Raw genomic sequence first — 113,839 nt, 5'->3', positions numbered from 1 at the left:
TCTCCAACGACCGCGTTGGCGATCCGCGTGCCGGCACCTTGAGCTCCTCGCAAGAAGTTTACGGTCGTGGCCACATGGTGCGTCTGACCCAGTTGTGGATTCAGCACCAGTTCTTCGACAACAAACTCGACGTCAAGGCCGGTTACTTCGGTGAAGGCGAAGACTTCAACACCTTCCCGTGCGACTTCCAGAACCTCGCGTTCTGCGGTTCGCAAGTGGGTAACTGGGCAACCAACATCTGGTACAACTGGCCGGTCAGCCAGGCCGCGATCCGTGTGAAGTACAACATCAACGACGAGCTCTACGCGCAAATCGGTGCGTACAACCAGAACCCGTCGCAGCTGGAACACGGCAACGGCTTCAAACTCAGCGGCAGCGGCACCAAAGGTACTGTGTTGCCGGTTGAGTTGGTCTGGTCGCCGAAGGTCAACAGCCTGCCGGGCGAATACCGCGTCGGTTACTACAAGAGCACGGCCGATGCCGACGACGTTCGTGAAGACGTCAACGGTTTCGACGCCGCCACCACTGGCGACGCGTACAAAACCCACAGCAGCAAAAGCGGCTACTGGTTCGTGGCGCAACAGCAACTCACCAGCCACAACGGTGATGCTTCTCGCGGTCTGAATATCGCGGCCAACGCCACGTTCCACGACAAAGACACCAACTTCATCGACAACTACCAGTCGGTGATGTTCGTCTACAAAGGCCCGTTCGACGCGCGTCCGAAGGATGACGTCGGTATCGGCGCGGCGCGTATCCACGTCAACGATGACGTGAAGAAAAACGCCGAGCTGCTGAACGCTTCCAACGGTGTGTCGGACTACGACAATCCGGTGTTCTCGCCAATTCGCGAAACCGAATACAACTACGAGATCAACTACGGCTTCCACGTCACCAACTGGCTGACCGTACGTCCTAACCTGCAGTACATCACTCACCCGGGTGGTGTGGATGAAGTTGATAACGCTTTGGTCGCTGGCCTGAAAATTCAGTCTACGTTCTAACGCGTCTGCGATAAGCTCCTCTCTATGTGCGCATATTTGCGGACAGCCCAGGCTGTCCGCTTTTTTTTGAGGGGCAGTAATCCCCGTGACAGTTGAATTCGGAACCGTGGCCAATGCATGAGCATCCGCTACAACGCTTCTTCAAATCCCTGCGTGAACAACCGGTGTTCGCCTGGGAGCGCTATCAGATGCGCGACGTCTTGGTGATCGATCACCCGCTGTGTCAGGCGGTGTTCAGTCGTCAGGGCGCGCAGTTGCTGCACTTTCAGCCGCGTGGGCAAAAGCCGTGGTTGTGGTGTGCGGCGAAGTGGCCGCACGTGGGTGCCATTCGCGGTGGTGTGCCGGTGTGCTGGCCGTGGTATGGCCGTCATCCGAGCGAAAACGCCTGGCCGTCCCATGGTTGGGCGCGCTTGCTCGACTGGAAGTTGCTCGACAGCAGCAGCGCCGAAGACGGCGTGCGCCTGCATTGGCAATTGCAGCTGTGCGACTGGCAGGTTGATTTGCATGCACACCTGGGCGAACGCATGGAATTACGCCTGAGCACCGAGCATCAGGACGACATGCCGTGCCAGTTGAGCCAGGCTTTGCACGCTTACTGGCGTATTGGCGATGTCGGTGAGATAGCGCTGTCTGGGCTCGAAGGGGCGCAGGGTTATGACCAGTTGAATCGCCAGGTTTGCCAGCAGGAAGGTGAGTTGCGAGTGGATGGCGGCTGTCAGCGGGTGTTCCAGCACGACGGCGAATTGCAGTTGAAAGATCACGCCTGGCAGCGTGAGTTGTGCATCGATACCGGGGACAGCGCGGACACGGTGGTGTGGCATCCGGGAGCGCGGCCGTTGTTGGGCGTGACGTGGGATGAGATTTCCGAGTTCGTGTGCGTGGAAGCGGCGGCGGGCGGGACGGACAGTCTACATCTGGCGCCGGGGGAGAAGGCGCATTTGAGTTTGCAGGCGTGGGCGGCGGCTTGAGAGTGTCAAGTACACCGATACCCTCACCCTAGCCCTCTCCCGGGGGGAGAGGGGACCGAATGGGGGATATTCGAGAGATGCACCGACATGAACGAATGTCGGTGAATCCATAATCGACTCAGTGTTTCAGGTCGATGTATAGCGCAAGACACCTCGGTCGGCTCCCTCTCCCTCCGGGAGAGGGCTGGGGTGAGGGTTGGCTTTCGCTTTTAGCGCCTTAGTTGAACTCGTCACCCACCGGATACCGGCTGGCATTCAAGCTCTCTTTGATCTTGCGCAAATGCGGCTGGAAATCCACTCCGCGACGCAAGGTCATCCCGGTCGCCAACACATCCAGCACCGTCAACTGAATGATCCGCGACGTCATCGGCATATAAATGTCGGTGTCTTCCGGCAACGGAATATTCAGGCTCAAGGTACTCGCCTTGGCCAGCGGCGAATTCTCCGCCGTCAAACCCAACACCGAAGCGCCGTTCTCGCGAGCAATGCGCGCCACTTCGACCAGCTCACGGGTACGGCCGGTGTAGGAGATGATCACGAACAACTCACCGGTGTGCGCCACCGAGGCAATCATCCGTTGCATCAACACATCGGCGTGCGCGGTGACGGCGAGGTTGAAGCGGAAGAACTTGTGCTGCGCATCCAGCGCCACCGGTGCCGAAGCACCAAGGCCGAAGAAGTGGATCTGTCGCGCCTGAATCAACAGGTCGACGGCGCGGCTGATCAGGTTCGGATCAAGCGCCTGGCAAGCACTGTCCAGCGACGCGATGGCGCTGCCGAAAATCTTCTGCGTGTACGCCTCGGGATTGTCGTCGGCCTCAACCGCGCGGCTGACATACGCCGCGCCGCTGGCCAGGCTCTGCGCCAGTTGCAGCTTGAGTTCGGGATAGCCGCTGACACCGAACGAACGGCAGAAACGGTTGACCGTCGGTTCGCTCACCGAGGCCGCCTGGGCGAGGGCGGCGATGCTGAAGCGGGTGGCCTGCTGCGGGTTGAGCAGGATCACCTCGGCGACTTTGCGTTCGGCCTTGTTCAGGTCTTCAAGGCGACTCTGGATCTGTTCCAGTAAATTTCGCACGCGGTCCATATGGAATTCCTAATTCACCTGCGCAAAGGTGCGCCGGGCTATGCAAATTGGGCCTTTGATATGGCCCGTAACGGTGGCCTATCCTACTGATGGCTCCGACCGACCACCACTCGGAATCTGTATTTTGCGAAAATGTTGTGGTTATTACTACATTTTCCCTTGAGTGATGCCTTGAAAAAAGGTATTTGTAGCTTAACTTGATAAAAGAACAAACATCATGCCTTCGATTACGGTTGAACCGTGCACCTTTGCCTTGTTCGGCGCGCTTGGCGATCTGGCCCTGCGCAAGCTGTTTCCTGCCCTTTATCACCTCGATGGCGCTGATCTGCTGCACGAGGACACGCGCATCATCGCGTTGGCGCGTGAAGAAGGTTCCGAGCAACAGCACATGGCGTTCATCGCCGCCGAACTGCGTCGTTATGTAGGCAAAGAGCTGGACGAGGCCGTCGCCGAGCGTTTTCTCGCACGCCTGACCTATCTGCACGTCGACTTCCTCAGATCTGAAGATTATGTGGCGCTGGCCGAACTGGCCGGCAGCGCGCAACGCATGATTGCCTACTTCGCCACGCCGGCAGCGGTGTACGGCGCGATCTGCGAGAACCTGGCGAAAGTCGGTCTGGCAGAAAATACCCGTGTGGTGCTGGAAAAACCGATCGGCTCCGACCTCGAATCGTCGCGCAAGGTGAACGACGCGGTAGCGCAGTTCTTCCCGGAAAACCGCACCTACCGCATCGACCACTACCTGGGCAAAGAAACCGTTCAGAACCTGATCGCCCTGCGTTTCGCCAACAGCCTGTTCGAAACCCAGTGGAACCAGAATTACATCTCCCACGTGGAAATCACCGTGGCCGAGAAGGTTGGCATCGAAGGCCGCTGGGGCTACTTCGACAAGGCCGGCCAACTGCGCGACATGATCCAGAATCACCTGTTGCAGTTGCTCTGCCTGATCGCCATGGACCCGCCGGCTGACCTGTCCGCCGACAGTATCCGTGACGAGAAAGTCAAAGTGCTCAAGGCGCTCGCGCCGATCAGTCCGGAAGGCCTGACCACGCAGGTCGTGCGCGGCCAGTACATCGCCGGCCACAGCGAAGGCAAATCCGTACCGGGTTACCTCGAAGAACCGAATTCCAACACCCAGAGCGACACCGAAACCTTCGTCGCTCTGCGTGCCGACATCCGCAACTGGCGCTGGGCCGGCGTGCCGTTTTACCTGCGTACCGGCAAACGCATGCCGCAAAAGCTGTCGCAGATCGTCATCCACTTCAAGGAACCGTCGCACTACATTTTTGCGCCGGAACAACGCCTGCAGATCAGCAACAAACTGATCATCCGCCTGCAACCGGACGAAGGCATTTCCTTGCGTGTGATGACCAAAGAGCAAGGCCTGGACAAAGGCATGCAACTGCGCAGCGGGCCGCTGCAACTGAATTTCTCCGACACCTGGCGTAGCGCGCGGATCCCCGATGCCTACGAGCGGTTGTTGCTGGAAGTGATGAACGGCAATCAGAACCTGTTTGTCCGTAAAGATGAAATTGAAGCCGCGTGGAAATGGTGTGACCAGCTGATCGCCGGGTGGAAAAAATCCGGTGACGCGCCCAAGCCGTATGCGGCCGGGTCGTGGGGGCCGATGAGCTCCATTGCATTGATCACGCGGGACGGGAGGTCGTGGTATGGCGATATCTGATGTGCAACTGCCTGCGGGCGTGAACGCTCACGAATACAAGAGCCCGGTGCTGTTGGCCGAAGGTCTGGCGCTGAACGTCGCCAAGCAATTGAGCGAGGCCATTGCGGCACGCGGCAACGCGGTGCTGGTGGTGTCTGGCGGTCGTAGCCCGGTGGCGTTTTTCCAGCACCTGGCCAAGCAGGATCTGGACTGGTCGAAGGTCGTCGTGACCCTCGCCGACGAACGCTGGGTACCGGTTGAACACGCCGACAGCAATGCCGGTTTGCTCAAGCAATATTTGCTCAAAGGCCCGGCGGCCAAGGCGCAGTTCCTCAGCCTGTATAGCGCGGCGGCCAACGTCGAGCAGGCTGCTGAACAGGCTGATCGATTGCTCGCCGAATTGCCGCCGATTGACGTGCTGGTGCTGGGCATGGGTGATGACGGTCACACCGCGTCGCTGTTCCCCGACAGCCCGAACCTCACCGAAGCCTTGCAGGCTGATGGCGCGCGTCGTTGCTGGCCAATGCTGGCGCCGAGCGTGCCGCGTCAGCGTCTGACCATGAGCCGAGCGCTGCTGGCCTCTGCGAAGCACAAGATTCTGTCGATTTCCGGTCAGTCGAAACTGACCACCCTGAATGCCGCACTGGCATCCGACGACGTCGCCACCATGCCGGTGCGCGCGTTTCTGCAACCTACGTTAGAGATTTACTGGTGCCCATGAGCCAAGGAACAGCCGCTATGACAACCCCATCCCCGACCGTTTCCATGGCGGACAAAGTTGCCCTGATCGACAGCCTCTGCGCCAAGGCGCGGATCCTGCCGGTGATCACCATCGCTCGTGAACAGGACGTGCTGCCACTGGCCGACGCTCTGGCTGCCGGTGGTCTGACCGCGCTGGAAGTGACCCTGCGTTCGCAGTTCGGCCTCAAGGCCATTCAGATCCTGCGCGACCAGCGTCCAGAACTGATGACCGGTGCCGGCACCGTACTGGATCGCAACATGCTGGCTGCTGCCGAAGCGGCCGGTTCGCAATTCATCGTCACCCCGGGCATTACCCGTGACCTGCTGGAAGCCAGCGTCGACAGCCCGATTCCGCTGTTGCCGGGCATCAGCAACGCCTCCGGCATCATGGAAGGTTATGGTCTGGGTTATCGCCGCTTCAAGCTGTTCCCGGCTGAGGTCAGCGGTGGCGTGGCGGCAATCAAGGCCCTCGGCGGTCCGTTCGGCGAAGTGAAATTCTGCCCGACTGGCGGCGTCGGCCCGGCCAACATCAAGAGCTATATGGCGTTGAAAAACGTCATGTGCGTCGGCGGTAGCTGGATGCTTGATACGGAGTGGATCAAGAACGGCGACTGGGCGCGTATTCAGGAATGCACCGCCGAGGCATTGGCGCTGCTGGACTGATTGTTACCAGACACTTCGTTGTGTGTTCTACGGCTTTACGGTGCGCTTGGTCGGTGCACCGTTTTTTTTTGCCTGAAAATTGCTGTGTAGAAGCTATGTATGAGCTGTCGAGTGAAACGAGGCTGCGATCTTTTGACCTTGCTCTTGAGCGCCAACATCAAAAGATCGCAGCCTTCGGCAGCGCCTACATCGACACCGTTACGACGCGATACATAGTTACCGCACAACCGCGTTGGCGTGACGCTAATCTGCGTTCATCTTACGGAAGAGAGAACGCCTCATGGACGACCATCAATCAGCAGACTTGCCCCATCAGCCTCTTCGGCAACGGCACACTCATATCCCTGGCAGCTTCGATTGGCGCAAAACCGAAGGCAAGGTGCGCAACATCAGTGGCGGCATCGAAGGCCTGCCCCTGATTTTGCGTCTGGTCCTGGTCGACGCCATGACCGGTGAGCCAGTGGTTGGCGCCGAGGTCCGGATCGAACAGAACATCGGCGCCGACAGCCTGTGCGGCGCCCAGTCGACCGACAGCCAAGGCATCGTGCGGTTTACCAGTATTTACCCGGATCAGCACTCTGGCGGGGCCTCGTGCATCGCCATGACCGTGTGCATCGCCAGTGATGATCAACACCCGCAGTCACATCAGGAGGCCTGGGCAGGACGGCTGCATCTTCCGGATGTCTGTAGCTGTGAAACGGCGGGGGATGATGCTTCGCGACTGGTGTTGCGAGCGATTGGCGGGGAAGGTCTTGAGGACGGCTACTTCGGCAGCCTGACGATCGGCGTCGACACCTTTGCGGTGTCGTCGCAGATCGGCCTTGCAGGTTACGAGAAGTCCACAGGCGCGGTGTTTTAGCGCAGCTCGTTCAGCGCGCGGACCAGCAACTGCATGTCGCCAGCGGTGGTGGTCAGCCCCGGTGTAATGCGGATGCTCGGTCCGCTGGCGGCGCCGTTACGCACCACGGTGAACAGGTTGTAATCATTGAGCAGGCGCTCCGCCATCGCTTGTTGATCGTCGTGCCGGGTGAAACGCAGCGATGTGATGCCGCAATACAGCCTTGGATCGTCTGGCGTCATGACTTCGATGCCCGGCAAGTGCCTTACCGCGCTGACCCACAGATTGCGCAGATAATTGACGCGAGCGCCTTTGGCCGGTGCACCGCCGAGGGAGCGGTGCTCCTCGAACACCAGCGGCAAGGTCATCAGTGCTGGAATGTTGGGCGTGCTGTACGACGTGCGCGCACGGATATCATTGGCCGGGTAATGCATTTCACCCATATCCGGATCAATGTCGGCCAGGCGTTGCGGTGCGATATAGAGGAAGCCGAGGGTGAGCGGGGCACCGATCCATTTGTGCAGGTTGTATCCGGCGAACGCGATGCCGAGGGAGTCGAGGTCGAACTCGATCTGACCGAGTGCATGGGCGCCGTCGAGGATGACATCGACGCTATGCTCTTTGGCGAGCGCGGCGATGGCTTGTACCGGCATGACCAGGCCGGTGCGGTGAGTGACGTGAGTCAGGGCCATCAGCTTGATCTTCGGGTGGCCGCTGAACGCTTCGCGGTAAGTCTCCACCAGGCTGTCGTAACTCGCTGGGTGCGCGTGGGCAATCTCGATCACCTCGGCGCCACGATGTCTGGCCAGCCAGCGCATGGCGCCTTTGACCGTGTCGTATTCCAGATCACTGATCAGCACCTGATCGCCCGGTTGCAAGCGGTTGTAGTTGCGGATCAGCGACTGCAGGCCTTCGGTGGCGTTACGGGTGAAGGCTACGCTCTGCGCGCGCACACCGATCAGCTCGGCCAGTTGCGCACGGATATCGAGGTTGTCGTGCTGCTCGAAACGCTGGCGCACGTACACCGAATTGCTGGTGTTGATCAGCTCGATATTGCGCTGGTATTCCTCGATTACTGTGCGCGACATGCGCCCGAAGTAACCGTTTTCCAGGTTCACGGGACCGGGTTGAACGTCGTAACGGTCGGCGAACGTTTGCCAGAAGGCTTCGTCACGGGCACGGCGGGTGTTATCGGGCATGGTCGGCTGACTCTAGAGAGGAGGGCGCTTCAATGGCGCGGGGCAGGTTTGCCGTGTTTGGCGCGCAGCGGTTCGAGCAAGTCCGAGAGGCCGTTATGGTCGATCTCCTGCATCAGCGCGAGCAGGCCGCCGAGTTCGCCGTGAGGGAAACCTTCCCGGGCAAACCAGTTCAGGTACGGCCCCGGGAGGTCAGCAATGATTCGGCCCTTGTACTTGCCGAAGGGCATTTCGCGGGTGATCAGCAGTTCGAGTTTTTCGGGATTCATCAGGGATTTCGTCTGGCTTCAAATCAGCTTGGAAAATACAGGCATTCTGCATGCAGGCCAAATGACAGATCATGCAAATAACCGTGATACAGATAGTTCACTTATCTTTAACTAATTGATAATTAAAGGAATTCTATAAATAAAAAAGCTGGCACGCACACTGCAATATCCCTTGCATCTTCAACCAATCGCAAGGAATTGAAAAATGACCGACATGAATAAAGAAGCCATCTCTGTACTCAATGACCTGATTGAAACCTGCAAGGACGGTCAGGAAGGGTTCAAGACTTGCGCCGAAGACATCAAACATCCAGAACTGAAAACCCTGTTTGTCACCCGCTCTGCCGATTGCGCAACCGCTGCAGCAGAACTGCAGGCCGAAGTTCGCAAGCTGGGCGGCGATCCGGAAACTTCCACCAGCGTCAGCGGTGACCTGCACCGTCGTTGGGTCGACGTCAAAGCCATGTTCACCGGCAAGGACGAAGAAGCTGTGCTGAACGAAGCCGAGCGCGGTGAAGACCACGCACTGAAGGCCTACAAAGAAGCCCTCGAGAAAATCACCAAGCACAACCTGGTGGGTATTCGTGATCTGGTTGAACGCCAATACCACGGCGTACAACGCAACCACGACCAAGTGAAAGCCCTGCGTAACCAGGCTCGTGCTCGCTCTTAAGCGTTCGCCGGGTACAAAAAACGCCAGCGAGTCTGGCGTTTTTTTATGTCTGGGGGAAAGCCAAAGCAAGAGCCCCTCACCCTAGCCCTCTCCCGGAGGGAGAGGGGACTGATCCAGGTGTTCTGTCGAGGTACGCCGACCTGAAATATCCAGTCGAACTCAAGATCTGAAAACCACGGAGATCGGCTCCCTTTCCCCCTCGCCCCTTGGGGGAGAAGGGACTGATTGGGGTGAATGTGGGAGATACACCGACTTGAACGATCTGAGGTGAACTCAGGTTTTGAAAAGCATCGAGATCGGCTCCCTTTCCCCCTCGCCCCCCAGGGGGAGAGGGCTGGGGTGAGGGGGAAAAGCGCTCACTGACACACCACAAATCAATCAGCCAATGCTGATCGCCGGCAGCGTCGGCAACGTTACCGTCTGCTGCTTGCGCGGCGCCAGAATCTCCGCCTCACCATCCACTACCAACTCATCGCGCTGGTTGTACACACGAGTGGCAATGCGCACACGAAACTTTGGCAGCTTCTCGAGAATTTCCAGACGCACGGTCAGCGTGTCACCGATCTTCACCGGTTTCTGAAAACTCATCTGCTGGCCAATATAAATAGTGCCCGGCCCAGGCAGTTCACAGGCCACCGCTGCACTGATCAAAGCACCGCTGAACATACCGTGAGCGATACGCTCCTTGAACATGCTCGCGGCGGCAAATTCGGCGTCAAGGTGCACCGGGTTGTGGTCGCCGGACATGGCGGCGAACAGTTGAATATCGCGTTCTTCGACGGTCTTGCTGTAGCTGGCGGTCTGGCCGACTTCGAGGGCTTCGTAAGGGATGTTGGTAACCTGGGTCATCGGTCTCGATTCCTGTGACGGATTCAGTGAATCCACAAAAAATTATTCGCTGCGCTGAGGGCGCGGATGGCTCAGGGCCTGATCGATCCAGGCCAGCACATCAGCGATCACTTCGTCGCGATTGGTTTCGTTGAACAATTCGTGCCGCGCCTGCGGGTAGATCTTCAGTTGCAGGTGCTGGCTGCCGGCCGTGCGCAAGGCATTGGCCAGATCTGTCAGACGCTTGCCTTCACTCACCGGATCACATTCGCCGCCGATTACCAGCAGCGGCAGGCCCGGATCGATCTGCGCGAGATTGGACGCTTTGCTGATCTGCTGCAAGCCGCCGAGCAGGTCGATCCACAGTTGATTGGTGCAGCGAAAGCCACACAGCGGGTCGTTGGCGTACAAGTCGACCTCCGCCGGATCGCGGCTGAGCCAGTCGAAGCGTGTGCGCACCGGTTTGAATTGGTTATTGAACGAGCCGAACGACAGCCATTCGATCAGCGCACTGCGGCCCTTGCCACCCTGACGGAGTTTTTCCAGGCGGGCGATCTGCCGCGCAGCGCGGTACAGCGCAACGGGCTGAAAGTTGGAACCACTGAGAATCGCTCCGTGCAGACTGGCGCTGTGATGCAGCAAATAACCTTGGGCGATGTAACTGCCCATGCTGTGGCCCAGCAGGATGATCGGCACGCCGGGGTGCTGCTGGCCGATGTGCTGATTGAGGCTGGCCAGATCGCCGAGCACTTTGCACCAGCCATCGTCATCGGCGAAGTGGCCGAGGGTACCGTGATTGGCGGTTTTGCCATGTCCGCGTAAATCCGGCGCATACACGCCATATCCTTTGTCGCAAAACGTGTCGGCCAGTCGTGCGTAGCGGCCGCTGTGTTCCGCCATGCCGTGGGCCAGCAGGATCACCGCTTTCAACGGCGCCGCCGGCAGCCATTGATTGACGAACAGGCGGCTGCGGTCACTCGCGTCCAGCCATAGGGTGTCGTGGATCATGGCGATTCCTTTGCTCAGAGTCGGATCATTGTATAGCGCGTCTGATCAGCCCACGCCACGGCAGGAAGATTCACACGATCAATGACGGCTTTGCCCATATTTGCCTCAATGGCCATAACTGCTAGTGTCCGTGAAGCTCCGCTTTTTCAGAAATGACAGAAAGCGGCCCCGGATCAGCTCAGGTAAAGAGGACAAGAACAATGCAACCTGATTTCTGGAACGACAAACGCCCGGCCGGCGTACCGCTGGACATCGATATGGGTGAGTTCAAGTCGGTGATCGAGGTGTTCGAGCGTTCCTGCAAGAAGTTCGCCGATCGCCCGGCGTTCAGCAATATGGGCATCACCCTGACCTACGCTGAACTCGAGCGCCAGAGCGCCGCCTTCGCCGGTTACCTGCAGGCGCATACCGATCTGGTCCCGGGGGATCGCATTGCGGTGCAGATGCCCAACGTCCTGCATTACCCGATTGCCGTGTTCGGTGCACTGCGTGCCGGGCTGATCGTGGTCAACACCAACCCGCTGTACACCGCGCGGGAGATGCGCCATCAGTTCAAGGATTCCGGCGCACGAGCACTGGTGTACCTGAACATGTTCGGCCAGAAAGTCCAGGAAGTGCTGCCCGACACCGACATTCAATACCTGATCGAAGCGAAGATGGGCGACCTGATGCCCACTGCCAAGGGTTGGCTGGTCAACACCGTGGTCAGTAAAGTGAAGAAAATGGTCCCGGCGTATTCGCTGCCGCAGGCGATCTCCTTCAAAAGTGCACTGCGCATGGGCCGTGGCCTTGGGGTCAAGCCGCTGAAGGTCGGTCTCGACGACATCGCCGTGCTGCAATACACCGGCGGCACCACCGGCCTGGCCAAAGGCGCGATGCTCACTCACGGCAATCTGGTGGCGAACATGCAGCAAGTGCGCGCCTGTCTCGCGCAACTCGGCCCGGACGGCCAGCCGCTGCTGCGCGAAGGCCAGGAAGTGATGATTGCGCCGCTGCCGCTGTATCACATCTATGCGTTCACGGCGAACTGCATGTGCATGATGGTTTCCGGCAACCACAACGTGCTGATCACCAACCCGCGCGACATTGCCGGCTTCATCAAGGAGTTGAAGAACTGGCGCTTCTCGGCGCTGCTGGGCTTGAACACCTTGTTCGTGGCGCTGATGGATCACGCGGATTTCAAGACCCTCGATTTCTCCAGTCTGAAGCTCACCAACTCCGGCGGCACCGCGCTGGTCAAGGCCACCGCCGAGCGCTGGGAGCAAATAACCGGTTGCCGCATCACCGAAGGTTACGGCCTCACCGAAACATCACCGGTGGCCTGTACCAACCCGTACGGCGATCAATCGCGGCTGGGCACGGTCGGCCTGCCAGTGCCGGGCACGTTGCTGAAAGTCATCAACGATGATGGTGTCGAACAGCCGATGGGCGAGCGCGGCGAGTTGTGCATCAAGGGCCCGCAGATCATGAAAGGTTATTGGCATAAGCCTGAAGCCACTGCCGAAGTGCTGGATGCCGAGGGCTGGTTCAAGTCCGGTGACATTGCGGTGATCGATCCGGACGGCTTTGTGCGAATCGTCGATCGCAAGAAGGACATGATCATCGTCTCCGGTTTCAACGTGTACCCCAATGAAATCGAAGACGTGGTGATGGCGCATCCGAAAGTCGCCAATTGCGCAGTGATCGGCGTGCCGGACGAGCGCTCGGGCGAGGCGGTGAAGTTGTTTGTGGTGGCGCGGGAAACGGGGGTCAGTCTTGAAGAGCTCAAGGCCTACTGCAAAGAGAATTTCACCGCTTACAAAGTGCCGAAACACATTGTGTTGCGTGAGTCATTGCCGATGACGCCTGTCGGGAAAATTCTGCGGCGCGAGTTGCGCGATATCGCATAAAGACCAGAAGCAAAAAGATCGCAGCCTGCGGCAGCTCCTACCTTGGAATACATTTCCTGTAGGAGCTGCCGAAGGCTGCGATCTTTTGCTTTAAGTCCCCGAAAACCGGGGCTTTAAGGTTGTTCTAGGATTTTTGCTCTAAAATGACTGCTAGATAGTCTTGAGTCATGATAATGACTGTAGGGGCCGCTTTTGGCTCTAGTCGACCCTTGGCAAAGCTGCTACTCTCGGCGCGCTTTGTGACTTCTCGGCCTATATAAAAGCCAGATTCACCAATACCAAACACACACCAATAATAATCGCATCAAATGCGGTGAAGAATTCGCGTTGCTGAGGAGTGGGCTTCCATGATCGAAGACTTTTGGAAGGATAAATACCCGGCTGGAATTGCTGCCGACATCAATCCGGACGAGTATCCGAACATTCAGGCAGTGTTGAAGCAATCCTGCCAACGCTTCGCCAACAAACCGGCTTTCAGCAACCTGGGCAAGACAATCACCTACGGTGAATTGTACGAATTGTCCGGTGCGTTTGCCGCGTATCTGCAACAGCATACCGATTTGCAGCCCGGTGATCGAATCGCCGTGCAACTGCCCAACGTTCTGCAGTACCCGGTAGCCGTCTTCGGTGCGATTCGCGCCGGGCTGATCGTGGTCAACACCAACCCGCTGTACACCGCGCGGGAAATGGAACACCAATTCAATGACTCCGGCGCCAAGGCGCTGGTGTGCCTGGCGAACATGGCGCACCTGGCCGAAGCCGTGGTGCCGAAAACCGGCGTCAAACACGTTATCGTCACTGAAGTCGCCGACCTGTTGCCGCCGATCAAGCGTCTGCTGATCAACAGCGTCATCAAGTACGTGAAAAAAATGGTGCCGGCCTATCACCTGCCCAAAGCCGTCAAGTTCAACGACGTGCTGAGCAAGGGCCAGGGCCAGCCGGTGGCCGAAGCCAATCCGCACAGCGGCGACGTTGCGGTGCTGCAATACACTGGCGGCACTACTGGCGTGGCCAAAGGCGCGATGCTGACCCATCGCAACCTTGTCGCCAACATGCTGCAGTGCAAAGCGCTGATGGGCTCCAACCTCAATGAAGGTTGCGAAATCCTGATCACGCCGCTGCCGCTGTACCACATCTATGCGTTCACCTTTCATTGCATGGCGATGATGCTGATCGGCAACCACAACATCCTGATCAGCAACCCGCGCGACCTGCCGGCGATGGTCAAGGAACTGTCGAAGTGGAAGTTCAGCGGTTTCGTCGGTCTCAACACGCTGTTCGTGGCGCTGTGCAACAACGAAGGTTTCCGCAAGCTGGATTTCTCTGCGCTGAAAGTCACCTTGTCCGGCGGCATGGCCCTGCAACTGGCTGCTGCCGAGCGCTGGAAAGCGGTGACCGGTTGCGCTATCTGTGAAGGTTACGGCATGACCGAAACCAGTCCGGTGGCCACGGTCAACCCGATCCAGAACATCCAGATCGGCACCATCGGTATTCCGGTGCCATCGACACTGTGCAAAGTCATCGACGATGCCGGTGTCGAGCAGCCGTTGGGTGAAATCGGCGAGCTGTGCGTCAAGGGCCCGCAAGTGATGAAGGGTTACTGGCAGCGTCAGGAAGCCACCGATGAAATGCTCGATAGCGAAGGCTGGCTGAAGACCGGTGACATTGCGCTGATCCAGCCGGACGGCTACATGCGCATCGTCGATCGCAAGAAAGACATGATTCTGGTCTCCGGTTTCAACGTCTACCCGAACGAACTGGAAGACGTGCTGGCGACCCTGCCGGGCGTGTTGCAGTGCGCGGCCATCGGCGTGCCGGACGAGAAGTCGGGCGAGGCGATCAAGATCTTCATCGTTGCCAAGCCGGGCGTCACGCTGACCAAGGAAACGGTGATGGAGCACATGCGCGCCAACGTCACCGGCTACAAGGTGCCGCGTTCGGTGGAATTCCGCGATGCGCTGCCGACCACCAACGTCGGCAAGATCCTGCGCCGCGAGTTGCGTGATGAAGAGCTGAAGAAGATCAAGGCCAAGTCCGCCGCCTAAAACACGAAGCCCCGCAGATGCGGGGCTTTTTGTTGGTGTATGCGGGGGAGTTTGCAGTGTCCGGTAAATTCTACCCCCTCACCCCAACCCTCCCGAAACGTCGGACCGCCCCCAGGGGGGCGAGGGGGAAGGGAGCTGATCGGGGGCTTTTCAGAATCTGAGTTCGACTCGATATTTCAGGTCGGTGTACCTCGTCCAGACACCTAGGTCAGTCCCCTCTCCCTCCGGGAGAGGGCTAGGGTGAGGGCTATTGACGGAACGGCGCGAAATTCACATTAGTCCCCGCCGGGCGCATGTCCTGCAGATACGAATCCTTGTCCGCACTCAATTCCAGGCTCAATGCCGCTTTACGCTTGCCTTCGTTGCGAATCACCAGCCCTTCAAGCTTTTCGCGCAGGAACACCGTCGGCACTTTCAGGTGCAGCAGTTCGTCAGTGGCCGGCGTGTGCATCAGCAAGTGAATCCACTCGTACTGACCGATGGCCAAACGCGACACTGGCAGGTCGAACCACCAGATGTTGCGGTTACGGTTCAGTTCGGCGAAATGGCAGTTGTTGGTGCCGAGCACGGCACCGCCCAGTTCCTTGTTGCGTCGGGCGATGGCCTGCGTTTTATCGAGTTTCATAACATTCCTGCGGGATCAGTTCCTGGCGCTTGGCGCCCATATGTTGCGCATTCTCGGGGCTACGCACGCAAACATAAAGCCCAACCTGCACGCCACGACGAAATGAACCCCTGAAAATAAATGAAACTTGGCGCAAACCCGGCCAGTCAATCATTACGTACTGACTTTTCCCCCTAATTGCACCAAGGAGAAACACCATGAGTAGCACAGGCGATAAAGTAAAAGGCATGGCCAACGAAGCGGTCGGCAACGTTAAGCAAGGCGTCGGTAAAGCCACCGACAACAGCAAGCTGCAGGCCGAAGGCAAGATTCAAGAGAAAAAAGGTGAGGCCCAGCAAGCGGTCGGCAAAGCCAAGGACGCGGTCAAAAAAGGCGTCGACAAGGCGTAATTCAGCCTTGAACGAAAGACAAGAACGGCCATCCAAGGATGGTCGTTTTTGTGTCGAAATTCTGCAGAGACCCGGCAAGGTTCGCCAAACAGGCTACCTTGATGTAAAAAACGGCCCCTGAGTCGCCACGACTTCAACCTGTATTGCGGCGAAAGGAGACGCGAATGATTTTTCCGGACATGAAAGGTCTGCCCCTGCACCGGGTGATGGTGCGCACGGTCACTGAATTCGTCGACGACGAGATGTCGACCTACGCCTCGGCACTGGCCTACCAGATGCTGTTCTCGCTGTTCCCGTTCATTCTGTTTCTGATTGCCCTGATCGGTTTCCTGCACCTGCCGGACTTCTTCTCCTGGCTGCGCCTGCAATCGGAACTGGTCCTGCCGCCACAGGCGCTGGAGCAGGTCAATCCGGTGATCGACCAGTTGCAGCAGTCCAAGGGTGGTTTGCTTTCAGTCGGTATCGTTATCGCCCTGTACACCGCTTCCGCGGGCGTGCGCTTGATGATGAGCGCGATGAACGCCGCGTACGACGTGGTCGAGGGCCGGCCGATCTGGAAGCGTTTTCCGCTGTCGATTGTCTACACCGTCGGCATTGCCGGCATGCTGCTGGTGGCCGCCGCGCTGATGGTGCTCGGGCCGCAAGTGATGGGCTGGATCGCCGCGCAGGTGGGTCTGGAAGACTTCATCGTCACCGTGTGGACGATTGCGCGCTGGCCGGTGATCGTGATTCTGATGATGGTCGCCGTGGCACTGATCTACTACGTCATGCCCGACGTCAAACAGGAGTTCCGCTTCATCACCCCCGGTTCGGTATTGGCTGTGGTGGTGTGGATCATCGCCTCGTTGGGGTTCGCGTTCTACGTGAAAACCTTCGCCAACTACAACGCGATGTATGGCAGCATCGGGGCGATCATCGTGCTGTTGCTGTATTTCTACATTTCCGCCGCGGTGCTGTTGCTTGGCGCCGAGATGAATGCGGTGATCGAGCACATGTCCAGCGAGGGCAAGGATGCGGGTGAGAAAGTCCCCGGCGAACTCGATGAACATCCCAAACAACACGTCTCGGGCCTGGGCCGCGATCATTCGCTCAAGCCGGACACTGACGAAGTCTGATCATGATTCGTGAAATTCTGAAAATGGGCGACGAGCGCCTGCTGCGTATCGCCCCGCCCGTGCCGGCCGAGATGTTCGACAGCCCTGAGCTGTGGCAACTGATCGACGACATGTTCCAGACCATGGAAAGCGTCGGTGGTGTCGGCCTGGCTGCGCCGCAGATCGGTGTCGATCTGCAACTGGTGATCTTTGGTTTCGAACACAGCGAACGTTACCCGGACGCTGAAGCGGTGCCGCAGACGATCCTGATCAATCCACTGATCACACCGTTGAGTCCGCTGACGGAAGAGGGCTTTGAAGGCTGTCTGTCGGTACCGGGGTTGCGCGGTGCGGTGGATCGTTATCAGCAGATTCGCTATGAAGGGTTTGATCCGAAGGGCGAGCCGATTGTGCGCACTGCGTCGGGCTTCCACGCACGGGTTGTGCAGCACGAATGCGATCACCTGATCGGTCGGTTGTACCCGTCGCGGATCGCCGACTTCACTAAGTTCGGTTTTACCGAAGTGATGTTCCCGGACCTTGATCCCGCAGCAGACGACTAATCCCCGAGAACACCACAATCCCCGTGTAGGAGTGAGCCTGCTCGCGATAGCGGTATGTCAGTCACCGAGAATGTCACTGACATACCGCTATCGCGAGCAGGCTCACTCCTACAGGGTTTTGCATCAGATTGACGGTCTCAGCTCCATCGCAATCATCGGCTTGCTCCGCGCATACCGGCTCAAGCGCTCCGCCATCGCCTGGGGCAGCGCCGGGTCGAAGGTGAACCCGCGCCGCTCATAAAACTCACGCAGATCCGGATGGCAGAACAGCCACACCGGCTCGCTCACATTCTGCACCGCCGCCGCGATCAACTGTGCGGCAATCCCCTGCTCACGACATCCCGGATCAACAAAAAGCCCGGTCAACCAGTGCCCGCCCGCGACCGGCCGCAAGCACAGCGCGGCAACAATTTCTCCCCGTCGCGCGACCCACAGCTGCGCATCGCGAACAGCTTTCATCGACGATTGATGGCTGCGGTAAAACTTGTTCATCAACGGCCATAACGACTCGTCGAGCAGGCTGTATTGGGTGTCGGGCATGGGATCGGACTGTCGGCGCTGAAAGCGGCGATTATAAAAGAACGCACGCAACAGGATAGGTGTATACCTGAGCCTACATCCCCTGTGAGTGGAGTACGCATCATGTCCAAAGGTATGGATTCAAAGAAAGCCGCGAAGAAGAAACCGGCCAAGACCGCGATTGAAAAACGCGCAGAGAAGAAAGCCAAAAAGGTCGACATCTTCGGTCACTGATCACGCCTTTCCGGAGCCCGGTTCTCGGGCTCCTGCCTGAACCCGAAAATAATCTGCAAGATTGCGCATCGTCGTTGCACAGAAGGGCAAGAATCCCGTTCCGAGCAATGCCATGCCCCATTACTTCGACGCCGCCCATCGTCAGCAGATCGAAACCCTGCGCCAACGCTTTACCGCCCGCACCGAATGGCCGACCTGGCTGTTGCTGATCGGCGTCTATGGCGGCTGGTTTGCCATTGTTCTCAATAGTCACTGGCTCGGTCGTGGCTTGAGCACGCTGTTGCTGATCCCGTTGCTGGTGCTGTGGCTGTCGTTGCAGCACGAGTTGCTGCACGGGCATCCGACGCGCTGGGTGCGCTTCAACAAGATCCTTGGCTACGCGCCGTTTGCCGTGTGGTATCCGTACACGCTGTATCGCGACAGCCATTTGCTGCATCACCGCGATGAGGATCTCACCGTGCCCGGCGTCGATCCGGAAAGCCGCTATCTGACCCGCGTTGGCTGGCAGCGCAGTTCGCTGTTCGAGCGCAGCTTGCATTGGTTGAACAAAACCGTGCTCGGACGCTTCCTGATTGGCGCCCCGCTAGCGCTGCTAGCGTTGGCCAAAGAACAGTTGCAGCAGCTGAAAAACGGCGAGCGCCAAGCCTGGTTGATGTGGTTGACTCATGGTGCGTTTACATTATTGATGCTGTGGTTTGTCGCCCGTGTCAGCGTGCTGCCGGTCTGGCATTACCTGCTGCTGATCAGCGTGCCGGCGTTGTCGATCGCGATGATCCGCTCCTACTATGAACACCGTCCCCACGCACAACCCGAACAGCGCACGGTGTTGAACGAAGCGGCTTGGCCGTGGCGCTGGTTATTTCTGAATCTGAATTTTCATCTGGTGCATCACGACTTGCCCAAGCTTGCGTGGTACGACTTGCCCAAGGTTTACCGGATGCATCGCGAGCAATGGATCGCGCGCAGTGGCGGGTTTCTCGTGCGCGGGTATGGCGAGTTCTGGCGACGCCATGTTTTGAAGCCAATCGACAGCCCCGAGCATCCTTACCACTAACCCAAGAACACCACAAAACCCTGTAGGAGTGAGCCTGCTCGCGATAGCGGTGTGTCAGGCGCCGAAGATGTCACTGATGCACCGCTATCGCGAGCAGGCTCGCTCCCACATTGGCTATTTGTAACTCGGAAAAAATGTGTATGGCTCAACACCACACCGAACTCCTGATGTACATCGCCCCCGAGTCAATCCGCGTGGCGAATGAGCGCTGGATTGCGCGCATCCTTGAGCTGCTTGGCCACACTCGCCTGAGCGCTGAAGGCCTGTCGTTGCCCGAACTCTGGTTATCACCCGATCTGCTGCTCACGCAAACCTGCGGCTATCCGCTGATGACCGCTTTGCGCGGACAAGTGCGCATCGTCGGACGTCCTCGCTACGAACTGCCTGACGCCAGCGCCGGCAATCATTGCAGCCTGATCCTCGGCCGCGCTGATGACTCACGCAAAACGCTAGCGGACTTTCAAAACAGTCGAGGGGTGATCAACAGCGAAGATTCCAACAGTGGCATGAACCTGCTGCGTCAGCGTCTGGCGTCGTTGCAGCAAAACGGACAATTCTTTGCCTCGGTCGGCATCAGCGGCGGCCATCGCGAGAGCCTGCGCTGGCTGCGCGAACACCGCGCTGATCTGGCTGCCATCGACAGCGTTACCTACGCCTACCTGGCGCAGCATGCGCCGCAAGAGGTCAGCGCCTTGCGGGTGATTGCGCGCAGCGCCCTGAGCCCGACCCTGCCGTTCATTACCGTCGCCAGCGCCACGGACGAGCAGGTTGAGACGTTGCGGCGGATGATGAATCTGACTTTGCGCGAACTGCCCGAGGTCGCGCAGACCTTGGGGTTGCCTGAGGTGCTTGCTGCCAGCGAAAGCGATTATCAGATCTTGCTCGACTATCAGCGTGAGGCTGAAGAATGTGGCTATAGCCACTTACGCTAAAAGATCGCAGCCTTCGGCAGCTCCTACATCGAATGCGTACACCTGTAGGAGCTGCCGAAGGCTGCGATTTTTAGTTTTTATATTCTCGAATAGAATATAAAAATGAAATTTAAATATTATTAAAGAATAAGGCGCCTTGCTACGATCGCGCCACCGGAACACCGGACATTCAGCGACCCCTCATCAAGGAGCCCCTATGTCCGGCGCCGACCTTTCCCATCGTCACACTGTGGACGGCCTGTTTCGCGCCCACTATCGCTGGCTCTGTGCTTATCTGCACCGTCATCTGCATGACGCGGCCGGCAGCGAAGACATTGCCGCCGAAACCTTCGCCCAATTGCTCGAGGCCCCGGCACTGACGGCCATTCGTGAACCTCGCGCCTTGCTGACGACCATCGCCCAGCGTCTGCTTTATCAGCGCTGGCGACGTGCTGATCTGGAGCGTCGTCATCGCCAGTCAATCGACATTGATTACGCCGCCTCGCCTGAAGAGTTCGTCCAGCAATCGCAAACGCTCACTCGACTCGACCACAGCTTGCAGCGCTTGCCCGGCAAAGTCCGCGCGACGTTTCTGCTCGCCCGCATCGACGGCCTGACCTACCCGCAAATCGCCACCGAACTGGGCATCTCCCAGCGCTCGGTCAGTGTTTACATGAACCGTTCCCAAGCGTTGTGCGATCGCCACAGCGCCAACCAATTCCTGCAAGACAAGAGGTCCGCATGAGATCGATCAAAACCCTGCTCGGCACGTCGTTGCTGGCTCTGAGCCTCAGCGTTGGTGCTGTTTCGGCGACGGAGAAAACCGCGCCGATCCATTTCGGCGACATCACTTGGGAGAGCGGCAGTTTCATCACCGAAGTGCTGCGCCTGATCGTTGAAAAAGGCTATGGCTACCCGACCGACACGTTGCCCGGCAGTACGGTCAGCCTTGAGGCCGCATTGGCGAAAAACGATATTCAGGTGATTGGCGAAGAATGGGCCGGGCGTAGTCCGGCGTGGGTCAAGGCGGCCGCCGAAGGCAAGGTGTTCGGTTTGGGCGATACGGTCAAAGGCGCCACCGAAGGCTGGTGGGTACCTGAGTATGTGATCAAGGGCGACCCTGAGCGCGGGATCAAAGCGTTGGCGCCGGAGTTGAAGTCGGTGGCGGATCTGCCGCGCTACAAAGACGTGTTCCGCGACCCGGAAGATCCGTCGCGTGGGCGCTTCCTCAACAGCCCGACCGGCTGGACCTCGGAGATCGTCAACAGCCAGAAGCTCAAGGCTTATGCGCTAAATGACAGCTTCGTCAACTTCCGCACCGGTTCCGGCGCGGCGCTGGATGCCGAGGTGGCATCGTCGATCAAACGGGGCAAACCGGTGTTGTTCTACTACTGGTCACCGACGCCGCTGCTTGGCCGATTCAAACTGGTCAAACTGGAGGAACCGCCATTCGATGCCGAGGCCTGGAAGACCCTGGCCGATGCCAACAATCCCAACCCCAAGGGCACCCGCTCAATGCCGGCGAGCCTGGCGATTGGCGTATCGGCGCCGTTCAAGGCGCAGTATCCGGAGTTGGTGACGTTTTTTGAAAAGGTTGATTTGCCGATCGATCTGTTGAATCAGACCCTGGCCGGGATGAGTGAAAAACGTTTGCAGCCGAGGGTGGTAGCGCAGGCGTTTTTGCGTGATCAGCCGCAGGTCTGGAAGCCTTGGGTGCCTGCAGAGGTGGCGACCAAGGTGACTGGAAGTCTATAACTCGTTTCTGTCGTTTTTGTAGTGTTTGTAATGGCCTCATCGCTGGCAAGCCAGCTCCCACAGGAATTGCGCTGATTTGCAGAAGCGCAGAATCCTGTGTGAGCTGGCTTGCCAGCGAAAGCGTCTGCCCCGCCAGCAATTCTTCCCGCGCTGAACCGTTTCTTGTGCAAAAAGTGCCAGATACTGGCCGACTAGTGGCCTTGCGCAGGTCTTCGCACTGGCTATGCTTCCCGTAACTAACTATGTCGACCGTCATGTCAAAACTTGCCGGACGCACAGCGTTAGTCCGTGAATTCATGCTGCCAGAGTGCGCAACCCAAGGCACCGACACTGAACCAACAAGGAGCGTCGCTTACATGGAAGTTCTTCAACGCGTTAGGGCTGGCCCGCGTGCGGGCTATCAAGAGAAGGATGTCTTGATTAGAGCGTCGCTGCATGGACGCTCCGATTGATCATCATTTATCACCTGACAACTTCCTCCCGTGGAGGAATGCGTGTGCCTGTTCTGTGGAACGTAGTGGTGGATCGTGAAAGAACTGAACTTTCATCAAATCAAAAGTCCGCGCGGAAGGTGATACAACCATGTTCAACCTACATCACAAGGCTGACCTGCAGGAAATCGAGCGCTTCAGCTGCGCCCTGACCGAGGCCAACGCCAAGTTGGCGGCGATCAGCCGCTCGATGGCAATGATCGAGTTCAGCCCTGACGGCATCGTTCTGGATGCCAATGAAAACTTCTGCAAGACCATGGGCTACAGCGCCGATGAAGTGCGTGGCAAACATCATCGGGTGTTTTGTGAAGAGACTTTCTATCGCAGCGAGGAGTACGCCAAATTATGGCGTGACCTGGCTCGCGGTGAGCCGATCAGCGGGACTTTTCTGCGTTTGAACAAGGCCGGCAGGGAAGTCTGGCTCGAAGCCAGTTACATGCCGGTGTATGGCCCGGACAAGCAAGTCCACAGCGTGATCAAAGTGGCTGCCGACATCACCGCTCGGGTGAATAAAGAGCACGAAGAAGAAAGCATGCTGGCGGCGATCAGCCGTTCCATGGCGGTGATCGAGTTCACCCCGGAAGGCAATGTCATTGCCGCCAACGACAACTTCCTCAAGACCATGCAGTACTCGCTCAACGAAATCGTCGGTCATCACCACAGCCTGTTCTGCCATCGTGCCGAAGCCGAGTCTGCGCAGTACAAGGCATTCTGGGCCTCGCTCAACCGTGGCGAATATCACTCGCACCGTTTCGAGCGCAAGAACAAGTCGGGGCAAATGGTTTATCTCGAAGCCTCGTACAACCCGTTATTCGATGCCAAAGGCCGCCTGTACAAAGTGGTGAAGTTCGCCAGCGACATCACCCATCAAATGACCACCTTGCAGAACGCCGCCGAATCGGCCCACAGCACCTCGGTACAAAACGACGCCTGCGCGCAAAAAGGCTCACAGGTCGTACAGCAAACCGTGCAGATCATTCAGGACATTTCCCGCGATCTCAACGAAGCCGCCGCCAGCATCGATGCAGTGAGCAAACAGTCGGACATCATCGGCACCATCGTTCAGACCATTCGCGGCATTGCCGATCAGACCAACTTGCTGGCGCTCAACGCGGCAATTGAAGCGGCGCGGGCCGGGGAGCATGGGCGCGGATTTGCGGTAGTGGCGGATGAGGTGCGTAGCCTCGCGGCGCGCACCAGTCAGGCGACGCTGGAGATTGTCGAGGTAGTGCGCAAAAACCATGACCTGTCGCTGAGTGCGGTGTCGAGTATGCAATCAAGTCTCAGCCGCACCGGGCTAGGGGTTGAGCTGGCGAATGAGGCGGGAGAGGTGATTCTGGAGATTCAGCAGGGCTCCCGGCATGTGGTGGATGCGATCAGCCAGTTCAATGAAACCCTGCAATTGAACTGATTCCACAAAGTGGCCTGTAGGAGCTGTCGAGTGGAACGAGGCTGCGATCTTTTGATTCGTTGTTGGAAGCAAGATCAAAAGATCGCAGCCTTCGGCAGCTCCTACAGGGGTACCGTGCGGTAGCCTGGAATCCGTGGTCTCAGAGCGCAGCGAGAAACTTGCCCGCCTGCTTGTCGCTGTCCTTCACATCGTTGTCTTTCTCCGCCTGCGCCAACTTCATCTTGTCCTGCAAGCGCTCGGCGATCTCTTTGCCGATGGCCAGTTGTTTCTCCGGCGGCATGGCTTTGATGTCGTCTTCGGTCAGCCCCATCGACTGCAGGATACTGTCGCGCAGACGCTGTTCCGGCGTCTTGCTCATGTAATCCTTGAACTCGTCGGTGGCGGACTTTGCCGAGGTTGTGGTGGCATCGGTGGCTTGCAGGTTGACGCGGGTCTTGGCGAACGCTTCGTCGACGTTGTCGCTGATGCGCGTGGCTTCGCTGACTTGCTGAGTGGCAATCTGCGTGGCCGAGTCCTGCACCTTGGCGGTGGCTTCGGCGGTTTGCGCCTGGGTCTGGTTTTGCAGGGTTTGCAGCATGGCGCCGTGCAGACCACCCTGCAGACCGGCGGCAGCAGTGGACGTCGCATCGTCATTCAGCGCTTTGGGCAGATGAATGATTTGCTGTTGTTTGGCACTGATCAACATGATGTGTGGACCTGAAGGTAATTGCTGACTGGCGTATCGGAGCAATTACCGTGCCTTCTAAGTAAGTCCTTTTATTTCAACAAGTTGACCATTGGCCAGGTGTGCGTGGCGGTCATCCCTTGCCGATAAGCGGCAGAGGATGACCGTTGCCACCCTCAGCGATGGGCAATGTTCTCCAGCGCCAGATTGCGTGTACGCGGGCCGAACCAGCCGATGGTCACCATCACGATCAGCATGCTGCTGACGATGAATGCCAATACCCCCGGCGTACCGAAGTTGTCGAGAAACAGGCCGATCAACAGACTGCTGAACACCGTCGACAAACGACTGAACGAATAGCAGAAACCCACAGCGCGGGCGCGGATGTTGGTCGGGAACAGTTCGCTCTGGTAAGAGTGATAACTGAAGCTCAACCAGGCATTGCAGAAGGTGATCATCACCCCGCAGAAGATCAGCCCGAACGCGCTGGTCTGCAGGGCGAACAGGGTGCCAAAGGTCATCGCGCCGAGGGCCGAGCCGACGATCTGCCATTTGTTTTCGAAACGATTGGCGAACTTCACGAACAGCAGCGGCCCGAGCGGGTAGGCGAGGGTGATGATGAACGCATACATCAAACTGTGGGTGACACTGACACCCTGACCGGACAGCAGCGCCGGCAGCCAGTTGCCGAAACCGAAGAACCCAATGGCCTGGAAGATGTGGAAGACAATCAGCATCAACGCGCGGCGGCGATACGGCGGCTGCCAGATGTCGGCGAAGCGACCCTTGCCTTCGACGTCGACCGGAACGGTTTCCGGCGTATCCAGCGGTTTACCGTGATCCTTCTCGCATCGTGCTTCGATGCCATCGAGAATCCGCTTGGCTTCATCAAAGCGGCCATGTTGCGCGAGCCAGCGCGGCGATTCCGGCAGACGCTTGCGCAGCCACCAGATAAACAGCGCAAACACCGCGCTCGCCAACACCACCCAACGCCAGCCGGACACGCCGAATGGCGCCTGCGGCACCAGCCACCATGACATCAACGCCACCGCGGGCACCGACAGAAACTGCACGAAAAACGCAAAAGCAAATGCCGAACTGCGCATGCGTTTGGGCACCAGTTCCGAGAGGTAAGCGTCGATGGTCACCAGTTCGATACCCAGACCGATGCCAACCAGAAAGCGCATGCAAATGATGCCCAGCGCCGAGCTCTGAATGCCCATCAACACCGTCGCCACCGTGTACCAGACCAGCGCGAAGGTGAAGATCGCGCGACGACCAAAACGATCAGCCAAAGGGCTGAGCAGGCTGGCGCCGAGGAACAGACCGAGGAACGTCGCCGAGGCGAACGCCGCCTGATCGGAGAAGCCGAACACGCCCTGATTACCGGTGGCGAAGATGCCATCGCGGATCAGACCGGGGCTGATGTAGGCGGTCTGGAACAGGTCGTAGAGTTCGAAGAAACCACCGATTGACAGCAGCGCCACCAAGCGCCAAATCGTCGCGACCGCCGGAAGGCGATCGATGCGGGCGGACACCTGAGCGGCGCGGATCGGGTCGATGCCGTCGCTTTGCGCGGCGGCGGAGGCGTGAGCAGTCATGGGGCTGATCCATTTTTTATTGATGGAAAAGCTTAGCCTGCTATCGGAGTTAACGGATTGTGAATATCGGCGGTTTAACCGGGTAAACCGCTGATTCCTTGCAATATCTGTTTACGAATTAACGATTTATGCCGCAGCCGCCGAATCTGGCAACGCCGAGGCCGGCAAGCCGAAGATCCGGTCGAACAGCCAGTTGAAGGCAAACGTGTAGCACGGGATGAAAATGATCAGCGCCAGATCCAGCAGAAACGCCTGCACCAGACTGATGTTCATCCACCAGGCGATCAACGGAATCAGAAACACGATCAACGTCAGTTGAAAGCCGATCGCATGGGCGATGCGGCGTTTCACCGTGCGGGTGCGCGAAATCTGGCGGCTTTCCCAGTGTTCGAACATCGAGGTGTAAATGAAATTCCAGGTGACGGCTATGGTGGTGATGATCACCGCCAGCGGCCCGGTGCTGCCCGGGGAGGTGCCGGACAACAGCGCCAGACCAAGGGCGGAGAAGGTCATGCCGATCACTTCGTAGAGCGACACATAGACCAGTTTGCGTTTGACGCCTTGCATGGGGATTTGCCTCTTTCTTGCCGTTTGTTGGCCAGCGGGACTGGCGAAGGCGGCGAAAGATAGCTTCAATAGGGCTGACAGAAAAAGTCAGCTACTTTCAGTTCTATTGATAGGTGTTCAGGGTGAATTTCAACAGCGACAGTATCGAGCTGTTTCTTGCGGTGATTGAGCGCGGCTCGTTTTCAGCGGCGGCTCGCGCATTGGGTCGGGTGCCTTCCGCCGTCAGCATGAGCATTGGCAACCTTGAAGCCGAACTGGGTTATCTGCTGTTCGACCGCAGCCATCGCGAACCGCAACCCACGGCGATGGCGCTGTCGCTGGTGCCACACGCGCGGCTGATTGCCGAGCAGCTCAAGCAACTGCAAGTGCACGCGGTGGAGTTGTCGTTGGGACTGGAGAGCAAGTTGTCGATCGGCGTGGTCGCGGACATCGACCGCCGTCGTTTGCTGGCGGCAATCAAGGAGATCGCCGAGCGGCATCCGCTGTTGGATATCGAAGTGCTGACCGCGCCGCAAGATGACGTGCTGGCGATGCTGCACAGCGGCCGGGTCAGCGTGTGCCTGGCGTTCGCCGGGCTGAGCATGAATGTGCTGGAGCGTTTTCAGTTTGTCGGCAGCGAGCGGATGATCGCCACGCTGGCGGCGGACAGCCCGTTGTTGCAGGGGCGGGATGTGTTTCTTGAAGATCTGGTGCACGTGCGGCAGATCATCGTCGCCAGTCGCGACTTGCCGATCAGTGAGACGCGACCGTTGGTGGCGGAGTCGTATTGGCGCACGGACAGCCTTGAGACGGCGATGGAAATGGTCGAGGCGGGATTGGGTTGGGGTAACTTTCCGCTGTCGGTGGTGCAGCCGCGGATCGACTCCGGGCGACTGAAACGGCTGAATTTTCGCAACATCGAAAACGGTCTGGTGATGCCGGTGCATGCGGTGTGGCTCAAGAGCCAGCCATTGCAGAAGGGCGCGCATGCCCTCGTCGAATTGTTGGGCGGTTGATCGTTCCCACGCTATGCGTGGGAATGCAGCCCGGGACGCTCTGCGTCCCATCAAAAGCCGAACGCGGAGCGTCCGTTGAGGCATTCCCACGCAGAGCGTGGGAACGATCGGTGAAGGGGTGTGTTTCAACTCAGCGTTTGTGAAGGGTCAGGTGCTCTCGCGGATCTTCAGTTCAAAGCCCATGTCTTCAACCGGGCGCGCGACGCTGTTACCGGCCATCAACGTCAGCATCTGCTCCGCCGCGCGCCGGCCAATCGCTTCACGCGGGGTATTGATGCTGCTCAAGCGCGGCACCATGTGTTCGGACATCGGCAAGTCGTTGAAACCAAGAATCGCCACTTGCTCAGGAATCTTGATGCCATTGCGCAGCGCTTCCAGCAAAGCGCCCTGGGCCAAATCGTCGTTACCAAAGAAGATCGCATCGACATCCGGGTGCGCCGCGAGCAACTGCAAAAACAGTTCCCCGCCCAAGCCCACCGATGAAGAGCGAGGCGTCAGCACTTCCAGATCCGGGTCATAACGCCCGGCCTTCTGCAACGCTTTGCGAAAGCCTTCGCCACGCAACAACGTGCGCTGATCGAGTTGCGCGCCAATGTAAGCCAGACGTTTGCGCCCACGGGAGAGCAAATGCTCGGCCGCCGTTTCACCGGCACTCAGTTGCGAAAATCCGACGCAATTCACCCCGGCGGCGCTGTCCAGTTCCATCATGTACACGCAGGGAATGTTGCTCGCCTCGATCATCCGTCGCGAACTTTCGGTGCGGTCAAACCCGGTCAACAAGAAACCACGCGGCTGATAGGCCATGTAGTTGCGCAGCAGGTTTTCTTCTTCATCGCGTGAATAGTGGAAGTTGCCGATCAGCACTTCGAAGCCTTTGGGCGTGAGCACCCGATGAATGGCTTCCAGCGTGTCGATAAACAAAAGGTTGGACAGCGACGGTACCAACACCACCACCGAATGGCTCTGCGCCGAGGCTAAAGCGCGGGCGGCCGGGTTGACCACATAGTTGAGTTCGAGGGCGGCTTTCTGCACTTTTTCCACCAGTTCGGTGGCCACGGTGCTGACCCCGCGCAAGGCGCGAGAAGCGGTAATCGGGCTGACACCGGCGAGGCGGGCAACTTCATTGAGGGTGGGACGGCCGGTGGTGCGGGTATTTTTATCGTTTTTAGGGGTGGTCATCGACGGCTTGCCAAACAAAAATCAAGGCACTAAGGTAGCGCTGTCCTGATGCAGCTGTAAATGCGTAAGCGAGGTCCTGCCTGATCTTCGCTTTTTGGTGTTGGGAACAAACCTGCTGCAACCCAAAAAAACGACAAGAAGGCGTCGGCAACTTCTGCCTGTGCACTAGAGTCATAGCTAGCAAAGGTAGCGCTGTCTGCGCGCTGAGGTGTTATATGAGTCATCCCATCACCGCCCTGGTCATCATGGGCGTTGCCGGTTGCGGCAAGACGTGCGTCAGCGAGGCCCTGTGCCAATTGAGCGGCGCCACTGCCATTGAAGGCGATACTTTCCATCCGGCCGCGAACATCGAAAAGATGAGCGCGGGGATCCCCCTGAACGACGACGACCGTGCCGGCTGGCTCGACAGCCTGTGCGATGAACTGCGTCGCGTCGATGCATCGGGCAAACGTCCGGTGCTGACCTGCTCGGCCCTTAAACACAGTTATCGCGAAGTGTTGCGCAGTGCCTTGCCGGGCCTGGGCTTCGTGTTTCTCGAATTGACCCCTGAAGTTGCCGCTGAGCGTGTGTCCCATCGTCCGGGCCACTTCATGCCGGCCACGCTGATCGAAAGCCAGTTCGCCACCCTCGAGTCGCCCAAGGGCGAACCGTTGACGTTGGCCCTGAATGCCTCGATCCACAGCGTTGAAGAACTGGCGTCCCAGGCTCACGTCTGGTGGCAGGCCCACGGTCTGAAACAGGCGGTATGAGTGTGTTGAAAGAGATAGCGCTGTCCTCCCGACTTCTGTTTAACCCGCTTTAATAACAACAACAATCCAGGAGACACCCCCAATGTTTGGCATGTCCCACGACGCCTACCTGCTGCTCGATGCAGTGGTCACGGTAATCGGCCTGATTATCCTGATCACCAAATTCAAGATTCACCCATTTATCTCCCTGACCATCGCTGCTGCGTTCCTCGGTCTGACCTCCGGCATGCCGATCGGCACCATCATCAAGGCGTTCCAGGACGGCTTCGGTGGCGTCCTCGGTTTCGTCGGTATCATCCTTGCGCTGGGCACCATGCTCGGCAAAATGATGGCCGAGTCGGGCGGGGCGGATCAAATCGCCCAGACCCTGATCCGTGCGTTCGGCAAAGACAAAGTCCAGTGGGCGATGATGTTCGCCGCGTTCCTGGTGGGCATCCCGCTGTTCTTCGAAATCGGCTTCGTGCTCCTGATTCCGTTGGTGTTCATCGTTGCCCGTCGCACCGGCGTGTCGATCATCAAGATCGGTATCCCGTTGCTTGCCGGCCTGTCCGCCGTGCACGGTCTGGTGCCACCGCACCCGGGCCCGCTGCTGGCCATCGGCGTGTTCGGCGCTGACATCGGCAAGACCATTCTTTATGGTCTGATCGTTGCGCTGCCGACCGCGATCATTGCCGGTCCGATCTTCGGTACGTTTATCGCCAAGCACATTCCGGGTCACCCGAATCAGGAACTGGTCGATCAACTGGCCCGTGAAAATGACGACTCGACCACGCTGCCGAGCTTCAGCATCACCCTGATCACCGTGCTGCTGCCGGTGTTCCTGATGCTGCTGAAAACCTTCGCTGACGTGGCGTTGCCGGACGGTCACTTCTTCCGCACCTGGATGGACATGATCGGTCACCCGATCTCGGCACTGTTGCTGGCGTTGCTGCTGTCGCTGTACACCTTCGGGCACAAGCAGGGCATCGGTTCCCAGCAAATGCTCAAGTGGCTCGACGCAAGCCTGGCGCCAACCGCGGCGATCATCCTGATTATCGGTGCTGGTGGCGGCTTCAAGCAGATGCTGGTCACCAGCGGTGTCGGCGACGTGATCGGCCACATGGCCGTTAGTGCGCAGATCTCGCCGATCCTGCTGGCGTGGCTGGTGGCAGCGGTGATTCGTATCGCGACCGGTTCGGCCACAGTGGCGACCATTACCGGCGCGGGCATTGTGGTGCCGGTGGTGGGGATGATTCCGGGTGTGAACCGTGAGCTGCTGGTACTCGCTACCGGTGCCGGTTCGTTGATTCTGTCGCACGTGAACGACGCCGGTTTCTGGCTGGTGAAGCAGTACTTCAACATGACCGTGGCCGAGACGTTCAAGACCTGGACGGCGATGGAAACCATCCTGTCCATCGTCGCGTTGGGCTTTATCCTGCTGTTGTCGCTGTTCGTTTAAGCGGCTTCTCGCAGACACAAAAAAACCGCAGCGATGCGGTTTTTTTGTGGGTGATCGTTCCCACGCTCTGCGTGGGAATGCCTCAATGGACGCTCTGCGTCCGCTTTGGGACGCGGAGCGTCCCGGGCTGCGTTCCCACGCGGAGCGTGGGAACGATCAGACTCCTACAGGTTTTGTGTTAGCCGCCAGTTTTTGCGACTAAGCCATCCGCCCGGAACATCCCGCGAATCCCGCGCACCGCCTGACGAATCCGGTCCTGGTTTTCGATCAGCGCAAAGCGCACGTGATCATCGCCATACTCACCAAAACCAACCCCCGGCGAGACGCAAACTTTAGCCTCGGCCAGCAATTTCTTGGCGAATTCCAGCGAGCCCAGATGCGCGTACTGCTCGGGAATCTTCGCCCAGACATACATCGACGCCTTCGGGTTCTCGACCATCCAGCCCAGTTCATGCAGGCCTTTGACCAGCACATTGCGCCGCTGGCGATACTGCTCGGCGATGTCGCGCACGCATTGCTGATCGCCTTCCAGCGCAGCAATCGCCGCCACTTGCAGCGGAGTGAAAGTGCCGTAGTCGTGGTAGCTCTTGATCCGCGCCAGCGCGTTGACCAGTTCCGGGTTGCCGACCATGAAACCGATGCGCCAGCCGGCCATGTTGTAGCTCTTAGACAGGGTGAAAAACTCCACCGCGATGTCCTTGGCGCCCGGCACCTGCATGATCGACGGGGCTTTCCAGCCGTCGTAGACGATGTCGGCGTAGGCCAGATCGTGAATCACCAGCACGTCGTACTGCTTGGCGAGGGCGATCACCCGTTCGAAGAAATCCAGCTCCACGCACTGCGCGGTCGGGTTCGACGGGAAGCCGAGGATCATCATTTTCGGCTTCGGAATCGAGCCACGAATCGCTCGTTCCAGTTCATCGAAGAAGTCCACGCCCGGCACCAGCGGCACCGAACGCACCTGGGCGCCGGCAATCACCGCACCGTAGATGTGAATCGGGTAACTCGGGTTCGGCACCAGTACGGTGTCGCCCTGATCGAGGGTCGCCAGCATCAAATGCGCCAGGCCTTCCTTGGAACCGATGGTGACAATGGCTTCGCTTTCCGGGTCGATATCGACCTCGTAGCGCTGCTTGTACCAATTGGAAATCGCCCGGCGCAGGCGTGGAATGCCCTTGGATGTGGAGTAACCGTGGGTGTCTTCGCGTTGGGCAACTTGTACGAGTTTTTCGACAATGTGCGGCGGCGTGGCGCCGTCGGGGTTGCCCATGCTCAAGTCGATGATGTCTTCACCACGACGACGCGCGGCCATCTTCAGCTCGGCGGTGATGTTGAAAACGTAAGGGGGGAGTCGATCTATGCGCGCAAAGCGGCGCGGCGAACCTTGTTCAGCCATTGTTGCCTCGGATAACGTAAGCGCCCGGAACCGTCCGAGCGACGCTGGTCACTGCGGTGACCTGTGGCGGAAGATAAGGTCAGTGATGGCATACTGTCCAGCCCGTTTGTAAACAATTTTGTCCCAAGGAAATCGGTAGATGGAATTCACCAGCGGCTTCTTGCTGAGCCTTTCGCTGTGCCTGGATATCGGCGTGGCCAACATCGCGATGATCACCCTGGCGATGCAGCGCGGTTACTTTCAGGGCTTCGCGCTGGGCCTCGGTACCTGTGTCGGCGACCTGATTTACGCGGTGCTGGCGCTGGCCGGCATGACGGTTTTGCTGCAATACGAAACAGTGCGCTGGGTGCTGTGGATTGGTGGTTCGGCGCTGCTGATCTACTTTGCGGCGAAGATGATTTACTCGGCGATTCACCACGAGGCGCAGTTGGCGGCCACGGCGGAAGTGGGGCAGAACTCCCATCGCAAGGAGTTCTTCCGGGGGATATTTCTCGCGATGTCGTCGCCGAGCGCGATTCTCTGGTTCGCTGCTGTTGGCGGTACGTTGATCGCCCGTTCCGGTGGCGGTGGGCCGGTGAGTTCGGCGCTGTTCCTTGGCGGATTCCTTTGCGCCGGGCTGCTGTGGTCGGCGGGTTTATGCTTTGCCGCGAGCCATGGTGGCAAGCTGTTGGGCGATAAGCTGTTGCGCTATTCCTACCTGGCATCTGCAGCGATCTTCTGCTATTTCGCGGTGTACGTGATCGTATCTGGCTATAACGAATTTGTCGGTTCCGGCGCCGTCGAGCAGTTGCACGCGCTGTAAACGTGCGAATCGGCTTTGGCTTTCTATACTCCCAGCCGAACCCCTCTTTTGTTCCAGGAGTCGAGTCATGGATGAGCAAAAACGCGTCGAAGTGGCTGAACCTCGCTTCGAACATGGACACTTCCTGCTGATTGCAGGTTTTCGCGGTCGATTTACCCAAGACACAGCCAAAGACATTCCGGCGCTGTGGGAAAAGTTCTTGCCGCACCTGGGAAAAATCCAAGGGCAAAAGAACGAAGTGACCTACGGTGTTTGCTGCAATTTCGACGGCAAGGGTGGCTTCGATTACATCGCCGGGGTGGAAATCAGCAGGCTTGATGACCTCGACCAGAAGGTCTATCAGTGGGTGGAAGTGCTGCCCCGGCAATACGCGGTGTTCGAGCACAAGGGACCGCTCGATCAATTGCCGCAAACCCTGCAATACATCTACAAAACCTGGTTGCCGAGCTCTCACTACGTGGAGCTCAACGCCCCGGAACTCGAGCGTTACAGCGCCGACTTCAACCCGAAGGAGCACACCGGCAAACTGGAAATCTGCGTGCCTGTCGATACCAAGGTTTGAGCGGACAAGCATGAGGCGGATCCATGTCCGCCTCATGCTTTCAACGCTGTTTACGTCGCGCCCGCAACAGGTCGATGCCCAAGGTGATAAAGCCGAAAGTACTGATGCCCAACACCATCAACAGGCCGATTTCAACGCTGCTCATAAGCGGTTTCCCCCAAGGGTGATCAGAGACACACCGCAGAAATAGCCCGCTCCGACCGCGAAGAAAAGCGCTTATACGCAAGCTTTACGCCGCCCGTGCGCATCGATATGCAGGCCTTATTCCTTTATGCTTTCGGCACTTTCTTCTGCTGATTTCCGAGCCGCCATGAACACCCTCATCCGCAACGTCACCGCCGCCGACCTGGACCGCTGCTACGCCATCGAAACCGTTGCCTATGAAGGCGACGAAGCGGCGACCCGCGAGAAGATCGCCACGCGCATCGCCACCTGGCCGGAAGGCTTCGTGGTGGCCGAAGTGGATGGCGTCGTCGCAGGCTTCATCAATTCCGGCGCGGCGTTTGATGTGCAGATGTCGGACGAGGCGTTCAAGGAACTGATCGGCCACGACCCGAAAGGGCCGAACGTGGTGATCATGTCGGTGGTGGTGCACCCGGATTATCAGGGGCAGGGTTTGGCCAAGCGCTTGATGGGCGAGTTCATCGAGCGTATGCGTGCGATGGAAAAAGCGACGATTCATTTGATGTGCAAGGAAAAGCACATTCCGTTGTATGCCGGGTTTGGCTTTGCCTACATCAAACCGTCGGAGTCCGACCACGGCGGCATGGCGTGGCACGAGATGATCCTCACGCTCTGATTCAATCCCGATACTGATCGTTCCCACGCTCCGCGTGGGAATGCCTCCTGTGACGCTATGCGTCACGACTTTGGGACGCAGAGCGTCCCCGGCTGCATTTCCACGCAGAGCGTGGGAACGATCATTCACGGGAGGGTCAGTAGAGGGTATCGCTTACCCGTTTCGGCGCTTCACGGTCGTAGGTTTCGGCATCGAACTCGCCATCATTCAGGCGCTTGTGGAAGGCGCCAGCAGAGGGCAGGGCCGAGCGCGGCAAGTGCGTTTCCGGGTTCCACGCATCGGAGCGGACGAAGGCTTTCGAGCAATGAAAGAACGCCGCCTCCACTGTCACCAGCAACACCGTTTTCGCCGGTTTGCCATTCACCGCAAAGCTTTCCAGCAACTGTGGATCTGCACTGATCGTCGCTGTGCCATTGACCCGCAACGTTTCACCAATCCCCGGAATGATGAACAGCAACGACACCCGCGAATCCTGCAGCACATTGCGCAAGGTATCGATGCGGTTATTGCCCGGGCGATCCGGCAGCGCGAGCGTGCGCTCATCAATGATCCGCACAAACCCGGCTTTGTCACCGCGCGGCGAATTATCCAGGCCATCGGCGCCCACCGAGCTGACGATCACCAGCGGCGAAACCCGCACCATCGCCTGATAATCCTCGTTGAGAAAACCGATCTGCTTGCGCACCGCCCGCTCGTGGGGCAATCCGTAAATAGCTTCCAGTGCTTCGATTGAATCGATCATCGTGCTTCCCTCGATGACTTAGAAAAACAGCCCCATGCGCCGCTCATAACCGATTCGGCCCTTGTACGCTTCGCCGCTGTCGACGTAACCGTGTTTGGCGTACAGCGCGATCGCCGCGTCGTTATCGGCATCCACTGACAACTCTAACCCTTTGATCTCCGGCCACGCCTGACGCGCAACCTCGGGCAGTGCTTGCAGACACGCCTTGCCGAAACCCTTGCCCTGCGCCCTGCGATCAACCTGCAACGCATGCAAGGTGGCGCTGTGTTCATCGGCCCAGGCCGGCAACACCGGCGGGCGTTTGAGCAGCAGAAACGCCACCGGCACTTCATCCGCCAACAGGGCAAAACCCTTCACGCCGGGGCCGGGCTTCGACAGCAGCGTGTGCAACGCACCATGAATATCGCCAGAGAACTTGATCTGCTCGGCATGGATTTCAATCGCCTCGACTTGCTCACGCTGCAAGGCGTTGAGGCTGTCGTACGGCACGAGTTGGGCTGACACGGGAATTTCCTTTTTCCTACAAAGATGAGCCTCGGATTCTAGCGATTTTGTCTTCTGTAGAATTTTTTTGTTTGCTCTGTCGATCTGCCGGTTCACCAAGCGACTAAGAGTGTCTTCACAACAAAAACCACGGAGAACACCATGAGCGCACAATCTGAAATCCAGACCCTGATCAACACCTACCGCGAAGCCGTCATGACCAAGGACGTGGAGAAAGTCATGGCGTTGTACGCCGACGACATCGTCTCCTTCGACGCGATCAAGGCCCTGCAATTCAAGGGCAAAGCCGCCTACCGCGCGCACTGGGTCGACTGCATGGAAATGTGCCCCGGCCCGCACATTTTCGAGTTCCACGAAATCGCCATCGAAAGCGCCGACAACATCGCCTTCGCGCACTGGGTGGCCAACTGCGGTGGCACCAATGAGAAAGGCGAAACCCAGAGCTGCTGGATGCGCGTCACCGCCTGCTATCGGCAGGTTGGCGGGGCCTGGAAAATCGTCCACGAACACTGGTCGGCACCGTTCGATCCGATGAGCGGCGCGACCCTGTTTGATGTACAGCCCTGATCTTCAGCCATAGTTGAACCGTCCGCTTCAGGAGAACGCCATGAAGTATTTATGCCTGGTCTATAGCGATGAGCACCTGCTGCATTCGTCGCCCGACAGCCCGAAAGACGCTGAGTGCTGGGCGTACGCCGAGTCGATTCAGGGCAGCGGGCGGATGGTTGCTGCCGAGGCGCTGGAGTCGGTGCAGACCGCCACCACGGTGCGTATGCGCAACGGCAAACTGTCGATCACCGACGGCCCGTTCGCCGAAACCAAGGAGCAACTGGCCGGCTTCTACCTGATCGACGCCAAGGACCTCAACGAAGCGCTCCAGGTCGCCGGCAACATTCCGGCGGCGCGGGTCGGCAGCGTTGAAGTACGCCCGGTTCGACAGTTGAATGTCTGAGGTTCGGGCGCGGGTCGAGCAGGTCTATCGCGAAGACTCGCGGCGGATTCTGGCGACACTGATTCGCCTGCTCGGCGATTTCGACCTCGCCGAAGAAGCCTTGCACGAGGCGTTCTTCGTCGCGGTCGAACGCTGGCAGCGCGACGGCGTACCGGACAATCCGCGCACCTGGCTGGTGTCGACCGGGCGCTTCAAGGCGATTGATGTGTTGCGTCGACGTGCACGCTTCAAAGCTTCACAGCCCTTGCTGTTGGCGCAGTTGGAAGAACTCGAGCAGGCCGACTGGAGTGGCGAGGACGTGGAAGACGATCGTCTGCGGCTGATCTTCACCTGTTGTCACCCGGCGCTGGCGGCGGATGCGCAAGTGCCGCTGACCTTGCGCGAAGTCTGCGACCTGACCACCGAGGAAATCGCTCGCGCCTTTCTCTGCGCGCCAGCGGCGATTGCCCAGCGCATCGTGCGGGCGAAAGCCAAGATCCGTGATGCGAAAATCCCTTATCAAGTACCGAGCCTGAGCGAATTGCCCGAACGCCTCGACAGCGTGTTGCGGGTGATTTATCTGGTGTTCAACGAGGGGTATTCGGCGTCGATTGGCGCGGAGTTGATCCGTGAGGATCTGACGCGTGAGGCGATCAGGCTGGGGCGGTTGTTGATGGAGTTGCTGCCGGAGCCGGAGGTCATGGGATTGTTGGCGATGATGCTGTTGCACGAATCACGGCGACCGGCGCGGACTTCGCCGAGTGGTGAACTGGTGCTGCTGGATGATCAGGATCGTGCCTTGTGGGATGCCGGGTTGATTGCTGAAGGGTGTGCGCTGGTTGAGCGTGCGCTGACCACGCGGCGGTTTGGGCCGTATTGTTTGCAGGCAGCGATCGCGGCGGTGCATGCCGAGGCGCTGTCAGCGGCGGAGACGGATTGGGCGCAGATCGTCGGGCTGTATGACGTACTACTGCGCGCGGTGCCCTCGCCAGTGATTGAATTGAATCGAGCGGTCGCGGTGGCCAAGCGCGACGGGGCGCTATCCGGGTTGAGTTTGATTGAAGAAATTTTGGCGCGCGGCGAATTGCAGGATTACCACTTGGCGCATTCGGCGCGGGCGGAGTTTTGTCGGCAGTTGGGCCGGGTGGAGGAGGCGCGGGCGGCGTATTTGCGCGCCTTGGAGCTTACGCGGCAGGAACCGGAGCGGCGGTTTATTGAAGGGCGGCTTTCGGCGCTGGAATTGCCCTCACCCTAGCCCTCTCCCAGGGGGAGAGGGGACTGATTGGGGGATATTGGAGAATTTCACCGACTTGAACGATCGGCTTTGAATCCAGAATCGACCCAATCTGGTTGAGCTTTAAGGTCGCAGTGAATTCAGAATCGACCCAATCTGGTTGAGCTTTAAGGTCGCAGTGAATCCAGAATCGACCCAATCTGGTTGAGCTTTAAGGTCGCAATGATTCCATAATCGACTCGGTCTTTCAGGTCGATGTCTGACGCAAGACACCTCGGTCGGCTCCCTCTCCCTCCGGGAGAGGGCTGGGGTGAGGGGCTTTTGACTTCAGGCTTGCCAGCGATCAGCAGCGCCGTTATTCCAGCATCTTGCTCAATAACCAACTCCCCGCCGGCCCCGGCGGATACAGCCGCGACCACAACGCATCAACAAACACCGGCTTAGGCCAGCCGCGCACCTTCAACTCCACCAGCAAATCATTGCCATAACGCTGCGCCAGCCAACGCGGCAGCGGCGCCCAGCCAAAACCCTTTTCGGCCATCTCCAACAACATCAGATAACTCGGTGCCGACCACACGCGACCTTTGCCGCGGCTGTCATACGGATTGACGATGGTCGCCAGGCGCAATTCACGGTGCTGCTCGAGGATCTGCTGATCAATGTGATCGAGCTTGGCCAGCGCGTGATCGCGATTGACGAACAAGGCGATTTCCGTGCGCTCGGCCACTGTCGACGTCACCAGATCCGGCGGGTAGTTCTCTTGCATATCAGCGAAGGCCAAGTGCGCGCGACCGCGTTGCACCAGCTCAATCAAGTCATCGCATTCGGCAATCAGGCATTCCAGTTCCAGATCCGGATAACGCTGCTCAAACCCGACCAGCGCCGCTTCAAAACGGTACGACTGATACGTGTCGGAAATCGCCACCGTCAGCTTCGGTTCGACGCCTTGGGACAACTGTCGTGCGGTCATTTCCAGGCGACTGCTGGCCGCCAGAATCGCCTCGGCGCGTTGCAGCATCACATGCCCGGCCGGGGTCAGCGTCGGTTTACGACTGCTGCGATCGAACAACTGCAGGTCCAGATCGATCTCAAGACTGGCCACCGCTGCGCTGATGGTCGACTGACTGCGCCCGAGTTTGCGTGCCGCTGCGGAAAACGAGCCTTGGGTGGCTGCCTGAACAAATGCCAACAGCACTTCTTGCGAAATCATAAAGTATCGCCTTGATCGATGGTTATTGGTTATGAAGTATCGATGCGAGCATAGATCATGGCAACCATCTTCACTCAAGGACTCAGGCCATGACTGCCCACAAATCCATCTCTGAACGTATTTTTCAAGCCGTTGGTTTCGAACTGCTGGCCATCCTGATCTGCACACCGTTGCTGGCGTGGATCATGCAAAAACCGATGCTGGAAATGGGCGCGGTGACGGTGTTGATCGCCCTGTTGGCGCTGGGTTGGAACGTGGTGTTCAACCGCTTCTTTGATCGTATGCTTGCGCGCATGAACGTTGCGCACAATGCTTGGGTGCGAGTGGTACACGCGCTGCTGTTCGAGGGTGGTTTGATCGTAATGGGCGTGCCACTGATTGCCTGGTGGTTGTCGGTCAGCCTGTGGCAGGCGTTTTTGCTCGACATCGGCGTGTTGCTGTTCTTTCTGCCGTACACCTACGTGTATCACTGGGGCTATGACGTAGTGCGCGAGCGCTTCATGACCCGTAATGCCTGCCAGAACTAATCTCGATCCCCGTGTAGGAGCCTTCGGCAGCTCCTACATGTGAAGGTGTTTCAGCGTTGGTTAGAGGAACATGCCGCCGGATGCCTCAACCCGCTGGCCATTGATCCACTGTCCACCCGGCGACAGCAGCAACGCCAACGCCCCGCCAATATCATCCGGTTGCCCGGCACGGCCCAGCGCGGTATTGCTGGCGACCATCGCATTCACTGCTGAGTTGTCGCGTACTGCGCCACCACCGAAGTCCGTTTCAATCGCCCCCGGCGCAAGAATGTTCACGCCAATCTGCCGCGCACCCAGCTCTTTGGCCTGATAACGGGTCAGCACTTCCATCGCGCCTTTCATCGCCGCATAAGCGCCGTAACCCGGCAGGCTGAAACGGGTCAGGCCGCTGGAAATATTGATGATCCGGCCGCCGTCGTTAATCAGTGGCAGCAATTGCTGGGTCAGGAAGAACGGCCCTTTCAACTGGATGTTCATCAGCAGATCGAACTGCTCCGGCGTGGTTTCGGCAAACAGGGCATGCACGCCGATCCCGGCGTTGTTGATCAGGAAATCAAAACGCTGACGGTCGAACGTCTGCTGCAATGCCTGCTCAACACGTATACCAAAATCGGCAAAGGTTTCGCTGCGGCCGACGTCCAGTTGCAGCATCACGGCTTTCGCGCCGAGTGCCTGCAGTTCGGTTACCAGTGCCTGGGCTTCATCGGCGCGGCTGTTATAGGTGCCGATGATGTCGATGCCTTGAGCGGCAAGATGCAGTGCGGCGTTTTTACCGAGGCCACGGCTGGCGCCGGTGATCAATGCGATTTTACGGTTCATAGGGACTTCCTCGATTGCAGTGATTGGTGATGGGCTCAGTTTATTTATCCGCCCTGAGGTGATAAACAGAGTTAATCCGAAATCACTGATCGGCTCAGCCGAACAATCTACGAGCGGCCCATGAACAAACTGGAACTGCTGCGCACCTTCGTCAGGGTCAGCGAGCTGTCGAGTTTCACCCTCGCTGGCGAGAGCTTGGGCTTACCACGCTCGACCGTGTCCGAACACGTGCAAGCGCTCGAAGCACTGCTCGGTACACGCCTGCTGCAACGCACCACGCGCAAGGTTCAGGCGACGCAGGACGGTTTGGTGTTATACGAACGCAGCAAGGACCTGCTCTCGCACATGGACGAGATCGAAGGCCTGTTTCGCCAGGACGAAGCGTCGTTGACCGGGCGCATTCGGGTCGACATGCCGAACATTCTCGCGCGGCGCCTGATCATGCCGCGCTTGCCGCAGTTCATGGAGCGTCACCCGAATCTGGAGCTGGAAATCAGCAGCACCGATCGCCGTGTTGATCTGCTCAGCGAAGGCTTCGATTGTGTGGTGAGGATTGGCGCGCAGCCGGATCAATCGGTGGTGGCGCGGCACCTCGGTGACTTTCCCATGGTTAACTGCGCCAGCCCGGCCTACCTTGAGCGCTACGGTGTGCCGCAGACCCTGGAAGATCTCGCGCAGCATCGGCTGGTGCATTACGTCGGCGTGCTCGGCTCGCGTTCGGAAGGTTTTGTGTACGAGGAGGGCGGTCAGGTTAAACGCTTGCCGATGGCAGGCAGCATTACGGTCAACAGCACCGACGCTTACGAGTCGGCGTGCCTCGGTGGATTTGGTCTGACGCAGGTGCCGCGTACCGGCATGCAGCCGCATCTGGATAACGGCGAACTGGTGACTGTGTTGCCGCAATTCACCGCGCCAGCGATGGGGATTTCATTGTTGTATGCGCGGCAACGGCATTTGCCATTGCGGGTCAGGGTGTTTATGGATTGGCTCGGCGATCTGATTCGCTCCGCGCTCTAACCAACACCACACATCCAAATGTAGGAGCTGCCGAAGGCTCGGGCCGCGATCGGACGATCTTTTGATTTTGCTTTTTAAAAACAAGATCAAAAGATCGCAGCCTTCGGCAGCTCCTACAGGGGAGTTGTGGAGGGTCAGAAGATTTGGGTGAACAGCCAGTAGAGGCTGCCTGACAGCAGGATCGCCGCCGGCAGCGTCAGCACCCACGCCATCAACAGATTGCGGATGGTCTTCATCTGCAACCCGCCGCCATTGGCGACCATGGTCCCGGCCACACCCGAGGACAAAACATGGGTCGTCGACACCGGCAAACCAAACATGTCCGCCGCACCGATGGTCAGCATCGCCACGGTTTCCGCCGAGGCGCCCTGCGCATAGGTCAGATGGGTCTTGCCGATCTTCTCGCCGACCGTCACCACAATCCGTTTCCAGCCAACCATGGTGCCCAACCCGAGCGCGATGGCCACGGCGATTTTCACCCACAGCGGAATAAACCGCGTGGCGTTGTCGATCTGCTGTTTGAACAACTGCAGTTTGCCGCTGGTGTCGGCGTCGAAATTGCCGACCTTGTTCTTGTCCATCAGGCGAATGCTTTCGCTGGCCAGGTACATGTCGTTACGCACGTTGCCCATGGCTTCGGCCGGGACTTTCGCCAGCGAACCGTAGCCTTTGACCTCTTCGCCGATGTGCCCGGTGAGGGCGGCAAGGGCGGGGATCAGTTGTGGCGTGGCGTCCTTGCTGCGCACGTAATCGGAGAGCACCGCACGCGGATCGGCGGGCGTCGGCAGCGGGGCACTTTTCACCAACGCTTGCTGGGTGACTTGCGCCACGGCGGCGAACTGCAGCGATTGTTCTTCCGGCATGGTGCGGTTCAAGGCGTAAGCCATCGGCAGCGTGCCGACCAGAATCAGCATGATCAGGCCCATGCCTTTCTGGCCGTCGTTGGAGCCGTGAGCGAAGGACACGCCGGTGCAGGTCAGAATCAGCAACCCGCGAATCCACCATGGCGGCGGGGTGTTGCCTTCCGGGGCCTTGTACAGCGAACGATTCTTCACGAATGCGCGTAGCGCCAACAGCAACAGCGCCGCGCAACCGAAACCGACCAGTGGCGAGAGCAACAAGGCGTATCCAATCTTGGTCGCCTGCGCCCAGTCGACCCCGCTGGTGCCGTCACGGCCGTGCATCAAGGCATTCGCCACGCCGACGCCGATGATTGAACCGATCAAAGTGTGTGACGACGACGCCGGCAAACCCAGCCACCAGGTGCCGAGGTTCCACAGGATCGCCGCGATCAGCAGGGCGAAAATCATCGAAAAACCGGCAGACGAGCCGACCTGCAGAATCAATTCCACCGGCAGCAAAGCGATGATGCCGAACGCCACCGCGCCGCTCGAAAGCAGCACGCCGAGGAAGTTGAAGAAACCCGACCAGACCACCGCCACGTTCGGCGGCAGCGAGTGGGTATAGATCACCGTCGCGACGGCGTTGGCGGTGTCGTGGAAACCATTGACGAACTCAAAGCCCAGGGCAATCAGCAACGCCACACCGAGCAACAGAAACGGCGTCCACGTGGTGACCACCGTGCCGAGTTCGTGCATGTCGTGCATCAGGCTGTAGGCGGTGAACAGCATCCCCATGGCCAACACTGCGAAAAAGATCACGTAGGTGAACGGACCGGTTTTCTTGTCGAGGGCTGGCCTGCCACTGTGGGCGGACGCGGGGCTGACGGTCAGGGAGGGAGTAGCCATGGCAGGACAATCCTGAGCGAGGGAAGGAATGTCGCCCATGATCGTTGCAGAATGTTACAGAGAGACTGCGCCATGTCAGTGTTTGGCTGAATACCCCAACCGTCGGTCTTCTGCTCGTTCCCACGCTCTGCGTGGGAATGACGCCCGGGACGCTCCGCGTCCCCTGTGACGCAGAGCGTCACTCGATGCATTCCCACGCAGAGCATGGGAACGAGCGTTGAGGCGTCAATAATCCCCGCGCTTGCGAAACGCCCAACGCCCGGCAATCACGGTAAACGTCGCCACCAGTGCGACCAAAATCCAGAACCCTTCCGGATCCTGCGACAACGGCACCCCGCCCACATTCATCCCGAAAAAACCGGCAATGATGTTGATTGGCAACGCAAGCACAGTCACCACCGTCAAAGTAAACAGCGTGCGGTTGCTCTGTTCGTTGAGGTTGGCGGCGATCTCTTCCTGCAGCAGTTTGATCCGCTCACCCAGTGCAGTGAGGTCGTTGATGATCAGCGCAAACTCCTCGGTGGATTTGCGCAATTCCTTGACGTCCTCCTTCTGCAACCAGGGCGGCGGCCGATTGAGCAAACGCAATAACGAACCCGGTTCCAGCGCCAACAGCCGTTGCAGCCGCACCAGCACCCGCCGGTTGGCGCCGAGTTCGGCACGGTTGGTCGACAGCCGCGAGGAGAGCAATTCGTCCTCGACCTGATCGACGCTCATGCTGGTCTTGCGCACGATCTGCGTCAGCACTTCGCCTTGATCGCGCAGCAGATGCACAAGCAGTTCCGAGGGTGAACGAAAGCGCTCGCCGGCCTTCACCGACGAGCGCAGTTTGTCCACCGAATGCAGCGGTTGCAGACGCGCACTGACGATCAGTTTGCTGCGCACACAAACCCACAGCGTCGACACGTCCGAGGAGACCATGCTGCTGAGGTTGAACACCACATCGTTGACCACCGCCAGCAACGCCGAGTCGACATGCTCGATGCGCGTCGAGCGCGAGCCTTCGTGCAGCGCCTCGAAAAACTCTTCGGGCAATTGCAGATGACTTTTCATCCAGCGCTCGCACGCCGCATGCGCCAGATTGAGGTGCAGCCAAAGGAATTCACCGCTGTCGCTGTCGTCCTGCAAACAGCGCAACGCTGTGGCCGAATCGACTTCGCGACCACGTTCGCCGGGCAGGAAGCGATAGCCGTAGAGCAGGCCAAACAGATCAGGATCGCGATGACTGATGTCGAGGCTGTGGTTCATGGAGGCTCGCTGCGAGGAGGGTGCGTCGGTACGCAAATGGCAGGTTCACTGAGCCGCATCATCGCAATGTCACATGACGTTTATGTGACAGCAAAGTGACGTCAAATCAGCGACTTACCGGTGGTCGGATTTTCTTCAAGAAGCGCTCTGGCGCGCCGATCACGCTTGGGTTACGTTGCGCGCGCTTGGCCATGAGCCAAGGCTCGCCGACATGGATGTCCGGCAAAATTTCACGCCTTACCGGGCGTGCCTCATCCTTGTCCTGAGTATCTTTCGATGCTGCAAAAATCCCTGAGAACGCAAATTCTCGCCCTGCTGAGCGGCAGCCTGTTGGCGGTGCTGTTGATTGCCCTGGCCTGTTTTCATTTCCTGTCCAACGGCGTGCAGAGTTACAGCCAGTTGATCGCCGGTCCTTTGCACACGTCGCAATTGATCGATGAGGCCAACCTGCAATTCAAGGTGCAGGTGCAGGAATGGAAAAACGTGTTGTTGCGCGGCAAGCAGCCGGCGGATCTGGCCAAGTACTGGGGGCAGTTCGAAGACCGTCAGCGCGATGTGCAGAACATCCTCGGTGAACTGGCCGGCCAGAAAGGTCTCGAGCCGAGCCTGAAAAACCGCATCGAACGTTTGCGTGATGAGCATCGTCAGTTGGGTTCTGCCTATCAGAAGGGCCGCGATGCCTACGTGGCTGCCGGTGGTGATCCGACGGCAGGTGACGCGGCGGTCAAAGGCGTTGACCGTGCCGCCAGCGATCAGATGAGCGAACTGGTCGCCGAGTTGCGCAAGCAAGGCACCGCGCAGTCGGCGCTGATCAGTGCCGAGGCTGATCGCACTGTGTGGCTGGGGCTGTTGGTGATGCTCGCGTCGGGTCTGCTGATCGGCCTGTTGAGCCTGTGGCTGGTCAACCGCAACCTGGTCGAGCCGATCCGCAAGCTCATCGATTACGTCACCCAATTGAGTCGCGGCAAACTGGCCGAACGTGTGGTCAGCGACCGTCAGGATGAACTGGGCAATCTCGCTGCTGCCGCCAACACCTTGCGTGATTTTCTCGCCGAAACCTTCACCCGTCTGCAGCGCAGCGCCAGTGATCTGGACAGCGCCAGCGGCGAGTTGAACGCGATCGCCACGACCATGGCTGGCGGCACCAACGAGCAGTTCAACCGCACCGATCAAGTCGCTACGGCCATGAACGAAATGTCCGCCACCGCGCAGGAAGTGGCGCGTCACGCCGCCGATGCCGCGCGTGCGGCCGACGATGCTGATCAGTCCGCCCAACAGGGTGAAAAGGTCATGCAGAGCACCATCCACTCGATCACGCAGATGCGCGGCGAAATCGCCAATACCGCCACGGTGATTCGTCGTCTGGAAGCCGACAGCGGCCGCATCGGCAAGGTGCTGGAGGTGATTCGCGGCATCGCCGAACAGACCAATCTGCTGGCGCTCAACGCCGCGATTGAAGCGGCGCGGGCCGGTGAGGCCGGGCGTGGTTTTGCGGTGGTTGCCGATGAAGTGCGCAACCTCGCACAACGCACCGCCGAGTCGATCATCGAGATCAACCAGATCATTCAGAGCGTGCAGACCGGCGCGGTGGATGCGGCGCAAGCCATCGACAGCGGGCAGACGCGCAGTGATGAAAGCGTTGAGCAAGTAACCCAGGCCGGTGCGATGCTGGAGCGCATCACCCACGCAGTGGAAGCGATTCGCGACATGAACCGTCAGATCGCCACCGCTGCGGAAGAGCAGACCTCGGTGGCCGAGGACATCTCGCGCAACCTCACCGAGATCACGTCGATCGCCAGCACCAACCTCGACAATGTGCAGCGCACTGAAAGCGCCAGTCAGAACCTGCATAGCCTGTCGGGGCAGTTGAACGAAGTCACCGCGCGCCTCAGCGCCTGAGGTCATTGAACGTGTACCGATTCGGATACCGAGTCGGTACACAGTCGATCTCAAATTGATGCAGCCATGGTCGATGACCGGTTATCTATCACCGGCATTGGAGCCTTTCCATGGTCAGCATTACTTCAGTTTCGATCAATCAGACCGTCACGACACCCACCAGTAAAACCGCAATCAGCGACGTCGGTGACGAGACCTCGACCACGGCAGCCGCCAGCACTGGCGTGAAAGCGGACACCAGCAAAGTGGCTGCGGGCGGTGGTGCGGCACCCGCGGGTGACAGCGATTCCAGCAGTGAAGAATCGGATTCGGTGAAGGAACTGCGCAAGCAGATTGCCGAACTGCAGAAGCAATTGCAGGAGGAGCAGCAAGCGTTGCAAGCGGCGCAGGCGAAGCAGGAAAGTTCTGATGCCAAGGCGGCCGAAGTAGCCGCTGCACAGGCGCAGATCACCGCTACCTCGGCGTCCCTGTCCACTGCTACTGCCTCGTTGTTGCAGGCGTTGCAGGATTCTGACAGCAGCACTTCCGGTTCGCTGGTCAGCACCTCGGCGTGATGCCCTTCTCCCTCACCCTAGCCCTCTCCCAAGGGAGAGGGAACTGACCGTGGTGACTATTCGAGGTACGCCGACCTGAAATATCGAGGCGCATTCAGGTCTTGAGTAACCCCCGATCGGCTCCCTTTCCCTCTCGCCCCCTTGGGGGCGGTCCGACGTTTCGGGAGGGCTGGGGTGAGGGGGGAGAAAATCTCACTGGCAACACATCAACCAAGCCAAACACCAGACACAAAAAAAGCCGCACGATCTTTCAATCGTGCGGCTCTTGGTGGTGCGTTCAATCAAGTGTCTTGCTTGTTGCTCAGCACTTTGCCGGTAGTTGCATCAAAGTCCACATCGAACTCTTTGCCATCAGCAGTTTTCAATTCAACTTCATACTCATAACCGTTGAAGTGGTTATCCAGGTCGGTGTCAGTAATCGTCGCACCCGGATGCAGTTTCAGCGCTTCGGCGTTCATCGACTCCAGCGACTTGATTTTGCCCGACTTAACCAGTTCAGGAATCTGGTCAACGCGAACATCAGCCTGGGCCAGGCCAGCGGTAAGAGTCAGGGCAGCGGCGGTAAACAGGGCAGTCAAAGTTTTCATCGGTTCGTTCCTTGGGGTGATTCGTTTAAGTGGCCTCAGGTTAACCAGTGCAACTTAACTCACCCTTAAAATCCCAAAGCCAAACAAAACGGGCAAGCCATGCACCTGCACAGAACCTGTGGGAGCGTGGCTTGCCCGCGATGAAAGCGCCTTGATTTAAGATCAGAAGCCGTTGTTCTTCAGTACCTGATCAACGCTGCCGGCCGCCGGGCGTTTATAGAACTTCAACAGTTCGCTGGCGCGGTTGGTGAAGATGCCATCGACACCGGCCGCCATGACTTTTTCGAAATCCACCGGCTCATCGACGGTGTAGACGTGCACTAGCATGCCTTGGTCGTGGGTGTATTTATTCATCCACGGTTGCACCAGATCCGAATAGCTCTGATCGCCACCTTTGGTCAGCTTCGCCGACGGGCCGGTACCGATTGCGCCTTGGGCCTTGGCGTAATCCACCCATTGTTTGAATTCGGCTTCGGACTTCGGCTCTTGTTTGCCGTAGAAAACGTTTTTGTCTTTCTCGCCGGATTCGGCAAACGTCACTTTCGATTTTGGCTCGATGCTGCCTTCGCCCACCCACAACAGGAGGATTTTCGGCACTTGCGGCATTTCTTTTTCCAGCAGTTCGAGGCTGTTTTTCTCGAATGTTTGCAGAATCACTTTGCCTTTGCCCTGACCAACGCCCAGTGCGCTCTTCGCCAGTTTCGAACCGGCCGGGCTCAGCCAGCCACGATCCTGCAGTTTCTCTTTCAGGTCTTTCTCGATCCCGGGAAACAGTTGCGGCTCTTTGGTCTCGATGTACAGGCCCGGCTTGTGTTGCGGATTGGCTTGGGCGATGTCGATGATTTCATCAAGGGTCAGAATTTTCAGCCCGGCGTAAGTCGGGCGCGCGCGATCCGGGTACTTGGTGTTGAACCAGCTGCCGGCGTCGAGTGTTTTCAGTTCGGCCATGGTGAACGCGGTGGCCGAGGCGTCCTTGCGATCCGGGAATTTGGTCGCAACGTCAGTGGTGCGTTGCAGGTTGTCGTCGTGCAGGGCGAACAGCACGCCGTCCTTGCTGCGCTGCAGGTCCATTTCCAGGTAATCGGCGCCAAGATCGCGGGCCAGTTTGTAGGACGCCGCAGTGGATTCCGGCGCATCGAAAGAGGCGCCACGATGAGCGATCACCGCCGGATGCGGGATGCCGTTGGTGGCAGCGATCGCTTTCGGATCAGTCTGGCTGGCGGCGTGCGCCTGACCGAGGCCGAGCAGCAGGCTCAGGACCAGGGCGCTTTTGGTGAAAGTGGCGGGCATGTTCGAGTTCCTTTCGCAGGGCAATTTCAAAGACGTACCTTTTAACAACTGAAGCGCTCGGGTGCTATCGCAGGACCGACATAAACGTATTAAAAGCGATTTTTCCTGCACTTTTGTGGCGCGGTTTGCAGTACGCTTGCCCTCGGCAGACGCTCCGGCAGAGGGCGCGCCGCTCAGTTGCCCTGCGTGTAAACCATCGATCAACTTTCGTGAGGTTTACCATGCGCATCACCTCCCAACTCATCTGCCAGGCCGCCGACGATCTCAAGGGCTTTGTCGGCCTCAACCGCAAAACCGGTCAGTACATCGTCAGATTCAGCGAAGATTCGTTCGGCATGGACGTGGCCGATGACGGCATTATTCCTGTAAACGAATTCGTCTGGGCGCCGGCGACAGCGCAGACCATGACGCTTAAACGCGAGTTGATTCAGTTGCTCCTGGATCAGCATATCGATGAGCGGATCAACATCACCGAGCCGTTGCGCGTTTATATGAGCAAAGTTGAAGTGCCGGAGATTGTCGCGGTGCGCAGTCTGGTGCGCGGCTGATATTTTTTAGTGGCTGTACCGGCCCCATCGCTGGCAAACCAGCTCCCACAAATACGGTGTGATCTTCAGAACAGCGCATAACCTGTGGGAGCTGGCTTGCCAGCGATGGGGCCGGTGAGCTCACCACCAACATCACAGGCTGAACCGATACTCGCGTTCGACTTTGCACACCCGCGTCTGAAACGACGAATACCATTCCGAGCGCCCATGCACTTGAATCAGCCGATGCTCAGGGTGCTGCCGCCACGCCAGAATCGCCGCTTCGCTCTGCCAATACGACACCGTAATCCCGACGCCATCCGCGCCTCTGACTGACTCCACCCCAAGAAACCCCGGCTGCTCACTGACCAGCTCTGCCATGCGCTCAGCGGCATCGGCATACCCATTGTCACCGTCGGTGCGAGTCGACGTAAAAATCACCGCAAAGCAGGAAGTCATCAACGTGACTCCCCACAAGCTTCAACAAACGCGCGCACCAGCGGTGGCATCTGCCCTTTGAGCGCGGCACGCTCCGGCTGAAACAACGTCGCGACAAAGAAGCGGTGATCCTTGAGTTCTATCGCGCGTAAATCCCCTGACGAATCATGACCCACAGCTTGTAGCCGATCGTTCAACAGTTGCCGTTCGAACAGCGGATTCACACCGAAGCGGCAGCGATAGCCCTCACGAATTTGCGACGTTTCGTACGCACTGGCGATCAACGAACCGGGCACCAGGTGAATGCTGTCCACCGCTTCGACCAGCGAACAGGTCAACGGCGTAAGTACCGCGCGTTCAGAATCGGGCGATGTTTCACCGTGTTCCGCATCGACCCAACCCAACACGTTGCGAGAAAACTCCAGCACCGCATGTTGAAAACCGCCACAGGTACCGAGGAAAGGTCGCTGCTGTTCGCGGGCAAAACGGATCGCGCGCAGTGCGCCGGCTTCACTCTTGTAAGGACTGCCGGGTACGCACCAGAAACCATCGAACCGCTCGAGCGGCGTATCGGCGTGGATCTGCTCGGTGGGCAACCATTCGAATTGCACGTTGCGGTCGAGGTGTTCGGCGACCAGTCCGAGGGCGACGGGAATGGCTTGGTGGGCGGTGACTTGCGGGTCGTGATCGCCAATCAGGGCGATACGGATGGCGCTGTTTTCCATGGGGGTTCCCTGCGCTTGTTGATTGATGGCACTCACTATAGATTGGCGTTCACGCACTCAATATGGGCGTTTCCCCAAGTGATTAATGCAGCGACGCACTATCAGCTCGACTACGCCGACCTGGCCCTGATTCTTGCCTTGGTGCGCGGCGGCTCTCTGGCCCGGGCCGCGCAGTTGTTGAAAGTCGACGTGTCGACGGTATTCCGCGCCGTGCGTCGTCTCGAAGCCGCACTGGGTCAGCAGTTGTTCGAAAAAAGCCGCTCCGGCTATTTACCGACAACTCTCGCGCAGACGCTGGCCGAGCAAGCCGAACGCGCCGAACAGGCACTGGAAGCCGCACGTATCGGCGTGGAGCAGGGCGGGGAAGTGGTCAGCGGTACGGTGCGCCTGACCTGCACCGATTCGGTATTGCAGGGTTTGCTGCTGCCGGCGCTGGCGCAGTTCATGCCCAATTACCCAGCGCTGACCATAGAACTGAGCACTTCCAACGATTTCGCCAACCTCAGCCGCCGCGATGCCGACATCGCCCTGCGCCTGACGCGTACACCTCCGGAGCATCTGGTCGGACGGCAACTGGCGAAGATTTCCTACCGGGTCTGCGCCAGTGCGCGCTATCTGCAAAACGTCGATGCGACGGATCTGGCCGCGCTGAACTGGATCGCCCCGGATGACTTTTTGCCCGATCATCCGACCATCGCCTGGCGTCGCCAGCACTTGCCCGGCGTCACTCCGGGGTATCGCTGCAACAGTATGTTGTCGGTGACGGAGTTGGTTCGTGCTGGCCTCGGCGTGGCGGCGTTACCGGACTTTCTGATCACCGACGGTTTGCAACCATTGAGCGAGCCGTTGCACGGTTACGACACCGCGTTATGGCTGCTGACTCGCCCGGATTGCCGGGCGTTGCGCTCGGTGGTGACGTTGTTCGATGAGCTCGGGCGGGCGTTGCGGTTGCCGTGATCAGCGCTGCGGATTCTGGCGCATGTGATCGTGCAGCTCGCTGGTCAGGCTGGCGATGCGTTCGGTGAGGTTTTTGGTCATCTCGGTGAGGCGGGTGTTCTGCTCCAGCAGTTCAAGCAGTTGCGCGGTGTTCTTCGCAGCTTGAGCCTGCCGCTCGGTATTGGCCTGTGCCAGCGCTTCACGGTGTAGCGCATCGGCATCGGCTTGCGCCTTGTCGCGCGCAGCCTGGCGTGTTTGTGCGAGCAGAATCAGCGGCGCGGCGTAGGCCGATTGCAGGCTGAAAGCGAGGTTCAACAGGATGAACGGGTAAACGTCGAAAGTGGTCACGCCAAACACGTTCAGGCAGACCCACAACAGCACAATCAGGGTTTGCGCGCCGAGGAACATTGGCGTGCCGAAGAATCGCGCAAACGCCTCGGCGCGCAAGGCGAAGGTGTCGTTGCCGAAAGTCGTGTTGAGGTGGGCGTGGGGGCGGTGGAAGCGCAGGTGATCGACGGGAGCTGTATCAGGTGTGGCGGGTTTTTCAGTGGTCATGATGCACTCGGCAGGACTTGAGACTGAAGCTCACTATAGTCCTGCATTGCGGCTCATGACCTCTTCGCGAGCAGGCTCGCTCCCACATTGGAATGCATTTTCCCTGTGGGAGCGAGCTTGCTCGCTAAGGCAACGACGCGGTCTACCTGCCTTTAACCCGGCACCCGCTCATTGGCAAACATGCTCACCGCATCCACCGCCTCACTGGCGCCATCACGAATCTGCAAGATCACCGTGCCCGCCTGATTCGCCAACTCGACCCCTTCAGCCGCGCGACCCCGGGTGCCTTCCATGCTCTTGATGGCCTGGCGAGTTTCGCTCTGGATCAAACCGATCATGGTGGATATCTCCGCCGTTGAGCCACTGGTACGTGCCGCCAGTTGGCGTACTTCATCGGCAACCACGGCAAATCCGCGACCCTGCTCACCGGCGCGCGCGGCCTCAATGGCGGCATTGAGCGCCAGCAGATTGGTCTGGTCGGCAATCGCGCGGATCGTGTTGACGATGGCGGTGATCTGCTCAGAGCGCTCGCCCAGTTGCGCAATCAACGTCGACGATTGGGCAATGTCTTCGGCGATTTCGCGCATTTCGCTGGCCGCTTGCTGGATCACCTGCGTACCTTGCTCGGCGACTTTTCGGGTCGCCACCGAGATGTGATACGCCGCACTGGCACTGCGCGCATCCTGTTCGTGTTGCTCGACCCGGGCGGTGACGTCGGAGGCGAATTTCACCACTTTGCACAAGCGCCCGGCAGCGTCATAAACCGGGTTGTAATTGGCTTCGAGCCAGACGATTTGCCCGCGTTTATCCACGCGTTCGAACTGCCCCTGGAAAAGCTCGCCCTGATTCAAGCGCCGCCAGAAATCCTCATAAGCGCTGCTGTTGACCAGTGCCGGCGTGCAGAACAAACGGTGATGTTTGCCTTTCAGCTCGGCGAGGGTGTAACCCATGCGCGTCAGAAAATTCTGATTGGCCGTAAGAATGCTGCCGTCGAGGCTGAATTCGATGACCGCCATTGCCCGGTCAATCGCCTGCAACTTGGCGTTAGCCTCACTTTCCTGCTGCACCTTGGCGGTCACGTCCATGGCGTACTTGACCACTTTCACCACGCGACCCGAGGCATCCTTGATCGGGTTGTAGCTGGCTTCAAGCCAGATAGGCTGACCCTTGCTGTTGACGCGTTCAAATGTACCGGACTGAAACTGGCCTTTTTTCAGGCGTGACCACAAATCAGTGTATTGAGCGCTACGCCCGAATTCTGCTGTGCAAAAGCGCCGGTGCGGTTGGCCGATCGCTTGTTCGGCGGTGTAACCCATGGTCTGGAGAAAGTTGTCATTGGCACGCAACACCACGCCATCGAGGTCGAACTCGATCACCGCCATCGAGCGATTGATCGCATCGAGCAGGCCGGCTTGTTCGGTGAGGGTGCGCTGAAGATCGTCGACGACGGCTTTGTGGCGATTGAAGAACATGTTCGCAGTACTCTGGAAGTGGGGAAGATCGAGGATTCAGTCCCTATTTCCGCGCCGACAGACCGAATGCGCGGACGGCATTCGGCGATGACTGCTCAATGCCAGCATTCCATAGCTGGCAGATGGCTACTTATACAAAACTTCATAAAGTTGTACAAGGAAGTAATTATTTGTAAGTTTGTATAACTTTTTAGGCGCTGGCGTTGTCTGTCGCGGCACGGCTCAAGGCCACGCTAATGGTGTTGCGACCCGTGTGTTTAGCGGTGTAGAGCGCTTTGTCGGCATCGTCCAGCCAGTCCAGTGGATCCTTGTACAAGGATTGATAGCGCGCCAAACCGATACTCAGGCCCACTCGCAACTCTGGCACGTGCGGATGACGATACTGCTGCAATGCCTCGCGCAATTGCTCCATCAGCGCTTCGGCTTTGTGCAGTGGCAGGGTCGGCAGGATTACGCAGAACTCGTCACCGCCGTAGCGCCCGGCCAATTCGTACTGATCCAGCAGGCGCTTGAGCTCTTTACTCAATTGCCGCAGCACCTCATCGCCGACGATGTGCCCGAAGCTGTCGTTGATCTCCTTGAAATGGTCGATGTCGATCAATGCCAGCGTGGCTTGGGAGTTGTGTTGGCGGCACTGTTTGAATTTCAGGTGCAGCAGGTCTTTCCAGGCCCCGTGGTTGAGCAGGCCGGTGAGGCTGTCAGTACGGCTGAGGGCGCTCAGTGCGCGTTTGTGTTGGGAGAGTTTGATCGCCAGGCGATAACAGACCATGCCCAGCGCCAACGGATACAGGGTGAGCATCGGCAGGCAGGCCCAAACTTGCGTTTGGGTCATCGTCAGACTGAATTTGACACCGAAAATCGCCCAGCCCAGCAGAACACCGGCGAGTTGCGCGAGGGCGCCGAACACGAACAGACGTTGGCCGCCGGCGGCAACATTGTTCATGGTCATCATCGACAGGATGGTCACGGTGGTTAGCGGGTTGAACTGAAAGCACGCCGCCCAGAAACCGCCGAACATCGAGTCGTATAACAAATTGCGCCGTTCAGCCTGATACGGGAACGCCGAGCGCGTGGAGATCTGGTAAGCGAAGTGCGGCCAGGCGAAACCGTTGAATAACAACAGCGCCCACAGCCAGCCGGGTATGTTCAGCGGATACAGCGCCGCAGCGACGCTGAAGAATCCCACGCCCAGACCAATGGCCCTGGGCAGGTAAATGCGCCGGGCGAATGACAAGCCTTTGCCGCGTTGGTTTTCCATGATGCCCTGCGCGAAATTCATCCTGAAATACTTTGCAGTATTTTCTCAGGCTAACCGTTCGTCGGTCGATTGTCGGACATTGTCATTTATTCCAACGGGAATAATCAGTGTCCTTCCGAGCCATTTAATCGGTGACTCGCGCAGGAGAAGGGCGATTTAGAGCTGATAGCAGGCCAGAAACATCTCCAGCGCCGATTCGGCGACGGTGTTCTGCATATCGACATCGAGGGCGGCACGGCCCATCGACATCTGCGGCCAGAAGCCGAAGGTCTTGAGCAAGCCTTGTACTTGATGGGCGGCAAACTCCGGGTCGACCGGTTTCAATCGGCCGTCGGCCTGCGCGGCGCGAATCCATACGGTCAGGCCTTCCTCGCGCTCGCCCATGCGCTCGATCATGTTCTGCGCGCGCTCCGGCGAGTGAATGGTGGCGGCAATTGCCACCCGGGCCAGGGTCAGAAAATTCTCGTCAGCCATCAACTGCACTTTGGCCTGGAGCATCTGCCGTAATTGCTCGCGCAACGGCTGATCGCGGTTGTAGGTCACCGATTGCTCGGCGCTGATTCGTGCCCACAACTGGTTGAGAATTTCGGCGAACAACTCTTCTTTGCTGGGGAAATGGTTGTACACCGTACGCTTCGACACACCGGCGGTGGCAGCAATCTTGTCCATGCTGGTGATCTCGAAACCGTTCGCGCGGAATTCGGCAATTGCCGCCTGAATAATGGCTTCGCGTTTACGGTCGGTGAGGCGCTGTGGAGCTGTCATAAGTACGCTTCGGCAGAGAAAAGATGAAATTACACTTGGCAGTTTACTTGTCATCCGCTTTGATGCAACCTAGAAACTACACCGAGCAGTGTAATGTTGCGTTAATCCTCGCAACCTAAAAAAGCAGACAGTTCGGCCTATGCGTGCAGCTTTGGCCATTTATCGTCCCACCGAGGAAAACCGCGATTTGCGCGGTTTTTCTGGAGTCATTCAGTCATGGCCAATCCAGTATCGATCCCGGATCACACATCCACGCCTGAAGCCTCGCGGCAGCATCAGGGGCTGTTTCACAATCACGCACCCGTGCAACGCGAGGGTGTGCGCAAAATGCTGCGGATCATGTGGAACATGATTTTCCACAAACCGCGCAACACCCGGCCCGCAGCGCCGATCCCGGTGCAAGCGTTGACCCGGGAAGAACTGCTGGCAGCGCCCAATCACAGCGTCTATCGCCTCGGTCACTCGACCCTTTTGCTGAAGCTGCGCGACAAATTCTTCATCACCGACCCGGTCTTCGCCGAGCGCGCATCGCCGGTGCAGTGGGCCGGGCCGAAACGCTTCCATCAGCCACCGATCAGCATCGACCAGTTGCCGCCGATCGAAGCGGTGATTCTGTCGCACAACCATTACGACCACCTCGATTACCAGGCCGTGCTTAGACTGGCCGCCAAGACCAACCTGTTCCTGACCCCGCTCGGCGTCGGCGACACCCTGATCAAATGGGGCATCGATGCCAGCAAAGTCCGCCAGTACGATTGGTGGCAGGGCGCCGAGATTGCCGGCATCCGTTTCGTCGCCACACCGTCTCAGCACTTTTCCGGCCGTGGCCTGTTCGATGGCAACAGCTCCCTGTGGGCGTCCTGGGTGATGATCGACGGTGACACGCGGATCTTCTTCAGCGGCGACAGCGGCTACTTCGACGGCTTCAAACGCATCGGCGAACAGTACGGCCCGTTCGACCTGACCCTGATGGAAACCGGCGCCTACAACGTCGAATGGCCACACGTGCACATGCAGCCCGAAGAAACCTTGCAAGCGCACATCGACCTCAAAGGCCGCTGGCTCTTCCCGATCCACAACGGCACCTTCGACCTGGCCATGCACGCCTGGCACGAACCGTTCGACCGGATTCTGGCACTGGCGTGGGAACGCAGTATTTCCATTACCACGCCGCAGATGGGGGAGGCGTTTAACATCGCTCAACCGCAACGCGGGGAGGCGTGGTGGTTGACGGTTGAAGGGGAGAGTGAGGCGGTGGTGCAAAGCGCTTGATAGCTCGCCCAATTCGCCCCTTCGGGGGCGATTGTCTTACTCAGCCATCGCAAAATCCCCACGCCCCGCCGATTCCAATGGCGCACCCTGAAAACTCGCACTACGCCCCGGTGCAAACCCGGGAAAGAACACCAGCCCCTGCGCCTCGAACCGGTAAGCCAGCGCCAGTCGCGCCGCATCCGCTACGTCCTGCTGTGCTTCAAACCGATGAATGTCTTCAACCGAAACCTCAGCCTCCCGCGATAGCTGTTCCGCGCTCCAGCCCAGCATCGCTCGGGCCTGGACGCAGTGCGTCGGGGTGAACTGGAAAAGGGCAATGCGTTCGAGGATGTGGTTCATCGCAAGAGAGGCCATGGTGTGCTCCGGGCTCAAGAGTGCTGATTGAAAATGTACTGTGTTTTTGTACAGTTGTTTTCGGCCGGGATCAAACGCATTTTTTGATTTGCGCTAATTCGCCGCCTCCAACCAGACGGACGGTGCCTGCCCGAGGATCCGCCGGAACATCGTCGAGAACGCCGCCGGGCTTTCATAACCGAAGTCCAGGGCGATGCGTGTCACCGCTTCACCCGAGGCCAAGCGCGCCAGCGCCAGGACCACGCAAGCCTGCTGCCGCCATTGTCTGAAGCTCAGCCCGGTTTGTTGGCGAAACAGTCTGTTGAAGGTACGCAAGCTTATGTGTAATTGGTCAGCCCAATGCTGTGGCGATTGGTGGGCGTACGGCTGATGCAGAAAGTTCTGACACAGAGAGAGGAGCTTTCCGTCAGGCGGCAGCGGAATGTGCAACGGCAGCGGCGCACTGCGCGTCAATTCATGCAGCAACAGATCAATCAACACGCCGTCGCGTCCGCCCAAGTCATAGGCCAGCGGCACCTCCACCGCCTCCATCAGCAAATGCCGCATCAACGGCGACACACTGATCACCTGACAGCGCTCCCCCAAATCCACCGCACCGGGTTCGATGTACAAGCTGCGAGTGCTGACCCCAAGCATCAACACCTCATGCGCCACCCCCGGTGGAATCCACACCGCCCGCTGCGGCGGCACCACCCAGTTGCCGTCATGGGTGCTTACCTGCATCACACCAGTCGCGCCGTACAACAACTGCGCCCGTCGATGCGTATGAAAAGGCAGCAAGTGACCGTGGGAATAATCCGTACCGATCGCCACCACCGCGCGCGGCGTTTCATCCAGCAGATTGATCGAAACATTGCGCATCAGGCGTTTCCCGGTGGTTGGCGTAAACGCAAACATTATTGGCTGACTTGCTGAAGCAGGCCAAGCGCTGCCGCTCTATCGTCGAGCGCTCTCCCACTACGGACGCCTCGACATGTTCTATTTATTGCTGACCCTCTTCGGCTGCCTGACCGGCATCACCGCCGTGCTGTTCGGCTTCGGCGGCGGCTTCGTCGTGGTGCCGCTGCTGTATCGCCTGCTCAGCGCCAGCCACGGCGCCGACGACCCGATCGGCCAATCGGCAATGCACATCGCTGTCGCCACCTCGACCTGCGTGATGATCGTCAACGCCCTGATCGCCACCGACAAACATCGCCGCGCCGGCAACCTGATCCGTCATTACCTGTGGCCGTTGGGTGGGTTTATCGGGATGGGTGCGGTCGTTGGCGCAATAGCGGCGGTGTGGGTCAGCGGCGACGTGATTCGCTACGCATTCATCGGCTACCTCGGCGTGACCATTGTCGATTGCCTGCTGCGACGCGGCTTTCTCACTCAGAACGCAGACGTCATCCCACGCCGACTTGGCGCTACGGAAACTTCCGCAGGTGGTGTAGGCATTGGCGCCATCGCGACGTTTCTCGGTGTAGGAGGCAGCGTCATGACCGTGCCGCTGCTGCGCCGTTGTGGATTGAGCATGTCGCAAGCGACGTCCATGGCCAATCCGTTGAGTGTGCCGGTGGCATTGGCCGGGACGCTGACGTACATGGCGTTAGCCGGTTTCAGTCAGGCTGACATGGGCGCGTGGTTTGTCGGGTATGTGGATTTGCTGGCGTTTGCGCTGCTGACGGTTGGCTCGCTCATCGGGATTCGCTTGGCCGCGCCATGGATTGGGCGGATCCCGGATCGGGTGCATGCGCGTGTGTACATCGGGCTGTTGCTGATGGTGATGATCAGCATGTGTTTGAGCTGAGCGCGACGGCGCTCGATTCCCCCGCGCAACCTCGACATAATCCGCAACGTTTTCTCATGGGCAAAAGCCCAGTCACTCAAGGATGAAAGATGTATCGCGGACTGTTGCGAATCTCCGGCATGTTGATGCTCGCCGGTTTAGTGCTCTCAACCCGGATATGGGCCGAAGACAACAAACAGGTGTACGCCGGCACCCTCGGCAAAGCCGCGATCGTTGTGGAAATCGACACTCGCTACAGCGAGGGTCGTTACTTCTACAAAAAATACCGAAAAGACTTGGCGCTGGACATCAGCAAAGAAGACGATGCGCTGGTGATGGCCGAAGGCGCGGCGATGGATGGCCATTCGCGCCCGACTCTGCGCTTGCAGCCAAAACTCGACGGCTGGAGCGGCGAATGGAGCAACCCGGACGGGAAGATCCTGAAGGTCGAATTACAGCCCGCCAAGCTCCCCGATGTTCCCGTCGGTGCCTTGCCGTATTTCACCGAACTGCATGACAAGAACCCGTACGAGTACCTACGGTTGCAGGGTCTGCAACTTGTAAAAGGCAAAACCGAAACCTTCATGGGCTACACGCTGCAATGGTGGAGCGAGGCGAAGTCGGGGGCTTCGCTGTTTGAAGTGGTATCGGGTTATTCGCCGCAAGCGCGGGAGCGCATCAATCAATATTTAATGGCACGCTTGTGGGGCGAGGTAGACGCACACTTCAGCTGTGCGGGGAGTTACTCGCAATCCAGTCAGCCGCTATGGTTGTCGTCTTCGGTGATGAGTGCGCGCATTTCTACCGAATATTATTGTGGCGGTGCCTATCCGGATCAGAACAATGAATCGCTCAACTTTGATGCGCAAACAGGGAAGTTGCTGACCCTTGAGGATGTTCTGTGGGTGGGGCAGGGCAAGCCCTTTCATTATGTGGAGGGATTGGAAGGCGCCTCTACTGTGTCCTCCGCTGACTATTACAACTACCGCTCCAAAGAATTCTCACCCTGGCTCGTCGCGCAGCTACTAAAGCTTTATTCCAGGGAAATGACCGTCGTTGCGGAAGGCGAAAACGAATGCGGGTACGACGAGCAAGAACCTTGGGCATTCCCATCGTGGTACTTCAGCGCAAACGGCATCACCGTCACGCCGTCGTATCCACATGTCGCCGCCGTGTGCGGATACGTCGAATGGGGCGTGCTGCCTTATGACCTGATCAAACAGCACCCCGGCGGCGTTCCATTGCAATTGCCCTGAGTAAAACTGGATTAGTGCGTCGAAGGGGGTTGGAATCAGTCAGCGTGTTCGCAAGAATATGTTTCTTTTCTGTAGAAATCACATGGGGCCTAGCATGCTGATCTTTAACTGCACCGAAGCCGCCAGCAAATTCTTCAGCCGTGTCCACAAGGGCAAAAAGATCACGCCGGTGAACGCTAATCCGCCGTCCCCAATCATTGAAGATGATGAGTCGAACGGCGCTGACGAGCAGTGGCTGGTGCACGCGATAACGGTACAACGCAAGCATGTGTTGCTGGTCATTCACGTCCAGACCCGCTATTGCCTGATTTTCGCTGATGCGAAAAAGGCTGACACAGAAGACTTTGTTGATCGATTTGTGGATCGTTGGGTCAAGGGGATAGTGATCAACGCACATCATCATGACCTCGGGCAGTGGCTTAACCCTGAGTTGATGTTGGCGCGGCTGAAACAGACTTGTGAGCATCAACGGTTCTATCGACGTAGTCATCGCAGCGCACAAAAACACATTGATGAGATTGCATGGATGTTTCAGGACAAGGTCGCCCATACGGGATCTTTGCCGCCGGATGAAATCACTGCGATGGTTTTTGACGAGCAAATGAATGACACCCCCAGGAACAGCAAGGGCGCCAAGTCTTACTACTTTCCGGATGAGGAAATGGCGCTTCACTGGCTGCGTCACTACTGCTTTCTCGATGACGTCCAGCTTCATGCTGCCAAGGAGCGTCGCCAACAGATGGCTCGGGAAATTGCGGCCCTTGAGCACGAAGCCTGGCTTAAAAAGTACGAGCAAGAAAACTCGAATAGTTAAACCGTCCCCGCCATAATCCGCAGCGTATTTTTCAGCGCCGGCGCCTGTGTGCCGACGCGACCACCGACTCCTTCAAGGATTGATTCATGCTCAAGGGACTGATGCGCCTGGCGCCATATGCCGCGGCGCTGTTCACACTGATTTCCACTGCCCATGCTGAAGATGGCCGGCGCGTATTTACCGGCACATTGGGCAAGACGGCGATTGTTGTTGAACTCAACACCACACAGCAGGACGAAGTCACCGGCCGCTATTTCTACGAGAAATATCACCGCGACCTGGCACTCAGCGGTTCGCTGCAGGACAGCACGCTGAGCCTCGTCGAAGGCAATAACCGCTACGGTGACGACAAGCCGCTGCCGACCTTGAAGCTGGAAGAAACCCGCAGCGGCTGGCAGGGTGAATGGCAAAGTCCGCAGGGCAAAAAGCTGCCGGTGAAACTCACCGAGGCCAGACTTCCCGCGCCCACCTCAGCAACTCTGCCGTTCATTGCCGCACTGCCATACGGCGAGCCTTACGAGTATTTGCGCCTGCAGGGGCTGAAGCTCAAACCGGCGAAGAAAGAAAACTTCATGGGCTATGACCTGCAATGGTGGACGGAGCCTGAGACAAAGATTTCGCTGTTCAGCGTGGAGTCCGGATTGTCGAAAGATGATCAGCAACGGGTTAACCAGCAGTTGCTCGGGCGTCTCTGGAATGAAGTCATCAGCTATCACGGCTGCCAATTACAGGGCGGGGAGAACGTGGAGTTCATGCAGCAGGCAGAACCGAAAATGATCTCGCCTGCCGTGGTCAGCCTGAACATCTCGACCAGCTATTACTGCGGCGGCGCGCATCCCGACTTCGGCGATTCACCCCTCAACATTGATGTAAAAACCGGTCACCCATTGTCACTCGAAGATGTCTTTTGGGTAGGTAAGGGCACGCCGATTTTGCATGCCGAGCGCGACAGCCTAGGCGACAAACCGCTGAGCGAGGCCGAAAGTAACGCGCGCTATCAGTACGTAAGCAAAGAGTTGGTACCTTGGGTGATCAAGCAATTCACCGCCCTGTACCCCACAGAAATGAAGAAACCGACGGGAGATGACGACTGCAACTTCCAGGATGAGAGCATCTGGGGCACTTCACCTTGGTACTTCACCGAGAAGGGCTTGTACCTCGGCGCCTACTTCGCTCGCGTGCAACGCTCCTGCGATAGACCCGACTGGTCGATCCTGCCGTACTCCCTCGTCAAACAACACCCCGGCGCCGTTAACCTGCAGCTGCCCCAAGGCTAATCGTCACTCCAGACCCGGCGCTTCACGAATAATGAAGTGATCCAGGTTCTCGATATTGGCATTGAAGACCTCGAAAGGCTTTTCGGGGTTCTTCTTGCCGGGCACCTGCTTCAACTCCGGCGTCACCCCATAGAAGAAACAGAACAACGCCTTGTCGCTATCCACCGCGTGCTTGATCTCCTCCAGAAACGCCTTGCGCTTGCGGTAGTTGTCGATCAGCTTCTTGTTCAGATAAACACTGACCGGATAAGGCTTCTTCTTGCTGTCTTCGGGCTTCTTGAACCAGACCTTGTCCTCGAAATCGATACGAAAACTGGCACTGTGGAAGTCCTCGATCTTCTTGATCCGCCCCCAGTAAATCAGCCCCTTGTTGTCCGTCAGATACTCAATCTTCTTGAAGAACGAACTGTACGGCGCCGTATGCTCGCCGACCTTCAACGGCATCCGCTTAAGCAACTCCTTGTCCGCGAAGTTGGAAACAAAACACTCCACCGGATGCGCAAACACACTGGTCTTGTCCGGCGCCGATTCACGACCCACCGACTCTTTACCGCCGTCCGCCGCCACCCGCACCGGATCATCCCGCAACACATCCGCCGCCCCCGCTGGCGCGACAGGCTTGCGCACATACTCGCGCCGGGTCAGTAACAACTCTGATGGGAAATGTTCTTCGCGACCGTCATCCACCTCACCATCCGCTGTCTCAACACCAGACGCTGAAGCCTTCAAACTCACATACGGACAGCCCGCCACATGCTGCGTCGTGGGCAGATTCTTGAAGTGCGGCGTGCGCACGTAATTCACGTTCTTGGCGTTGAACGTACCCAACTCGTTGGACGCCTCGAACGCCGAACGACAAGCATCGTTGGGGCACTGGAAGTGTTCCTTCGCAGAGTCAAACGCCACCGTCTCATCGAAATTGAGATCGCGAACGTCATAGATCGACAACTTGTCGTCGAGGCTGAGGCAGTAGGCGAGATCGAATTTCATGGTGGGGCTCGGATCCTTGAGTGGGGGAGGGGTATTAATAGCGGGAGGTGGGGTTGGTTGCACTGATTGTTTTCAGGATGATGCGGGATCTGTGGGAGGTAGCCTGCTGGCGATTCTCGGCATCAACCAGATTTCAATCCTCACGCCGCCATTGCAGGCCACGCATCATCCTGTGGCGAGGGAGCTTGCTCCCGCTGGGCTGCGAAGCAGCCCCATGCATTTTGAGGCACAAAAAATCCGCTGCGTGATAACTCAAGCAGCGGACTCTGAAACCATTAGCCTCCACGCAACAATCGCGAAGCCTTACGCCACCAGGACTCATGACGATTAAGCGGATCATTCGCCAACAAACAAGGCATATCCCGCAACCGAATCCACGGCTCATCCTGCCAGTGCAACGTACTCAGCGACATCTGCGGCCAACTCAAAACACTCAGCGTTGGCCGCTCTACAGAACGTGTCGGAGGAGCATCACGCAGCGCTGGCACAACCTGAAGCGTCACCCATTCACGAAGCTGTCGGTACTCAGGACAGTAGTGATAGATCAGTAGTGCATACACACCGGACTCACTCACCATCATGTGTTCCTCAGCTTCGCCATAGGTTTCCACGCACATCATCTGCCGCTGATCAGCATCGAGTTTGCGCAGCTGGCGCTCATCAAGATGTTTGCCCATCAATCGGCCCAGTTCATGGACACAAAACCACGCTTGGTTCTCAACCAGAAGGGCATGCAGGTGCGTTTTGTTGCGAGTAAATCGAGTCGGTAAAAATGGCTCAGACATGGCGGGCCTCCGGAGTCGGAAGCGACGAGGGCGTTCTATGGGTACAGCGATTCACCTTCATCATGAAGGTTTGATATTCAGGCATTTCCATTTACCTCTGGCTGCTTTCTTAGGGCATTCGTTAGGGGGTCGGGAGCTAAGAAACCCACCAGAGACGGGCCGGACATATTCCCCTTTCGGGTCTTGTATTCGCCCACTCCCGACATAACGGGATTTTTCGCAGACGTAGAGAAACCGCAGACGAAAAAAAGCCGCATGACTGTCGGGTGCGGAGAACCGCTCTGGTTTGTAGAGTTTCTTAGGCTCGGATCTGAGGGTAGGGGCATCAGGGATGGTCGTCAACCAGCGACTTTTCCTACTGGTCCTGAGGCGAAAGGAAACCTGGACAAAGATGCGGAGTAAATTATGCTGTGTTTATATCCAGTGTTTGATCGCCATCGAATCCCGCAGCTCCCACATCCGTGTAGCCATGACTCATCTCACGGAATCCAAGAAATTTCATTTACTTTGAAGTTTTGCGGGCTAGAATGGTGACCATTCGTCACAGCTTTGACCCAGAGGAATTTCGGGCTCATGAATCTTTTTGAAACACCGTCTTTTGAATCCTTGAGCGAAACAACCTCGGGTTCGTACGAGCCTGATACCCATCCCGTGACTGACCTAGCGCTGCTGCATAAGCTCCTAGAGATCTATGATCAAGGGCAGTTGGCCGAAATTCTAAACGACGTAAGCCCTAGCCACTGGTGTCGCGAAACCATCAATCGCTGGATCAAGGGAAAGGCTTCGCCGAAGCTCTCTCACATTGAATTCACTCGTCTGAAGGATCTGTTGCCCAAGCGGTTAAACCACAAACCTTCATTTACCTTTATCGATCTCTTTGCCGGCATTGGCGGCATCAGGAAAGGGTTTGAAGCCATCGGTGGCGAGTGCTTGTTCACATCCGAATGGAACAAGTACGCCGTTAAAACGTACAAAGCGAACCACTATTGCGATCCTGCCCGTCATCGCTTCAATCTCGATATCCGCTCGGTCACGCTTTCAGACAAGCCAGAAATCAGTGACGAGGAAGCCTACAAGAACATTGATCGCGAAATTCCTGACCACGATGTTCTGCTGGCAGGATTCCCTTGCCAGCCGTTTTCTCTTGCAGGTGTATCCAAGAAGAATTCCTTGGGTCGTAAGCACGGTTTCGAATGCGAGACCCAAGGCACTCTGTTTTTCGACGTGGCGCGCATTATTGCCGCGAAACGTCCGGCCGCGTTCTTGCTCGAAAACGTGAAAAACCTGAAAAGCCATGACAAGGGCAATACCTTCCGGATCATCTGCGAAGCGTTGGATGAACTGGGCTACGAGGTTGCAGATGTAAATGCGCCAAAGGGATCAGATCCGAAGGTCATTGATGCCAGGCATTTTGTGCCACAGCATCGTGAGCGAATCGTGCTGGTCGGTTTCCGCCGTGATCTCAATGTTCATCAAGGATTCACCCTGCGCGACATCAGCAAGCTCATACCAAAGCAGCGACCTAGCTTTGGTGATCTGCTCGATAAGGATGTGGACGAGAAGTACATCCTCACCCCGAAGCTTTGGGATTATCTTTACCGGTATGCCGAGAAGCATCGTGAGAAGGGTAATGGCTTTGGCTTTGGTTTGACTCGTCCAAACGACGTGGCTCGTACGCTGTCGGCGAGATACCACAAGGATGGTTCGGAAATACTGGTCGACCGTGGGTTTATGGATACCCTGGATTTCAACAGTGAATTGAATCAGCTCAATCGCCCACGCCGATTGACTCCGAATGAGTGCTCGCGCCTGATGGGTTTTGACAAGCCGGGGGAAAGCAAATTTGTAATCCCTGTATCCGACACCCAAGCGTACCGCCAGTTTGGTAACTCTGTGGCAGTCCCGGTTTTTGAGGCTGTAGCACGGTTGATGAAGGACCGGATATTGGCCGCGAAGGAAAAAAACGCAGAAGAGGAAAGGCCGCAGTTGGAGTTTGCCCTTCCAGAGTAAGCAGAGGCATATCTATCCAAGGTTTGGAGTAATTTTTCTCGTCGACTCCATCCATCAATGCACTAGATAGCTCAAAGCGAACCTTGAGCTTGAAGTCGCTAGGGGTATACAAAGGAGCTGAGCTATCGAGTGCATGGAGGTGAGGCTTGGTCGATGTTGTAGATGCCGTAACCCGATCTCGAATGATGTCTGGCATTAAAGGTAAAAATACCAAGCCAGAGGTTTCGATTCGCAGGGCTTTGCATGCCCGTGGGTTTCGCTACCGCATTCACGTCAATAATCTCCCCGGTAAACCTGATCTGGTTTTACCTAAATACAAAGCTGTGGTGTTCGTCCACGGCTGCTTCTGGCATGGACATACCTGTCGATACTTCAAAATACCCCGGACGCGTCCCGATTTCTGGATGGAGAAAATCGAAAAAAATCGAACCAGAGACAGATTTCAGGAAATTGCACTCTTGAGTGATGGTTGGCGAGTGCTCATCGTTTGGGAATGTGTAATTAGGTCAATGGACAAAAAAAAATCTATGGTATTGATTGACCAGATAGCAGAGTGGCTGATAAACGGTAATGAATATTTACAGATAGATGAAACCGTATGTTCACCGACCGTATCAGTGACTATTTCGAAGGCGTAGCTGCCAAATATTTGAGCGCCGTGGATGCTGATCCAGGCTCCTCCAACCAACACGAAATAGGAGGCCTTCCAGCCGCCGGATTTAAACAATATTTAGGCGCGCCAGGCAAAAATGAGGAGTATCGATTCAACGCGAAGCAGATCTACGTTACGGATGAGTCTGTAGCACCAGATTTCTGCGATGGGTTTGTTACTTGGTACGACTGTCGGAGAAAACAACCACATCGTAGTTCAGAGTTCCGACTTTATTATAATAAAAGCGCAGTAACTGAGTTAATCGACGAAGGCGATTTTCTGCTTGTGGCAAAAATGCGGGACGGGTCGTTACTAATGATCTTCACTCCAGCAGGTACATCGGTTGAAAGTCAACTCAGGCTTCTCTTTGGTCTCCGTGATGTTGACGAAAAGTTTACCGCAGGAACTTTAGATTCTGTACAGCTTCTTCTGCCACTCAGGCTCATGCTTGAAGATCTAGGAATTGAAGTAAGTCAGTGTGAAAGGGATGATGATGTTTGGCTTGAAAAGTTAATCAATTCATTCGGCGGTACTAAGTTTCCTAGTACATCAGTATTTTCTAACTATGCTAGAAAAACTATTGGGCAAGAGGTCGATCCTATAAGTTATCCAGATAAAGCGATTCTTTCTTGGATGGAGCATGAAGAAAAACTTTTTCGGATCTACGAACGGCACCTAGTTCAACAGAAGCTTGTGATTGGTTTTGGCGAGTTTGGCGACGACGTTGAAGAATTTATTAGTTTCTCCCTGAGCGTTCAGAATCGAAGAAAATCTAGAGTGGGTCACGCATTTGAAAGCCACTTGGAAGAGATTTTTCTTTTAAATGGTTTGCGCTTCCAGCAGGGACGAGGCAAAGGATTGACAACAGAAAATAATTCTAAGCCTGATTTTATTTTTCCTGGTTTTGCGGAGTATCACGATTATTCATTTCCCGCAGGAAAATTAGTTATGGCTGGCGCGAAAACAACTTGTAAAGACCGATGGAGGCAGGTGTTGAGTGAGGCTAATCGTGTTTCTGAAAAACATCTGATTACTCTGGAGGCTGCAATTAGCGACAGTCAAACGATGGAGATGAAGTCGCGTGGGTTACGACTTGTAGTTCCTCAGGATATTCAGGCGACCTACTCTATCGTTCAGCGTGATTGGTTAATGTCGCTAGAAAGTTTTATAGATTTTGCGAAAATGCAGAATTTATAGAGTAGAGTTTTTTTCGATTTAAGTGGAGTCGAATAGTGAGTGCGAGAACATCAATTAATGGACTAAAAGTTGTTACTACTGTACCGATTCAGCCACATGCAGGGAAAGTCACAGATGCGTTGTCACGTATCGGATATAAAATTGAAGAGGCAATTGCAGATTTGGTCGATAATTCGATCGATGCAAGTGCGACGAATATACTCATTCGCTTTGTTCATGATGGGTCGGAGATTAAACGTATAGTACTTGCCGACAATGGATTGGGGATGAGTAATGAAGAGCTTCTTTCAGCTATGCAGTTCGGTTCTACCCGCGAACGCAGCCCTCAAGCATTGGGAAAATTTGGAATGGGGTTGAAGACCGCCGCGTTAAGTCAAGGCCGGAGTTTAACTGTAATTTCAAAACAGGCGGAGCAGGTCGTTTCGTGCCGCTGGACCACAAAATCGATAGCGGCTGGATGGAACTGTGAGTTGCTCGACTCTGAAGGAGCTGCAATGTGGATGGCCGAAATCCAGTGGCCGTTTACAATCGGTGGTAGCGGCACTCTCGTCATAATTGATGAGCTTGACCATGCACTTATCCAAAGTAAGTCGCTAGAAGTGGTCTTGCAGCGATTGCAAAAAAAACTAAGTGTTCATCTTGGTTTGGTTTTCCATCGATTTATTGATGCAGGCGTAAAGCTTTACATTGATGCGGCAAATATGATTGACGGTGGCCAAGGTTTTGTCGTTACGGTTGGAAGTCTTAACCCGTTCAGCTATCCCATTACGGGTGAAAAGAACTACCCTTTACAGGTGTCTTTACACGTCACCGAGCTTCAGACAATAAACTGCATCGCACATATCTGGCCGCCTAATCAAATTAGTAGTGGGTATTTATTAGGCGGTACAAATGTTGCCACGCGGCAAGGCTTTTATTTTTACAGGAATGGGCGGCTAATTCAGGCAGGGGGGTGGAATGGCTGGAGGGAAAATAACGCAGATCATCATCTATCTTTGGCCCGTGTTGAAGTCGAGCTTTCACAAGAGTTTGACGCCGAATTTCGTCTTAATGTGCAAAAGTCTGCGCTTGATGTACCTGATTATTTTAGGATGGCACTAGTCTCAAAAGATGGGGCCATGGATCAATATTTAAGATGCGCGGAAGATGTTTATAGAAAAACTGTCGACGTTGACAGAGTTTTTATTCCCGTACCTGGCAGGGGATTTGGTGTTGCAGTTAGAAGGAAAGCGTCAACTTACCTTGCTGGCCAAAAATCACCGAGAACTGAAGTAAATATTGTTTGGGCTAAGTTGCCGGAAGACAGATTTTTTAGGATTGATCGTTCAGCTTGTAATGTTGTACTCAATGCTATGTATCGGCAAGTTCTATTAAAAGGAACATCCGCTAGCCTAAATGATGCTCCGACTATAAAAATTCTACTTTTTTTGCTGCTTCGCGATGATCTATTAAGAGAACGTGAAAGTAAGCGTTTCACTGCGCGACTTGAAGAGATTAATGAGCTCCTGATGCTGGCAGTGAATGAAGAACATTCGAGGATGGCTGAATGAATCCGATAGCTCAACAAGGCTCCCGGCACATCGGGTGGGAAGATTTGCGTGTGCGAATCCAAAATGGAATTCCATTCGTCCACCGTATTCCTTCTATCGATGGCCTCGCCCCCGCAGTAGATATCTGGGTTTCGGAGTTCGGTAAAGAGCTGGCGTTGAGAGTACAGTGCTATGGCGTTGTGAAACCAAAAGAGTCGCCTCTAGAAGAAATTAAAATAGCAATGGTACATACGCTGGAAGGAGTCATGTTGGAAGTTCGTACAAGTACTCTTTCGCTTTACCAGGAAATGTATGGTTTTTTCGTTTCTGTTGCGGATAAGATACAGTTGAATGGAGTTTTACCCATAGCTGCTGTTGAGGAAACTCTTGAGGGATGGCGGGAGCTACTGAGGACTCGTACAAGCCTTAGTGAAGAGGTGCAGCTAGGGTTGCGCGGAGAGCTATACTTTCTTCGAATTCTCATTAAAAAATTTGGCGATGAAGCGCTCAGCGCATGGGTTGGTCCGCAGAGGCAGCCTCATGATTTTCGCTTTGGAAAGAAAGAGTTTGAAGTAAAAGCGACTAGTGGGCCAAGGCATGCTCATATCATCAACGGGTTTGCACAGTTGCAACCATCCTTGGAACATGATCTGTTTGTGTTTTCACTCAGGTTTGCACCCTCCGGTCTCAATTCTGGCACTACACTTTCTGAGGATATTTATCTAACTAGAGATCTTCTGAGCAATGATGTGAGACTAAATCTAGATATAATTTTGCGAGAATACTTTAGCTATCGCCCAGAACATTCTTCGTTCTATCCTAAGCGACTACAATTAGTGAACTCACCGTTGGTTATACCCGTGGATGAACGGTGTCCGAAACTTAATGATGATTTATTATCTGATGTACCTCATCGTGAAAGGATAAAAGATATTCGGTATTTTGCGGATTTTGAAGGTCTCGGATTTCGAGAGGGAATGCCAAGTTATTCTCTCCTGTTTGAAAAGTAGTCTTAGTTCGTTTAGCTTTTATTAAGGAAAATAAAACTATGAATTTGATAAGCGTAATAACTGATACTTTGGGTGGTATGGCTAGCGCGCCAAAAAACTTGATATTGGCACTCAATTTTAATTCTGAGGCGGAAGAGTCAGTTGAGTCGATTTTTAAAGAGTATATAAGTTCCATTCCGTCATCCGCACCTGTATTTATCCTGTTCAGTAGAAAGCTTAGTTTCTGGGATTATGAATCTGCAGCGGCGTGGATAACAACAACTCCTAAAAATACAAGGGAGCGACGGGCGCTAATTTACAATCTGCTGAAGCTTGATGATGAATTAATTCAGATATTTAATGATAGGTTTCCACCCAATCTTGCCTATGAAGCTCCGATTGTTATCGCTCAAGAGCATAAGCCTTGGTACGATTCCGATAGACAACAGAGTCGATCATTCTACCGCGATGCTTATTCCAAATATCTAAGGGAACGCAAGGGGTGGAGTCAAGATCAAGTAAGTGATTTGGAGGAAAGTACCAGGTTAGTAACCGAAAGACTATCAGACCCAGAGGCGAACGAGATCTTTCCCGTAAAGGGACTAGTAGTTGGTTATGTGCAGAGCGGTAAAACTGCGAATTTCACTGGTGTTGTTGCTCGAGCGGCAGATGCAGGGTATCGGCTAATAATTGTACTTGCGGGAACGATGAATATTCTACGCGCCCAAACACAGCGTCGGATCGATCGCGAGTTAATTGGTAAGCCGTTTATTACTGCTGAAGATGAGGTTGGTTATGCATCTGATCTTCATAGTTTTATTGATCATGGAAGTTTGCCCTCTGATTTTGGAGGGTTCGACTGGCATCGCCTTACAAATATAAGCGGTGACTATCAGCGGTTGAGACAAGGTATTCAATCTTTGGAGTTTCGTAGGGCGGATAAAACTAAACCATTCAATCATCCCGACAACCTTCATGTTGAAGATGTTAGGCTGCTAGTTGTAAAGAAGGTCCCCGCCGTACTGAAAAAAGTAGCGGATGATCTTGATTCGATTAAGTCAAGGTTGGCAGATATTCCAACTTTAATTATTGATGATGAATCGGATCAGGCTTCGGTCAATACCAAGAAGCCAACTAGAAAGGAGGTGGAGGAGCGAACTGCTACTAACTCCGCAATTGTTTCGCTCTTGCAGCAATTGCCGCGAGCTCAATACGTTGGTTATACTGCAACTCCTTTTGCTAATGTTTTTATTGACCCTGATAACGAAGAAAATCTTTTCCCTCGTGATTTTATTATTAGCTTGTCGCGACCTAAAAACTACATGGGCGTCGCCGATTTTCATGATCTGGATCGCCTTGACAAAAGTGTCGCTGGGCCGAATGAAAAAGCCTATGTGCGTGATGTAGTAGGTGATGATGTATCCGCTGAAAATTTACCACGAGCTATAGATTCTTTTATCCTTAGTGGTGCCGTAAAGTTATTTCGGCAAAGTATTGATCCGGCGCTCTCTAAGAATTACCGGCACCATACGATGCTTGTGCACGTATCACACTTAACGAAGCATCATGATGCAATAGCGGGAGAGGTAGAGCGCTGCCTTAGTAAGGGAGGATATATGTCGGGCAGTGCTTGGGGGCGTCTTGAGTCTTTGTGGGTCTCTGACTATTCTAAGTTTTGCAGTGATGAAGACGGTTACCCAGCACCGAAAAGCTTTAGTCAAATCAAACCATTTCTGGGAGATTGCTGGAGTCGATTGTCAGAAGGTTCAAAAAAAGTACTTGTGGTAAATGGTGAGGCTAACGATAACCCAGATTTTGAAAGTGATAGTATCTGGAAAATTATCGTCGGCGGGGCCAAGCTTTCTCGGGGGTATACAATCGAAGGATTGACAGTTAGTTACTACCGACGTCGTGCAGCGGCAGCAGATGCATTGATGCAGATGGGACGTTGGTTTGGATTTCGCGATGGCTATCGCGATTTGGTTAGGCTTTATATCGGGCGTGAAGAGGTAGCGGGTAAAGGTACTATTGATCTTTATGAAGCATTTGAAGCAGTTTGTCGTGACGAAATGGAATTTCGCTCTGAATTGAAGAGATACGCTAATCCCAAAACCGGAATTCCGGTACTTCCAATTCAAGTTCCTCCGCTCGTACCATCGCACTTGCTACGCCCAACAGCGACTAACAAAATGTATAATGCCGTTGTGACTTTCAAGAATTTCTCAGAGGAATGGAAAGAGTCGACGCTAGCACCAACGAATTCCTCTCATGTCAAATATAACCAAGTTTTACTCGAGCGACTTCTCGCAAATGCCAAATCTGGCTTTGGGGAAGGAGTGCTATCTATCTCAACCTCTGACGAAGGAAATAAAGATTATAAGTCTAGGTGGGCTACTCTCTCATCAACGGACATGGTCAATTTTTTGAAAGCGTACAAGTGGTCTGCACAAGGCGTTCTGGAAAGGGAGATCGCGTTTCTTGAGGATAAAGCGAATAAGACAAATGTTGAGCAGTGGCTTTTTCTTTATATAGAAGGGCCAAAAAATAGCGTTGCATATAAAATTCTAGGTCAGAATTTTAACTCGTATAGACGCTCTCGCGTGGAGGGAGGTTCGGAGAGGTTTAATGCTTATTCTGAAAGCTGGCATCGATATATCGCCAAATATTTATGCGGCCTCGGTGAAGGAAAATCGAATAACTCGGTTACTCAAGAATTACGCTCATCTAAACAGGGGGTATTTTTGTTCTATCCTACAATTGATAAAAACAATTCTGCTACTAATATTACCCCTGGCTTTGCGCTCCAGTTTCCACATAATGACATTGAAGCAAAGATTCGTTTTGGCGTAAAAGTCGCGGATAAGCCAGAAGATTTAACGGTTGAGATTAGCTGCTAGTTTTATGTGCCTCGCGCAGTGCGTTTTTTACACTGCGTGGCACTTTTGGCAGCTTTATAACTGCAACACGTTTTATTTTTGGGGATGGTATGTCCTAGATTCTCGTTCAAATATATTTCTTGCCTATAGGCGAAGTATTAATTTTTTATATTTATAAAGCACATGCTCATAAAAAAGCCCTGAATGGTTCAGGGCTCTTTAACGCTTAGTTTCGAGTATTGATCAATGGAGGGCTTTGCCTCGAAGATCAATCCCAGCTTAGAGCACCACCAGTTTGGTATTCGATCACGCGAGTCTCAAAGAAATTCTTCTCTTTCTTCAAGTCCATAATCTCGCTCATCCAAGGGAACGGGTTAGTCGTCCCTGGATATTCCTCTTTAAGGCCGATCTGCGACAAACGACGGTTAGCGATGAACTTCAGATAGTCCTCCATCATCGCCGCGTTCATGCCCAGTACGCCGCGAGGCATGGTGTCACGTGCGTATTCGATCTCCAGCTGCGTACCCTGCAGAATCATCTGGGTCGCTTCTTCCTTCATTTCGGCATCCCACAGGTGTGGGTTTTCGATTTTGATCTGGTTGATCACGTCGATGCCGAAGTTCAGGTGCATGGATTCGTCGCGCAGGATGTATTGAAACTGCTCGGCGACGCCGGTCATTTTGTTGCGGCGGCCCATGGAGAGGATTTGGGTGAAGCCGCAGTAGAAGAAGATGCCTTCCAGAACGCAGTAGTAGGCGATCAGGTTGCGCAGCAGTTCTTTGTCGGTGTCCGGGGTGCCGGTTTCGAACTTCGGATCGGAGATCGAACGGGTGTACTTCAGGCCCCAGGCTGCCTTTTTGGCGACCGATGGGATCTCGTGGTACATGTTGAAGATTTCGCCTTCATCCATGGCCAGCGATTCGATGCAGTACTGGTAGGCGTGGGTGTGGATCGCCTCTTCGAAGGCCTGGCGCAGGATGTACTGGCGGCATTCCGGGTTGGTGATCAGGCGGTACACGGCCAGGACGAGGTTGTTGGCAACCAGGGAGTCGGCGGTGGAGAAGAAGCCGAGGTTGCGCATGACGATGCGGCGCTCGTCGTCGGTCAGGCCTTCCGGGTTTTTCCAGAGGGCGATGTCGGCGGTCATGTTGACTTCTTGCGGCATCCAGTGGTTTGCGCAACCGTCCAGGTACTTCTGCCAGGCCCAGTCGTACTTGAATGGCACGAGTTGGTTGAGGTCGGCGCGGCAGTTGATCATGCGCTTTTCGTCAACGGCGACACGGGCGGAGGCGCCTTCGAGTTCGGCGAGGCCTTCGGCGACGTCGAGGGAGTTCAGTGCAGCCTTGGCGCGGGCGACAGCGGCCGAGTCGTCGGCGGTCACGGCGCGGGCTTCGATCGCGGCGGCACCGCCAGCGTTGTCGAGGCGGTCCATGTTGGCTTCAGTAGCGTGGCCGGCGTTGGCGCCTTTCACTGCTGCTACTTCACTGTCTTCTTTGTCGAATTCGTCCCAGCTCAGCATGACGTGTCGTCTCCTGCGTGAGGGCCTGTCGCCCGTGTGAAACCTGATTGGTTGGTTTTTCACACGGTCGTACAGACCGCGTTGGATCTTAAGGAATCGTTTTTTGCAGCAGCTAAGGCAGGCAATAAAACAGAATTTTGTACGGGTTTCCGAGAGCCTCTGACGGGCGCAGATCACGTTGAACGCGACTGCGGGGCTTCAGAATGGCTTTGATCCCTGTAAGGGAATATTGCTGACCCGATTAGGGCGGCATTATAGGGAAAAAAACACGCGCGTGGGGGAGGCGAATCAGCACAGGGCGGTCGATCAGGAGGGGTATTTCAGTCGGAGCGAGGGTTTACAGGGCTTTCGCGGATGTTGACCGGTGAGAATTTTTTTTGATTAATTTTTTCGTCGGGCTTTGGTTGCTCAAGAAATGAGCAAAAAACCGCGTTTTTCACTATATCTTGTGTTTTGCAACCATTTTCAACGACTCCAGACACAACTGAGCCCGACCGAAGTCGGGCTGGAATCGACCCTCAATGAAGCGCTGAGAGATCCAATTCGGTGCAGTCTCGAATCATCAATTGGTGCAGCCGTTGCCCATGATGCTGTAACGCAGGATGTGACGCTGACCTTTGGAGTCGTCGTATTCCATTTTGGCCGGAACCACTTCGCAGACATTCGGAACTTCGCTCATGGAAACAACTTTGGCGATGTCCAGGTGCGTGGAGTAAGTGTATTCCTCGATAACCGGTTGTTGCTGCGCGACATCAGTCGGAACCTCATCTGCCATGGCGGTTGCGCACAGACTGCTGAGGGCCAGAACCAATAAAGCTTTCATTCGGATTTACCTTTTTGAGGTCGAGTGGGGTCACGCAACCTTTTTAGGGTTGCGTGTGGAACTTCATCATTTGCGGTTATTACTTGAGAGCTGGATTAACGGCCTTCGTGGGGGCTGTAACGTTGTTAATCGCGTTTGCCTTGTCGGCGAGGTGAATTTTAGGGAGATGGGGCGGGGGTAAACAGAGCGGGTTTTGATAAACACCTTTGGCAGATTTGGTAACAATCCCTTGAAATGGGGTAGAGGCTGGATTGGTAACCGGGTGTTTTGTCTGTGGGACCGAGTTGTCTGAATCGCTGGCAAGCCAGCTCCCACAGGGTTTGGGGGTGTTTTAGAGGTTGGTGTCTGGCTTGCAAACGGGGTAGGTGGAGGATTTGTAGGGGCTTGTTACTACCATCGTCGAATGGTTCTATGGCCCCCGCCCCGTTACAACAGGGTCATACAAAAACAACTATTACACCGAGGTAGGAAAGATGAGTGCGGCTTCTCTGTATCCCGTTCGTCCCGAGGTTCTGGCTAACACGCTGACTGACGAGGCGACCTACAAAGCCATGTACCAGCAGTCGGTCGTCAACCCTGACGGCTTCTGGCGCGAGCAAGCCAAGCGTCTCGACTGGATCAAACCTTTCACCACGGTGAAGCAGACGTCGTTCGACGATCACCATGTCGACATCAAGTGGTTTGCCGACGGCACCCTGAACGTTTCCTACAACTGCCTCGACCGTCACCTGGCCGAGCGCGGCGATCAAGTCGCGATCATCTGGGAAGGCGACGATCCTTCCGAGAGCCGCAACATCACCTACCGCGAACTGCACGAACAAGTCTGCAAACTGGCCAACGCCCTGCGTGGTCAGGACGTGCACCGCGGCGACGTGGTGACCATTTATATGCCGATGATTCCCGAAGCCGTGGTCGCCATGCTGGCCTGCACCCGGATCGGCGCGATTCACTCGGTGGTGTTCGGCGGTTTCTCGCCGGAAGCCCTGGCCGGTCGCATCATCGACTGCAAATCGAAAGTGGTGATCACCGCTGACGAAGGCATCCGCGCTGGCAAGAAGATTTCCCTCAAGGCCAACGTCGACGACGCGCTGACCAACCCGGAAACCAGCAGCATCCAGAAAGTCATCGTGTGCAAGCGCACCGGCGGCGACATCAAGTGGAACCAGCATCGCGACATCTGGTACGAAGACCTGATGAAAGTGGCGGGCACCGTTTGCGCGCCGAAAGAGATGGGCGCCGAAGAAGCGCTGTTCATCCTTTATACCTCCGGCTCGACCGGCAAGCCGAAGGGCGTGCAACACACCACCGGCGGTTATCTGCTGTACGCGGCGATGACCCATGAGCGCGTGTTCGACTACCGTCCGGGCGAAGTCTACTGGTGCACCGCCGACGTCGGCTGGGTCACCGGCCACAGCTACATCGTCTACGGCCCGCTGGCCAATGGCGCAACCACGCTGCTGTTCGAAGGCGTGCCGAACTATCCGGACATCACCCGGGTGGCGAAGATCGTCGACAAGCACAAGGTCAACATCCTCTACACCGCGCCGACCGCGATTCGCGCGATGATGGCCTCGGGTCAGGCTGCGGTTGAAGGCGCTGATGGCAGCAGCCTGCGTCTGCTCGGTTCGGTCGGCGAGCCGATCAACCCGGAAGCGTGGGACTGGTACTACAAGAATGTCGGCAAGTCGCGTTGCCCGATCGTCGATACCTGGTGGCAGACCGAAACCGGCGGCAACATGATGAGTCCGTTGCCGGGTGCTCACGCGCTGAAGCCGGGTTCGGCAGCACGTCCGTTCTTTGGTGTGGTGCCGGCGCTGGTCGACAACCTCGGTAACATCATCGAGGGCGAGGCTGAAGGCAATCTGGTGATTCTCGATTCGTGGCCAGGTCAGGCGCGCACGCTGTATGGCGACCACGATCGTTTCGTTGATACCTACTTCAAGACCTTCCGTGGCATGTACTTCACCGGTGACGGCGCGCGCCGTGATGCCGATGGTTACTACTGGATCACCGGGCGTGTCGATGACGTGCTCAACGTGTCCGGTCACCGTATGGGCACGGCCGAGATCGAGAGCGCGATGGTTGCGCATCCGAAAGTCGCTGAGGCGGCGGTGGTGGGTGTGCCGCATGACATCAAGGGGCAAGGCATTTATGTCTATGTCACGTTGAAAAATGGCGAGGAGCCGACCGAGCAGTTGCGTCTGGAGTTGAAGAACTGGGTGCGCAAAGAGATCGGGCCGATCGCTTCGCCGGACGTGATCCAGTGGGCGCCGGGGCTGCCGAAGACGCGCTCGGGCAAGATCATGCGCCGCATTCTGCGCAAGATTGCCACGGCGGAATATGACGGGTTGGGGGATATCTCGACGTTGGCGGATCCGGGTGTGGTGCAGCATTTGATTGATACGCACAAGACCATGAATGTTGCTTAAGTAGTAGATTGATGTGCTGAAAAGCCCTGTTCGGTGTAGGCCGGACAGGGCTTTTTTGTGTCTGAGGTTTTGTGATGGTAGGACTGGCCTAATCGCTGGCAAGCCAGCTCCCACAGGTTTTGTGGTGTGTTGGAAATTTTGGTTTCAGCGCATATTGGGGGTGGCTGCTCTGGCCTAATCGCTGGCAAGCCAGCTCCCACAGGTTTTGTGGTGTGTTGGAAATTTTGGTTCCAGCGCATATTGGGGGTGGCTGCTCTGGCCTAATCGCTGGCAAGCCAGCTCCCACAGGTTTTGTGGTGTGTTGGATATTTTGGTTCCAGCGCATATTGGGGGTGGCTGCTCTGGCCTAATCGCTGGCAAGCCAGCTCCCACAGGTTTTGTTGTGCGTTGGAGATTTTGGTTCCAGCGCATATTGGGGGTGGCTGCTCTGGCCTAATCGCTGGCAAGCCAGCTCCCACAGGTTTTGTGGTGTGTTGGAGATTTTGGTTTCAGCGCATATTGGGGGTGGCTGCTCTGGCCTAATCGCCGGCAAGCCAGCTCCCACAGAGTTTGTGGTGTGTCGGAAATTTCAGCTTCGCCGCATATCCCTGTGGGAGCTGGCTTGCCAGCGATAGCAATCTGTCAGGCAACTGTGTAGTCCATTGTCGGAACACAAGAACACCCAACCAATAATTATCGATCTCCCCCGTAAGACCTTTCCCGCTGTTACCCGCCGCGTTCCACGTAACCGAATGTGTAACCGCCTGCCCCGGAGCGGGGCAAAGGGAAACGCATCGCCCCGTTTTAGAGCCTCGAAACCCCCGGTGAAAAATAAGACACAACGCTGCGCTTGCCGGATTAGAAGGGTTTGCGAATAATAGGCCCGCAATTTGCAGCATAGATCGGTTCACTGTCTTTCGCTCTTGCATGAAATCGCAGGGCTGTCAATGTGCCAAAGTCGCTTTCTCTGTGCATCTGTAATTAGTTGTCGCATTGAAGAAATATCGGCTTCGGGCCTGTCGTTAGAATGCCGATCACTCGCTCATCGTGGCTGACGTTGAAATCTCTGACGGTTTCAATGGGAAATTTCCCACCGATGCAGCAACCGATTTCCCGATTCACCCATTCGCATATTGGGCTGTCGCTCACTCTGCCGTTTTTGCCCTTTACCGATGGAGTCCCAAGATGAAGAAACTTGTGCTGCTTGGCGCCCTGGCACTGTCCGTGCTGTCGATGAACGCCTTCGCTGACGAAAAACCTCTGAAGATCGGTATCGAAGCGGCTTACCCTCCGTTCGCCTCGAAAGCACCGGATGGCAGCATCGTCGGTTTCGACTACGACATCGGCAACGCTCTGTGCGAGCAGATGCAGGTCAAGTGTGTGTGGGTCGAGCAAGAGTTCGACGGTCTGATCCCGGCACTGAAAGTGCGCAAGATCGACGCGATTCTGTCGTCGATGTCGATCACTGAAGATCGCAAGAAGTCGGTCGACTTCACCAACAAGTACTACAACACCCCGGCACGTCTGGTCATGAAGTCCGGTACTCAGGTCAGCGAAGGTCTGGCTGAGCTGAAGGGCAAGAACATCGGCGTACAACGTGGTTCGATCCACGAGCGTTTCGCTCGTGAAGTCCTCGCGCCACTGGGTGCCGAGATCAAGCCGTACGGCTCGCAGAACGAAATCTACCTCGACGTGGCCGCCGGTCGTCTCGACGGTACCGTGGCTGACGCCACCCTGCTGCAAGATGGCTTCCTCAACACCGACGCCGGCAAAGGCTTCGCGTTCGCAGGCCCGGCGTTCACCGACGTCAAATACTTCGGCGACGGCGTAGGCATCGCGGTACGTAAGGGCGACGCCCTGAAAGACAAGATCAACGCTGCCATCGCGGCCATCCGCGAAAACGGCAAATACAAAGCAATCCAGGACAAGTACTTCGCCTTCGATATCTACGGCAAGTAACACGTCTCTGCGACAAGTCCGAAATGGCGCAAGCAACAGGATCTCTGCGGTTTGCGCCATTTTTTCATCCCAACTTTCGAGGACCTGAATCATGTTGAAAGGCTACGGGGCTGTCATCCTCGATGGCGCATGGCTGACGCTTCAGCTCGCCTTGTCGTCCATGGCTCTGGCCATCGTTCTCGGGCTGATCGGTGTCGCGTTGCGCCTGTCGCCGGTGCGCTGGCTGGCCTGGCTGGGCGATCTGTATTCCACGGTGATCCGCGGGATTCCCGATCTGGTGCTGATCCTGCTGATCTTCTACGGCGGCCAGGATTTGCTCAACCGCGTCGCACCGATGCTCGGTTATGACGACTACATCGACCTGAATCCGCTGGCCGCCGGTATCGGCACCCTCGGTTTCATTTTCGGTGCGTACCTGTCGGAAACCTTCCGTGGCGCGTTCATGGCCATTCCCAAAGGTCAGGCCGAAGCCGGCATGGCGTACGGCATGAGCAGTTTTCAGGTGTTCTTCCGGGTGATGGTGCCGCAGATGATTCGCCTGGCGATTCCGGGCTTCACCAACAACTGGCTGGTTCTGACCAAGGCGACCGCGCTGATTTCCGTGGTCGGTCTGCAAGACATGATGTTCAAGGCCAAGCAGGCGGCAGATGCCACTCGCGAGCCTTTCACCTTCTTCCTCGCAGTGGCGGCGATGTACCTGGTGATCACCAGTGTTTCGTTGCTGATCCTGCGTCAACTTGAGAAGCGCTACTCGGTAGGCGTAAGGGCGGCTGATCTATGATCTTCGACTACAACGTCATTTGGGAGGCCATGCCGCTGTACCTCGGCGGCCTGCTGACCACCCTCAAACTGCTCGCGCTGTCGCTGTTTTTCGGTCTGCTCGCGGCCCTGCCGCTGGGGCTGATGCGCGTCTCGAAGAACCCGGTCGTCAACGGCGCCGCGTGGCTGTACACCTACGTGATCCGGGGCACGCCGATGTTGGTGCAACTGTTCCTGATCTACTACGGTCTGGCGCAGTTCGAAGCGGTACGCGAAAGCTTCTTGTGGCCGTGGCTGTCCAGCGCAACGTTCTGTGCGTGTCTGGCGTTCGCGGTCAACACCAGCGCCTACACCGCTGAGATCATTGCCGGCAGCCTCAAGGCCACGCCAAACGGTGAGATCGAAGCAGCCAAGGCCATGGGCATGTCGCGCTTTAAACTGTACAAGCGCATCCTGCTGCCATCGGCCCTGCGCCGGGCACTGCCGCAGTACAGCAACGAAGTGATCATGATGCTGCAGACCACCAGTCTGGCCTCCATCGTGACCTTGATCGACATCACTGGCGCGGCGCGTACCGTCAACGCGCAGTTCTATCTGCCGTTCGAGGCGTACATCACCGCCGGCGTGTTCTACCTGTGCCTGACGTTCATTCTGGTCAAGCTGTTCAAACTGGCCGAGCGTCGCTGGTTGAGCTACCTGGCCCCGCGGAAGCACTGATATGGAACGCATCGACCACGTATTGCCGTGGAGCCACCTGGGCAGCGAGCGCAAGATTTCGGTCTTTCGCTTTGGGCATGGCGAGCGCAAGGCCTACATTCAGGCCAGCCTCCATGCTGATGAATTGCCGGGCATGCGCACCGCTTGGGAGCTGAAAAAGCGCCTCGGCGAACTCGAAGCCAAAGGCTTGCTCAACGGTGTCATCGAGCTGGTACCGGTCGCTAACCCGTTGGGCCTCGGGCAATTGCTGCAAGGCAATCACCAGGGCCGTTTCGAGGCAGGCAGCGGCAAAAATTTCAACCGTGATTTCGTCGAACTGAGCGCGCCGGTTGCGGCAGCTTTGGCTGAAAGCCTCGGTGATGATCCGCACGCCAATGTGCGTCTGATCCGTCAGGCCATGGCCGATCATCTGGCGGCATTGCCAGAGGCAAGCAGCCAGTTGCAAGGCATGCAGCGGGTGTTGCTCAGCCACGCTTGCACCGCTGATGTGGTGCTTGATTTGCACTGCGATGCTGAAGCCGCGCTGCACATGTACGCGTTGCCGCAACACTGGCCGCAGTGGCGTTCGCTGGCGGCGCACCTGAATGTGAAGGTCGGATTGCTGGCGGAAGATTCCGGCGGTAGCTCGTTCGATGAAGCCTGTTCGTTGCCATGGTTGCGTCTGTCGCGGCAGTTCCCTGATGCGCAGATTCCGCTGGCCTGTCTGGCGACGACCATTGAGCTGGGCGGTCAGGCCGATACCGGTCGCGCCGAAGCGCAGGCGTATGCTGAAGGCATTCTTGCGTTCCTCGCCGGGCAAGGCCTGATCACCGGCGAGTGGCCGAACCCAGCACACGAAGCCTGTGAAGGCATGCCGTTCGAAGGCACCGAGTTGCTGTTCGCACCGCATCCGGGCGTCGTGAGTTTTCTGCGCAAGCCCGGCGAATGGGTCGAGGCCGGCGACGATATTTTTGAAGTGATTGATCCTCTGTCCGATCGGGTCAGCACGGTATGTGCTGGTACCTCCGGGGTGCTGTTTGCCATTGAACGGCTGCGTTATGCCCAACCCGGTTTCTGGCTGGCCAAGGTGGCGGGGCGCGAAGCGCTGCGTCACGGGCGCTTGCTCAACGACTGACTGACTGTTTTTGTGAGAACCGACCGCATGTACAAACTTGAAGTCCAAGACCTGCATAAACGCTATGGCAGTCACGAAGTGCTCAAGGGCGTGTCCCTGAAAGCGGCAGCCGGCGATGTGATCAGCATCATCGGCTCCAGTGGCTCCGGCAAAAGTACTTTCCTGCGCTGCATCAACCTGCTCGAGCAGCCGCACGCGGGCAAGATTCTGCTCAACAACGAAGAGCTGAAACTGGTAGCGAACAAGGACGGCGCGCTGAAAGCCGCTGATCCGAAGCAGCTGCAACGCATGCGTTCGCGCCTGTCGATGGTGTTCCAGCATTTCAACCTGTGGTCGCACATGACCGCGATTGAAAACATCATGGAAGCGCCGGTTCACGTGCTCGGCGTACCCAAGTACGAAGCGCGTGAAAAAGCCGAGTACTACCTGAACAAGGTCGGCGTGGCCCATCGTAAAGATGCGTTCCCGGGGCACATGTCCGGTGGCGAGCAACAGCGCGTGGCGATTGCCCGTGCGCTGGCAATGGAGCCAGAGGTGATGCTGTTCGACGAACCGACTTCGGCCCTCGACCCGGAACTGGTGGGCGACGTGCTGAAAGTCATGCAAGCGCTGGCGCAGGAAGGTCGCACCATGGTTGTGGTTACGCACGAAATGGGTTTTGCCCGTGAAGTGTCGAACCAGTTGGTGTTCCTGCACAAAGGTGTGGTGGAAGAGAGCGGCAACCCGCGCGAAGTGCTGGTGAATCCGCAATCGGAACGTTTGCAGCAATTCCTCTCGGGCAGCCTCAAGTAATCGCTGCCGTTATGCACCAAATCAGGTCATGCTTCGCGACCTGAAGGTTGGCTCCAATCCACTGTAGGAGCTGCCGAAGGCTGCGATCTTTTGATCTGTTTTTGAAGATCAAAAGATCGCAGCCTCGTTCCACTCGACAGCTCCTACATGGGAATGGCATTCCAGTGCCGATGGTGGATCTGCGTCAGGCTCAAGATTTGTGTTCATTTACGGGCTAGCATTGGCCCATGCCTTCATCACTGTTCTTCGTTTCGGATTGCCCGCCCATGACTGCCCATCGAATTGGTTTCCTGATTTGGCCCAGCACTAAAGCGTTGACGCTGGCGCTGGCGGAGGAAGCCTTGCGTGTTGCTCAGCGGGTGCACCCGGATGTGGTTTACGAACTGTCGTTCCTGCAAGCCGAGCCACCCGCCGAAGGTGCCTGGCAATTACCCGGCGAAGCGTGGGCCGGCAAACTCGAAAATTTCCAGAAACTGTTCCTGCTCGCTGACGAGCCACCGACCACGTTGGCGCCGGCGCTCAGCAGTGCACTGAAGCAACTGGTGCGTGCCGGCACGGTCATCGGCGGTCTGTCCGCGGGTGTGTACCCGCTGGCGCAACTCGGTTTGCTCGACGGTTATCGCGCTGCCGTGCACTGGCGCTGGCAGGACGATTTCGCCGAGCGTTTTCCGAAAGTCATCGCCACCAGTCACTTGTTCGACTGGGATCGCGATCGCCTGACCGCCTGCGGTGGCATGTCCGTGCTCGATCTGTTGCTGGCGGTGCTGGCCCGCGATCACGGTGCGGAATTGGCCGGTGCAGTCTCGGAAGAACTGGTGGTTGAACGCATTCGTGAAGGCGGCGAGCGTCAGCGCATCCCGCTGCAGAACCGTCTCGGCTCCAGCCATCCGAAGCTCACTCAAGCGGTGTTGCTGATGGAAGCCAACATCGAAGAGCCACTGACCACCGACGAAATCGCCCAACACGTGTGCGTGTCGCGTCGCCAACTGGAGCGCATCTTCAAGCAATACCTCAACCGTGTGCCGAGCCAGTACTACCTGGAATTGCGCCTGAACAAGGCCCGGCAGATGTTGATGCAAACCAGCAAGTCGATCATCCAGATCGGCCTTTCGTGTGGCTTCTCCTCGGGGCCGCATTTCTCCAGCGCCTATCGCAACTTCTTCGGCGCCACGCCGCGGGAAGATCGCAACCAGCGGCGCAGCAGCAGTCCGTTCGAATTGTCGTCAGTGCCGCCAGAGCGCGGTTAGGTCTCGGCGTACGTCTGGCTCAATCGGAAAACGACATATCCCTGAAGTTGTCCAGCGCTTGGTAAGCGCTGGCCAGCCATTCTCGCTCCTCCTGCAGTCGCGTTTCATTGGTCGCATTGTAAATAGTCAAACGCTGCTGACTCTCCAGGCTTAGTGGATTGTTGCTGAAGTCATAGGTGGCACCTCTACCGTCAGCAGGAGAGGGCAGTGGGTCGGGGAGTTCGATGATGGCGTTGGCGGAAAGATCTGCATACGTCAGCTGCGGCATCGCAAAAAGGCCGGCCGGTACGTCGGTCAGTCCCGTGTTGCTCAATCGCAGAGAGCGACACGCGTTGAAGTTTCTCAGGTCCGGTGTCAGCCCCAACGGATTGTGGCTCAAGTCAAGAATGCGCAGGTTTTCCATCGCCGCCAGTGCATTCACGGTTTGCTCAGTCAGTACGATGCGGCAATGGGGCAGTTCCAGGCTGGTCAGATTGCTCATGCGCAAGATTGAGGCGGGAATCTCGTTGAGTTGATAGGCGCGAATATCCAGTTTTTTGAGTGACGGGAACAGCTCAAGCAATCGGTCAACCCGAGGGTGCACGTTGGCAGTACTTGTCAGTGTCAGTTTGCTGGTCTGCTCGAAACGCCCGCTCAGTTTCGGCAACTCGCCATGGAAAGACAGATCAAGGGCTACCTCAGAAGAGGCCAGGCCTCCCGGCGCTACGCGCAAGCTTTGTTCCAGGCCATCCCTGAACCAGCTGCGTCTGGCGTTTTCCTGGCGTAGTGCTTCGTCGCCCATGTTAGCGCCTGTGAGCGGATCACGCGGAACCTCCCGCGCCCACACCTCAAGCTCGCGCAGTAGCGTGGCGAGGTCGCTCTGGCGACGCAGCAATTCGATGCGTCCTTCGGCCATTGTCCCGGGCAGGCCATAGACCAGATGATTGGCATCGGCTTCACTGATGGCGGGATACAGGTCTCGCGCCAGGGCAATGTCAGCCTGCTCAGCCAAAACGCCCAGGTTCTGATAACTGAGTTGGTAGAAGGCCTTTATCCGGTTTTTTGAGGCTGTGGACAGTGGATTGGCCCTCAGGACAACCCCGTTGGTGCCAAAGCCAGTCAAGTCTTCCGGCAATTCGACAATGGCGTTTTCGCTGAGGAACGTGTCACGCAGGCGAGGTAACTGCCCCACGCCGGCGGGCACCTGAGTAATACCGGTGCGGGAAAGATCCAGGGCCGACAGCGCGCGTAATGCTCCGACATCCGGCGCAGTGCCCAGAGGGTTGTTGTACAAGTCCAGTCCTTTCAACCCGCTCATCGCGCTAAGCGTGGCCTGGCCCATGGCGTCGAGTACCACACCGCAACTGTTCAGCATCAGTGTTTCGAGGGAAGGCATGAGTGCCAGCGCCCGTGGCATGCGGCCCAGCTTGAAGCCGCGCAGCTCCATGGCTTGCAATCCCTTGAAGCACATCAGGAAACTGTCCGGGGCATTTAGCATTTCATTACCCTGAATGGACAAGCGGACGACGTGGCTGAAGTCGGCAGACAGCGACGGCAGTTCCCCCGCAAAGTGAGCAACGATATCTAGCGTATTGAGCCTCAGCTCGGGCTTGTCGGTGTTTCTGGCGCGCCAGAACTGTTCCAGATTTTGACTGAACTCTCTCCTCTTGAATTGTTCTTCCACGCGCTCAGGTACGCTCAGGATTTCGCCAGTCATGGGATTGCGCAACGGTATGCGTTCGGACCAAGCGCTCAAGTCGCTGATCATCTGTCTGATTTCCGCTTCCCAGCGCAGCAGTTGCTCAGTGCCCGCCCGCAGCGTGCCGGGCAAGTGATAGATCATGTGACTGGCATCGTCGATGTCCATCCATGGATACAACCTTTGTGCGCTGGCTAGGTCGCCTACATCCGGCATCACGTCAAAATGGCGTCCGTGCTCGACATAGTAGGTTTTGATGCGCTCGCGAGTGGGCAGGGACAGTGGATTGCTGGCCAGATTGGTGCCGTCGGCGAGGTCCAGATCGAGGCTGAAAAAAGTTTCGGGCAGATTGGTGATGCGGTTGCCGTTCAACAAGGCGTTTTTCAGATTCGGGTGATCGGCGAAGCCATTGGGCAGTGCCGTAATGCCGGAGTTCGAAAGCAGAATGTCACGCATGGCAGGCAGCGGCTGCAGGTCGGGTATCGCCGCCAGTGGATTGTGACTCAGGTCCAGCAGTTCAAGGTCGCTCAGTGTCGCGAGGGTGTTCTGGTCGGCGGGGCTGAGTGTCACGCCGCAGTCTCTCAATGTCAGTTCCGTGAGCTTCGGCAGGTGGGTCACGGACTGCGGTATTTCACCCAGTGGAAACTGTTGCAGGTCCAGCTCGCGTGTGTTGACGAACAAATCGATGAACGCGTCGGGGGCACCGATAGCGGCATTGCCCTTGAGCTTCACACCAACGACATGAGAGAAGTCCGTTGTCAGTTGCGGCAGGTCACCGATGAACCTCAAGTCGGACTCAAAAAAATCCGCACGCATGCCTGATTCGACCGACCGGCGACGCCAGAAGCGTTCCAGCTGTTGGCCAAATTCGGAGCGGGCGGCGTATTGGTCAAACAGTTCAATGGCCGTGAGAGCTTCACCCGTCAAGGGATGAACGCTGGGAACTTGCGGTGCCCAAGCGGTCAGGTCCGAAGTCAGCTGATTAAGCTCGGCCCGCCACCTGACGAGCTGAATCCTGCTATCGGCCAGGGTTCCGGGCAAGTCGTAGATCACATCGCTGGCCTCCTGTTCATCCAGGGACGGAAACAGATCTCGCATGAGGGCGATATCGCTAGTCTCTGCGCGCACATCGAAGTCTTGTCCGGTGCGTCTGTAATAGGTTTTCACTTTGTTGCGTGTGGCCACCGACAGCGGGTTGTCGGAAAAGTCGAAGCCGTCACTCTGATTGGCCGACAGCTCGAACACCGCATCGGGGATTTCGCTGATGCGGTTACCGCTGATAATTGCAGTGCGCAGATTCGGATGACTGGCCAGCCCGTCAGGCGTCACGTTGAGGCCGCAGTTGGATAAATCGAGGTAGGTCAGTTCGGGGAGCAGGTTCAGCTCGGGGAATGTCCCCAGGGGATTGTTGCTCAGGTCCAGCGTATGCAGGTTGTTCAGGGAAACCAGTGTCGCCTGATTTTCAGGGGTCAGCACCACGCCGCAATCGTTGAGTTCCAATACGCTGAGGCGGGGCATCCTGATCTGCGAAAGGGCAATCGGCTCTAGGTCGAAGGCGTGCAATTCCAGTGTGGTCAGATTCTCAAAGCGCTGAATGAACGGCAGTACTGCCGTGAGGTTTTTATTGCCCGTCAGTGTCAGTCGCGAGACATGCTCGAAATTGGCACTCAAGGCCGGCAGGTCGCCCATGAAATCAAACGTTGCGGTCAGCTCGCTTTCTCTGAGAGACGCTGATCGGGTGCGCCAGAAACGCTCCAGTTTTTGCCGAAACTCATCCCGTGCACTGCGCTCCAGTGCTTGCTCATCCAGCGTCAAAGGTCGATTGAAAACGGGGTCGAGCGCAGGTGTCTGGTTGGCCCATTCGCCGAGTTCAGTCTTCAACGTTGCGAGCTCGGCCTCCCAACTGGCGAGCTGAGCCTGGCTGTCAGTCAATGTGCCGGGAAGCCGATACAACAATTCACTGGCCTGGTCGGCATTCAGATCAGGAAACAACGTGGTGGTGCGCAAAATATCGGCTGGATCCGGGCGTACTCCGAAATGTTTGCCTGTGTGGTTATAGTACGTTTTCACTTTCTCTCGGGTGGCGGCCGACAGCGGGTTGTCGGCAAAACCGAAGCCGTCACTGAGTGAGCTGGTCAGGTTGAAAAAAACGTCCGGTATGTCGCTGATCTGGTTGCCATCGAAATTGCCGGTGATCAGTCTCGGGTGATCGAGCAGGTTGGCCGGCAGTGAGGAGATGTCTGTCTTGGTCAGATTGAGATAACGCAACGAAGGCATCGCGCTGACGTCGGGAGGCGTGCCCAATGGATTGCCCCGCAGATCCAGCAGCGAAAGGTTGGGTAACGATGCAAGCACTGCCTGATTGGTTGCCGAGTGGGTGATGCCGCAGTCGCGCAAGATCAACTGGCGCAGGTTGGGCATTGCAGTGAACGATTGGGGCAGGCTCGGCAGATCGAGGTTTTGCGCATCCAGATACAGCAGGCCCGTGAAGCGTTGCATAAAGGTGTCCACTGCCCTGGTATTGGCGCTGCCATTGATGGAGAGCATGACGACGTGGCTGAAGTCCGCTTCCAGTGCGGGTAGTTCCCCCAGTACGGGTTGCGCAATCTGCAACATGTACCCAGCGGGACCCCGGGTTTGCCTGCGCCAGCAACGCAGTAGCGCTTCTCGGAACTGCGCGCGATTCTGCAGGGCTGCCCGGCGTTCGATATAGGTCAACGGCAGGCCGCTGACAGGGTCATTGGCGGGGACGTCGATTTCCCAGTTACGCAGGTCATTACTGAGCTTGAAGTATTCGTTGCGGCGCCTGGCCAGTTCCGCGTTGAACTCAACCGTGTTGTTCTGGAAAACCGCAACGAAATTACGCGCCTCCTCGTTGGACATGCCTCGATAGATCGCCTGCACGCGCTCTTCGGGACTAACGATTCGCTGACCTGTGGTCACCAGGTTGTCCTGATTTTCGATGCCGATCGCACCGAGTTCACCCGCTTCAAAAAAATCGGCATTTTCAAGGCTTCTGGGTGCGTTCAGTCGATCATTGCCGAAGCCTGCCAGGCGTAGCGTGTCCACGGCCGGTTGGCTGATCGGCGCTTCGAACAGCACGGTGCGTAGCTCCTCGCGTTCAAGTGATCGCTGACGAACTGCGGCACTCAACGCGTCGCCCTGGCCGATCTGCAGGTTCAGATTCTGACGTTCGCCGTCCGGTAATGCGTACAACAGACTGGAGTAAAAATCCGTGGCCGAATGCAGCTCCTGGCCGCGGTCGTCGTAAGGTTGATAGCGGCCGTCCTGTTGGCGAACCAGTACTTTCCGAGCGGGCGCATCTTCGCGTCCGATGCTGTCGAGTACCGCGCCTTCGTAACGTCCGTCGCGGATTTCGAGGCGCACATCGCCGCTCCAGCCTGGCAGCAGCTTGAGGCTGTGCAGCGCAAGGGAATCGGAATCGGCATTGCTCAAGGCGTTCAGTTCCAGGCCTTCGTAAGCGCGGGTGACACGCACTTCCTGATTGGCCAGTTGCATGAATTCCTGTTGGCGCGGCGGCAGTTCTCCGTTGCTTATCTGTATCAATTCACTACCGCTGGCGGTGTCGAGCAGTTCACGGACGAGGCTGGCCGGCAGTGTCGGATCGTGGTCGATGATTGTTTGGGCCAATGGATCGTCAATGTGCTGAAGGACCTGATAGCGCGAGTCGAACAGCGAGCTTCGCTGGCGTCGGGCGAGATGGGCCAGTTGCTTGCGCAGCATCTGACTGCGAACTTCCAGCGAGGGCGTCGGCCCGCTGAAAGGTTCTGCGAGCAACGCTTTGATTTGCTGCTCGTCGAGAGAAGCCAGCAGGGTCTTGAGCAGGTCGCCATCGATCAGGCTGTCCTGGCGAAGCTCGGTCAGCGGCAAGGTTGCGTCCGCCGAGGATTGCCAGAGCAGTTCGCCTCGTTGATCAACCAGACGCAGGCGTTGGCTGCTCGGCCAGCGGCCGTGTTGCGTCAGCAGTTGCAGTTGTGTCGCCGGATCGGCACGCAGGTATTGCTCAGCCACGTTGCTGTCGAGTTGATCGATAAAGCGTTGCAGTTGTTGATCGATCTTGAACCGCTGAATGCTGTCGGCCAACAGGGGAGGTGGAGTTTCTTGATCGACATGCATCTTGCGTACGGCATCTTCATTGACGCCACTGACACGCAGGATTGTCTCGCGCTCTGGAGGCGAGAATGTCTCGATGGAAGGATTGATTCGCCGCAGCGCCGTGTCGGTGTCCCATTCCAGTGGTTGTTCCAGTTCGGTGTGCCAGGCACCGGCGCCATTGTGCCGCACCGTCGGTTGGTAGGCGTCGGGCCGAGTGGGATGTTCGATCGTGTATTGGCCGGGAATCGCACCTTCGCTCACGGCAAAATGAGCGTCTTCCAGTGGCAGCAGTTGCTTGCCTTGATGCGGGTACAGGCCCAGTTCATTGGGCGTTGAACCGGCATCGGGCACTGCCGTGTGCTGGTAGCGGGCCAGATCGGGATCCCAGTAGCGGGTTTTGCCATTGGCCAGTCGTACAGGCTTGAAGCGGTCGATGAAGGCGACCACTTCCTTGGGCAAGACCTTGCGAAACTCGCCGGCACCAATCGCGCCGCCCATGCCGAAGATACCCAGTTGGATCAGCGATTCGACGGTGCCCATCAGGTGTTCGAACGCTTCGCTCGTGCGTCCCTGTCCCCATTCGATGATGCCCTCGAAAGCTTCATCGAGCATTTGATACGCCATGTACGCCATCATCGCTTCACCCAGGACCGGCACGAACGGCGCTACGATCAACGCGGCGGCCTGGACGATGCTCGAGATGATGTTGCTCACCGAATCCCAGAAAACCCAGCGTGCTTTTTGGTCCACCATGGCGGTGGGCACGGCGATCACCCGGGCATCGTTGAAGATCTTGCTCAGTTTCGATTGATAGAGGTGTTGCCACAGATCGACCTGGAACGGTGTCAGTGTGGTTTGCAGATCCGGTCGTTCTACAGGTGTTTCGCGCCAAGCGGGCAATGAGCTGCCGGACTCCGGCGGATGCCATGTCATTTGGCTCAAGCGGCTGTTGAGGGTGCTGAAGAAAAAGCCGCGATGTTCGTGGTTCACGAAGCGGCTGAAAAACTGCTGATAGTCTTTCGAACGCAGCTGGCGCGTCAGTTCGGCAAACAGTTCGTAGGTCGATGCGTATTCCTTGAAAGGGTGCTCGGGATCATCCGGGACGTAGGCCACCACCCGCGCCGGGGTGCGCGATGCATACAGGTCGGGGGCAAAGACGACGATACCGGTGAGCGGCGCGCACAGCATCCCCATGTCATGGCACCGCACGGGCGCGCCGCCGACATACAGCCCTCTCATGCCGTCGAGCACGGCGTCGATCAAGCGAAAATAACTTTCCGACACATCGCGATTCATCCGCGCCCATTGCAGGGCGGCTTTCATCGCGGCCTTCTGACTGTCGTCCAGTTTGCTGCGCAGTACAGACGCCACCATCGGATCGGTATAGCCGAGGTTGTCTTCGAGATGGGCTTTGTACTGAGCACCGAGATCCAGCCTTCGGCACAGCTGGGTGAAGGCGGCAATGCTCAGTTTGGCCTTGATCGACGGCAGGGTCATGAACTGGCCGGTGGTGGAGGGCCGGGTGACGAAGGTCGAGTCAACGTCGAAGGCGTCGTCACGGGTTTCCGCTTCCTCGAAGTTGTGCAGCGCGGCTTCCAGTAACGAGACCGTCCAGGCGCGCGTGCCCGTTCTGATCGGGAGCCACGGGGTGGTTGCGGGGATGTACAGGCGCACAAAGGTATTGCGCACATCCAGATCCAGTCCGAAGGATTTGTTCAGTTCCTGTTTGAGCAAGGGCTCGGCAAAGGCGCTGGCGTCTTGCAGGTGGTCGAGGCTTTGATCGACTTGGCTTTGCGCGGCCCAGTGCGCGGCGTTGAGGGTTTTCATCTTTTGATGCTGTTCGGCGGGGACCGATTGGAGTGAAGTGGACAGACGGGGCAGGCTGTCCTGGAGCGCCTGGCGGCGGGTCGATGAAGTGTTGCCGAGCCAGTCGGGTACGGCGTTTTTCAGTGGCAGGTAGTGGTCGTCGTGATGCTGCGCGTCGCTCGCGGCAGTCGAGACTGGCGGTGGTGGCTGAGTCAGGTGCATGGGCCAATCCTTGGCGTTGAAAAGAACGCGCAGCAAATCAGGAAGCGACCCCTCTTGTGCGGTACATATTTATATCTTTGTCGCGGGGTGGAGTTGGTATTCTCTGCAGCCTGCCGCAAATCGGCGGCGCCCGTTAAACTGCGCCTTTGCGACGCTATATGTCGCATTGCCGTAAACCCGTGAAAATCCGGGGTTTGCGCTATAAGAAGTTGTCGCTTGGCGACAAGGCCGGGCTGAAAACTGTCCTTACAATCCTCACCAAGCTCGCCAGTTTCAGGCGAGTGTTTCTCATCAGGAGACTCCGATGTCCGTTGAGCACGCTGCGGTACAACGCGCCGATTTCGACCAGGTAATGGTTCCCAACTACGCGCCTGCCGCTTTCATTCCAGTGCGTGGCGCCGGTTCCCGCGTCTGGGATCAGGCCGGCCGCGAGCTGATCGACTTCGCCGGCGGCATCGCCGTCAACGTATTGGGCCACGCGCACCCGGCGCTGGTCGGTGCACTGACCGAGCAAGCGAACAAGCTGTGGCACGTGTCCAACGTGTTCACCAACGAGCCAGCCCTGCGCCTGGCGCACAAGCTGATCGATGCCACGTTCGCCGAGCGCGTGTTCTTCTGCAACTCCGGTGCCGAGGCCAACGAAGCCGCGTTCAAGCTGGCCCGTCGTGTGGCGTTCGACCGTTTCGGCTCTGAGAAGTACGAAATCATCGCCGCGCTGAACAGCTTCCACGGCCGTACCCTGTTCACCGTCAACGTCGGTGGCCAGTCGAAGTACTCCGACGGTTTCGGCCCGAAAATCACCGGCATTACCCACGTCCCTTACAACGATCTGGCCGCGCTGAAAGCGGCGGTGTCCGACAAGACCTGTGCGGTCGTGCTGGAACCGATCCAGGGCGAAGGCGGCGTGCTGCCGGCCGAACTGGCTTACCTGCAAGGTGCCCGCGAACTGTGCGACGCGAACAACGCGCTGCTGGTGTTCGACGAAGTGCAGACCGGCATGGGCCGCAGCGGCAAGCTGTTCGCCTACCAGCATTACGGCGTGACTCCGGACATCCTCACCAGCGCCAAGAGCCTGGGCGGCGGTTTCCCGATCGCGGCCATGCTGACCACCGAAGCGCTGGCCAAGCATCTGGTCGTCGGTACTCACGGCACCACTTACGGCGGCAACCCGCTGGCGTGCGCGGTCGCGGAAGCGGTGATCGACGTGATCAACACGCCAGAAGTGCTGAACGGCGTGAACGCCAAGCACGACAAGTTCAAGGCGCGCCTTGAGCAGATCGGCGAGAAGTACGGCCTGTTCACTCAGGTGCGTGGCCTCGGTCTGTTGATCGGTTGCGTGCTGAGCGATGCCTGGAAAGGCAAGGCCAAAGACATCTTCAACGCCGCTGAAAAAGAAGGCCTGATGATTCTGCAAGCCGGCCCGGACGTGATCCGTTTCGCGCCGAGCCTGGTGGTGGAAGACGCCGATATCGATGCCGGTCTCGACCGCTTCGAACGCGCTGCCGCAGCACTGACGCAAGCCTGATAGACCCTTCGACGCCTGGAGCTTTTCAGGCGTCGATCAAAATTTTATGCCGGACCAGATCAACTGTAGGAGTGAGCCTGCTCGCGATTGCGGTCTGTCAGTCGACTCATTGGTTTCTGACAGACCGCAATCGCGAGCAGGCTCACTCCTACATTGATCTCCATGTAGGCCCGGTTATTTTTTCTGTGAATTTATAAGAGAAAGGAGTGACACCATGCTGGTGATGCGCCCCGCGCAAATGGCTGATCTGGGCGAGGTACAGCGTCTGGCTGCGGACAGCCCGATTGGTGTCACTTCCTTGCCGGATGACGTGGAACGTCTGAGCGACAAGATCGCTGCGAGCGAAGCTTCGTTTGCCGCCGAAGTGAGCTTCAACGGTGAAGAGAGCTACTTCTTCGTCCTCGAAGATTCCACCACCGGCAAGCTGGTCGGTTGCTCGGCGATTGTCGCCTCGGCCGGTTATTCGGAGCCGTTCTACAGCTTCCGCAACGAGACCTTCGTCCACGCTTCGCGCGAGCTGAAGATCCACAACAAGATCCACGTGCTTTCGCAGTGCCATGACCTGACCGGCAACAGCTTGCTGACCAGTTTCTACGTGCAGCGCGAGCTGGTCGGTTCGCCGTGGTCAGAGCTCAACTCCCGTGGCCGTCTGCTGTTCGTTGCCAGCCACCCGGAGCGTTTCGCCGATTCGGTGGTGACCGAGATCGTCGGTTACAGCGACGAGAACGGCGACTCGCCATTCTGGGATGCGATCGGTCGCAACTTCTTCGACCTCAACTACGCCGAAGCCGAGCGTCTGTGCGGGCTGAAAAGCCGCACGTTCCTCGCCGAACTGATGCCGCATTACCCGATCTACGTGCCGCTGCTGCCGGACTCCGCCCAAGAGGCGATGGGCCAGGTTCACCCGCGTGCGCAGATCACCTTCGACATCCTGATGCGCGAAGGCTTCGAGACCGATCACTACATCGACATTTTCGACGGTGGCCCGACCCTGCATGCGCGTGTTTCGGGGATCCGTTCGATCGCCCAGAGCCGCGTGGTGCCGGTGAAGATCGGCGAGCCGGTGAAAGGTGCCGGGCGCCAGTATCTGGTGGCCAACGCGCAGTTGCAGGATTACCGCGCGGTGCTGCTGGAGCTGGATTACGCGCCGGGCAAACCGGTGACTCTGGATCTGGAAGCAGCCGAAGCCCTGGGCGTCGGTGAAGGTGCCAGTGTGCGCCTGGTGGCGGTTTAACGCCTTAGCGAGTTTCACGGGTGGCGAAGGCGGCCCGTTTGAGGAGATAGCATGATTGTTCGTCCCGTACGCAGCAGCGATTTATCCGCTCTGATCGACCTGGCCCGCAGCACCGGCACCGGCCTGACCACGTTGCCGGCCAACGAAGAACGTCTGGCCCACCGGGTCGGCTGGGCCGAGAAGACCTTTCGCGGTGAAGCCGGTCGTGGTGATGCGGACTACCTGTTCGTGCTCGAAGACGATGACGGCCGCGTGGTGGGGATTTCCGCCATTGCCGGTGCGGTCGGTATGCGTGAGCCTTGGTACAACTTCCGTGTCGGCCTGACCGTCAGTGCTTCGCAAGAGCTGAACATCTATCGCGAGATTCCGACGCTGTTTCTGGCTAACGACCTGACCGGCAATTCCGAGCTGTGCTCGTTGTTCCTGCACGCCGATTATCGCAGCGGTCTGAATGGTCGCATGCTGTCGAAGGCGCGGATGCTGTTCATCGCTGAGTTCCCGGAACTGTTCGGCAACAAGATCATCGCCGAAATGCGCGGTGTCTCCGATGACGCCGGCCGTTCGCCGTTCTGGGAAAGCCTCGGTCGGCACTTCTTCAAAATGGAATTCAGCCAGGCCGATTACCTGACTGGTGTCGGCAATAAAGCTTTCATCGCCGAGCTGATGCCGAAATTTCCGCTGTACACCTGCTTTCTGTCCGAAGGCGCACGTAACGTCATCGGTCAGGTGCACCCGGACACCGAGCCGGCCCTGGCGATGCTCAAGGGCGAAGGGTTCAGCTATCAGGGTTACGTCGACATCTTCGACGCCGGCCCGGCCATCGAATGCGAAACCGGCAAGATCCGCGCGGTGCGTGACAGTGAAGCGCTGGTGCTGGCCGTTGGCACACCGGGCGAAGACGCCACGCCGTTCATCATCCATAACCGCAAACGCGAAGACTGCCGCATCACTGCTGCGCCGGCGCGTCTGGCTGCCGGCACCCTGGTGGTCGATCCGCAGACCGCCAAACGTCTTCAACTCAACGCTGGCGATCAAGTGCGCGCCGTGGCGTTGTCCGCTGCACGGGAGTCGAAATAATGAATTCGCTATACATCGCAGGTGAGTGGCTGGCCGGTCAGGGCGAAGCTTTTCAATCGCTGAACCCGGTGACTCAGCAAGTGCTGTGGTCGGGGGAGGGCGCAACCACCGCTCAAGTCGAGTCGGCGGTGCAGGCTGCACGTCAGGCGTTTCCGGGCTGGGCGCGGCGTTCGCTGGACGAGCGCATCACTGTGCTGGAGGCGTTCGCCGCCGCGCTGAAAAGCCACGCTGACGAACTGGCCCGCACCATCGGTGAGGAAACCGGTAAGCCGTTGTGGGAAGCCGCGACCGAAGTCACCAGCATGGTCAACAAGATCGCGATCTCGGTGCAGAGCTACCGCGAGCGCACTGGCGAGAAGAGCGGCCCGTTGGGCGACGCCACCGCCGTGCTGCGCCACAAGCCACACGGTGTGGTGGCGGTGTTCGGTCCTTACAACTTCCCCGGTCACCTGCCGAACGGCCACATCGTTCCGGCGCTGCTGGCGGGTAACAGCGTGCTGTTCAAGCCAAGCGAACTGACCCCGAAAGTCGCCGAGCTGACAGTCAAGTGCTGGATCGAAGCCGGCCTGCCGGCAGGCGTTTTGAACCTGCTGCAAGGCGCTCGCGAAACCGGTATCGCGCTGGCGGCGAATCCGGGCATCGATGGTCTGTTTTTCACCGGTTCGAGCCGCACCGGCAATCATCTGCATCAGCAATTTGCCGGGCGTCCGGACAAGATTCTGGCGTTGGAAATGGGCGGCAACAACCCGTTGGTGGTCGACCAAGTCGCCGATCTCGATGCGGCTGTTTACACGATCATTCAGTCGGCGTTCATTTCTGCCGGTCAGCGTTGCACGTGTGCGCGCCGCTTGCTGGTACCGCAAGGCGCCTGGGGCGACAGCCTGCTCAAGCGTTTGGTTGAAGTCAGCTCGACGATTGAGGTCGGTGCATTCGATCAGCAACCGGCGCCGTTCATGGGTTCAGTGATTTCCCTCGGCGCGGCGAAAGCGCTGATGGACGCTCAAGAACATCTGTTGGCTAACGGCGCGGTGTCGTTGCTGGCGATGACGCAGCCGCAGGCACAAGCCGCGCTGCTCACGCCGGGCATTCTCGATGTGAGCGCTGTTGCCGAGCGTCCGGACGAAGAGTTGTTCGGCCCGTTGTTGCAAGTGATTCGCTACCTTGATTTTGAAGCGGCGATCGCTGAGGCGAATGACACTGCTTATGGTCTGGCCGCCGGTTTGCTGTCGGATTCCGAAGCACGTTATCAGCAGTTCTGGCTGGAAAGCCGTGCCGGTATCGTCAACTGGAACAAACAACTGACCGGTGCGGCGAGCAGCGCGCCGTTTGGCGGTGTCGGTGCCTCGGGCAATCATCGCGCCAGCGCCTATTACGCAGCGGATTACTGCGCGTACCCGGTGGCGTCGCTGGAAACCCCGAGTCTGGTGTTGCCTGCCGCCCTGACGCCTGGCGTGAAAATGGCGTGATGCCCAATCGCTGGCAAGCCAGCTCCCACAGGGGCGGAGGCGTCCACACATTTTGTGTGCGACGCGGTCACTGTGGGAGCTGGCTTGCCAGCGATGGCCGCACCGCGGTGTTAAAGAATAGTTACTGAAGCCTATAACAACAGATTCTCGTGGAGCCTCGCTGATGAAATCCTATGAAGTCAATTTTGACGGTCTAGTGGGGCCGACCCATAACTACGGTGGTCTGTCCTACGGCAACGTTGCCTCCCAGAGCAACAGCCAGCAATCTTCGAACCCGAAGGAAGCGGCGCTGCAAGGTCTGGCGAAGATGAAAGCGCTGATGGAAATGGGCTTTCAGCAAGGCGTGCTGGCGCCACAGGAACGTCCGGACGTGGCCGCTTTGCGCCGTCTGGGTTTCAGCGGCACTGACGCGCAAGTGATCGAGCGCGCCGCCAAGGAAGCCATGCCGCTGCTGGTCGCCAGTTGCTCGGCATCGAGCATGTGGGTGGCCAACGCTGCCACCGTCAGCCCGAGCGCCGACACCGCAGACGGTCGCGTGCATTTCACCGCCGCCAACCTCAACTGCAAATACCACCGCAGCATCGAGCACCCGACCACCAGCCGCGTGCTCGGTGCGATGTTCGCCAATCAGCAGCACTTCGCTCATCACGCCGCTCTGCCGGCGGTGGCACAGTTCGGTGACGAGGGCGCGGCCAACCACACGCGTTTCTGCCGTGAGTATGGCGAGGCCGGCGTCGAGTTCTTCGTATTCGGTCGCAGCGCGTTCGACAACCGTTTCCCGGCGCCGCAGAAGTACCCGGCCCGTCAAACCCTCGAAGCGTCGCAAGCGGTTGCGCGTCTGCACGGGCTGCGTGACGAAGGTGTGGTCTACGCCCAACAGAACCCGAACGTGATCGATCAGGGCGTGTTCCATAACGACGTGATCGCGGTGGGTAACGGTGAGGTGTTGTTCTATCACGAGGACGCGTTCCTCGACACCGACTCGATGCTGGCCGAGCTGCAAAGCAAACTCGCCAAAGCCGGCGGCAACTTCCAGTCTGTGTGTGTGCCGCGTTCGGCGGTCACCGTAGATGACGCGGTGCGCTCGTACCTGTTCAACAGCCAGTTGCTGTCGCGTCCTGATGGCTCGATGTTGCTGATCGTGCCGCAAGAGTGCCAGGCCAACGAACGCGTCTGGACTTACCTGCAAGAACTGACCAGTTCCGGCGGCCTGATCCGCGAAGTGAAAGTCTTCGATCTCAAGCAAAGCATGCAGAACGGCGGTGGCCCGGCGTGCCTGCGTCTGCGCGTCGCGCTTAACGAAACCGAACTGGCGGCGGTCAATCCAGGGGTTATCATGACGCCACCGTTGTACGGTTCGTTGACCGCATGGGTTGAAAAGCACTACCGCGACCGCCTGAGCGAAACCGATCTGGCGGATCCGCAATTGCTGCTTGAATGCCGGACGGCACTGGATGAACTGACGCAAATCCTTAAACTGGGCGCGGTTTATCCATTCCAGATCAATTGATGGCCAGCGCGTCGCCTGAACGCGGCGCCCGGCTTGTCTCACCTAGAGAGTAAAAACATGAGCGATTCCCTGCAGCTGATCCTTGAAGACACCGACGGCACGCAACTGGAGACCTCCTGCACCCGCGTCGCGGTCATGTGGCAAGGCAAAGAGCTGTGGATCCAGCAGGACGGCCGTGGCCAACTGCTGATCGGCGTGGACGTTGAAGAAGGTGACGCCGAGTACGCCAACCTGCTGCTGCGCCCATTGGCGACTAATCTGGTAAGTCTGCAACTGGAAATGGAACCGGCCGACGTCGGCGACGACGAAGACCACGTGCACGGCCCGGATTGCAACCACGACCACTAAGGAAACCGCTCTATGCTCGCCCTCGGCAAACTGCTTGAACTGACCCTCGCCGGCCGCGAACCGGCGGAGAAGACTCAACTGACTGTCGAAGGCGTGCGTATGCGCTGGTTGAGCGAAGGTGCGCTGGAAGTCCGGCCACCCGAAGCGCGCGACAATGGCCTGGATCTGCTGCTTTCGGCAGGCATCCACGGCAACGAAACTGCGCCGATCGAGCTGCTTGATCGGTTGCTGCACGACATCGCTCGCGGCGATTTGAAGCCGCGCGCACGCATTCTGTTCCTGTTCGGCAACCCGGAAGCGATTCGCAAAGGCGAGCGTTTCGTCGAGCAGGACGTCAATCGGCTGTTCAACGGCCGCCATGAACAAAGCAGTGGTTCGGAAGCGCTGCGAGCTTGTGAGCTGGAACGTCTGGCGGCGAGTTTCTTCAGCCTGCCGGATCGCCAGCGCCTGCACTACGACCTGCACACGGCGATTCGCGGTTCGAAGATCGAACAGTTCGCACTCTATCCGTGGAAAGAAGGTCGCCAGCATTCGCGTCTGGAGCTGGCACGTCTGCGTGCTGCCGGGATGGAAGCTGTGCTGTTGCAGAACAAACCGTCGATCGTCTTCAGTTCGTACACCTACGACAAGCTCGGTGCCGAGGCTTTCACGCTGGAACTGGGCAAGGCGCGGCCATTCGGGCAGAACGACGGGGTTAACGTCTCGCTGCTGGAAACTCGTTTGAAGCAGATTATCGAAGGCACTGAGCCGGAGATGGCTGAACCAGGGCTGGATGGTTTGCAACTGTTCAGCGTCGCGCGAGAAATCATCAAGCACAGCGATGCGTTCCGCCTGAACCTGCCGCAGGACATCGAAAACTTTTCCGAGTTGGAGATGGGTTACGTGTTGGCCGAAGACTTGGCCAATACCCGCTGGATCATTGAGGAAGAGGGCGCACGGATCATCTTCCCCAATCCCAAGGTCAAGAACGGCTTGCGCGCGGGCATCCTGATCGTCCCAACCAGCGACGAAAACCTCGCCTGACGTGATGATCGTTCCCACGCTCCGCGTGGGAATGCAGCCCGGGACGCTCCGCGTCCCAAAGCGGACGCAGAGCGGTCCATTGAGGCATTCCCACGCAGAGCAGGGGAACGATCGTTGGAGGCTTAGACGGCTACAGCATGCGGCTCTGTACGACGCAGTGCGCGAACCTTGCGCAGCGTATCCGCGCAAGTCCGCGCTGCTTCCTGACCCTTGTGCACAAAGTGCTCGAAGAAGAACTTCTGATGCTCGTCACCGGCATGGAAGTGATGCGGGGTCAGCGACACCGAGAACACCGGCACTTCGGTTTCCAGCTGCACCTGCATCAGGCCGCTGACCACCGACTGGGCGACGAACTCGTGACGGTAGATGCCGCCGTCAACCACCAGAGCAGCGGCGACGATGCCGGCATAACGGCCGGTTTTGGCCAGCAACTTGGCGTGCAGGGGCATTTCAAAGGCGCCGCCGACTTCGAAGATATCGATGTCCGACTCCTGATAACCCAGGGCAATCATTTCGGCGACGAAGCCTTTTCGGCTCTGGTCGACGATTTCCTTGTGCCAGCAGGTCTGGATGAACGCGACGCGCTCGCCGTGAGGGTGTTTGCTTTTGCTGTCGATAGCGGTGGGTTGCATGTTCTGACTCCTGTTTGTGTGAAAAACAGGGCGTTATGAATCGAAAGGGATTCAAGGGTGCGCACACGCACAACATCATCGCGCGGACGGCCCTTTGGCGTTAATCCCGTTCTCTCTTCATCCGGACTATGACCGTCGGCCCCGGAATCACACCGGGTCTGCTGACCTTGCCGCCGATCTCAACCGAAGTCGTGTTCGTCGCCAAGCGCTCGCGGGCTATGCGCATTGCGCGCAATTACCGCCGGTGGGGAATTGCACCCCGCCCTGAGAACGTTTTTGCCGCCCTTTCTGGGACGGCGCAGCGTTTTTAACACAGATTGTGTGTCTGTGCATTGCGCCTTTCTGATGATTGTCATCGAATTTTTTGCAGGCTCGAAACGACTTTTCCTTGCCCAAGGCTTGATTAATCCACGCGATGACCGCAGTAATTCCACTTCGTAAAGGGATTTCCCCTGCTGATTTGAGGCCAGGTTCATGAGCGTTATCGATCTTCGCAGCGACACTGTCACCCAACCGACTCCCGCCATGCTCGACGCGATGACTGCGGCGGACACCGGTGATGACGTGTACGGCGAAGATCCGACGGTCAATCGCCTGGAAGCCGAATTGGCCCAACGCTTGGGTTTTGCCGCCGCTTTATTTGTGCCGACCGGCACCATGAGCAACCTGCTGGGTTTGATGGCGCACTGCGAGCGCGGCGACGAATACGTCGTTGGCCAGCAGGCGCACACCTACAAATACGAGGGCGGTGGCGCGGCGGTGCTCGGTTCGATCCAGCCGCAGCCGCTGGAAGTGCAAGCCGATGGTTCGCTGGATCTGGATCAAGTCGCCGCCGCGATCAAACCGGACGACTTCCATTTCGCCCGGACTCGTTTGCTGGCGCTGGAAAACACCATGCAGGGCAAAGTGCTGCCGCTGGAGTACCTGGCCCGCGCACGCCGCTTCACTCAGGAAAAAGGCTTGCAACTGCACCTCGACGGCGCGCGCCTGTACAACGCGGCGGTCAAGCTGGGTGTTGATGCCCGGGAAATCACCCAGCATTTCGACTCAGTGTCGGTGTGCTTGTCCAAAGGCCTCGGCGCGCCGGTGGGTTCGGTGTTGTGCGGTTCGGCCGAGTTGATCGGCAAGGCTCGCCGTCTGCGCAAAATGGTCGGCGGTGGCATGCGTCAGTCCGGGTTGCTGGCAGCGGCGGGGCTGTACGCGCTGGATCACAACGTCGAGCGTCTGGCCGACGACCACGCCAATGCGCAACTGCTGGCCGACGGTCTGCGTGAAGCAGGTTTCATCGTCGAACCGGTGCAAACCAACATGGTTTATGTGCAAATGGGCGACAAAGCCGAAGCGATCAAGGCCTTTGCTGCCGAACGCGGGATCAAGTTGAGCGCCGCCGCACGCCTGCGTATGGTCACGCACATGGACGTCAATCGCTCGCAAATCGAGCAAGTGATCGCGACATTCGTCGAGTTTTCGCGCAAGTGACAGCGTTAGCCGTCCAATTGACCGTTTCTATCGTATAAACACGCTGTACCCCGCGCGCAGGGCCGATATAATGCGGCCCTTTGCCGTCGCTTCGTCTGTTGACGTTTCGAACAGGCCTTTGGCCGCAGCCTCCGTGGAAGAACCTAATGAAAAGCGCAGAAATCCGTGAAGCCTTCCTTCGCTTCTTCGAAGAGCAAGGCCACACCCGTGTAGCCTCCAGCTCTTTGATTCCGGGCAACGACCCAACCCTGCTGTTCACTAACGCGGGGATGAACCAGTTCAAGGACTGCTTCCTGGGCCAGGAAAAACGTGCGTACACCCGTGCGACCAGCAGCCAGAAGTGCGTGCGTGCCGGTGGCAAGAACAGCGACCTGGAAAACGTCGGTTATACCGCTCGTCACCACACATTCTTTGAAATGCTCGGTAACTTCAGCTTCGGTGACTATTTCAAGAAGGACGCGATTACCTACGCGTGGACCTTCCTGACCGGTGTTCTGCAACTGCCGAAGGAAAAACTCTGGGTCACCGTCTACGCCTCCGACGACGAAGCGTATGACATCTGGACCAAAGAAATCGGTGTGCCGGTCGAGCGCATGATCCGCATCGGCGACAACAAAGGCGCGCCGTACGCTTCCGACAACTTCTGGACCATGGGCGATACCGGCCCGTGCGGCCCGTGCACCGAGATTTTCTACGATCACGGCGACCACATCTGGGGCGGCCCACCGGGCTCGCCAGAAGAAGACGGTGACCGTTACATCGAAATCTGGAACAACGTGTTCATGCAGTTCAACCGCACCGCCGATGGCGTGTTGCATCCGTTGCCAGCGCCGTCGGTCGACACCGGCATGGGTCTGGAGCGGATCAGTGCGGTGATGCAGCACGTCAATTCCAACTACGACATTGACCTGTTCAAGAACCTGCTGAAGGCCTCGGCTGAAGCCATCGGTTGCGAAAACGGTGATCAGTCGTCGCTGAAAGTAGTGTCCGACCACATTCGTTCGTGCGGCTTCCTGATCGCCGACGGCGTGCTGCCGTCCAACGAGGGTCGCGGTTATGTGCTGCGCCGGATCATCCGTCGCGCCTGCCGTCACGGTAACAAGCTGGGCGCCACCGGCAGCTTCTTCTACAAGATCGTCGCGGCGCTGGTTGCCGAGATGGGCGAAGCCTTCCCGGAACTGAAGAAGCAGCAGAGCAACATTGAGCGCGTGCTCAAGGCCGAGGAAGAGCAGTTCTCCAAGACGCTGGAGCACGGCCTGAAGATCCTCGAGCAGGATCTGCTGGAACTCAAAGGCACCGTGGTGCCGGGCGACGTAGTCTTCAAACTCTACGACACCTACGGTTTCCCGATGGACCTGACCGCCGACATCGCCCGCGAGCGCAGCCTGACAGTCGACGAAGCCGGTTTTGAGCGTGAGATGGAAGCCCAGCGTGTTCGTGCGCGTTCGGCCAGCTCGTTCGGTCTGGACTACAACACCTTGGTCAAGGTTGATGTGGCCACCGAGTTCACCGGTTACAAAGACACCAGCGGTTCGGCCAAAATCGTTGCTATCTATAAAGATGGCCAGTCGGTCGACGTCTTGAATGAAGGCGAAGAGGCGGTGATCGTGCTGAACCAGACGCCGTTCTACGCTGAATCCGGCGGCCAGATCGGCGACTGCGGTTATCTGCAGGCGGGCAGCGCACGTTTCGACGTTCGCGACACCACCAAGACTGGCGGCGCATTCCTGCACCACGGTGTACTGGATTCGGGCAGCCTGACCATCGGCGCGCCAGTGGAAACTCATGTCGATGCCGAGGTGCGTCACGCTACCTCGCTGAACCACTCGGCCACGCACTTGCTGCACGCTGCACTGCGTCAGGTGCTGGGCGAGCACGTTCAGCAGAAAGGTTCGTTGGTGGATAGCCAGCGTCTGCGTTTCGACTTCAGCCACTTTGAAGCGATCAAGCCTGAGCAGATCAAAGCGCTGGAAGACATCGTCAACGCCGAGATTCGCAAGAACTCCGCCGTTGAAACCGAAGAAACCGACATCGAAACCGCCAAGAACAAGGGCGCGATGGCGCTGTTCGGCGAGAAGTACGGCGACAACGTACGTGTGTTGAGCATGGGCGGCGATTTCTCCGTCGAGCTGTGCGGCGGTATCCACGCCAACCGTACCGGCGACATCGGCCTGCTGAAAATCATCAGCGAAGGCGGTGTGGCTTCGGGTGTGCGTCGTATCGAGGCAGTTACCGGTGCGCAAGCACTGGCTTACTTGAACGCGGCAGAAGAACAACTCAAGGAAGCGGCCAGCCTGGTCAAGGGCAGCCGCGACAACCTGATCGACAAGCTGTCGGCTGTGCTGGAGCGCAATCGCCAACTGGAGAAGCAACTCGAGCAGTTGCAAGCCAAGGCTGCCAGTGCTGCGGGCGACGATCTGTCTTCCTCGGCGCTGGACGTCAAAGGCGTGAAGGTTCTGGCTGCACGTCTGGATGGTCAGGACGCCAAGGCGCTGCTGGCGCTGGTTGATCAGTTGAAGAACAAACTCGGTCGCGCAGTGATCCTGCTCGGCAGTGTCCATGAGGAAAAGGTCGTACTGGTTGCAGGTGTAACCAAGGACCTGACTGGCCAACTCAAAGCCGGTGATTTGATGAAGCAGGCTGCTGCGGCAGTGGGCGGGAAGGGCGGTGGTCGTCCGGATATGGCGCAGGGCGGCGGTGTCGACGCCGGCGCACTGGATGGCGCACTGGCGCTGACCGTTCCATTCGTCGAGCAGGGTTTATAAGACGGCCCGTCGGGCCCGCAGTCTAGTGGCGGGCCCGGCGGCTGTTCGAGTGATTATTGGGCGCCCTTCATGGGCAGAGGCGGCTTTGAAATGGCTTTGATCGTACAGAAATTTGGAGGCACCTCGGTCGGTACCGTCGAGAGAATCGAGCAGGTCGCCGACAAGGTTAAGAAATTCCGCGATGCCGGCGATGACCTGGTGGTTGTGCTGTCTGCAATGAGCGGCGAAACCAACCGTCTGATCGATCTGGCCAAGCAAATCAGTGGCGACACTCAACCGGTTCCGCGTGAGCTGGACGTGATCGTTTCCACCGGTGAGCAGGTGACGATTGCTCTGCTGGCGATGGCGTTGATCAAGCGCGGTGTGCCGGCGGTGTCGTACACCGGTAATCAGGTGCGGATCCTGACCGACAGTGCGCACAATAAAGCGCGTATCTTGCAGATTGATGACCAAAAGATTCGCGGTGATCTGAAAGCAGGTCGCGTGGTGGTTGTCGCCGGTTTCCAGGGCGTCGACGAGCACGGCAACATCACCACCCTCGGTCGTGGCGGTTCCGACACGACCGGCGTAGCTTTGGCTGCCGCGTTGAAGGCTGACGAGTGCCAGATCTACACCGACGTGGATGGTGTCTACACCACCGACCCGCGCGTTGTGCCGGTCGCTCAGCGCCTGGACAAGATCACCTTTGAAGAGATGCTGGAAATGGCCAGCCTCGGTTCCAAGGTGTTGCAGATCCGTGCGGTGGAGTTCGCCGGCAAGTACAACGTTCCGCTGCGCGTACTGCACAGCTTCAAGGAGGGTCCGGGCACCCTCATTACTATTGATGAAGAGGAAACCATGGAACAGCCGATCATTTCCGGCATCGCTTTCAACCGCGATGAAGCCAAGCTGACCATCCGTGGCGTGCCAGACACCCCGGGCGTGGCGTTCAAGATTCTCGGCCCGATCAGTGCCGCGAACATCGAAGTCGACATGATCGTGCAGAACGTTGCGCACGATAACACCACCGACTTCACCTTCACCGTGCACCGCAACGACTACCAGGCCGCACAGACCGTGCTGGAAAACACCGCTCGCGAGATCGGTGCCCGTGAAGTGGTTGGCGACACCAAGATTGCCAAGGTCTCGATCGTCGGCGTCGGCATGCGTTCCCACGCAGGCGTGGCCAGCCGCATGTTCGAATCCCTGGCGAAAGAAAGCATCAACATCCAGATGATCTCGACTTCGGAAATCAAGGTTTCCGTGGTGATTGAAGAGAAGTACCTGGAACTGGCTGTGCGCGCCCTGCACACGGCTTTCGAACTGGATGCTCCGGCCCGTCAAGGCGAGTAATTCCGTTTCTTGAAGGGCGCGGTCTGACCGCGCCCTTTATTTTTTGAATGGCGCGAGCCCTGAACTGTTCTTTTGCTCGCGCTGGTCAATACTCAGGCATGTAGGGCTACGATCGCTCCGGTTGTAGGTCGGGTGCCTTTTTTTTGCAGACTGTTGTCCCTGAACTGAATTGCGTAAGGAGAAAGGTATGCTGATTCTGACTCGTCGGTGCGCAGAAAGCCTGATTATCGGTGATGGCGAAATCACCGTGACCGTGCTCGGCGTTAAAGGAAATCAAGTGCGTATCGGCGTCAATGCCCCGAAAGAGGTTGCCGTGCACCGTGAGGAAATTTACCTGCGTATAAAGAAAGAGAAGGACGAAGAACCAAGCCATTAATTTTTATCGATTTTTATGTTTGCAAACGGGGAAAAGGTTGGTTAAGATACGCCCCGTGTTGCGGAGAGCTGGCCGAGTGGCCGAAGGCGCTCCCCTGCTAAGGGAGTACACCTCAAAAGGGTGTCGGGGGTTCGAATCCCCCGTTCTCCGCCATTATTTGCTTAGTACGTCGTAATCTGGCTTTTTCTGTAAGTTGTTGAAATTAATAGAAAAAGTGGTTGGAATAGAGATTAGACGGGCTATAATGCGGCGCAACAAATGCACTCGTAGCTCAGCTGGATAGAGTACTCGGCTACGAACCGAGCGGTCACAGGTTCGAATCCTGTCGAGTGCACCATTTAAGAGTTAGTTACAGCAATGTAAATAGCTCGGCTTCAACCAGATGTGATCTGGTCTAAAAACACAAATGCACTCGTAGCTCAGCTGGATAGAGTACTCGGCTACGAACCGAGCGGTCACAGGTTCGAATCCTGTCGAGTGCACCATTTAAGAGTTAGTTGCAGCAATGTGAATAACTTGGTTTCAGCCAGTTGTGGTCTGGTCTAAAAACACAAATTGCACTCGTAGCTCAGCTGGATAGAGTACTCGGCTACGAACCGAGCGGTCACAGGTTCGAATCCTGTCGAGTGCACCATATACCGAAAAGCCCGCGTTTAACGCGGGCTTTTTGCTGTCCGGGATTTGGTTTTTGCCTTCACGCATCCCCTCTCATCAAAATCTATTTGAGCCGAACGGCCTCGCTTGAGGTCATAGCGATAGCTGGTCGCCGATGTTCGAATATTCACCTTGTCCGGTTTGCCTAACGCGCTTTCGACGTCTTGCTGACTCATGCCGGCAATGACTCGGCGATTGATGATCGCTTCGCGACGTTGTCTCGCGTCGATCAGATTTCCGCATCGGTCTTCTGTGTGGCCAACAATGACGGGTTCCCGAATTCGGTTTGTCATGCCGGATGTTTCTTCGTGGTTGTGCTCCGGCATCACTGCCGCGACTGATCCGGGCAAGTAGGGGTGAACGTCCTGCTCTGAGCGTCGTTCGCCTTGAGCGCAGCTCATTGATGTGAAGGTGATGCTGCCATCGACTGCCTCGCAGCGATGGAGGGTGAGGGCGGCCCCGGTCGGCGGCAGGCAGAACAGGCTGGTGAGTACAAGGTGGGATGGTTTCAATGGCATTCGACGTCCTCCATGACGATCTACGCTCAAGGGTAGTCGCTACATTTTCCAGTGCCGGTGTGTTTTCTTTTCAGGATGAGTCGTCGCATGTGCAGGGATCAGGACAGTGCTCAGGATTGTTTCGCAAGCGCTTGTTTCGACCGCGATTTTTTAACGTTTTAAACCGTCAGGCGGTGTATCATTGCGCCCGTCAGCCCCGCCGGGGCTTGTGGAAAACCTCCATGGACTTACCCAGTAGTTACTCAGTACCCCGTTTCACCAATCATGAATTGACTGATTGATCCTTCCGGCGTGCCCCGCTGCTGGGAGTGGAGTTCGCCTATGTCTGAAATCGAAGTAAAGAAAACACAAGAAAGCCTGCAGGATCGCCTGGCTCAGGTTGTCGAGTTGCTGCAGCGTCAGCGCGTCGTCGAAGACCTGACTCATCGCCAGGAAGGCGCGCATCACGATCGCGTCGAAAACCTGGTTCATCGACAAAATCTCGTCGAGCTGCAACGCAAGCTTGATGATCTGCACTCTGCCGACGTCGCCTACATCCTTGAAGCCTTGCCGCTGGACGATCGTCTGACGCTCTGGCAATTGGTCAAGGCTGATCGCGACGGCGATATCCTTCTCGAAGTATCCGACTCTGTTCGTGAAACGCTGATCGCCGACATGGACGATCACGAGCTCTTGGCCGCGGCCAAGGACATGGACGCCGACGAACTTGCTGATCTGGCTTCCGAGCTGCCGCGAGACGTCGTCCACGAGCTGATGGAGAGTCTGGATAACCAGCAACGTGAACGCGTGCGGTCGGCCCTGTCTTACGACGAGGAGCAGGTCGGTGCGTTGATGGACTTCGAGATGGTGACTATCCGTGAGGATGTCAGTCTCGAAGTGGTTCTGCGCTATCTGCGTCGCCTCAAAGAGCTTCCAGGTCATACCGACAAGCTCTTTGTCGTTGATTACGATGGTGTGCTCAAGGGTGTACTGCCGATCAAGCGCCTTTTGGTCAATGACCCGGACAAACAAGTTGCCGAGGTGATGGCCAGTGATCCGGTGAGCTTCCACCCGGACGAAGATGCCTACGACGCCGCACAGGCCTTCGAGCGTTACGACTTGATCTCCGCCCCGGTAGTCGATAAGAACGGCAAGTTGATCGGCCGTCTGACGATCGACGAAATGGTCGATCTGATTCGTGAGGAAAGCGAGAACGAAGTCCTCAACATGGCCGGTCTGCGTGAAGAGGAGGATATCTTCGCTTCGGTATGGAAGTCTCTGCGTAACCGTTGGGCGTGGCTGGCGATCAACTTGATCACTGCGTTTGTCGCGTCGCGAGTGATCGGTCTGTTCGAGGGTTCGATCGAGAAGCTGGTAGCACTGGCGGCACTCATGCCGATCGTGGCGGGTATTGGTGGTAATTCCGGTAACCAGACGATCACCATGATCGTTCGCGCCATGGCGCTCGATCAGGTCAGTACCGGTAATACTTCGCGCCTGATGCGCAAGGAGTTGGCGGTAGGCTTGATCAATGGCTTGGTCTGGGGAGGTGTGATCGGTGTTGTTGCCTATCTGCTCTACGGGAGTTGGTCCCTGGGCGTGGTAATGACCGCGGCAATGACACTTAACCTGTTACTGGCTGCATTGATGGGCGTTTTGATCCCTATGACCTTGGCGAAGATGGGGCGAGATCCGGCGATGGGAGCCAGCGTGATGATCACTGCGATGACCGACAGTGGTGGCTTCTTCATATTCCTGGGGTTGGCGACAATCTTCCTGCTCTAACCGGCAGCATTGAAACAGCCCGCTAATTGGCGGGCTTTTTTGTGCCTGCGATTACCCAAAATCCGCGCGAAAAAAAGCCAGCAATTAAGCTGGCTTGAGATGTTCGGTATGGCTCAGGACGCGTCTGCTGCCATTTCTGCATCGTGGGCAATCAAGGACACCAGAGCATTTTGTTGGCGGTGAGACAGCTGGCGGAAACGTTGCAACAGCTCGCGCTCGTGCAACGACAGCTCCGGGCTGTCCAGGCGCATGCTCAGCTCTTCGCCCAGTGCACCTTCCTGAATAAGACTCTGCTCAAGGCGCGCAATGATTTCGGAGTTCATGCTGCGATGATGATTGCGAGCCACCTCGGCAATGCGTTCCCGCATTCCGTCTGGCAGACGTACGACGAACTTGTCAGCCGTACGGCTGGAATAAATTGCCTGTTTCAATGGGCGCATATATTTAACCGGTTAGTTCAGGGGAGCGGTTCTCGGGATTGGCCGCAGGATGTGTGGTAGGACAAGCATCCGCGCCAAATGGTTCAACCTGAATTGTTAAGAGGCCCGCATCATGCCTCAAAATTGCCAGATCATTGGCGTCAATTCTGTGACAAATATTGAGCTGGGTAAAGGCGTAATGCCAGCACCAATTATCAGAAATGCGGACTGGTTTGAAATCTTCGCCACTGTCCGCATCCTTGTTCGGTTCCTGCCGCACATCAATTGATGTCCGAAGGCATCAGAACGTGCATTCTATGCGGGTTCTAAATCCTTGTTCCTTACCTGTACAGGATAGTGGCAAATTGCCGATTTACTAGTGGCATACCCCTGCTGGAGGGTGTTTTCAGGATGGATGGCAAGCTAATTTATTTGATGGGGCCGTCCGGTTCGGGAAAGGACAGTTTGATTGAAGCGGCGCGGGTGCCATTGCGTGCGTTGAACTGCGAGGTGATGCGTCGGGTGATCACGCGATCCGCTGAATCGGTAGGAGAGGATGCCATTGGGGTGACACCGGAGGAGTTCGAGCGACGCGAGCGCGCTGGCGACTTCTCGCTGGCCTGGCGCGCCAATGGTCTTGCCTATGGAATTACGGTGGAAATGGATCAGCGACTGAAAGCGGGTCAGCATGTGTTGGTCAACGGTTCCCGCGCCAATCTGCGCCAGGCATTGGAGCGCTATCCGGCGCTGCTGCCGGTTTTGCTTACGGTCAGGAATGAAGTTTTGCGAGAGCGTCTGCTCAGACGTGGTCGAGAGACGCTTGAGCAGATTGAAGAAAGACTGGCTCGCAATGCGTTGTTCAAGGATCGGAGGTCAAGTGATGGGCCGGTATATCACATCGATAATTCCGGAAATCTGGCGGAGGCCGTCAATGATCTTCTGCGCCTGATCGGGATCAACGTAAAACCGGATCAAATTTGATTTTCCGTCCGGCAGCCATTGCAAGCACAAACAGCACTGTAAACACACCGCAGCCAATCAGTGGCAGGGTGATTTCGGTACCCTCGAACAACGATAAATGCACAACGCCGCTCAATAAAGCGAGGATCAGAAATCCTGCAGCTGATTTGGACATTTTGTACTCCTGAAGATATTTCAAAAAACCAGATGTTCTGAAGTCAGTGCTGGCAGCGTCTGCCCGGAAATACTGACGGCTTGTGAGGTGGGGTTGACCTGATCGCTCAGCACCGCCAGTTGCGGCGTTCTCTGTACCTGCAGGTAATGTGGCATACGCTGAACCAATGGCTCTGGTGCGGAACTCTCGGGGATAAATTGGGAGCTCACCAAAACCACTAGAGCAATTGCGTTTGCAAGCAAAAGAGTGCTGTTCATGGGGCGTGGCTCCGAATGTTCTTCTATAGAACAGATAAAGCAGCCGTCGTGCCAACAGTTTAACCTCTGTTAAGTCCTTTAAAAACAAGCATTTGAGAGGCTTTTATGGCTTGCTTGGATTGCAATCTGCAATGAAGGCGTTAGGGAGGTGTGCAAAATGCACGGTAATTCTTCCCGCGATATGGCAGGGCGGCTGCCTACACTTAAAAAGCCCTACGGACGACATGACAAATCCGGGTGCGGTGGTTAACATGCACGCCGTCCGTCATGCAGCGTCTGCTGCGACAAGCGTGTGTCCCAGTAGCTCAATTGGATAGAGCATCCCCCTCCTAAGGGGAAGGTTGGCAGTTCGAACCTGCCCTGGGACACCATCTATTTGTTGAAACTCCTCTCCTTTGATATTCGCTGACCTCGTGCTCAAGCTTTGCTACGAGCCAGGGTGGGTTTGCCTATGCTTTCTGGCTGAAGGCTTGATTCCAGGTAAGGCTTAGGTGAGCGCCTCTATATAGAGGGCTTTTCCTTGCTTCGATAGAAAAGCGAAATTAACGGTTGACGGCAGATTTCAGATGTCTATAATTCGCCCCACTTCCGGCGCAGTCGAAACGGAAAACTCGTTGAGATTCAATGAGTTATGTGGGTTTCGGCAGCAGGTTGCTTCAGTTCATCGAAGTCGAAAGGAAGTTGAAAAAGAGGTGTTGACAGCAGCGTGTAACGCTGTAGAATTCGCCTCCCGCTTCGGAGAGATCTGAAGCGCAAGTGGTTGAAGTTGTTGAAGAATTCTTCGAAAACTTCTGAAAATAATCACTTGACAGCAAATGAGGCTGCTGTAGAATGCGCGCCTCGGTTGAGACGAAAGATCTTAACCAACCGCTCTTTAACAACTGAATCAAGCAATTCGTGTGGGTGCTTGTGGAGTCAGACTGATAGTCAACAAGATTATCAGCATCACAAGTTACTCCGCGAGAAATCAAAGATGTAACCAACGATTGCTGAGCCAAGTTTAGGGTTTCTTAAAAACCCAAAGATGTTTGAACTGAAGAGTTTGATCATGGCTCAGATTGAACGCTGGCGGCAGGCCTAACACATGCAAGTCGAGCGGATGAGAGGAGCTTGCTCCTGGATTCAGCGGCGGACGGGTGAGTAATGCCTAGGAATCTGCCTGGTAGTGGGGGACAACGTTTCGAAAGGAACGCTAATACCGCATACGTCCTACGGGAGAAAGCAGGGGACCTTCGGGCCTTGCGCTATCAGATGAGCCTAGGTCGGATTAGCTAGTTGGTGAGGTAATGGCTCACCAAGGCGACGATCCGTAACTGGTCTGAGAGGATGATCAGTCACACTGGAACTGAGACACGGTCCAGACTCCTACGGGAGGCAGCAGTGGGGAATATTGGACAATGGGCGAAAGCCTGATCCAGCCATGCCGCGTGTGTGAAGAAGGTCTTCGGATTGTAAAGCACTTTAAGTTGGGAGGAAGGGTTGTAGATTAATACTCTGCAATTTTGACGTTACCGACAGAATAAGCACCGGCTAACTCTGTGCCAGCAGCCGCGGTAATACAGAGGGTGCAAGCGTTAATCGGAATTACTGGGCGTAAAGCGCGCGTAGGTGGTTCGTTAAGTTGGATGTGAAATCCCCGGGCTCAACCTGGGAACTGCATTCAAAACTGTCGAGCTAGAGTATGGTAGAGGGTGGTGGAATTTCCTGTGTAGCGGTGAAATGCGTAGATATAGGAAGGAA

At 57.1% G+C, this 113,839-nt stretch carries 100 protein-coding genes, 5 tRNA genes, 1 rRNA gene, 3 pseudogenes and 1 riboswitch (2 of these 110 only partly in view); of the genes and pseudogenes, 70 read left to right on the top strand and 39 right to left on the bottom strand.

All coding sequences use genetic code 11. The annotated features are described in order from the left end of the window. Positions 1–1,004, top strand: the 3' portion of a protein-coding gene (locus AC3IUF_RS22925) for a carbohydrate porin (RefSeq protein WP_007917870.1). Its footprint begins 346 nt before the window's first position; the window shows 1,004 of its 1,350 coding nt (coding positions 347–1,350); the start codon falls outside the window, past its left edge; the stop codon is at positions 1,002–1,004. 113 nt (positions 1,005–1,117) lie between these two features. Then, a complete protein-coding gene (locus AC3IUF_RS22920; protein ID WP_007917868.1) occupies positions 1,118–1,972 on the top strand; it encodes a D-hexose-6-phosphate mutarotase in 855 nt (284 codons plus the stop codon). A gap of 217 nt (positions 1,973–2,189) precedes the next feature. Here AC3IUF_RS22920 and AC3IUF_RS22915 read toward each other — a convergent pair whose 3' ends face one another. Continuing rightward, positions 2,190–3,050 (bottom strand): MurR/RpiR family transcriptional regulator, encoded by an 861-nt coding sequence (locus tag AC3IUF_RS22915; protein ID WP_171057240.1) that lies wholly within the window; start codon positions 3,048–3,050, stop codon positions 2,190–2,192. Positions 3,051–3,276: 226 nt separating this feature from the next. On the opposite strand from AC3IUF_RS22915, the gene zwf reads away from it, so the two are divergent. The 4 genes from zwf to AC3IUF_RS22895 all read left to right on the top strand — a co-directional run bounded on the left by zwf (position 3,277) and on the right by AC3IUF_RS22895 (position 6,985). Beyond that, the gene (gene zwf / locus AC3IUF_RS22910; RefSeq protein ID WP_489279382.1) at positions 3,277–4,743 is read left to right on the top strand and encodes a glucose-6-phosphate dehydrogenase; all 1,467 of its coding nucleotides are present in this window, start codon (positions 3,277–3,279) and stop codon (positions 4,741–4,743) included. After that, a complete protein-coding gene (gene pgl, locus AC3IUF_RS22905; protein WP_007917859.1) occupies positions 4,730–5,443 on the top strand; it encodes a 6-phosphogluconolactonase in 714 nt (237 codons plus the stop codon). The genes zwf and pgl overlap by 14 nt, the downstream gene beginning before the upstream one ends. Positions 5,444–5,460: 17 nt before the next feature. Next, a complete protein-coding gene (locus tag AC3IUF_RS22900; protein WP_489279380.1) occupies positions 5,461–6,126 on the top strand; it encodes a bifunctional 4-hydroxy-2-oxoglutarate aldolase/2-dehydro-3-deoxy-phosphogluconate aldolase in 666 nt (221 codons plus the stop codon). A 280-nt stretch (positions 6,127–6,406) separates the two neighbouring features. Next, the gene (locus tag AC3IUF_RS22895; protein WP_489279378.1) at positions 6,407–6,985 is read left to right on the top strand and encodes a peptidase associated/transthyretin-like domain-containing protein; all 579 of its coding nucleotides are present in this window, start codon (positions 6,407–6,409) and stop codon (positions 6,983–6,985) included. On the opposite strand, the gene AC3IUF_RS22890 is transcribed toward AC3IUF_RS22895, so the two are convergent. After that, entirely contained in the window at positions 6,982–8,163 is a 1,182-nt protein-coding gene (locus AC3IUF_RS22890) for an aminotransferase class V-fold PLP-dependent enzyme (protein ID WP_489279376.1), read from the bottom strand. The two genes, AC3IUF_RS22895 and AC3IUF_RS22890, sit on opposite strands and share 4 nt — an antisense overlap. Positions 8,164–8,192: 29 nt before the next feature. Further along, complete coding sequence (locus tag AC3IUF_RS22885) at positions 8,193–8,429, bottom strand: DUF3820 family protein (protein WP_003227425.1); 237 nt, start codon at positions 8,427–8,429, stop codon at positions 8,193–8,195. 205 nt (positions 8,430–8,634) lie between these two features. Between AC3IUF_RS22885 and AC3IUF_RS22880 the strand changes: the two genes are divergently transcribed. Beyond that, positions 8,635–9,102, top strand: a complete 468-nt coding sequence (locus AC3IUF_RS22880) for a ferritin-like domain-containing protein (RefSeq protein ID WP_007917852.1) — start codon at positions 8,635–8,637, stop codon at positions 9,100–9,102. 378 nt (positions 9,103–9,480) lie between these two features. On the opposite strand, the gene AC3IUF_RS22875 is transcribed toward AC3IUF_RS22880, so the two are convergent. Beyond that, entirely contained in the window at positions 9,481–9,951 is a 471-nt protein-coding gene (locus tag AC3IUF_RS22875) for a MaoC family dehydratase (protein WP_401276775.1), read from the bottom strand. 42 nt (positions 9,952–9,993) lie between these two features. Beyond that, positions 9,994–10,938, bottom strand: coding sequence for an alpha/beta hydrolase (locus AC3IUF_RS22870; protein WP_414893481.1), 945 nt, complete (start codon positions 10,936–10,938; stop codon positions 9,994–9,996). A gap of 200 nt (positions 10,939–11,138) precedes the next feature. On the opposite strand from AC3IUF_RS22870, the gene fadD2 reads away from it, so the two are divergent. Beyond that, the gene (gene fadD2 / locus AC3IUF_RS22865; RefSeq protein ID WP_095112256.1) at positions 11,139–12,827 is read left to right on the top strand and encodes a long-chain-fatty-acid--CoA ligase FadD2; all 1,689 of its coding nucleotides are present in this window, start codon (positions 11,139–11,141) and stop codon (positions 12,825–12,827) included. Between the two features lie 347 nt (positions 12,828–13,174). Then, on the top strand, positions 13,175–14,872 hold the full coding sequence (gene fadD1, locus AC3IUF_RS22860; protein WP_007917844.1) for a long-chain-fatty-acid--CoA ligase FadD1: 1,698 nt from the start codon (positions 13,175–13,177) through the stop codon (positions 14,870–14,872). A gap of 247 nt (positions 14,873–15,119) precedes the next feature. Here the strand turns inward: fadD1 and AC3IUF_RS22855 are convergent, their stop codons facing one another. Then, positions 15,120–15,497: a hypothetical protein gene (locus AC3IUF_RS22855; protein WP_007917843.1), complete on the bottom strand. Its 378-nt coding sequence runs from the start codon at positions 15,495–15,497 to the stop codon at positions 15,120–15,122. Positions 15,498–15,694: 197 nt separating this feature from the next. On the opposite strand from AC3IUF_RS22855, the gene AC3IUF_RS22850 reads away from it, so the two are divergent. From AC3IUF_RS22850 to def, 3 genes are all read left to right on the top strand, one after another. Next, positions 15,695–15,886 (top strand): CsbD family protein, encoded by a 192-nt coding sequence (locus tag AC3IUF_RS22850; RefSeq protein WP_007917841.1) that lies wholly within the window; start codon positions 15,695–15,697, stop codon positions 15,884–15,886. A 164-nt stretch (positions 15,887–16,050) separates the two neighbouring features. Next, the gene (locus AC3IUF_RS22845) at positions 16,051–17,001 is read left to right on the top strand and encodes a YihY/virulence factor BrkB family protein (RefSeq protein WP_007917840.1); all 951 of its coding nucleotides are present in this window, start codon (positions 16,051–16,053) and stop codon (positions 16,999–17,001) included. Between the two features lie 2 nt (positions 17,002–17,003). Beyond that, positions 17,004–17,543 carry a peptide deformylase gene (gene def, locus AC3IUF_RS22840; RefSeq protein WP_489279372.1) on the top strand — a complete coding sequence of 180 codons (540 nt, stop codon included), beginning with the start codon at positions 17,004–17,006 and terminating at the stop codon, positions 17,541–17,543. Between the two features lie 123 nt (positions 17,544–17,666). On the opposite strand, the gene AC3IUF_RS22835 is transcribed toward def, so the two are convergent. Next, a complete protein-coding gene (locus tag AC3IUF_RS22835) occupies positions 17,667–18,083 on the bottom strand; it encodes a GNAT family N-acetyltransferase (protein ID WP_007917838.1) in 417 nt (138 codons plus the stop codon). 325 nt (positions 18,084–18,408) lie between these two features. Between AC3IUF_RS22835 and AC3IUF_RS22830 the strand changes: the two genes are divergently transcribed. The 6 genes and pseudogenes from AC3IUF_RS22830 to AC3IUF_RS22805 all read left to right on the top strand — a co-directional run bounded on the left by AC3IUF_RS22830 (position 18,409) and on the right by AC3IUF_RS22805 (position 23,918). Beyond that, entirely contained in the window at positions 18,409–19,350 is a 942-nt protein-coding gene (locus tag AC3IUF_RS22830; protein WP_489279370.1) for a fatty acid desaturase, read from the top strand. 140 nt (positions 19,351–19,490) lie between these two features. Further along, on the top strand, positions 19,491–20,282 hold the full coding sequence (locus tag AC3IUF_RS22825) for a phosphate/phosphite/phosphonate ABC transporter substrate-binding protein (protein WP_489279369.1): 792 nt from the start codon (positions 19,491–19,493) through the stop codon (positions 20,280–20,282). 196 nt (positions 20,283–20,478) lie between these two features. Then, a complete protein-coding gene (locus AC3IUF_RS22820) occupies positions 20,479–21,006 on the top strand; it encodes a sigma-70 family RNA polymerase sigma factor (RefSeq protein ID WP_095112251.1) in 528 nt (175 codons plus the stop codon). Further along, on the top strand, positions 21,003–22,016 hold the full coding sequence (locus AC3IUF_RS22815; protein ID WP_095112250.1) for an ABC transporter substrate-binding protein: 1,014 nt from the start codon (positions 21,003–21,005) through the stop codon (positions 22,014–22,016). The genes AC3IUF_RS22820 and AC3IUF_RS22815 overlap by 4 nt, the downstream gene beginning before the upstream one ends. A gap of 582 nt (positions 22,017–22,598) precedes the next feature. Beyond that, a pseudogene (locus tag AC3IUF_RS22810) lies at positions 22,599–23,375 on the top strand (PAS domain-containing protein); the annotation flags it as partial. A 3-nt stretch (positions 23,376–23,378) separates the two neighbouring features. Continuing rightward, complete coding sequence (locus tag AC3IUF_RS22805) at positions 23,379–23,918, top strand: methyl-accepting chemotaxis protein (protein ID WP_225919999.1); 540 nt, start codon at positions 23,379–23,381, stop codon at positions 23,916–23,918. Between the two features lie 139 nt (positions 23,919–24,057). Here the strand turns inward: AC3IUF_RS22805 and AC3IUF_RS22800 are convergent, their stop codons facing one another. From AC3IUF_RS22800 to AC3IUF_RS22790, 3 genes are all read right to left on the bottom strand, one after another. Continuing rightward, positions 24,058–24,603 (bottom strand): hypothetical protein, encoded by a 546-nt coding sequence (locus AC3IUF_RS22800; RefSeq protein ID WP_007917816.1) that lies wholly within the window; start codon positions 24,601–24,603, stop codon positions 24,058–24,060. A gap of 155 nt (positions 24,604–24,758) precedes the next feature. Next, positions 24,759–26,183, bottom strand: a complete 1,425-nt coding sequence (locus AC3IUF_RS22795) for an MFS transporter (RefSeq protein ID WP_007917814.1) — start codon at positions 26,181–26,183, stop codon at positions 24,759–24,761. Between the two features lie 126 nt (positions 26,184–26,309). After that, on the bottom strand, positions 26,310–26,750 hold the full coding sequence (locus tag AC3IUF_RS22790; RefSeq protein ID WP_489279366.1) for a PACE efflux transporter: 441 nt from the start codon (positions 26,748–26,750) through the stop codon (positions 26,310–26,312). 122 nt (positions 26,751–26,872) lie between these two features. Between AC3IUF_RS22790 and AC3IUF_RS22785 the strand changes: the two genes are divergently transcribed. Further along, the gene (locus AC3IUF_RS22785) at positions 26,873–27,745 is read left to right on the top strand and encodes a LysR family transcriptional regulator (protein WP_489279364.1); all 873 of its coding nucleotides are present in this window, start codon (positions 26,873–26,875) and stop codon (positions 27,743–27,745) included. Between the two features lie 147 nt (positions 27,746–27,892). Here the strand turns inward: AC3IUF_RS22785 and gntR are convergent, their stop codons facing one another. Next, complete coding sequence (gene gntR / locus AC3IUF_RS22780) at positions 27,893–28,924, bottom strand: HTH-type transcriptional regulator GntR (RefSeq protein ID WP_007917805.1); 1,032 nt, start codon at positions 28,922–28,924, stop codon at positions 27,893–27,895. Positions 28,925–29,139: 215 nt separating this feature from the next. Between gntR and AC3IUF_RS22775 the strand changes: the two genes are divergently transcribed. Continuing rightward, entirely contained in the window at positions 29,140–29,673 is a 534-nt protein-coding gene (locus tag AC3IUF_RS22775) for a gluconokinase (protein WP_007917804.1), read from the top strand. An 82-nt stretch (positions 29,674–29,755) separates the two neighbouring features. Then, on the top strand, positions 29,756–31,111 hold the full coding sequence (locus AC3IUF_RS22770; protein WP_095048166.1) for a GntP family permease: 1,356 nt from the start codon (positions 29,756–29,758) through the stop codon (positions 31,109–31,111). A gap of 178 nt (positions 31,112–31,289) precedes the next feature. On the opposite strand, the gene alaC is transcribed toward AC3IUF_RS22770, so the two are convergent. Then, positions 31,290–32,507, bottom strand: coding sequence for an alanine transaminase (alaC, locus tag AC3IUF_RS22765; RefSeq protein WP_077574233.1), 1,218 nt, complete (start codon positions 32,505–32,507; stop codon positions 31,290–31,292). A gap of 139 nt (positions 32,508–32,646) precedes the next feature. Between alaC and AC3IUF_RS22760 the strand changes: the two genes are divergently transcribed. From AC3IUF_RS22760 to AC3IUF_RS22750, 3 genes are all read left to right on the top strand, one after another. After that, positions 32,647–33,309, top strand: coding sequence for a LysE family translocator (locus AC3IUF_RS22760; RefSeq protein ID WP_007917797.1), 663 nt, complete (start codon positions 32,647–32,649; stop codon positions 33,307–33,309). Between the two features lie 67 nt (positions 33,310–33,376). Continuing rightward, entirely contained in the window at positions 33,377–33,871 is a 495-nt protein-coding gene (locus AC3IUF_RS22755; protein ID WP_489279362.1) for a GyrI-like domain-containing protein, read from the top strand. Positions 33,872–34,181: 310 nt separating this feature from the next. Next, positions 34,182–34,670 (top strand): GNAT family N-acetyltransferase, encoded by a 489-nt coding sequence (locus AC3IUF_RS22750; RefSeq protein ID WP_007917788.1) that lies wholly within the window; start codon positions 34,182–34,184, stop codon positions 34,668–34,670. 136 nt (positions 34,671–34,806) lie between these two features. Here AC3IUF_RS22750 and AC3IUF_RS22745 read toward each other — a convergent pair whose 3' ends face one another. Both AC3IUF_RS22745 and AC3IUF_RS22740 read right to left on the bottom strand, forming a co-directional pair. After that, positions 34,807–35,412: a pyridoxamine 5'-phosphate oxidase family protein gene (locus AC3IUF_RS22745; protein WP_095112243.1), complete on the bottom strand. Its 606-nt coding sequence runs from the start codon at positions 35,410–35,412 to the stop codon at positions 34,807–34,809. 18 nt (positions 35,413–35,430) lie between these two features. After that, positions 35,431–35,916 carry a GNAT family N-acetyltransferase gene (locus AC3IUF_RS22740; RefSeq protein ID WP_489279359.1) on the bottom strand — a complete coding sequence of 162 codons (486 nt, stop codon included), beginning with the start codon at positions 35,914–35,916 and terminating at the stop codon, positions 35,431–35,433. Between the two features lie 141 nt (positions 35,917–36,057). Here AC3IUF_RS22740 and AC3IUF_RS22735 point away from each other — a divergent pair, with 141 nt between their 5' ends. The 3 genes from AC3IUF_RS22735 to AC3IUF_RS22725 are packed head-to-tail and all read left to right on the top strand — an operon-like array spanning position 36,058 to position 38,102. Next, a complete protein-coding gene (locus tag AC3IUF_RS22735) occupies positions 36,058–36,483 on the top strand; it encodes a YybH family protein (RefSeq protein ID WP_007917780.1) in 426 nt (141 codons plus the stop codon). A 40-nt stretch (positions 36,484–36,523) separates the two neighbouring features. Further along, positions 36,524–36,868, top strand: coding sequence for a YciI family protein (locus AC3IUF_RS22730; RefSeq protein WP_095112241.1), 345 nt, complete (start codon positions 36,524–36,526; stop codon positions 36,866–36,868). Continuing rightward, on the top strand, positions 36,861–38,102 hold the full coding sequence (locus tag AC3IUF_RS22725; RefSeq protein ID WP_489279358.1) for an RNA polymerase sigma factor: 1,242 nt from the start codon (positions 36,861–36,863) through the stop codon (positions 38,100–38,102). The genes AC3IUF_RS22730 and AC3IUF_RS22725 overlap by 8 nt, the downstream gene beginning before the upstream one ends. A 334-nt stretch (positions 38,103–38,436) precedes the next feature. Here the strand turns inward: AC3IUF_RS22725 and AC3IUF_RS22720 are convergent, their stop codons facing one another. Continuing rightward, on the bottom strand, positions 38,437–39,291 hold the full coding sequence (locus tag AC3IUF_RS22720) for a LysR family transcriptional regulator (protein ID WP_489279357.1): 855 nt from the start codon (positions 39,289–39,291) through the stop codon (positions 38,437–38,439). Between the two features lie 89 nt (positions 39,292–39,380). On the opposite strand from AC3IUF_RS22720, the gene AC3IUF_RS22715 reads away from it, so the two are divergent. Next, positions 39,381–39,818, top strand: coding sequence for a multidrug/biocide efflux PACE transporter (locus tag AC3IUF_RS22715; protein WP_095112238.1), 438 nt, complete (start codon positions 39,381–39,383; stop codon positions 39,816–39,818). Positions 39,819–39,878: 60 nt separating this feature from the next. Here the strand turns inward: AC3IUF_RS22715 and AC3IUF_RS22710 are convergent, their stop codons facing one another. Next, positions 39,879–40,637, bottom strand: a complete 759-nt coding sequence (locus AC3IUF_RS22710; RefSeq protein WP_414894728.1) for an SDR family NAD(P)-dependent oxidoreductase — start codon at positions 40,635–40,637, stop codon at positions 39,879–39,881. A 120-nt stretch (positions 40,638–40,757) separates the two neighbouring features. Here AC3IUF_RS22710 and AC3IUF_RS22705 point away from each other — a divergent pair, with 120 nt between their 5' ends. Further along, positions 40,758–41,654 carry a LysR family transcriptional regulator gene (locus AC3IUF_RS22705; protein WP_007917769.1) on the top strand — a complete coding sequence of 299 codons (897 nt, stop codon included), beginning with the start codon at positions 40,758–40,760 and terminating at the stop codon, positions 41,652–41,654. 134 nt (positions 41,655–41,788) lie between these two features. Here the strand turns inward: AC3IUF_RS22705 and AC3IUF_RS22700 are convergent, their stop codons facing one another. Together AC3IUF_RS22700 and AC3IUF_RS22695 are read right to left on the bottom strand one after the other, a co-directional pair. Then, a complete protein-coding gene (locus AC3IUF_RS22700; RefSeq protein WP_123376430.1) occupies positions 41,789–43,402 on the bottom strand; it encodes an inorganic phosphate transporter in 1,614 nt (537 codons plus the stop codon). A 225-nt stretch (positions 43,403–43,627) separates the two neighbouring features. Then, entirely contained in the window at positions 43,628–44,650 is a 1,023-nt protein-coding gene (locus AC3IUF_RS22695; RefSeq protein WP_007917764.1) for a transporter, read from the bottom strand. A 276-nt stretch (positions 44,651–44,926) separates the two neighbouring features. On the opposite strand from AC3IUF_RS22695, the gene AC3IUF_RS22690 reads away from it, so the two are divergent. Continuing rightward, complete coding sequence (locus tag AC3IUF_RS22690; protein WP_007917763.1) at positions 44,927–46,549, top strand: methyl-accepting chemotaxis protein; 1,623 nt, start codon at positions 44,927–44,929, stop codon at positions 46,547–46,549. A 110-nt stretch (positions 46,550–46,659) separates the two neighbouring features. Beyond that, positions 46,660–47,103: a hypothetical protein gene (locus AC3IUF_RS22685; RefSeq protein WP_007917761.1), complete on the top strand. Its 444-nt coding sequence runs from the start codon at positions 46,660–46,662 to the stop codon at positions 47,101–47,103. Between the two features lie 281 nt (positions 47,104–47,384). On the opposite strand, the gene AC3IUF_RS22680 is transcribed toward AC3IUF_RS22685, so the two are convergent. Both AC3IUF_RS22680 and AC3IUF_RS22675 read right to left on the bottom strand, forming a co-directional pair. Further along, positions 47,385–47,690, bottom strand: a complete 306-nt coding sequence (locus AC3IUF_RS22680; protein ID WP_007917758.1) for a PepSY domain-containing protein — start codon at positions 47,688–47,690, stop codon at positions 47,385–47,387. Positions 47,691–47,852: 162 nt separating this feature from the next. Beyond that, positions 47,853–48,980 (bottom strand): glycerophosphodiester phosphodiesterase, encoded by a 1,128-nt coding sequence (locus AC3IUF_RS22675; RefSeq protein WP_007949923.1) that lies wholly within the window; start codon positions 48,978–48,980, stop codon positions 47,853–47,855. Between the two features lie 221 nt (positions 48,981–49,201). Here AC3IUF_RS22675 and AC3IUF_RS22670 point away from each other — a divergent pair, with 221 nt between their 5' ends. Beyond that, entirely contained in the window at positions 49,202–49,528 is a 327-nt protein-coding gene (locus tag AC3IUF_RS22670; RefSeq protein WP_007912648.1) for a DUF2025 family protein, read from the top strand. Between the two features lie 132 nt (positions 49,529–49,660). Here the strand turns inward: AC3IUF_RS22670 and AC3IUF_RS22665 are convergent, their stop codons facing one another. Together AC3IUF_RS22665 and AC3IUF_RS22660 are read right to left on the bottom strand one after the other, a co-directional pair. Then, a complete protein-coding gene (locus AC3IUF_RS22665; RefSeq protein WP_489279354.1) occupies positions 49,661–49,966 on the bottom strand; it encodes an antibiotic biosynthesis monooxygenase family protein in 306 nt (101 codons plus the stop codon). Then, complete coding sequence (locus tag AC3IUF_RS22660; RefSeq protein ID WP_489279353.1) at positions 49,966–50,670, bottom strand: CTP synthase C-terminal region-related (seleno)protein; 705 nt, start codon at positions 50,668–50,670, stop codon at positions 49,966–49,968. The genes AC3IUF_RS22665 and AC3IUF_RS22660 overlap by 1 nt, the downstream gene beginning before the upstream one ends. Before the next feature lie 15 nt (positions 50,671–50,685). Here AC3IUF_RS22660 and AC3IUF_RS22655 point away from each other — a divergent pair, with 15 nt between their 5' ends. Then, positions 50,686–51,627, top strand: coding sequence for a LysR family transcriptional regulator (locus tag AC3IUF_RS22655; RefSeq protein WP_007912656.1), 942 nt, complete (start codon positions 50,686–50,688; stop codon positions 51,625–51,627). Here the strand turns inward: AC3IUF_RS22655 and AC3IUF_RS22650 are convergent, their stop codons facing one another. From AC3IUF_RS22650 to AC3IUF_RS22630, 5 genes and pseudogenes are all read right to left on the bottom strand, one after another. Then, on the bottom strand, positions 51,628–52,161 hold the full coding sequence (locus AC3IUF_RS22650; RefSeq protein WP_007912658.1) for a DUF1003 domain-containing protein: 534 nt from the start codon (positions 52,159–52,161) through the stop codon (positions 51,628–51,630). 152 nt (positions 52,162–52,313) lie between these two features. Then, positions 52,314–52,751 (bottom strand): annotated as a pseudogene (locus tag AC3IUF_RS22645) (methyl-accepting chemotaxis protein); the annotation flags it as partial. Between the two features lie 108 nt (positions 52,752–52,859). After that, positions 52,860–53,543, bottom strand: a pseudogene (locus AC3IUF_RS22640) (PAS domain-containing protein); the annotation flags it as partial. 280 nt (positions 53,544–53,823) lie between these two features. Further along, a complete protein-coding gene (locus tag AC3IUF_RS22635; RefSeq protein ID WP_007912662.1) occupies positions 53,824–54,891 on the bottom strand; it encodes a diguanylate cyclase in 1,068 nt (355 codons plus the stop codon). A 156-nt stretch (positions 54,892–55,047) separates the two neighbouring features. After that, on the bottom strand, positions 55,048–55,656 hold the full coding sequence (locus AC3IUF_RS22630; protein WP_007912664.1) for a TetR/AcrR family transcriptional regulator: 609 nt from the start codon (positions 55,654–55,656) through the stop codon (positions 55,048–55,050). 216 nt (positions 55,657–55,872) lie between these two features. Here AC3IUF_RS22630 and AC3IUF_RS22625 point away from each other — a divergent pair, with 216 nt between their 5' ends. Continuing rightward, on the top strand, positions 55,873–56,928 hold the full coding sequence (locus tag AC3IUF_RS22625; RefSeq protein WP_489279351.1) for an MBL fold metallo-hydrolase: 1,056 nt from the start codon (positions 55,873–55,875) through the stop codon (positions 56,926–56,928). Between the two features lie 36 nt (positions 56,929–56,964). Here AC3IUF_RS22625 and AC3IUF_RS22620 read toward each other — a convergent pair whose 3' ends face one another. After that, entirely contained in the window at positions 56,965–57,282 is a 318-nt protein-coding gene (locus AC3IUF_RS22620) for a helix-turn-helix domain-containing protein (protein WP_489279349.1), read from the bottom strand. Positions 57,283–57,375: 93 nt separating this feature from the next. After that, complete coding sequence (locus AC3IUF_RS22615) at positions 57,376–58,143, bottom strand: AraC family transcriptional regulator (RefSeq protein WP_447786774.1); 768 nt, start codon at positions 58,141–58,143, stop codon at positions 57,376–57,378. 112 nt (positions 58,144–58,255) lie between these two features. Here AC3IUF_RS22615 and AC3IUF_RS22610 point away from each other — a divergent pair, with 112 nt between their 5' ends. The 4 genes from AC3IUF_RS22610 (at position 58,256) to AC3IUF_RS22595 (ending at position 62,397) form a co-directional block, all read left to right on the top strand. After that, the gene (locus AC3IUF_RS22610; protein WP_489279347.1) at positions 58,256–59,071 is read left to right on the top strand and encodes a sulfite exporter TauE/SafE family protein; all 816 of its coding nucleotides are present in this window, start codon (positions 58,256–58,258) and stop codon (positions 59,069–59,071) included. Between the two features lie 89 nt (positions 59,072–59,160). Continuing rightward, positions 59,161–60,306 carry a hypothetical protein gene (locus tag AC3IUF_RS22605; protein ID WP_414893930.1) on the top strand — a complete coding sequence of 382 codons (1,146 nt, stop codon included), beginning with the start codon at positions 59,161–59,163 and terminating at the stop codon, positions 60,304–60,306. A 94-nt stretch (positions 60,307–60,400) separates the two neighbouring features. Further along, positions 60,401–61,120, top strand: a complete 720-nt coding sequence (locus AC3IUF_RS22600) for a DUF6933 domain-containing protein (protein WP_042705027.1) — start codon at positions 60,401–60,403, stop codon at positions 61,118–61,120. 86 nt (positions 61,121–61,206) lie between these two features. Further along, positions 61,207–62,397, top strand: coding sequence for a hypothetical protein (locus tag AC3IUF_RS22595; protein ID WP_123376421.1), 1,191 nt, complete (start codon positions 61,207–61,209; stop codon positions 62,395–62,397). A gap of 3 nt (positions 62,398–62,400) precedes the next feature. Here AC3IUF_RS22595 and AC3IUF_RS22590 read toward each other — a convergent pair whose 3' ends face one another. Both AC3IUF_RS22590 and AC3IUF_RS22585 read right to left on the bottom strand, forming a co-directional pair. Then, positions 62,401–63,387 carry a hypothetical protein gene (locus AC3IUF_RS22590; RefSeq protein ID WP_489279346.1) on the bottom strand — a complete coding sequence of 329 codons (987 nt, stop codon included), beginning with the start codon at positions 63,385–63,387 and terminating at the stop codon, positions 62,401–62,403. A 275-nt stretch (positions 63,388–63,662) separates the two neighbouring features. After that, the gene (locus AC3IUF_RS22585) at positions 63,663–64,172 is read right to left on the bottom strand and encodes a BRO-N domain-containing protein (RefSeq protein ID WP_489279345.1); all 510 of its coding nucleotides are present in this window, start codon (positions 64,170–64,172) and stop codon (positions 63,663–63,665) included. A gap of 573 nt (positions 64,173–64,745) precedes the next feature. Between AC3IUF_RS22585 and dcm the strand changes: the two genes are divergently transcribed. The 6 genes from dcm (at position 64,746) to AC3IUF_RS22555 (ending at position 73,446) form a co-directional block, all read left to right on the top strand. Further along, the gene (gene dcm / locus AC3IUF_RS22580) at positions 64,746–66,182 is read left to right on the top strand and encodes a DNA (cytosine-5-)-methyltransferase (protein ID WP_414893925.1); all 1,437 of its coding nucleotides are present in this window, start codon (positions 64,746–64,748) and stop codon (positions 66,180–66,182) included. 146 nt (positions 66,183–66,328) lie between these two features. After that, positions 66,329–66,820: a very short patch repair endonuclease gene (locus tag AC3IUF_RS22575; RefSeq protein ID WP_414893924.1), complete on the top strand. Its 492-nt coding sequence runs from the start codon at positions 66,329–66,331 to the stop codon at positions 66,818–66,820. Further along, positions 66,781–68,031 carry a type II restriction endonuclease gene (locus tag AC3IUF_RS22570; RefSeq protein ID WP_414893923.1) on the top strand — a complete coding sequence of 417 codons (1,251 nt, stop codon included), beginning with the start codon at positions 66,781–66,783 and terminating at the stop codon, positions 68,029–68,031. The genes AC3IUF_RS22575 and AC3IUF_RS22570 overlap by 40 nt, the downstream gene beginning before the upstream one ends. 35 nt (positions 68,032–68,066) lie before the next feature. Then, positions 68,067–69,581 (top strand): ATP-binding protein, encoded by a 1,515-nt coding sequence (locus tag AC3IUF_RS22565; protein WP_489279343.1) that lies wholly within the window; start codon positions 68,067–68,069, stop codon positions 69,579–69,581. Further along, positions 69,578–70,570 (top strand): PD-(D/E)XK motif protein, encoded by a 993-nt coding sequence (locus tag AC3IUF_RS22560; protein ID WP_489279341.1) that lies wholly within the window; start codon positions 69,578–69,580, stop codon positions 70,568–70,570. Before AC3IUF_RS22565 ends, AC3IUF_RS22560 begins: the two co-directional genes overlap by 4 nt. A 38-nt stretch (positions 70,571–70,608) precedes the next feature. Further along, positions 70,609–73,446 carry a Z1 domain-containing protein gene (locus AC3IUF_RS22555; protein WP_414893920.1) on the top strand — a complete coding sequence of 946 codons (2,838 nt, stop codon included), beginning with the start codon at positions 70,609–70,611 and terminating at the stop codon, positions 73,444–73,446. A gap of 247 nt (positions 73,447–73,693) precedes the next feature. On the opposite strand, the gene AC3IUF_RS22550 is transcribed toward AC3IUF_RS22555, so the two are convergent. Beyond that, positions 73,694–74,944, bottom strand: a complete 1,251-nt coding sequence (locus AC3IUF_RS22550) for a ribonucleotide-diphosphate reductase subunit beta (RefSeq protein WP_007912693.1) — start codon at positions 74,942–74,944, stop codon at positions 73,694–73,696. 562 nt (positions 74,945–75,506) lie between these two features. Further along, entirely contained in the window at positions 75,507–75,767 is a 261-nt protein-coding gene (locus AC3IUF_RS22545; protein WP_007912695.1) for a DUF2790 domain-containing protein, read from the bottom strand. 473 nt (positions 75,768–76,240) lie between these two features. On the opposite strand from AC3IUF_RS22545, the gene acs reads away from it, so the two are divergent. The 7 genes from acs (at position 76,241) to argR (ending at position 84,763) form a co-directional block, all read left to right on the top strand. Beyond that, the gene (gene acs, locus AC3IUF_RS22540; protein WP_007912698.1) at positions 76,241–78,196 is read left to right on the top strand and encodes an acetate--CoA ligase; all 1,956 of its coding nucleotides are present in this window, start codon (positions 76,241–76,243) and stop codon (positions 78,194–78,196) included. Between the two features lie 1,164 nt (positions 78,197–79,360). Beyond that, the gene (locus AC3IUF_RS22535) at positions 79,361–80,134 is read left to right on the top strand and encodes an ABC transporter substrate-binding protein (protein WP_007912701.1); all 774 of its coding nucleotides are present in this window, start codon (positions 79,361–79,363) and stop codon (positions 80,132–80,134) included. A 91-nt stretch (positions 80,135–80,225) separates the two neighbouring features. After that, positions 80,226–80,915 carry an ABC transporter permease gene (locus AC3IUF_RS22530; protein WP_007912702.1) on the top strand — a complete coding sequence of 230 codons (690 nt, stop codon included), beginning with the start codon at positions 80,226–80,228 and terminating at the stop codon, positions 80,913–80,915. Further along, positions 80,912–81,610 (top strand): ABC transporter permease, encoded by a 699-nt coding sequence (locus AC3IUF_RS22525; protein WP_007912703.1) that lies wholly within the window; start codon positions 80,912–80,914, stop codon positions 81,608–81,610. The genes AC3IUF_RS22530 and AC3IUF_RS22525 overlap by 4 nt, the downstream gene beginning before the upstream one ends. Position 81,611: 1 nt before the next feature. Next, a complete protein-coding gene (locus AC3IUF_RS22520; RefSeq protein ID WP_489279338.1) occupies positions 81,612–82,724 on the top strand; it encodes a M14 family metallopeptidase in 1,113 nt (370 codons plus the stop codon). A gap of 27 nt (positions 82,725–82,751) precedes the next feature. Continuing rightward, positions 82,752–83,516, top strand: coding sequence for an ABC transporter ATP-binding protein (locus AC3IUF_RS22515; RefSeq protein WP_007912705.1), 765 nt, complete (start codon positions 82,752–82,754; stop codon positions 83,514–83,516). A 266-nt stretch (positions 83,517–83,782) separates the two neighbouring features. Then, positions 83,783–84,763 carry a transcriptional regulator ArgR gene (argR, locus tag AC3IUF_RS22510; RefSeq protein WP_007912706.1) on the top strand — a complete coding sequence of 327 codons (981 nt, stop codon included), beginning with the start codon at positions 83,783–83,785 and terminating at the stop codon, positions 84,761–84,763. A 19-nt stretch (positions 84,764–84,782) separates the two neighbouring features. Here argR and AC3IUF_RS22505 read toward each other — a convergent pair whose 3' ends face one another. Further along, positions 84,783–92,585, bottom strand: coding sequence for a dermonecrotic toxin domain-containing protein (locus tag AC3IUF_RS22505; protein WP_489279336.1), 7,803 nt, complete (start codon positions 92,583–92,585; stop codon positions 84,783–84,785). A 304-nt stretch (positions 92,586–92,889) separates the two neighbouring features. On the opposite strand from AC3IUF_RS22505, the gene AC3IUF_RS22500 reads away from it, so the two are divergent. The 7 genes from AC3IUF_RS22500 (at position 92,890) to astE (ending at position 100,768) form a co-directional block, all read left to right on the top strand. Continuing rightward, the gene (locus AC3IUF_RS22500; protein ID WP_007912711.1) at positions 92,890–94,110 is read left to right on the top strand and encodes an aspartate aminotransferase family protein; all 1,221 of its coding nucleotides are present in this window, start codon (positions 92,890–92,892) and stop codon (positions 94,108–94,110) included. A gap of 214 nt (positions 94,111–94,324) precedes the next feature. Next, positions 94,325–95,344, top strand: coding sequence for an arginine/ornithine succinyltransferase subunit alpha (aruF, locus tag AC3IUF_RS22495; protein WP_007919353.1), 1,020 nt, complete (start codon positions 94,325–94,327; stop codon positions 95,342–95,344). Positions 95,345–95,395: 51 nt separating this feature from the next. Beyond that, positions 95,396–96,421, top strand: a complete 1,026-nt coding sequence (gene astA, locus AC3IUF_RS22490) for an arginine N-succinyltransferase (protein ID WP_007919351.1) — start codon at positions 95,396–95,398, stop codon at positions 96,419–96,421. Further along, the gene (gene astD, locus AC3IUF_RS22485) at positions 96,418–97,887 is read left to right on the top strand and encodes a succinylglutamate-semialdehyde dehydrogenase (RefSeq protein ID WP_489281697.1); all 1,470 of its coding nucleotides are present in this window, start codon (positions 96,418–96,420) and stop codon (positions 97,885–97,887) included. Before astA ends, astD begins: the two co-directional genes overlap by 4 nt. 163 nt (positions 97,888–98,050) lie before the next feature. Beyond that, the gene (astB, locus tag AC3IUF_RS22480; RefSeq protein WP_007919347.1) at positions 98,051–99,397 is read left to right on the top strand and encodes an N-succinylarginine dihydrolase; all 1,347 of its coding nucleotides are present in this window, start codon (positions 98,051–98,053) and stop codon (positions 99,395–99,397) included. Between the two features lie 57 nt (positions 99,398–99,454). After that, positions 99,455–99,745 (top strand): hypothetical protein, encoded by a 291-nt coding sequence (locus tag AC3IUF_RS22475; RefSeq protein ID WP_007919345.1) that lies wholly within the window; start codon positions 99,455–99,457, stop codon positions 99,743–99,745. 12 nt (positions 99,746–99,757) lie between these two features. Continuing rightward, positions 99,758–100,768 carry a succinylglutamate desuccinylase gene (gene astE / locus AC3IUF_RS22470; RefSeq protein WP_007919337.1) on the top strand — a complete coding sequence of 337 codons (1,011 nt, stop codon included), beginning with the start codon at positions 99,758–99,760 and terminating at the stop codon, positions 100,766–100,768. A 122-nt stretch (positions 100,769–100,890) separates the two neighbouring features. Here the strand turns inward: astE and AC3IUF_RS22465 are convergent, their stop codons facing one another. Further along, positions 100,891–101,400, bottom strand: a complete 510-nt coding sequence (locus AC3IUF_RS22465) for a 6,7-dimethyl-8-ribityllumazine synthase (protein ID WP_489279334.1) — start codon at positions 101,398–101,400, stop codon at positions 100,891–100,893. A 104-nt stretch (positions 101,401–101,504) separates the two neighbouring features. Next, positions 101,505–101,676: riboswitch (FMN riboswitch) on the bottom strand. Positions 101,677–101,874: 198 nt separating this feature from the next. Here AC3IUF_RS22465 and ltaE point away from each other — a divergent pair. The 8 genes from ltaE to AC3IUF_RS22425 all read left to right on the top strand — a co-directional run bounded on the left by ltaE (position 101,875) and on the right by AC3IUF_RS22425 (position 107,986). After that, the gene (gene ltaE / locus AC3IUF_RS22460) at positions 101,875–102,879 is read left to right on the top strand and encodes a low-specificity L-threonine aldolase (protein ID WP_095112211.1); all 1,005 of its coding nucleotides are present in this window, start codon (positions 101,875–101,877) and stop codon (positions 102,877–102,879) included. A 146-nt stretch (positions 102,880–103,025) separates the two neighbouring features. Next, entirely contained in the window at positions 103,026–105,644 is a 2,619-nt protein-coding gene (gene alaS, locus AC3IUF_RS22455) for an alanine--tRNA ligase (RefSeq protein WP_007919333.1), read from the top strand. Between the two features lie 90 nt (positions 105,645–105,734). Further along, complete coding sequence (locus AC3IUF_RS22450) at positions 105,735–106,976, top strand: aspartate kinase (RefSeq protein WP_007919332.1); 1,242 nt, start codon at positions 105,735–105,737, stop codon at positions 106,974–106,976. A gap of 187 nt (positions 106,977–107,163) precedes the next feature. Continuing rightward, positions 107,164–107,352 (top strand): carbon storage regulator CsrA, encoded by a 189-nt coding sequence (csrA, locus tag AC3IUF_RS22445; RefSeq protein ID WP_002554426.1) that lies wholly within the window; start codon positions 107,164–107,166, stop codon positions 107,350–107,352. A 62-nt stretch (positions 107,353–107,414) separates the two neighbouring features. Then, positions 107,415–107,505, top strand: a tRNA-Ser gene (locus AC3IUF_RS22440). A gap of 107 nt (positions 107,506–107,612) precedes the next feature. Next, positions 107,613–107,689, top strand: a tRNA-Arg gene (locus AC3IUF_RS22435). Positions 107,690–107,760: 71 nt separating this feature from the next. Further along, a tRNA-Arg gene (locus AC3IUF_RS22430) sits at positions 107,761–107,837 on the top strand. A gap of 72 nt (positions 107,838–107,909) precedes the next feature. Further along, positions 107,910–107,986 (top strand) — tRNA-Arg (locus tag AC3IUF_RS22425). Between the two features lie 19 nt (positions 107,987–108,005). Here the strand turns inward: AC3IUF_RS22425 and AC3IUF_RS22420 are convergent. Beyond that, positions 108,006–108,524 (bottom strand): cell envelope protein SmpA, encoded by a 519-nt coding sequence (locus AC3IUF_RS22420; RefSeq protein WP_095112210.1) that lies wholly within the window; start codon positions 108,522–108,524, stop codon positions 108,006–108,008. 321 nt (positions 108,525–108,845) lie between these two features. Here AC3IUF_RS22420 and mgtE point away from each other — a divergent pair, with 321 nt between their 5' ends. Further along, positions 108,846–110,288, top strand: coding sequence for a magnesium transporter (gene mgtE, locus AC3IUF_RS22415; RefSeq protein ID WP_007919330.1), 1,443 nt, complete (start codon positions 108,846–108,848; stop codon positions 110,286–110,288). A gap of 113 nt (positions 110,289–110,401) precedes the next feature. Here the strand turns inward: mgtE and AC3IUF_RS22410 are convergent, their stop codons facing one another. Then, positions 110,402–110,728: an Arc family DNA-binding protein gene (locus AC3IUF_RS22410; protein WP_003178899.1), complete on the bottom strand. Its 327-nt coding sequence runs from the start codon at positions 110,726–110,728 to the stop codon at positions 110,402–110,404. A gap of 390 nt (positions 110,729–111,118) precedes the next feature. Between AC3IUF_RS22410 and phnN the strand changes: the two genes are divergently transcribed. Further along, positions 111,119–111,688 (top strand): phosphonate metabolism protein/1,5-bisphosphokinase (PRPP-forming) PhnN, encoded by a 570-nt coding sequence (phnN, locus tag AC3IUF_RS22405; protein WP_095112209.1) that lies wholly within the window; start codon positions 111,119–111,121, stop codon positions 111,686–111,688. On the opposite strand, the gene AC3IUF_RS22400 is transcribed toward phnN, so the two are convergent. Continuing rightward, on the bottom strand, positions 111,663–111,842 hold the full coding sequence (locus tag AC3IUF_RS22400) for a PA3371 family protein (RefSeq protein ID WP_095112208.1): 180 nt from the start codon (positions 111,840–111,842) through the stop codon (positions 111,663–111,665). The two genes, phnN and AC3IUF_RS22400, sit on opposite strands and share 26 nt — an antisense overlap. A gap of 20 nt (positions 111,843–111,862) precedes the next feature. Next, positions 111,863–112,099, bottom strand: a complete 237-nt coding sequence (locus AC3IUF_RS22395) for a hypothetical protein (protein WP_007919322.1) — start codon at positions 112,097–112,099, stop codon at positions 111,863–111,865. A 294-nt stretch (positions 112,100–112,393) separates the two neighbouring features. Here AC3IUF_RS22395 and AC3IUF_RS22390 point away from each other — a divergent pair. Then, positions 112,394–112,470 (top strand) — tRNA-Arg (locus AC3IUF_RS22390). Between the two features lie 659 nt (positions 112,471–113,129). Beyond that, positions 113,130–113,839 (top strand): 16S ribosomal RNA (locus AC3IUF_RS22385); it runs 827 nt beyond the window's last position.

This window comes from Pseudomonas sp. KH_040, from assembly GCF_057839305.1.
The sequence above is the reverse complement of the archived record's forward strand: the minus strand, read 5'-3'. Positions and strand labels throughout refer to the sequence as shown.

What these genes read in the sequence shown, in the direction of transcription:
- AC3IUF_RS22920 (WP_007917868.1), top strand. Translation starts at nt 1,118, where the DNA reads ATGCATGAGCATCCGCTACAACGCTTCTTCAAATCCCTGCGTGAACAA.
- zwf (WP_489279382.1), top strand. Translation starts at nt 3,277, where the DNA reads ATGCCTTCGATTACGGTTGAACCGTGCACCTTTGCCTTGTTCGGCGCG.
- pgl (WP_007917859.1), top strand. Translation starts at nt 4,730, where the DNA reads ATGGCGATATCTGATGTGCAACTGCCTGCGGGCGTGAACGCTCACGAA.
- AC3IUF_RS22900 (WP_489279380.1), top strand. Translation starts at nt 5,461, where the DNA reads ATGACAACCCCATCCCCGACCGTTTCCATGGCGGACAAAGTTGCCCTG.
- AC3IUF_RS22895 (WP_489279378.1), top strand. Translation starts at nt 6,407, where the DNA reads ATGGACGACCATCAATCAGCAGACTTGCCCCATCAGCCTCTTCGGCAA.
- AC3IUF_RS22890 (WP_489279376.1), bottom strand. Translation starts at nt 8,163, where the DNA reads ATGCCCGATAACACCCGCCGTGCCCGTGACGAAGCCTTCTGGCAAACG.
- AC3IUF_RS22885 (WP_003227425.1), bottom strand. Translation starts at nt 8,429, where the DNA reads ATGAATCCCGAAAAACTCGAACTGCTGATCACCCGCGAAATGCCCTTC.
- AC3IUF_RS22880 (WP_007917852.1), top strand. Translation starts at nt 8,635, where the DNA reads ATGACCGACATGAATAAAGAAGCCATCTCTGTACTCAATGACCTGATT.
- AC3IUF_RS22875 (WP_401276775.1), bottom strand. Translation starts at nt 9,951, where the DNA reads ATGACCCAGGTTACCAACATCCCTTACGAAGCCCTCGAAGTCGGCCAG.
- AC3IUF_RS22870 (WP_414893481.1), bottom strand. Translation starts at nt 10,938, where the DNA reads ATGATCCACGACACCCTATGGCTGGACGCGAGTGACCGCAGCCGCCTG.
- fadD2 (WP_095112256.1), top strand. Translation starts at nt 11,139, where the DNA reads ATGCAACCTGATTTCTGGAACGACAAACGCCCGGCCGGCGTACCGCTG.
- fadD1 (WP_007917844.1), top strand. Translation starts at nt 13,175, where the DNA reads ATGATCGAAGACTTTTGGAAGGATAAATACCCGGCTGGAATTGCTGCC.
- AC3IUF_RS22855 (WP_007917843.1), bottom strand. Translation starts at nt 15,497, where the DNA reads ATGAAACTCGATAAAACGCAGGCCATCGCCCGACGCAACAAGGAACTG.
- AC3IUF_RS22850 (WP_007917841.1), top strand. Translation starts at nt 15,695, where the DNA reads ATGAGTAGCACAGGCGATAAAGTAAAAGGCATGGCCAACGAAGCGGTC.
- AC3IUF_RS22845 (WP_007917840.1), top strand. Translation starts at nt 16,051, where the DNA reads ATGATTTTTCCGGACATGAAAGGTCTGCCCCTGCACCGGGTGATGGTG.
- def (WP_489279372.1), top strand. Translation starts at nt 17,004, where the DNA reads ATGATTCGTGAAATTCTGAAAATGGGCGACGAGCGCCTGCTGCGTATC.
- AC3IUF_RS22835 (WP_007917838.1), bottom strand. Translation starts at nt 18,083, where the DNA reads ATGCCCGACACCCAATACAGCCTGCTCGACGAGTCGTTATGGCCGTTG.
- AC3IUF_RS22830 (WP_489279370.1), top strand. Translation starts at nt 18,409, where the DNA reads ATGCCCCATTACTTCGACGCCGCCCATCGTCAGCAGATCGAAACCCTG.
- AC3IUF_RS22825 (WP_489279369.1), top strand. Translation starts at nt 19,491, where the DNA reads ATGGCTCAACACCACACCGAACTCCTGATGTACATCGCCCCCGAGTCA.
- AC3IUF_RS22820 (WP_095112251.1), top strand. Translation starts at nt 20,479, where the DNA reads ATGTCCGGCGCCGACCTTTCCCATCGTCACACTGTGGACGGCCTGTTT.
- AC3IUF_RS22815 (WP_095112250.1), top strand. Translation starts at nt 21,003, where the DNA reads ATGAGATCGATCAAAACCCTGCTCGGCACGTCGTTGCTGGCTCTGAGC.
- AC3IUF_RS22805 (WP_225919999.1), top strand. Translation starts at nt 23,379, where the DNA reads ATGACCACCTTGCAGAACGCCGCCGAATCGGCCCACAGCACCTCGGTA.
- AC3IUF_RS22800 (WP_007917816.1), bottom strand. Translation starts at nt 24,603, where the DNA reads ATGTTGATCAGTGCCAAACAACAGCAAATCATTCATCTGCCCAAAGCG.
- AC3IUF_RS22795 (WP_007917814.1), bottom strand. Translation starts at nt 26,183, where the DNA reads ATGACTGCTCACGCCTCCGCCGCCGCGCAAAGCGACGGCATCGACCCG.
- AC3IUF_RS22790 (WP_489279366.1), bottom strand. Translation starts at nt 26,750, where the DNA reads ATGCAAGGCGTCAAACGCAAACTGGTCTATGTGTCGCTCTACGAAGTG.
- gntR (WP_007917805.1), bottom strand. Translation starts at nt 28,924, where the DNA reads ATGACCACCCCTAAAAACGATAAAAATACCCGCACCACCGGCCGTCCC.
- AC3IUF_RS22775 (WP_007917804.1), top strand. Translation starts at nt 29,140, where the DNA reads ATGAGTCATCCCATCACCGCCCTGGTCATCATGGGCGTTGCCGGTTGC.
- AC3IUF_RS22770 (WP_095048166.1), top strand. Translation starts at nt 29,756, where the DNA reads ATGTTTGGCATGTCCCACGACGCCTACCTGCTGCTCGATGCAGTGGTC.
- alaC (WP_077574233.1), bottom strand. Translation starts at nt 32,507, where the DNA reads ATGGCTGAACAAGGTTCGCCGCGCCGCTTTGCGCGCATAGATCGACTC.
- AC3IUF_RS22760 (WP_007917797.1), top strand. Translation starts at nt 32,647, where the DNA reads ATGGAATTCACCAGCGGCTTCTTGCTGAGCCTTTCGCTGTGCCTGGAT.
- AC3IUF_RS22755 (WP_489279362.1), top strand. Translation starts at nt 33,377, where the DNA reads ATGGATGAGCAAAAACGCGTCGAAGTGGCTGAACCTCGCTTCGAACAT.
- AC3IUF_RS22750 (WP_007917788.1), top strand. Translation starts at nt 34,182, where the DNA reads ATGAACACCCTCATCCGCAACGTCACCGCCGCCGACCTGGACCGCTGC.
- AC3IUF_RS22745 (WP_095112243.1), bottom strand. Translation starts at nt 35,412, where the DNA reads ATGATCGATTCAATCGAAGCACTGGAAGCTATTTACGGATTGCCCCAC.
- AC3IUF_RS22735 (WP_007917780.1), top strand. Translation starts at nt 36,058, where the DNA reads ATGAGCGCACAATCTGAAATCCAGACCCTGATCAACACCTACCGCGAA.
- AC3IUF_RS22730 (WP_095112241.1), top strand. Translation starts at nt 36,524, where the DNA reads ATGAAGTATTTATGCCTGGTCTATAGCGATGAGCACCTGCTGCATTCG.
- AC3IUF_RS22725 (WP_489279358.1), top strand. Translation starts at nt 36,861, where the DNA reads ATGTCTGAGGTTCGGGCGCGGGTCGAGCAGGTCTATCGCGAAGACTCG.
- AC3IUF_RS22720 (WP_489279357.1), bottom strand. Translation starts at nt 39,291, where the DNA reads ATGATTTCGCAAGAAGTGCTGTTGGCATTTGTTCAGGCAGCCACCCAA.
- AC3IUF_RS22715 (WP_095112238.1), top strand. Translation starts at nt 39,381, where the DNA reads ATGACTGCCCACAAATCCATCTCTGAACGTATTTTTCAAGCCGTTGGT.
- AC3IUF_RS22710 (WP_414894728.1), bottom strand. Translation starts at nt 40,637, where the DNA reads ATGAACCGTAAAATCGCATTGATCACCGGCGCCAGCCGTGGCCTCGGT.
- AC3IUF_RS22705 (WP_007917769.1), top strand. Translation starts at nt 40,758, where the DNA reads ATGAACAAACTGGAACTGCTGCGCACCTTCGTCAGGGTCAGCGAGCTG.
- AC3IUF_RS22700 (WP_123376430.1), bottom strand. Translation starts at nt 43,402, where the DNA reads ATGGCTACTCCCTCCCTGACCGTCAGCCCCGCGTCCGCCCACAGTGGC.
- AC3IUF_RS22695 (WP_007917764.1), bottom strand. Translation starts at nt 44,650, where the DNA reads ATGAACCACAGCCTCGACATCAGTCATCGCGATCCTGATCTGTTTGGC.
- AC3IUF_RS22690 (WP_007917763.1), top strand. Translation starts at nt 44,927, where the DNA reads ATGCTGCAAAAATCCCTGAGAACGCAAATTCTCGCCCTGCTGAGCGGC.
- AC3IUF_RS22685 (WP_007917761.1), top strand. Translation starts at nt 46,660, where the DNA reads ATGGTCAGCATTACTTCAGTTTCGATCAATCAGACCGTCACGACACCC.
- AC3IUF_RS22680 (WP_007917758.1), bottom strand. Translation starts at nt 47,690, where the DNA reads ATGAAAACTTTGACTGCCCTGTTTACCGCCGCTGCCCTGACTCTTACC.
- AC3IUF_RS22675 (WP_007949923.1), bottom strand. Translation starts at nt 48,980, where the DNA reads ATGCCCGCCACTTTCACCAAAAGCGCCCTGGTCCTGAGCCTGCTGCTC.
- AC3IUF_RS22670 (WP_007912648.1), top strand. Translation starts at nt 49,202, where the DNA reads ATGCGCATCACCTCCCAACTCATCTGCCAGGCCGCCGACGATCTCAAG.
- AC3IUF_RS22665 (WP_489279354.1), bottom strand. Translation starts at nt 49,966, where the DNA reads ATGACTTCCTGCTTTGCGGTGATTTTTACGTCGACTCGCACCGACGGT.
- AC3IUF_RS22660 (WP_489279353.1), bottom strand. Translation starts at nt 50,670, where the DNA reads ATGGAAAACAGCGCCATCCGTATCGCCCTGATTGGCGATCACGACCCG.
- AC3IUF_RS22650 (WP_007912658.1), bottom strand. Translation starts at nt 52,161, where the DNA reads ATGACCACTGAAAAACCCGCCACACCTGATACAGCTCCCGTCGATCAC.
- AC3IUF_RS22635 (WP_007912662.1), bottom strand. Translation starts at nt 54,891, where the DNA reads ATGGAAAACCAACGCGGCAAAGGCTTGTCATTCGCCCGGCGCATTTAC.
- AC3IUF_RS22630 (WP_007912664.1), bottom strand. Translation starts at nt 55,656, where the DNA reads ATGACAGCTCCACAGCGCCTCACCGACCGTAAACGCGAAGCCATTATT.
- AC3IUF_RS22625 (WP_489279351.1), top strand. Translation starts at nt 55,873, where the DNA reads ATGGCCAATCCAGTATCGATCCCGGATCACACATCCACGCCTGAAGCC.
- AC3IUF_RS22620 (WP_489279349.1), bottom strand. Translation starts at nt 57,282, where the DNA reads ATGGCCTCTCTTGCGATGAACCACATCCTCGAACGCATTGCCCTTTTC.
- AC3IUF_RS22615 (WP_447786774.1), bottom strand. Translation starts at nt 58,143, where the DNA reads ATGCGCAATGTTTCGATCAATCTGCTGGATGAAACGCCGCGCGCGGTG.
- AC3IUF_RS22610 (WP_489279347.1), top strand. Translation starts at nt 58,256, where the DNA reads ATGTTCTATTTATTGCTGACCCTCTTCGGCTGCCTGACCGGCATCACC.
- AC3IUF_RS22605 (WP_414893930.1), top strand. Translation starts at nt 59,161, where the DNA reads ATGTATCGCGGACTGTTGCGAATCTCCGGCATGTTGATGCTCGCCGGT.
- AC3IUF_RS22600 (WP_042705027.1), top strand. Translation starts at nt 60,401, where the DNA reads ATGCTGATCTTTAACTGCACCGAAGCCGCCAGCAAATTCTTCAGCCGT.
- AC3IUF_RS22595 (WP_123376421.1), top strand. Translation starts at nt 61,207, where the DNA reads ATGCTCAAGGGACTGATGCGCCTGGCGCCATATGCCGCGGCGCTGTTC.
- AC3IUF_RS22590 (WP_489279346.1), bottom strand. Translation starts at nt 63,387, where the DNA reads ATGAAATTCGATCTCGCCTACTGCCTCAGCCTCGACGACAAGTTGTCG.
- AC3IUF_RS22585 (WP_489279345.1), bottom strand. Translation starts at nt 64,172, where the DNA reads ATGTCTGAGCCATTTTTACCGACTCGATTTACTCGCAACAAAACGCAC.
- dcm (WP_414893925.1), top strand. Translation starts at nt 64,746, where the DNA reads ATGAATCTTTTTGAAACACCGTCTTTTGAATCCTTGAGCGAAACAACC.
- AC3IUF_RS22570 (WP_414893923.1), top strand. Translation starts at nt 66,781, where the DNA reads ATGTTCACCGACCGTATCAGTGACTATTTCGAAGGCGTAGCTGCCAAA.
- AC3IUF_RS22560 (WP_489279341.1), top strand. Translation starts at nt 69,578, where the DNA reads ATGAATCCGATAGCTCAACAAGGCTCCCGGCACATCGGGTGGGAAGAT.
- AC3IUF_RS22555 (WP_414893920.1), top strand. Translation starts at nt 70,609, where the DNA reads ATGAATTTGATAAGCGTAATAACTGATACTTTGGGTGGTATGGCTAGC.
- AC3IUF_RS22550 (WP_007912693.1), bottom strand. Translation starts at nt 74,944, where the DNA reads ATGCTGAGCTGGGACGAATTCGACAAAGAAGACAGTGAAGTAGCAGCA.
- AC3IUF_RS22545 (WP_007912695.1), bottom strand. Translation starts at nt 75,767, where the DNA reads ATGAAAGCTTTATTGGTTCTGGCCCTCAGCAGTCTGTGCGCAACCGCC.
- acs (WP_007912698.1), top strand. Translation starts at nt 76,241, where the DNA reads ATGAGTGCGGCTTCTCTGTATCCCGTTCGTCCCGAGGTTCTGGCTAAC.
- AC3IUF_RS22535 (WP_007912701.1), top strand. Translation starts at nt 79,361, where the DNA reads ATGAAGAAACTTGTGCTGCTTGGCGCCCTGGCACTGTCCGTGCTGTCG.
- AC3IUF_RS22530 (WP_007912702.1), top strand. Translation starts at nt 80,226, where the DNA reads ATGTTGAAAGGCTACGGGGCTGTCATCCTCGATGGCGCATGGCTGACG.
- AC3IUF_RS22525 (WP_007912703.1), top strand. Translation starts at nt 80,912, where the DNA reads ATGATCTTCGACTACAACGTCATTTGGGAGGCCATGCCGCTGTACCTC.
- AC3IUF_RS22520 (WP_489279338.1), top strand. Translation starts at nt 81,612, where the DNA reads ATGGAACGCATCGACCACGTATTGCCGTGGAGCCACCTGGGCAGCGAG.
- AC3IUF_RS22515 (WP_007912705.1), top strand. Translation starts at nt 82,752, where the DNA reads ATGTACAAACTTGAAGTCCAAGACCTGCATAAACGCTATGGCAGTCAC.
- argR (WP_007912706.1), top strand. Translation starts at nt 83,783, where the DNA reads ATGACTGCCCATCGAATTGGTTTCCTGATTTGGCCCAGCACTAAAGCG.
- AC3IUF_RS22505 (WP_489279336.1), bottom strand. Translation starts at nt 92,585, where the DNA reads ATGCACCTGACTCAGCCACCACCGCCAGTCTCGACTGCCGCGAGCGAC.
- AC3IUF_RS22500 (WP_007912711.1), top strand. Translation starts at nt 92,890, where the DNA reads ATGTCCGTTGAGCACGCTGCGGTACAACGCGCCGATTTCGACCAGGTA.
- aruF (WP_007919353.1), top strand. Translation starts at nt 94,325, where the DNA reads ATGCTGGTGATGCGCCCCGCGCAAATGGCTGATCTGGGCGAGGTACAG.
- astA (WP_007919351.1), top strand. Translation starts at nt 95,396, where the DNA reads ATGATTGTTCGTCCCGTACGCAGCAGCGATTTATCCGCTCTGATCGAC.
- astB (WP_007919347.1), top strand. Translation starts at nt 98,051, where the DNA reads ATGAAATCCTATGAAGTCAATTTTGACGGTCTAGTGGGGCCGACCCAT.
- AC3IUF_RS22475 (WP_007919345.1), top strand. Translation starts at nt 99,455, where the DNA reads ATGAGCGATTCCCTGCAGCTGATCCTTGAAGACACCGACGGCACGCAA.
- astE (WP_007919337.1), top strand. Translation starts at nt 99,758, where the DNA reads ATGCTCGCCCTCGGCAAACTGCTTGAACTGACCCTCGCCGGCCGCGAA.
- AC3IUF_RS22465 (WP_489279334.1), bottom strand. Translation starts at nt 101,400, where the DNA reads ATGCAACCCACCGCTATCGACAGCAAAAGCAAACACCCTCACGGCGAG.
- ltaE (WP_095112211.1), top strand. Translation starts at nt 101,875, where the DNA reads ATGAGCGTTATCGATCTTCGCAGCGACACTGTCACCCAACCGACTCCC.
- alaS (WP_007919333.1), top strand. Translation starts at nt 103,026, where the DNA reads ATGAAAAGCGCAGAAATCCGTGAAGCCTTCCTTCGCTTCTTCGAAGAG.
- AC3IUF_RS22450 (WP_007919332.1), top strand. Translation starts at nt 105,735, where the DNA reads ATGGCTTTGATCGTACAGAAATTTGGAGGCACCTCGGTCGGTACCGTC.
- csrA (WP_002554426.1), top strand. Translation starts at nt 107,164, where the DNA reads ATGCTGATTCTGACTCGTCGGTGCGCAGAAAGCCTGATTATCGGTGAT.
- AC3IUF_RS22420 (WP_095112210.1), bottom strand. Translation starts at nt 108,524, where the DNA reads ATGCCATTGAAACCATCCCACCTTGTACTCACCAGCCTGTTCTGCCTG.
- mgtE (WP_007919330.1), top strand. Translation starts at nt 108,846, where the DNA reads ATGTCTGAAATCGAAGTAAAGAAAACACAAGAAAGCCTGCAGGATCGC.
- AC3IUF_RS22410 (WP_003178899.1), bottom strand. Translation starts at nt 110,728, where the DNA reads ATGCGCCCATTGAAACAGGCAATTTATTCCAGCCGTACGGCTGACAAG.
- phnN (WP_095112209.1), top strand. Translation starts at nt 111,119, where the DNA reads ATGGATGGCAAGCTAATTTATTTGATGGGGCCGTCCGGTTCGGGAAAG.
- AC3IUF_RS22400 (WP_095112208.1), bottom strand. Translation starts at nt 111,842, where the DNA reads ATGTCCAAATCAGCTGCAGGATTTCTGATCCTCGCTTTATTGAGCGGC.
- AC3IUF_RS22395 (WP_007919322.1), bottom strand. Translation starts at nt 112,099, where the DNA reads ATGAACAGCACTCTTTTGCTTGCAAACGCAATTGCTCTAGTGGTTTTG.